Raw genomic sequence first — 88,319 nt, forward strand, 5'->3', positions numbered from 1 at the left:
TGTATGTAGGGGTTTCTTCCGATCTCATCAGGCGGGTCCACCAGCACCGCGAGGGGATCGGTTCAAAGCACGTCGCCGACTTTGGCAAGCGGCGGCTCGTCTATGTCGAGCGCCATGAGAATATCGAACAGGCGATCGCGCTTGAAAAGCTCGTCAAGAAGTGGCGGCGGGAATGGAAATTCGCGCTGATCGAAGCCGAAAATCCCGATTGGGACGACCTGTGGGAAAGCTGGTTCGCCTCAAAGGCGTTGGAAGATTAGCCGAGCCCCGTGTCAAGCACGGGGCGACGCGTGAAATAGATGGCGGCGATGGAGTCGTTAGCGGGCAGTCCGCTTCTGGCCTCACACCGCCCTTAGCCGCCTGTCCGCCCTGCCCTGCCGCTCAATTCAGGTCGAAGACATAGCCCATCGAGCGCACCGTGCGCAGCGGGTTGCCGCCGCCCGCGGCCTTGATCGCGCGGCGCAGGCGGCCGACCCAGACGTCCACGGTGCGCTCGTCGATCGGTGGTTCGCGTTTGCCCAGGCCAGTGATGAGATCCTCGCGCGAAAGCACGCGGTTCGGGTGCTCGGCAAAGAAGCGTAGCAGTCGGAATTCGTTGGGGCGCAGCTGGATCGGTTCGCCGTCCCAGCGCGCCTGCAGCGCGGCCATGTCGATCGCCAGCGGCCCGACTTCGTAGCGGCGGGTCGCATGGCGTTCGCCGTTGCGGTTCTGCAGCGCGAGCACCCGGTCGAGCACTGCGGTGCGGGTCAGCGGGCCGACCATGTAATCGTCCGCCCCGGCCTTCAGAGCGCGGCGGCGATCCTCGCTGTCGTCCTCTTCGAGCACCATGGTCACATGCGCCTCGCTCGTGCGCGGGTCGGCGCGCAGGCGGCGACACATTTCGAGCCCGGCAAGATCGTCCATCACCCAGTCGACGAAGGCCCACATCGGCCCCTCGACCAGCCTTTCGGGCCCGGCCGGGCCGAGCCGGTCGAAAGTGAAACGGCACTGGTCGTGGACGAAATCCTCGAGACTGTCCGCGAGGTCGCTGGTGAGGAAGATGTTGATGACGTCCATGCCCAAATCGCGCCACGCCCCGCCCGGTTGCACACGGAGGCTTGGCCGAGCGGTGTGACGCAATCGTGACGCCCGGGTGATGGGCGCGAAAGCCCTGTCATATTGGCAGAACAGCGCTGTTTCGCGCGGCTTTGCGGCGCGAGCCGGGAGATCCGGTTCAATCGCGCACGCTGACCGTCGGATTGCGCGGCAGCGGCATTGCCATCGCGGTCGGCCACTTGGGGCGATAGGGCGCCTCGAGCGCGGCAATTTCCTCGTCCGACAGGCTGATTTCGAGCGCGCGGGCGGCATCCGAAATGTGACGCGGCTTCGTCGCACCTATGATCGGCGAGGCAACGGGGGCGTGCGTGAAATGCCAGGCCAGCGCGAGGCTCGCCATCGGCTCGCCGCGCTTCTCTGCAATCCGGGCGAGCGCGTCGATCACGGCATTGTCGGCCTCGTCCTCGGGATAGATCGTATTGCCGAAACCGTCGGTCCTCGAACGCACCGTCTCTTCGCCCCGCGGCCGGGCCAGTCGCCCGCGCGCGAGCGGCGACCACGGAATGACGCCCACGCCCTCGTCCTCGCACAGGGGAAGCATTTCGCGCTCTTCTTCGCGGTAGAGCAGATTGAGCTGGTTCTGCATCGCAATGAACGGCGTCCAGCCATTGGCGCGGGCGGTCTCCTGCGCCTTGGCGAATTGCCACGCATACATGGACGAGGCGCCGATATAGCGCACCTTGCCCGCTTGTCTGATATCGTGGAGCGCCTCCATCGTCTCCTCGATCGGGGTGTGTTCGTCCCAGCGGTGGATCTGGTAAAGGTCGATGTAATCCATGCCGAGCCGCCTCAGGCTGTCATCGACCGCCTGCATCAGCGATTTGCGCGAAAGCCCGCCAGTATTGGGCGCGCCCCGCCACGGAATGAAAGCCTTGGTCGCGACCACGATTTCATCGCGCTGGGCCATTTCGCGCAGGAGTTTGCCGGTGATTTCCTCCGACGTGCCGCCCGAATAGCCATTGGCGGTGTCGAAGAAATTGATCCCCGCTTCGAGAGCGGCGCGGAAGAAGGGGCGCGCGTCCTCCTCGCCCAGCAGCCAGTCGCCGTGCCAGCCCTTGGTGGTGTCGCCATAGCTCATGCAGCCGAGGCAAAGGCGCGAAACGGCGAGACCGGTGGGGCCGAGGCGGGTGAATTGCATGGGGCTTTCTCCTTTCAGGCGGGTTCGGGCGGTCTCTGCGGCGCAGGCCCGAGCGGGAAAAGGTGACAAAGTTTACACCCTGTCACTTTACTTATTCGCTTTCAAAACCTTGATATATAACGGGAAAATGCATAGAATCCGAAGCGGACGGACAGGGGGACAGGGGGCTTTTTCCGGTTTCGATTTCGCATGATCGAAGACTGGCAGCTGTCCCGGCGGTAGGAAAGCGCGCGCCGCCGGTTCCGCTCACGACAGCGTCAGCCCGCCGTCCACCACCAGCGTCTGCCCGGTCATGTAGGCCGCTAGCGGCGAGGCGAGGAACAGCGCGACCCCGGCCATGTCCTCGGGCGTCCCCATGCGGTTCAGGGGAATCGCGCGCAGGCTCGCCTCGCGCCGTTCGGGATGGTCTGTTGTGACGCTCGTGAGCTTGGTCGGGACAAGGCCCGGGGCGATGCCGTTGACCCTGATCCTGTCGCGCGCCCATGCCTCGCCCAATGTCTTGACGAGGCTCGCCGCGCCCGCCTTGGACGCGGCATAGGCGGGCGTGCCGATGGTCGATTTGAACGCCGCGACAGAGGACACGACGATCATCGTGCCGTCCTTCTCGGCAAGGCCCGAGTGAAAGGCGCGGGCTGCATCCATCACCGAGTTCAGGTTGACATCGACCACCGCGTCCCAGCCCTCGCGAGTGAACTCGGCCCGCTTGTAGCGCACCACGCCCTGCGACTGGACGAGCACATCGATCGGGCCGATCCTCTCCGCCAGCGCGTCGGCGGCGGAGCGGTCCGTCACGTCGAGGCGTTCGTATTCAAGGCCGGTAAAATCGCTGTCCTCGGCTTCGAGATAGTCGCCTGAATCGGGCCGCGTCCCGGTGACGATGACTTCCGCGTCTCGCCCACGAAAGCCCTGCGCGATGCCGTTGCCGATGCCGGAAGAGCCGCCGATGACGAGGACGCGTTTTCCATTGAAATCGAGGGGGTCGGTCATGGCTATTGCCTTTCGTCGCGGCGCGAGAAGCCTCGTCTTTCCCATGCCCGCTTTCGCGGGGATGGACATCGGGGGTTGGGGGTGGTTCCGGCGGCCCGCGCAGAACTAACGCCGCACCCCCACCCCTCGATCCACTTCCCCGCGGGGAGGGGAGGATGAGGTCAGATCGACCGGGAGATCACTTCCTTCATGATCTCGTTCGTGCCGCCGAAAATCCGGGTCACGCGCGCGTCGCGCCACAGGCGGGCGATGGCGTATTCGTTCATGTAGCCCGCCCCGCCGTGCAGCTGCAGCGCGGTGTCGACCGCTTCCCATTGCAGGTCGGTGTGCCACAGCTTGGCGGCGCTCGCCTCGTCGGTGGTGAGCTCGCCTGCGAGGTGTTTCCTGATCGCCCAGTCGAGATGCGCCCAGCCGACCTGGATCTTCGCCTTGAGGTCGGCAAGCGTGAACTTGGTGTTCTGGAATTCGAACACGGTCTTGCCGAAAGCCTTGCGGTCCTTGGTGAACTTCACCGCTTCGTCGAAGGCGCGCTGCGCGGCGGCCTGCGCGCCGACCGCGATGCCGAGGCGTTCCTGCGGCAATTCCTCCATCAGGTGGACGAAGCCCATGTTCTCCGCGCCGAGGATATTGGTCATCGGCACGCGGCAATCGTTGAAGAACAGCTCCGATGTGTCGGCGGAATGCTGCCCGATCTTGTCGAGATTGCGCCCCCGCTCGAAACCCGGCGTGTCGGCATCGACCAGCACCAGCGACGTGCCCTTTGCGCCCTTTTCGGGATCGGTCTTGGCGACCACGATCACAACGTCGGCGTTCTGGCCGTTGGTGATGTATGTCTTCGACCCGTTGATGACGAGGTGGTTGCCGTCCTTCTTCGCGGTGGTGCGGATGCCCTGCAGGTCGCTGCCCGCGCCCGGTTCGGTCATCGCGATCGCGGTGATGACATCGCCCGAGACCATGCCGGGCAGGTATTTCTCGCGCTGTTCGGGGGTGCCGAGCCGCTCGAAATAATTGGCCGTGATGTCGTTCTGGAGGGTGAAGCCCGCCGAGGAGCCGAGATAGCTGATTTCCTCGGTCAGCACGCAGTTGAACCCGAAATCGAGGCCGAGCCCGCCATTCTCCTCCTTGACCGTGGGGCAAAGCAGGCCTGCCTCGCCCACGGCCTTCCACACGTCGCGCCCGACAATGCCTTCTTCCTCGTGCTTGTCGAGATCGGGGGTGAGGTGCTGGGCGAAGACCTTGCGAACGGTGTCGCGGAACGCTTCGTGGTCCTCGTTATAGGCGGTGCGGTACGACGTATCGAGCATTGCGGTATCCCTCTCCGGCTGTGCGTTGCAGGACGCAACCTGGCCGAAGCGGAGCGGAATTGTAAAGCGCGAAAGGTGCAAGTCCGCGCGCGGCGGAAAGCAGCAGCCTATCGGTTGCAGACCACCAAGACGTGGAGCGCCTCGCCGCGCTCGCTGAGGACCGGTGTGGCCTTGCCCGTCGGCACGTCCTGCACGACCGGGCGGAGCACGGGCGGCAGTTCGGACTGGTGCACGAACCGCTTGCGCTGTGCCTGCCAGCCTTGCGAATTGGCCAGCCTCACCGCCTCACTGCAGGAGGTGATCGCTTCGCTCAGGGCCTCGAAGTCCGCCGGCGCGACCTGCGAGGCCTTCGCCGAAAGCTGGACGAGAGTGTAGCTCGGCAGGGGCGAGGCACGTTCCTGCTGGGCCGAGGCGGTGGCGGGGAGAAGGATGGCTGCTGCAACGGTCAGCGCGGGCAAAAGGCGAAGTCGCATGGTTTTCTCCTCACCGGAAAGCTGCGCCCCGCTTCCTGAATGCCCGATGAAGCCGCGTCAGCCCACGAACGCGCGCTCGATCACGAACTGGCCGGGCTGGGCGTTGCTGCCCTCGGTGAAGCCGCGGCGTTCGAGATCGGCGGCGTGGTCCTTGATCATCGCCATCGAGCCGCACAGCATCACGCGGTCATCGTCGGGCACGAAACGCTGCGGCCCCTTCGACTGTTCGAACAGGCGCCCGTCGTCGATCAGCGCCTGGATGCGGCCCTGCGTGCGGAACGGCTCGCGCGTGACGGTGGGGACATAGATCATCCGCTCGCGGTCCTCGTCCTCGAGCAGGGGATCGCCCTCGAGCTTCGATTCTAGGAGTTCGCGATAGGCGAGATCGGCGACCTGGCGGACCGAGTGGACGACGATCACCTCGTCATACATCGCATAGACTTCCGGATCGCGCACGAGGCTCATGAAAGGGGCAAGGCCCGTGCCGGTCGAAAGCATGAACAGCCGCTTGCCCGGCAGCAGCGCATCGGTGACGAGAGTGCCGGTCGGCTTCTTGCCGAGATAGATCGGGTCGCCTTCCTTGATGTGCTGGAGGCGCGAGGTCAGCGGGCCGTCCTGCACCTTGATCGAGAGGAATTCGAGCTCCTCGGCATAGGACGGGCTCGCCATCGAATAGGCGCGCAGCAGCGGCTTGCCGTTTTCCTGCGGCAGGCCGATCATGATGAATTCGCCCGAACGGAAGCGGAAGCTCGCCGGCCGGGTCATCTTGAGGCTGAACAGGCTTTCGTTCCAGTGGTGGACATGGGTGATCGTCTCCACGGTGAGCGCGGAGCTTTCGGTGAACTGGTCGCGGTCGATAATGGGCTGGTTCACTTGGGGCTGCCTCGCGAAAATGCGTTGGTTGAGGGCGGACGGCGCAGGCGCGGCGCCGATTATGTCGGGCGGCGACATGGCCTGTTAGCCCGCGCGCCGCAAGGTAGTTTTGCGCGCACGGTCCATAGCGCGCCTTGATCGAAGACAACAGGCCGCGCGCTGCGCATGGGGTCAGTTCCACCCGGCGCGATCGAAGATTTCCACCGCCGTGCGCTGGTTTTCCCCGATCTGTGCGACATCGAGTTCGTCCGCGCGAAACTCGCCGAGCCGTTCGACCGTGGACGTGGCCTCCAGCCCGGCGACGGCGGGATATTCGTTGTTGCCGTCGGCGAAGTAGCGCTGGGCGCTGTCCGAGGTGAGATATTCGAGAAAACGGATCGCGTTCGCGCGGTTGGGTGCGCCCTTCACCACGCCCGCGCCGCTCACATTGACATGCGTTCCGGTGCTGTCCTGGTTGGGGAAGATCACGCCCACCTTGTCGAACATGGCGCGTTCGGCCTCGTCCCCCCCGGCATACCGTGCGAGGTAATAGGTGTTGACGATGGAGAGGCGGCACTCGCCCGCCGCGACCGCCTCGATCTGGCTGGTGTCGTTGCCCTGCGGCGCGCGCGCGAAATTGGCGACGACGCCCTGCGCCCATTGCTCCGCCGCCCCTTCTCCCTTGTGCGCAACGATGCTGGACAGCAGCGAGATGTTGTAGATGTTCGAAGATGAGCGCACGCAAATGTCCCCGCGGAATTTCGGGTCGGCGAGGTCGGCATAGGTCTCCAGCCCCTCGGGCCGGCCTTGCGATGCGTCGTAGATGATGACCCGCGCGCGGGTGGACAGGCCGAACCACAGCCCGTCCGGGTGGCGCAGGTTTGCAGGCAGTCGCTTGGCCAGGACTTCGGAATCGACGGGGTCGAGAATGCCCGCTTCCTCGGCCCGCCACAGTCGCCCGGCATCGACCGTGACGAGAAGGTCGGCGGGCGAAAATTCGCCCTCGCTCACGATCTTCTCGATCAGCGCATCGGCCCCGGCCTCGATCCGGTTGACCTTGATGCCCGTCTGTTCGGAAAAGTCCTCGTAGAGCCTGAGATCGGTGTCGTAATGGCGCGAAGAATAGATGTTCACTTCGCCGTTGTCGCCCGGAGACGGACCTTCACCGCTTTGCGAACAGGCGGCGAGCGAGAGCGCGAGAGCGCCGGCGAGGAGGAAGCGCAACATCGTAAATCCTTGTCCCGGCGGCGAGCCGGAGAGACGCTCGCCGCTACTTGCGAATGCGTTGCATTATGAAAGCGTCGCTTGCAAGCGAATTATGACGCTCGCCCCGGCGCTGCTAATCCGCCGCGAAAGCGCGCACCGTGCCCGCATGGGGCACGACCCGGAACCGCCCACCCGGCCGGGGTGGCTCGCCCGTCTCGATCGCAAGGTCGCGCGCGCCGTCTTCGCGCAGCAGCACCCGCATTGTCCCGTCGCCGAGCGCGTGCAGGTCGCGTATCGGCAGGCCCTGCGGATCGGGCTCGAGATCGAGCGCGCGCGCATGGACCAGCAGGTCGAGCCGCGCTGAATCGGGCAGCGCCCCGGAAACGCAGTCGACCGGCCAGTCACCGAACGCGGTCGAGAGCGCCTCTCCCCGCCGTTCGGCCGGGACGACCTGCGCGCCCGAGAACATCGCCCCGACCGAGGCGGCTTGCGGGGTCTCGTGCAGCTCCACCGGAGTGCCGAACTGGACGATCCGTCCGGCCTCCATCACCGCTATCCGGTCCCCGATATCGAGCGCTTCGGCTGGGTCATGGGTGACGAGGATCGTGGTCGCGCCGCGCTCCTTGAGCAGCATCCGGCAATCGCGGCGCAAGCGGCGGCGCAGCACGATATCGACGCTGGCGAAGGGCTCGTCCATCAGCAGCACGGCCGGACCCGGTGCCATCGCCCGTGCGAGCGCGGCGCGCTGCTGCTGCCCGCCCGACAGTTCGTGCGGAAAACGCGCGCCGAGCCCGGCCAGCCCGACCTGTTCCAGCCAGCCCTCGATCTCGCCGTGCCGCCCCTTTGGCAATCCGAAGGCGATATTGCGGCGAAGGTCCATGTGCGGGAAAAGCGCGCCTTCCTGGAAGACCAGCCCCACCGGGCGCTTTTCGGGCGGGGGCGCGCCGCTTTCGTCGGCGAGCACTTTTCCATCCAGCACGATCGAACCGGACTGGACCGGGAGCAGCCCGGCGGCAAGGCCGAGCAAGGTTGACTTCCCGCATCCCGAAGAGCCAAGCAGGCAGGTGATTTCTCCGGCGGGCGCGACAAGGTCGATATCGCGCAGCGCCTGCACCTCACCATAGGCATGGGCGATATGTCGAAATTCGAGGCTCAATCCGCTGTCCCGATGGCCGCTGTCCCGTTGGACCGTGAATGGCTGTGCAAGTGAGCCGCATTAGGCGGACAGACGGTCAGCAGGCAAGCGCGGCGCAAGGCTCGGCAAAAGCGAAAAGGACGCTGCAGCGCACCGCGATGCGACCGCGCGGCTGGGACTGGGCCGCCCTCGCGCTCGCCGCGCTTGCCGCGCTGCCGATTCTCGCGATCCTCGCCGCCGCGCCTGCGGGGGGGATGGAGGCGATCGTCCACATGGCGGGATCGGTCCTGCCGCGCTACCTCATCAATACGAGCGCTCTGATGATTCTGACCGGGGCGCTGGCGGGCCTCATCGGCGTGGGCTGTGCCTGGCTCGTCACCGCGGCGGAGTTTCCCGGGCGGCGCGCGCTCGGCTGGGCGCTTGTCATGCCGCTCGCGGTTCCGGCCTATATCGCGGCCTATATCTATGCCGACCTGCTCGATTATGCGGGGCCGGTCCAGGGGGCGCTGCGCGGCATGGCCGGCGAAGGGGCCGGCGGGTTGGTTCCCCCTGTCCGATCGCTGCCGGGCGCTGCGTTCGTGCTCGCCATCGTGCTCTATCCTTACGTCTATCTCCTCGCCCGCGCCGCCTTCGCCGCGCAGAGCCTCGCGCAATTTCGCGCCGCACGCAGCCTCGGCGCGACACCGGCGCGCGCCTTCTGGCGGATCGCCCTGCCCGCCGCCCGCCCCGCCATCGCAGGCGGGCTCGCATTGGTGCTGATGGAGACGCTGGCCGATTTCGGCGTCGCCGAATATTTCGCGATCCCCACATTCTCGACCGGGATATTCCGAAGTTGGCTGGCCATGGGGGACAAGCAGGCGGCCCTCAAGCTCGCCGCGATCATGCTGCTTTTCGTCATCGCCCTCGTCGCGCTCGAGGCTTCGACCCGTTCCGGACGCGGCGACAGCCGCGATGGACGCGCGCGCGGCGGAGCGCCGCTGATCGACCTGTCGCCGAGCGGGCGCATGCTGGCGAGCCTTGCCTGCGCGCTCCCGGTCCTGCTCGGCTTCGTGATCCCGGCGCTTCATCTTGCCGGGCTCGCGACGAGCGAGGCCGCGCTGGGGGCGACGCGCGATCTTCCCGGCTATGCCGCGGACAGCCTGTGGCTCGGCCTTGCGACCGCCTGCGCCTGCCTGCTCGCTTCGCTCCTGCTCGCCTTTGCGCGGAGCCGTTCGGCGAGCCCGCTGGTCGGCGGCGCAATCCGGCTTGCCACCTTGGGCTATGCGTTGCCGGGCGCGCTGCTCGCGGTCGGATTGCTCGCCCCGCTCGGCGCGCTCGATGTCGAGCTCACCCGCCTTGCGCGCGACACGCTCGGCTATGCGCCGGGCGGGCTGCTGCTTACGGGGACGAGCATCGTCCTCATCTACGCGCTTTCGGTGCGGTTCCTGACGGTCGCCTATAACAGCGTGGAAAGCGGCATGGCGACGATCCCGCCCAATCTCGATGCCGCCGCGCGTTCGCTCGGCGCAGGGCCGGCGCGGGTGCTGGCGCGGATCCATGCGCCCTTGCTCGCCCCGAGCCTCGGGGCCGCGGCCGCCTTGGTTTTCATCGACACCCTGCGCGAACTTCCCGCAACGCTCATCCTGCGGCCGTTCAATCTCGAGACGCTCGCCACGCGCACCTATCGCCTCGCCAGCGACGAGCGGCTCGCCGAGGCGTCGATCCCGGCGCTGATCCTGCTGGCGGCGGGGATCCTTCCGGTGATCCTGCTCCACCGCACGGCGCGCCGCTGAGCACTGGGATCGGCGTCGTTTTGTAAGGGGATATTGTCGCCATCCGGCGTCCATCGCCCCTTGCGGGGATGCGCCCTTGGGCTAAAAGTGGCGGCCTATGTCACGCTTCCCTTTTTCCGCCATCGTCGGTCAGGACGAGATGAAACAGGCCCTGCTGATCGCAGCGGTCGATCCAAGTGTCGGCGGGGTCATGGTCTTCGGCGACCGTGGCACCGGCAAATCGACGGCGGCCCGCGCGCTGGCCGCCCTGCTCCCGCCGATTTCCGCGATCGAGAACTGCCCCTATGGCTGCTCGAAGGAAGAGGCCGGGCGCTATCCCGATGTCTGCGGCAGCGGACCCGTCAGGAAACGCGCCGTGCCCTTCGTCGACCTCCCGCTCGGCGCGACAGAGGACCGGGTGATCGGTAGCCTCGATCTCGAAAAGGCGCTCCGGTCGGGCGAAAAGGGGTTCGAGCCGGGCCTTTTGGCGAAAGCGCATCGCGGGTTTCTCTACATCGACGAGATCAACCTGCTCGAAGATCACCTCGTCGACCTCCTGCTCGACGTCGCCGCTTCGGGCGAGAACGTGGTCGAGCGCGAGGGGCTTTCGGTTCGTCACCCGGCCAAATTCGTGCTGATCGGCAGCGGCAATCCCGAGGAAGGCGAATTGCGCCCGCAGCTGCTCGACCGGTTCGGACTGTCGGTCGAGGTGCGCACCCCGTCCGAGATCGAAACCCGCATCGAGATCATGCGTCTCGTGGCCGAGCGCGAAAGCGATCCGCAGGCTTTTTCCGAAAAATGGGCGGACGAGGACGAGAAGATCCTCAAGCAGATCGCGCGCGGCAAGAACAAGCTCGCGAAGCTTGTGCCGGGCGAGGACCTGCTGCGCGATGCGGCCGAACTGTGCCTTGCTGTCGGGGCGGACGGTCTGCGCGGCGAGCTTACCCTCATGCGCGCCGCCCGCGCGCTCGCAGCGTTGAAAGGCGCGCGCGAGGTGCGGCGCGAACACCTGGTCGAAGTCGCACCCTCGGCCCTGCGGCACCGCCTGCGCCGCGACGTGCTGGATGAAACCGGCTCGGGCGTGCGCATCACGCGCGCGATCGAAGAATTGTTCGGATGATCCCGGGCGAGCCGCAAGATCCTGCGCGCGATGCTCCCGATCCGATGGAGGAGGCGCTGCTCGCGGCGCGCCTGTTCCTCGCCGCGCCCGCGCGTTTCGGCGGGATGGTGCTGCGCGGGAGCGGGCCGGCGCGGGACGCGCTGCTTGCGGCGCTGGGCGAACGGTTCGCGGCGCAGGGCCGCGCCTGGCGGCGCATGCCGGGCCATGTCGACGACGAGCGCCTGCTCGGCGGGATCGACATCGCTGCGAGCCTCGCTGCGGGCCGCCCGGTGGCGCAAGCGGGCCTGATCGAGGAGGCGGCGGGCGGCGCGCTTGTCGCGCCCATGGCCGAACGGATCGAGGACTCGGTCGCCGGTCGGCTCGCCCAGGCGCTCGATGATCGCGACAGCGCACCCGCCCTCGTCCTGCTCGACGACAGCACCGATCCCGACGAGAGCCCGCCGACGAGCCTGATCGAACGCCTCGCCTTTTCCTGCGATCTTTCGACCTCGCGCATGTGGCAGGACATCGCCCTCACCGAAGTGGACACGCTCGACCTCGCGACTGTCGCCCCGCTCGGGGACGATGCGCTGGGCGCCCTTGCCGCGACGGCGGAAGCACTGGGCGTTGTCTCGCTCCGGCCGCTGCTTTTCGCGAGCGAAGCGGCGCGCGCCCATGCCGCGCTGGCCGGGCGGACCGAGGCGATCGAGACCGATCTCTCTGCCGCCGCGCGCCTTGTCCTCGCCCCGCGTGCGACCCGCCTGCCCCCGCCGCCGCAGGAAGAGCCGGAGCAGGAGCAACAGGAGCAGGAACCCGACCAGCCCCCGCCCGAACCGCCGCAGGACGACAGCAGCGATCAGCCCGACAGCGGCGAGAACGAGACCAGCGAGGACGAACGGCAGAAGCAGCAGGACGAACTCGAGGAAATGCTGGTCGAGGCGGCCGAGGCGGCGATCCCGCAGGACCTGCTCGAACAGCTGGCCAAGGGCAATGCCCCGCGCCGCACCGGGGGCGCGAGCGGAACCGGGCAGAAGAAGAAAGCGGGGATGCGCGGCAAGCCGCTCGGCGCGCGCCCCGGAATGCCGCGCGGGGGCAACCGGCTCGCCCTGATCGACACCTTGCGCGCCGCCGTTCCCTGGCAACAGGTCCGCCGCCGCGAACGCGAAGCCGAAGGCCGCTCCGGCGACGCCCCGATCCTCATGCGCAAGGAGGACCTGCGCATCCGCCGCTACGAGGAAAAGGCGCCGCGCGTCACCATCTTCGCGGTCGATGCCTCCGGCTCGGCGGCCGCCGCGCGCCTCGCCGAGGCCAAGGGCGCGGTCGAGCTGATGCTGGCGCAGGCCTATGTTACTCGCTCGGAGGTCGCGCTCGTCGCCTTTCGCGGGGACAGTGCCGAATTGCTGCTCCCGCCGACCCGTTCGCTCACCCGCGCGAAGCGGGCGCTTTCCGGCCTGCCCGGCGGTGGCGGTACACCCCTCGCACTGGGGCTTACGGCCGCGCGCGAATGTGCCGAAAGCGTGATTGCGAAGGGGCGCACGGCGAGCCTCGTGATCCTCACCGACGGGCGCGGCAATATCGATGCCACCGGCCAGCCGGGGCGCAAACAGGCGGGCGAGGATGCCGAAGCTGCGGCAAAGGCCATCGCCGCGCGCGGAATCGAAGCGCTGGTGGTCGACATCTCGCCCCGCCCAGCGCGTGAGGGGGCGGCACTGGCCGAGGCGATGCGCGGGCGCTTCCTCGCCCTCCCCCGCGCCGACGCCAAGACGCTGCAGAGCGCCATCACCGCCGCCCAGCCGGGCGCAAGCAGGGCAGCGGCATGAGCCGTCCGCTCGACTGGAGCCGCGAAGGGCGGATCTGGCCGCATCGCGCCGCGAGCATGTTCGTGCAGTCCGGCGGGGCGCAATGGCACGTGCAACGCATGGGTCCTTCGGGCGCCCCCCAGCTCCTGCTGCTCCACGGGACCGGGGCCTCGGTCCATTCCTGGCGCGACGTCATGCCCCTTCTGGCCGAGGACCATGATTGCATCGCGATCGACCTGCCGCGCCACGCCTTTACCGGGGGGCACGATTTGGGCGACACCTCGCTTCCGCGCATGGCCGCGCGGATCGCGGGCCTGCTGCGCGACATCGACGCAGCCCCCGCTGCCATTGCCGGCCATTCGGCAGGCGCGGCGCTGGCTGTCCAGCTTGCGCTCGACCACGGCTTTGCCGGCCCGGTTATCGGTCTCAATTCGGCGCTACGCCCCTTTCCCGGACCGGCGGCGCAGGTATTTCCCGCGCTCGCCAAGGCGCTGTTCGTCAACCCGCTGGTGCCGCGCATCTTTTCGGCCACGACCCTGCTGCCGGGCGAGGCAGGCCGGTTCCTGAGCCGTTCGACCGGCTCGCGTATCGATGAAACCGGCCTTGCATGCTATTCGGCGCTGTTGCGCAATCCGCGCCATGCCAAGGGAGCGCTTGCAATGATGGCGAACTGGGACCTTCCGCGCCTGCGCACGCGGCTGGGCGAGGTGGCGAACCCGGTCCTGCTGGTCCATTCGGACAAGGACGCCGCCATCCCCCTCGACTGGACGCGCGAGGCACGAGGATGGCTCCCCAATGCCTCGCTGGAAGTGATGGAGGGGCTCGGCCATCTCGCGCACGAGGAGGAGCCTGTGCGTGCCGCCGCGCTGATCCGGCATTTCGCGCGCAGCCACGAGGAGCGAACCCGATGAATATGGGCTGGATCGAACTTGTCTTCTTCTACGGCCTCGCGATCGGCTTCGGCGTGTGGCAAGTGCTCAAGACCGACCGCGAGCTGAAGCGCACTCGCGCCGATCGCAAAGCGCGCGAGGCGGCGGAGCGCGAAAAGGACGCATCCTGAAGCCTACTTCTTACGCCGGGGCATCCTGTAGGGCAGCATGAACTGCACGATCGGAGAGGCGAAGCGCCGCATGTCGAGGCTTTCCTGAACCGCCACGACTTCCTCCCCGTCGAGATGCGAGGAGAGTTCGGAGCGGGCATAGAAGGGCGTATCCTCCCATGTCCGCCGCACCCGCGCGACCGAGATCTCGGAGCGCGCGCTGCGTTCGACGCGCCACTTGCTGCGCGGCAGGCGGGCGATCGGGGGAAGATCGGCATCCTCGGCCACGCCTTCCCGGTCGAACCGGATGGCGCTGGCGAAGAGCGAGCCGTCGCGCCGCTCGCCTTCGTAACAGACCAGCGCGCCGCGTTTCGTATGGGCGCGCGACCAGTGCCAGATGCGAAAGCCGTCCTCGAGCGATTCGGAGCCACGATTGTGATCGAAATAGCCCTTGCCCTTCCATGAAAGGCCGGGTTTCTCCATCTCGACCTCAATCCGCGCGCGCGGGGCAAGGCAGTGCCAGATGTGCTTCTCGTCATGGTCGAGCGCGAAACTGGTCGGATTGAGCGCCTCGGGATGGACCTTGACCACGCCGCGCACCGGGCGGTGGACGGGATTGAACAGGCGCGTGTCGCGTTCCTCGATATGGATGTGGAGCGCATCGCCCGTCCATTCGACCCGGCTAGGCCCGATCGCGAGCATATTAGCCTCGCGCGTCACGCTGCCGCGCGGTCGCTCGGTCATCACCCAGCGGGCCTCCGGTCCGTAAAGCGCGACATTGAGCGCACAGTGATCAATCGGGTCGTCCCTTCCGCTGCGCTTGTAATAGGGCGAGAAGACGCTGCCGACGAAGGCGATGATCGTCAGGGCGTGCTGCCCGTTGTCGCTGATCGCATCGACGTACCACCAGGTGTAGCCACCTGGTGGAACCTCCGCGTCGAAGCGAGGTCCGATGCGATCGTCCTTGCCGCCAGCAGTCCGGACAAGGCTGCCATGGGCACGCCGGCCGCCGGGTGAGTCGCCCCGCCCGCGCAATAGAGCCCCTTCAGCCGCGTTTTCGGCCCCTGCCTCAGGAAGGAGGCCGCCCAGCCGTGCGACGCCCTGCCATAAAGGGCTCCACCGGTTTGCGGGAACAGTCGCTCCCAGCTCGCGGGTGTCGCGAGTTCGTGGGGCATAGGGTCCTCGAGTTCGAGGCCGCAGCGCGCTAGCGTCGCCCTCATCTGCCGTGTGCATTGCTCGGTCTCCTCGGGTCGATAGGAATGGGTGTCCCCGTTGGCGGGGGCGTTGACGATGATCTGGATGCGCTCGCGCGCGCCGTCGTGATCCTCGCCCGTGTCGTTCGCGCCGCGATCCTGCGCGCACAGATAGACGGTCGGCTCGCTCGGCGGGCGCCCGGCACGAATCTCTTCGAATTCGCGGGAATAGTCGCGCGAGAAGAAGACATTGTGATGGGTAAGGTCGAAGCCGCTTGTTGTCGCATGGGCGAACCACACGAGCGCCGAAAGCGAGCGCTTGGCAGCGGGCATGGACGGCACGGCGCGGGAGGGCTCGGGACCGAAGCGCCCTTCGGCGAGCGCGGCCGGATCCCCGTTGCAGATCACGATGTCGGCGGGGAGCATTTCCCCGCTCGCAAGCCGCACTCCGCGCGCGCGTCCGTCCTGCGCGAGGACGTGCGACACCGCCTCGCCGGTGCGGATCCGCGCACCCTTGCACTCGGCCAGCCTGCCTATCCCCTGGGCGAGCGCCGCGATGCCGCCGTCGATCAGCCAGACACCGCGCGCTTCGGTATGGGCGATCAGCATAAGCGTCGCGGGCGAGCGGAACGGGTCGGAGCCGCAATAGGTTGCATAGCGGCCATAGAGCTGCTGCAGGCGCGGGTCCTCGAAATGCTCGCCCAGCGCCTTCCACAGATTCTCGAACGGGCGCATTGCGAGCATGTCCCCCATATTGAAAAGGCCGATGCGCCACATCATCGGCAGCGGGGTCGAGCTCTTGTCGCCGCGCAGGAAGGGCTCGTCGAGCACCTCGTAGATACGCCGCGCCTCCTTGCGGAAGGAGCGGTAACCCGCAGCCGCCTTCGCCCCGGCGAAATCGCCGATCGCCTCCTCGCTGCGCAACGGATCGGCGAACAGGTCGAGCGAGCCGGTGTCGTCCCAGGCATGGCGCGCTATGATGCCGGCCTGCCTTGCATCTATAAAATCGTCGAGCCGCGCGCCGCAATCGTTGAACAGACCTTCGAAGACGTCGCGCATGGTGAAAACGGTGGGACCGGCAGCGACGGGCTGCCCGTCGACCTCGACATGGCGCGCCTTGCCGCCAATCCAACGCTCCTTCTCGACCACGGTCACGGCATGGCCGCGCGCAGCGAGCATGGCGGCGCTTGTCAGCCCGCCAATCCCTGCCCCGACAATGACGATGCGCGCGCTCATTCACTCTCCCCGGCTCGTACGCCCACGGACAATATTATTGACCTTGTCACGGCATCTGTCCAATTGTTTGGACATATGACACCTCAAATCGCGAATTCCTGATGGCGGGCACGCCGTTCAAGGTCCGCTGGACCGCACGGCGCAACGCCGTCTTCGCGAATCCGAAATTCCAGCACTGGGCGGCGAAGCTGCCGCTGATCCGGCGAATCGCCCGCCACCGCGCCGGGACGATGTTCGATCTGGTGGTGGGCTTTTCCTATTCGCAAATCTTGCGCGCCGTGGTCGATAGCGAATTGCTCGACGTGCTCAAGACTGGCCCGATCGGCGCGAGCGAGGTCGCCGAACGGATCGGCCTCTCACACGATGCGGCCCTGTGCCTCCTGCGCGCGGCGCGCGCGCTCGACATCGCCGAAGAGGTGATCGAGGATGGCTGGATGCTCGGCCAGCAGGGCGCGGTACTGCATGCGGACGAGGGCACGCAGGCAATGATCCGCCACCACCGCCTGCTCTATCGCGACCTTGAATCGCCGCTCGACCTGCTGCGCGCGGATCGAGGCGAGCCGACCGAGCTGTCGCGCTTCTGGTCCTATGCCGGCGCGCTCCACGGCGCGGCTGAAACCGGGCGCGAGACGAACGAGTATTCGCGACTCATGGCGACCTCGCAGCAATTCGTCGCCGACCAGGTCCTCGCCGCCTTCCGCTTTCCCGAACGCGGGCGGCTGCTCGATGTCGGCGGCGGGCACGGCGCGTTTCTCGGCCATGTCGGCCGCGCCCGTCCGGGCCTGGAACTCGGCCTGTTCGACCTTCCGGAAGTTGTGGAAAAGGCGCGTGAAGACCTCTCCCGGACGCTGGGACCGGACCGGCTGTCCTTCCACCCGGGCGACTTCTTTCGCGATCCGATTCCGCCCGGCTACGACCTCGTCTCGCTGGTTCGCATCCTCCACGATCACGATGACGGACCCGCGCTCGATCTCCTGCGCAATATCCGCCGCGCGCTCGATCCGGGCAAGCGGTTGATGATCGCCGAGCCCATGGCCCGCGTGCCCGGCGCAGAGGCGATGGGGGAGGCCTTCTTCGGACTTTACCTGTGGGCGATGGGTTCGGGCCGGGCCCGCTCGGCCAAGGAGATCCGCGCAATGCTGGCGGAGGCCGGATTTTCGAGCGCGAAAAGTGTCCCCACCCCGCAGCCCGTGATCGCAAGCATCGTCGTCGCGACTGCTTGATTGAGCGTTGTCCAAAAAATTTGACAGTCCTACACGTAAGGCTTAACAGACAGATCGGAACACATGGTTTCGACCAGCTCGAGTCGGCGCATCAGCCGTCTCGAAATCAGGGCAAGCAGGAGCGAGCCGGATGGACACATTGGCAGTCATTCTCGAAGGGCCGGAGCGTCTTGCGCTCCGCTCGCTCGAACTGACGCCCGTGCAACCTGGCGATGTGGTGGTCGAAATCGCGTGGAGCGGTGTCAGCACCGGCACGGAGAAACTGCTCTGGACCGGGGCGATGCCGCCCTTCCCCGGAATGGGATACCCTCTGGTGCCCGGTTACGAATCGGTCGGCCGCATCATCGATGCGGGCGATGAGGCGAAAGGGCGGATTGGCGACTGGGTCTTCGTGCCCGGCGCGAACTGCTATTCCGGCGCGCGCGGCCTGTTCGGCGGCACGGCGAGCCAGGTCGTCGTTCCTTCCGCTCGGGTCCTGCCCGTGCCGGAAGAGCTCGGCGAGGCCGGCGTCCTCTGCGCGCTAACCGCCACCGCGCTGCACGCCATCAATGGCGGCGAACTTCCCGATCTCATCATCGGTCACGGCGTGCTCGGTCGCCTGCTCGCGCGGCTCACTCTGGCGCTGGGCGGCGAAGCGCCGACCGTGTGGGAAACCAATCCCGACCGCTGCCACGGCGCGACCGGCTACGAGGCGATCCACCCCGAAGCGGACGACCGCAAGGATTACCGCGCGATCTACGACGCCAGCGGCGATTCCAACCTCGTCGACACCCTGGTCGGCCGGATGGCGAAAGGCGGCGAGATCGTCCTTGCGGGCTTCTATTCCGAACGCGTGAGCTTTTCCTTCCCAGCCGCCTTCATGAAGGAGGCGCGCCTGCGCATCGCCGCCGAATGGCAGGCGGACGACATCGCACAGACGCACGACCTGATCGAAACGGGTCGGCTCGACCTTGCCGGACTGGTGACCAATCGCCGTCCGGCGCGGGATGCGACGGAGGCCTATCCGCAGGCCTTCAGCGATCCCGCTTGCCTGAAAATGGTTCTGGACTGGAGGGATTGCAGATGACCATGCTCGAATCACACGATGCCGCGCTTCGCGACGAGGCCGCGCAGGAACCCGATCCGGTTCACACCGGCGAGGTGACCAAGGAAACGCAGATCATCGCGATCTACGGCAAGGGGGGGTCGGGCAAGAGCTTCGCGCTTGCCAACCTCTCCTACATGATGGCGCAGCAGGGCAAACGCGTCCTGCTGATCGGCTGCGATCCCAAGTCGGATACGACGAGCCTGCTGTTCGGCGGCAAGTCGACCCCTTCGATCATCGAAACCTCTTCCAAGAAGAAGCTCGCCGGCGAGGAAATCAGCATCGAGGATGTCTGCTTCCAGCGCGACGGTGTGTTCGCGATGGAGCTCGGCGGGCCCGAAGTCGGCCGCGGTTGCGGCGGACGCGGGATCATCCACGGCTTCGAAACCCTGGAAAAGCTGGGCTTCCATGACTGGGGCTTCGATTATGTCCTGCTCGACTTTCTCGGCGATGTGGTGTGCGGCGGGTTCGGCCTGCCGATCGCGCGCGACATGTGCCAGAAGGTAATCGTGGTCGGCTCGAACGACCTGCAGTCGCTCTATGTGGCGAACAATGTCTGCCATGCGGTCGAATATTTCCGCAAGATGGGCGGCAATGTCGGTGTTGCCGGCATGATCGTGAACAAGGACGATGGCACGGGCGAGGCCCAGGCCTTTGCCGATGCGGTCGGCATCCCCGTGCTCACAGCGATCCCCGCGCATGAGGACATTCGCCGCAAGTCGGCCAACTACCAGATCATCGGCCATCCGGAAGGCGAATGGGGCAGCCTGTTCGAGGAGCTTTCGGCCAATGTCACCACCGCCCCGCCGCTCCAGCCCGCGCCGCTTGACCAGGATGGCCTGCTCGGCCTGTTCAAGCCCGAGGACACCGGCGGCGATGTGACGCTCGTGCCTGCCACCCAGGCCGACATGCGCGGCGGCGTCTTCGAAGAAAAGCCCAGCCTTGAAGTGATCTACGACGAGGAGGTCTGAGCCATGAACGACTTTTTCCCTTCTCCCGAAGAGCGCGGTAGCGAGGAAATCACCACCGACCGCGCGCCCGACCGGATCGATCTCGATGCCGCTCCCAAGGACGCGCCTGCCCCGGTCGAGGGCAGCGGCTGCCACGGCGGCAAGGACCGGATGCTCGAAGCCGCCAAGGCCGCGGGCAAGAGCGATATCCTCGAGCAATATGCCAAGGATTACCCGGTTGACCCCGAAAAGGGTCCGCATGACCAACCGCAGAGCATGTGCCCGGCTTTCGGGTCCCTGCGCGTGGGCCTGCGGATGCGCCGCACGGCAACGGTCCTGTCGGGCTCGGCCTGCTGCGTCTACGGCCTCACCTTCACTTCGCATTTCTACGGGGCCCGCCGCACCGTCGGCTACGTTCCGTTCAGCTCGGAAACGCTCGTTACCGGAAAGCTGTTCGAGGACATCAAGGAAGCGGTCGAGGATCTCGCCGACCCTGAACAGTACGACGCTATCGTGGTGACGAACCTGTGCGTTCCCACCGCCTCGGGCGTGCCGCTGCGTCTTTTGAAAAAGCAGATCAACGGCGTGCGCATCATCGGCATCGACGTGCCCGGCTTCGGCGTGCCCACCCATGCCGAAGCAAAGGACATCCTCGCCGGCGCGATGCTCAAATATGCCCGCGAGGAAGTCGAACAGGGCCCCGTCGCCGCCCCGCGTGAGCGCACGGACAAGCCCACCGTCACCCTGCTGGGCGAAATGTTCCCGGCCGATCCGGTGGTGATCGGGCAGATGCTGGAACCGCTGGGCCTTGCCGCCGGGCCGGTCGTCCCGACCCGCGAATGGCGCGAGCTCTATTCCGCGCTCGACGGTTCGGTCATCGCCGCGATCCACCCCTTCTACACCGCTTCGGTGCGCGAATTCGAAGCTGCGGGCCGGCCGATCATCGGCTCTGCCCCGGTTGGCGCCGATGGAACCGCCGCATGGCTCGACGCGATCGGCGAGACGATGGGTCTCGCCAAGGACAAAGTCGACGGTGTCAAGAACACCATGATCGGCGCAATCAAGGGCGCTCTGGCCGGATCGCAGATAAAGGGCCGGATCACCGTTTCGGGCTATGAGGGTTCCGAACTTCTCGTCGCCCGCCTGCTGATCGAAAGCGGCGCGGAAGTACCCTATGTCGGCAGCGCCTGTCCGAAGACCAAGTGGTCGGATCCCGACCGCGAATGGCTCGAAGCGCGTGGTTGCCGCGTGAACTATCGCGCCAGCCTCGAAGAGGACATCGCCGCGATCGAGGAATTCCGCCCCGATCTCGCGGTCGGCACCACTCCGGTTGTCCAGCACGCCAAGACGAAGGCGATCCCTTCGCTCTATTTCACCAATCTCATCTCGGCGCGGCCGCTGATGGGGCCGGCGGGCGCGGGAAGCCTCGCCACCGTGATCAACAGTGCGATGGGCAACAAAGACCGCTTCGACACGATGCGCGACTTCTTTGAGGGTGTCGGCAGCGAACACGCCGCGGGCGTGTGGGAGGACACTCCGGTCGACCGGCCCAAGTTCCGCAAGAAATACGCCGCTCTCAACGAAGCGGCACGCAAGGCATCGGAGGCGGTTGGCACATGACACTCGTACTCGATCACGATCGCGCCGGCGGATATTGGGGTGCAACCTACGTCTTCACCGCAGTGAAGGGCCTGCAGGTCATCATCGACGGCCCCGTTGGCTGCGAGAACCTGCCGGTGACCTCGGTGCTACACTACACCGATGCCCTGCCCCCGCATGAATTGCCCATCGTTGTCACCGGGCTCGCCGAGGAAGAGCTCGGCAAGACCGGAACGGAAGGCGCAATGAAGCGGGCCTGGGAAACGCTCGATCCGGAACTGCCCGCAGTCGTCGTCACCGGCTCCATTGCCGAAATGATCGGCGGCGGCGTGACCCCCGAAGGCACCAACATCAAGCGCTTCCTGCCGCGCACCATCGACGAGGACCAGTGGCAGTCGGCCGACCGTGCGATGACGTGGCTATGGACCGAATTCGGTCCCAAGAAGATGCCCAAGCGCAAGGAGCGCAAGGAAGGCGAAAAGCCGGTCGTCAACATTCTCGGCCCGGCCTACGGCATGTTCAACATGCCATCCGACCTCGCCGAGATACGGCGCCTGGTCGAAGGGATCGGGGCCGAAGTCGGGATGGTTTTCCCGCTTGGCAGCCACCTCGCCGACATCCGCAAGCTCGGCACCGCCGATGCCAATGTGTGCATGTACCGCGAGTTCGGCCGGAACCTGTGCGAGACGCTCGACGTGCCCTATTTCCAGGCGCCGATCGGGCTGTCCTCGACGACGAAATTCCTGCGTTCGCTCGGCGCGGAGCTCGGGCTCGATCCCGAACCGTTCATCGAGCGCGAGAAGCACACGACGATCAAGCCGCTGTGGGACCTGTGGCGCTCGGTCACGCAGGATTTCTTCGCCACGGCGAGCTTCGGCATCGTCGCGAACGAGACCTATGCCCGTGGCATCCGCCATTTCCTCGAAGAGGACATGGGCCTGCCCTGCACAATTGCGGTTTCGCGCTGCGCCGGGGTCAAGCCCAAGAACGAGGACGTCCGCGAACAGATCAGGGCCAACGCGCCGCTGGTGATGTTCGGCAGCTATAACGAGCGCATGTACATGGCCGAATGCGGGGCTCGCGGGGAATTCATCCCCGCGAGCTTCCCGGGCGCTGCGATCCGCCGCCACACCGGCACGCCTTTCATGGGCTATTCCGGAGCGACCTATCTCGTCCAGGAAGTGTGCAACGCGCTGTTCGACGCGCTCTTCCATATCCTGCCGCTCGGCACGGACATGGACCAGGTCGATGCGACTCCGGCGAAAGACGAGCCCGAATTGACGTGGGACAAAGACGCCAAGGCGCGGCTCGATAAACTGGTCGACGAACAGCCGGTCCTTATCCGCATATCCGCCGCCAAGCGCCTGCGCGACGCGGCCGAGCGCACCGCCCGAAGCCGCGGCGAAGAAGTGGTGACCGAAGATTGCCTCGCCGAGGCGCTGCTGCAGGGCCAAGGCGCGTGACGCGCTTGCGCGCCCCTGCCCCGAGCGCCGCAGCCTCGGCGCAACGAAATGCCCGGTCAACGGGCGATCCAATCCACGTGGGGGATCACGCGGGGATGCCGACGGGAGCCTTCGGGCTCCCACTCAAACCCAACTGTACGGAGACATACCTATGACTGATCCGAACCCCGGCGGTGAGCGGGTGGGAACCTATCTCACGCCCGAAGAAGCCCAGGAAATCCACAAGGGCTTCATGTCGACCTTCACCCTCTATGTCGTGATTGCGCTCGTCGCGCATGCGCTGATGTGGGCCTACAAGCCCTGGTTCGGCGGCGGCTTCGGCCTCTGATTGCAGGCCTGACCGGCTCCGTGCCGGACAGACACGTAATCACAAGGTCTTACTGAAAGGAATTATCCCATGTGGAGAATCTGGTTCTACTTCGACATCCGTCGAGCACTGGTGGGCCTGCACGTCGTTCTCGCCGTGCTCGCTTTCACCATTCACTTCATCCTGCTCAGCACGGATCGCTACAACTGGCTTGAAAACGCCCCCGGCACCACGGCGCCGGCCCAGGCTGCCATCGAGCTGTCGGAAGCCCCGACTGCGAGCTGACGCAAGCCGAAATGTGAGGGGGCAGGTTCGCCTGCCTGCCTCCTGACACTTCTGACGCAACCTTCAATACCCGCCGTCAGGCGGGAAGGATGGACCTATGGCGCTCCTTAGTTTCGAGCGGAAATACCGCACGCGTGGCGGCACCTTGATCGGCGGCGACCTCTTCGACTTCTGGGTCGGGCCGTTTTATGTCGGCTTCTTTGGGGTGACGACGGCCATCAGCGCTCTGCTTGGCACCGCGCTCATCTTCGCCGCTGCCATCGAGGGGCCGACCCTCAATCCCTGGCTGATCGACATCCAACCGCCGCCGATCGAAGCCGGGCTTGCCCTCGCCCCTCTGAGCGAGGGCGGATACTGGCAGATCATAACGGCCTGCGCAGTCGTCGCCTTCTATTCATGGGTGTTCCGCCAGGCGGAGATCTCGCGCAAGCTGGGGATGGGGTACCACGTGCCCGTCGCCTTCAGCATCGCCGTCTTCGCCTATGTGACCCTTAACGTGATCCGGCCGGTCTGGATGGGTGCCTGGGGGCACGCATTCCCCTACGGCATCTGGAGTCACCTCGATTGGGTTTCCAACACCGGGTACATGTATGTGAACTTCCACTATAACCCGGTTCACATGCTGGCGATCACCTTCTTCTTCACGAACTGCCTGGCGCTCGCGCTGCATGGTGGCCTGGTGCTCTCGGCGGTCAATCCGTCGAACGGGACCAACGTGAAGACGCCCGAATACGAAGACACCTATTTCCGTGATTTCATCGGTTATTCGGTCGGCACGCTGGGCATCCACCGTGTGGGGCTCTTCCTCGCTCTCAATGCGGGCTTCTGGAGCGCCATCTGCATCGTCATTTCAGGAACCCTTTACGTCGGCAGCTGGCCGGAATTCTGGGATTTCTGGAAGAAGATCCCAATCTGGTCGTGAGGAGCACCTGAACCATGGCGACTTATCAAAACATCTTTACCCAGGTACAGGTAACCGGGCCCCCGGAAATGGGGATCCCCCTCGCCCCCGAGGAGGATGTCCGGATCCCGTCGACGGGCAACAATTACTGGCTCGGCAAGATCGGCCAGGCCCAGTTCGGTCCGATCTATCTTGGCTGGCTCGGCACTGCCTCGCTTGCCTTCGGTACGCTCGCGATCCTGATCATCGGGTTCAATTTCTGGGCCCAGGTCGACTGGAGCCCGCAGGCCTTCGTGCGCGAGTTCTTCTGGCTCTCGCTCGATCCTCCGGGTCCCGAATACGGTTTCAGCCTGTTCGTGCCTCTCAATGAGGGGGGATGGTTCATCCTCGCCGGCGGCTTCCTGACTGCATCGGTACTCCTGTGGTTGGCCCGGACCTATTCGCGGGCCAAGGCGCTCGGCATGGGGATGCACATTCCCTGGGCCTTCGCCAGCGCGATCTGGCTGTTCCTGGTGCTGGGCTTCATTCGCCCGCTCTTGCTCGGCCAGTGGTCGGAAGCTGTGCCCTACGGCATCTTCAGCCACCTCGACTGGACCAACAACTTCTCGCTTATCCATGGGAACCTGTTCTACAACCCGTTCCACGCGCTCTCGATCGTGTTCCTCTACGGCTCCGCGCTCCTCTTCGCGATGCACGGGGCGACGATCCTCGCCGTGGGCCGGTATGGCGGCGAACGCGAGATCGAACAGATCACCGATCGCGGGACGGCTTCGGAACGCGCAGCGCTGTTCTGGAGGTGGACCATGGGCTTCAACGCCTCGATGGAATCGATCCATCGCTGGGCCTGGTGGTTCGCGGTCCTGACCACGCTGACCGGCGGGATCGGCATTCTGCTCAGCGGAACCGTGGTCGATAACTGGTATGTCTGGGCGCAGGAGCACTATTACGCTCCCAAGTGACGCTGCCCGGAGACGGGGCTTCGCGCACTAGCGGTCAGAGCCCCGTCCGTCGGCCTCATCGAAAAGCCCGGCTGCACCCATCGTGCGGCCGGGCTGTTTCTTTTTGCGGAACGGACCATTGGCAGGCAGGCCAGGATCACGCCTTACAAGCCGGACCACCACGACATGCCGATCAATCGCGGACCACCCGGTCGGCTTCGACGTTCACTCGCGGCCCTTCTCCCGCTGCCGCAGATCGAGCAGATGCAGCGGCAACGACAGGGCGAGCGGCACGGCGATGAGCGGCCAGGCGGAGCCGGTCAACGCTCCTCGCAGGCCAAGGACGATAAGTGCCGCCGGCCCAAGCAATCCGACTAGCTCGCGCCAGCCCCACCCCCTTGCTCGCAGCCAGAGCGCCTCCGCAAGGAGCACGGCGAGGATCAGGTCGGCAGCGTGGCCGGTCTCGAACAGCCAGGACATGGGAAAAGGGCTCCGGGTAGGCGAAAGCAAGGACATTGGCCTGCCACAGGGAGGGGGACCAGCGCCAGTACCAGTACCAGTAACGGTGCCGGTACCGGTGCCGGTACCGGTGCGGGCAACTTGCCATGGCCGTACATCCGATCACGCTCGAGCGTCAGTGGGGAAAGAAGCGAGGAATCAACCGGCTTATTTCGAGCGCCGACTTCGTCGCCGGGCCAGGGAGCCCTAAAACGGCAAGCGCCCAGACCTCCGCCTTGCCCGGCAGAGGTGATGGGGGACTTTCAGCCGAAGGGCGGGTTCAGCTCGAGCACAGCCCAGTTGAGCGCGCCCGCCATGCTGACCCAGCCGAGATAGGGGACCAGCAGCAGGCTGGCGCCGCGAGAATAGCGGCCGCAATAGATGATCAGGGCAATGATCGAGAGCCACAGCGCGATCAGTTCATAAAATGCCCAATCGGGCCGCTGGAGCCGGAAGAAAAGCAGGCTCCAGGTGATGTTAAGAAAGCCGTTCAGCGCGAACAAGCTGACGATCCGTTCGGAAACCGCACTGTCGGGCGCGGCACGCCACGCCGTCACCGCTGACACGACGACGAGCGCGTACATCAGCGTCCACGCCATCGGGAACATCGGATCGGGCGGCGTCCAGTCGGGCTTTTCGAGCCCTTGGTACCAAGGCCCCAGATCCGTGATCGTCGCTCCCAGCGCCGCCACGCACAGCGCGGCGAGCGTGGCAACGACGACCGGAAGGATCCAGGTGGCTCTCATGGGAAGGGTTTTAACGTGTCGCCTCCCGCAAGCCCAGCAGATGCGCGGTGTCCTTGAGGAAAATCTTGACGTGCGCCATTGGCTTGGCCCGGACGAGCTTCTTGTTCATGTAAGCCTGCCAGGTGAGCTGCTGCACATCCTTGTCGTCGCACATCGTGACGAAGCGTTCGCGGCGCTTGTCGCTCGAATACCAGAAATACTGCATGATCCCCAGCACCCAGAAGACCTTGCCGTGCTCTTTCATGAAACGGCTGCGCGCTTTCCGGAGGGCCTTCGCCTCGCCGGTTTTGAGGAATTGCGAGGCTGCCTCGGCGACCACGCGGCCGCCGGTCATGGCATAGTAGATGCCCTCGCCCGAGGCCGGGGCGACGACACCCGCCGCATCGCCCGCAACGATCACGTCGGCGCCGTTGTCCCAGCGCTTAAGGGGCTTGAGCGGAATGGGCGCGCCCTCGCGTCGGACGGTTTCACACCGAGTAAGGCCAAGATCGGAACGCATCGTCGAAATCGCGCCGCGCAGGCTGAAACCCTTGTTGGCGCTGCCCACACCCACGCTCGCGGTTTCGCCATGCGGGAAGACCCAGGCGTAGAAATCGGGCGAGAGCTTGCCCTGGTAGAACACGTCGCAGCGCGAGTGGTCATAGGCGTCCGAATCCTCTTGAGGGGACTTGATGATTTCGTGATAGGCGAAAACACAGGGAACCCGCTCGGCCCCGGGCAGGCATTGCTTGGCAACGGCGGAACGCGCGCCGTCCGCTCCGATCACGCAGCGCGCACGGACCCGTTCGATTTCGCCGCCCCGCTGACGGCGAAAGGTGACGATTGGATGGGCTTCATCGTCACGCTCGATCTTCTCGAACGTGCCCTCCAGCCTTTCGGCACCCGAATAGCGCGCCCTTTCGCGCAGCCATTCGTCGAATTCCTCGCGGTCGACCATGCCGACATAGCCGATTTCGCCGACCGGCATGTCGACCGCCCGGCCCGAAGGCGCAATCATGCGCGCCGAGCGCGCGCGCGCCACGAGCAGGCTCTGCGGAATGTCGAAGTCTTCCATCAAGCGGGGCGGTACCGCGCCGCCGCAGGGCTTGATCCGCCCTCCGCGCTCGAGCAGCAGCACCGAATGCCCGGCCAGGGCAAGGTCGGTCGCGGCAGTGGCACCGGACGGGCCGCCACCTACAACGACGGCATCATAAATCTTCTCTGTCATGCGAACACCTCCGAATCGCGCGCGGATCCCGTTTGCGGAACCGCGCTGGTGCCTGTCGTGCGCAGGGCAAGGCCTGCCGCGATCACGAACAGGATCGCCTCGATGGCAAAAATGAACCGGAAGGCGCTGCCATCGTGCGCCATGATCTGCCGGGCGATATCGACGCCCAGCGCTCCGAGAAGACCGCCGAGACCGAAGGCGATCGCCTGGCTCGCGCCCCAAACTCCCATCCGCACCCCTTCACGGGTGGTCCGTCCGGCCCCGGCGAGACCCATCATCGCGCCGATCGCCGATACGGCAAAGACGCCGTTCGAGAAGCCGAGAACGAAAACGTTGATCCCGATCGGCCAGCCCGGCCCGTGCATGGCCGCAGCGCCGAGCGCCGCGAGAGCCAGCGCGGAGCCGAGACAGCCGGCCACGACCCACAGCCGCAATTCTCCGGGAAGCCGCCCGGCAAAGGCACTGCCGCCGATTCCGGCTACGATCATGCCGATCAGGATGCCGCCCTGGTGCTGGCCGCCCAACTGGGTCGATTCGCCCGGTTCCATGCCGAAGACGAGGCCTGCAAAGGGCTCGAGGATGAGGTCCTGCATACTGAAAGCGATCATCGAAACGAATATGAAAACCGAAAAGCGCCGCGCCGCCTGCTCTTGCCATATCTCGGCAATGGCGGCCTTGAAGCCGGGAGCCTCCCCGCCCTCTGCGGCGTGCCCATAGCGCCCCGCCTGCCGCTCGAGCCGGAAAGTCGCAAACACCGTTAGCGCGAGCATGGCAAGCGCAAGCCCGCCGGAGACCAAGACGAGCCGCTCGTAGGAAAACGGCTTGAGCAGCGCACCGACCGAAAAAGCGGCAGCGACAATGCCGGCCACCATCATGATCCAGGTCACGGCCGCCGCAGCCGCGCGGCGGCGGGGGGAAACACCCGAAGCGAGCATGGCGAGCGCTGAGGTCCCCCCGGCACCCACTCCCGCACCGATCAGGGAATAGGACAGGACGGCCAAAACAAAACCGGGCACGAAGGAAGAACCCATGAGGATGGTTGCCTGCGTCGCCAGGAGCGCGCCCGCGCCCAGAACCGCAACCCCGCCGATGATCCAGACGGTCCGACCGCCGCCCCGGTCGGAACCGTGCCCCCACAGCGGGCGGGCAAGCTGGACGGCGTAGTGCCACGCAACGAGGCCGGCGGGAATCGCCGCCACCAGACCGATCTCGACCACCATGACGCGGTTGAGAACCGTCGTGACCAGCATCACCAACGCCCCGATCGCCGCCTGGACCAGCCCGATCCGCGCAATTCCAAACCAGCCGAACCCCCGCTCTTCTGCGGCGACGGTCGCTCTCTCACGCGGAGACACGGGCGCATGCATCAGACGTATCCACCGAGGCCGAGGGCCGCTGCAAGCATGCCGAGCACGTAGAGAGTGACACCCACGCCATTATACCATGGCGCGTATTTCGCCGGGTCGCTGACGAGCCTGGGCATGGCGAGAAATTGCGCGATGAGCGAGAGGCCGACAACGCTCGCCGAAATCGTATAGCCCCAGCCCATCAGCAGCGCGATCACCACGACCTGCGCAGCAGCCATCACGGCGCAGGCGACGATCGCCGCGCCCTCGACTCCCATCACGACAGGCAGCGAATTCAGCCCAGTCGCCCGGTCGCCTTCAACCGCCTTGAAATCGTTCAGTGTCATGATCCCGTGCGCGCCGAGGCTGTAGAGCACGAGTACGATGAGCACCTCGCTGGACGGCATCGCGCCCAGCATTACGGTCGCACCGGTGAACCAGCTCAGGCCCTCATAGGTCAGCCCGACCACGAGCGGCCCGGTCCACCCGCTCGTCTTGAAGCGGAAAGGCGGCATCGAATAGCCCCAGGCGAGCGCGAGGCCGACCAGCGCAGCCACGAAAACCAGTTCGCCAAGTGCAAGCGCAACCAATGCGGAAAGCAGCGACCCGATAAGGGCGATGTAGAGCCCCCAGCGCCCCGCGATCCGCCCCGAAGGAATCGGCCTGTCGGGCTCGTTGATCGCATCCACGTGGCGATCGAACCAGTCATTGACCGCCTGGCTTGTCCCGCAGACGAGCGGCCCTGCCAGCAGGACCCCGCCGGCCACGAACCACCAGCGGCCCTCCAGCCCCGCCCCCGAGGAGACAGCGCCGCACATGAAGGCCCACATCGGCGGGAACCACGTGATCGGCTTGAGCAATTGCAGGACGTCGCGCGGCGCGGGCACAGGCGCAGGGCGAGTCGAGGTTGCGGTCGTTTCCATGGGGGCAGGCTATGCCTGACAGTGGTAGGCGTCAAATATTTTTGACACCCTATTTGGACAAAGAAGCAGATTCCCGCACTTTCCCGAGAATTCCTGTCAGCACAGTCAGGCGCGAAGTGTCAAAACCGCTTACGACTCGGGTTCGCTTGGCAGGTTACCGAGGCCGTAGCGATGCAGTTTGGAATAGAGACTCTGGCGAGACAGGCCGAGGATCTCGGCCGCAGAGGCGCGATTGTCGGAAGTGTAAGACAGCGCCGCCTCGATGCACAGGCGTTCGATCAGGTCGGTGCTCTCGCGCACGATGTCCTTCAATGACATGCGCCCGACCAGATCGGTCAGCTGTTCGACCGAACGCGGGAGGTCCTGCGCGCCCGGCGGCAGGTCGCGCAGCCGCCGCCCGATCGGTCGAATGACGAAGGCGTAAAGCGGATTGTCGCCTCCCGAGCGGACTGCGGACAATTCGACCGGTTCGCCCTCCACTTCGCCCCCGGTGCGCAGGACGGTGCCGACATTTCGGGCCGCGCCGTGCTGATCGATCTGGCCTTCGATAAGGTCGAGATCGATGCCCGGGCGCCCGACCCATTCCGAAAGGTGGCGCCCGCGCAGCTGGTCGAGGCTCGCGGCCTCAACCATCTCGACGAAGGCGTTGTTCGCACTCACCACTTCCAGGCCCGCATCGGCGACGACAAAGGCATCGGGCATCTCGTCGACCAGATCGAGCACTGGAGATTGGTCGACCCCCGCCTGCTCTTCCACCGGAACGAGGCGGACCAGCAGGAACTGGCCGCGATCTTGCGTGAAGCCCGCCATCGAGGCGTTCACTTCGCGCGAATTGCGGGTGAGCTTGATAGGAGCAGGGCTTGCCGCATCGGAGGCGAGCGCCGCCCCGACCAAAGTCTGCAGCGTGTCGCGGGCGGACTTGTCGACAACGCCGGGTAGCTTCTTGCCGGGCAGGCTGCCGGCGCGCGCGCCGAGCAGGGAATGGGCGGCAGGGTTGGCTTCCCTGATCCGCAGGCTCGACGCCTCCACGATCAGCACCGCCTCCTGCGAGCGCTCGAACAGCATGCGATAGCGGGTCTCGAGCTGGCGCATGCGCAGATAATCGCGCTCCAGCGATTGCTGGACCTGGAGCAGCCGCGCCTGCAGCTTGCCCGCTTCGCGCAGGTCGCGCCCGAAAGCGATGCGGTGCTCGCCCTGATTGACGCTGAGCACGGCATAGCGAATCGGCACCTCGCCATCGCGGGTCGGGTGATTGACCTGGCGCCAGTGCTGGACTTCGCCGCGGCGGGCGGCGGCGAGCATCTCCATGATCTTGGGGCGGGATTCGTCCGTGACCGTCTCGATCCAGTTGGTCCCGACCCAGCCTTCGAGATTCGGGAAATCCTTGGGATCGAAAGCCGCGTCGAGGATGGTGCCGGTATCGTCGAGAACGAGAGTGACATCGCCCGCAACCATGGCGAGCTTCATCGCTGCATCGGCATCGAGGGTGTCGAACAGTTCGGCAGCGTGGCCGAAGGGGTTTTTACCCTCGATGGAATGCTTGCGGGTGAGCATGAACTACCAAGCCTAGGAGATCTCTTGCGCGTCGGCGTGTGCCGAATGAACAAGCCTCTCCGCAGTTGCAAGGGCCGCTCGGGCATCGATCCCGGTACCGTCGGCACCGACTTCGCCGACCATGGCGGGGTTTTCGTTGATGACCCGGCCGCCGACCAAAACCGCGATCTCCGGATTGGCCGACACACCGCGCATCGCCTTGATCAGATTGGCGAGCGCCGAACTGGGACAGTCGCGGGCGATCGTGAGCCCGACAAGGTCGTAATGGCGCCGCGACAGGCGATCGAGCAATTCGCGCCGCTCGGGCTTGACCAGCGCCTCGCTCTCCCAACCGGCGCGGCCGAAGACTTCCTCGATCATGAGCGTCCCGAAGGAATGTACGTCGCCCGGCATGGCCGAGAACAGCGCGACCTTGCGTTCGAGCGCGACGACGGGGGGCTCGGCGGGCGTGCGCATCGCGACTTCCCGCATCACCTCCTGCAGGCGCCACAGCCCCATCGTCACATCGATGAAGTCGCATTCGTCGCGGTCCCACATCTCGCCGAGAGCGCGGGCGGAGGGGGCGAGCAGGTCGAGATAGATCGCGTCGACGCTAATGCCCTTCTCGAGAAAACGCTCGATCTCTTCGAGCAGGCCATCAGCTTCCAGTTCAAGCGGGAGGACGGCAAATCGGGCGGCATCGGCGGGCTCGATCTCACGCGGGCGCTCGTCTTGCGCGACCGCGTCGCGGCCCGAAGAATGCGCCATCATGAGGCGCGGTATGATCTCGCCCTCGATGATCGTGTTGATGGCGTCGCCCGATCGCGAGTCGCCCCCAGGTCCTTCACCCTTGCCCTTGCGCCGATCGCGGTAAAGGGGATTGGTGATCACCTTTCTCAAGGCCGCCGAGCTGGCACCAAAAACGCCGGCGCTTTTCATTGTTGCCATCTTCTGACCCTCCCAAACTCCCGGTGAGGATCCGATTTGCGGATCCTTCCCCTGCCGGGAACGGCGCGGATCGCGTCGCCGCCGATATGTTGCGGTGATCCTCTCCCGACCCCCTGCATCGGCGACTCCGAGACCTACGCCGTTTTCGGCATTTCCGCAAACAGGCTCTGACAGGACCTGTCCAATGTCAACAAAAATGAACGTCCAATTTGGTTGACACCCCTTGGGCAATGGGCATAGTCTCCAATCTCGAAAGCAAAGGCTGTTGGATAGGATGACTCGGAAGCAACAACCCTCCCCTGCCAGACCCACGCCCCTCGCGGCGCAGGCTCAAGAGCGTGAGGGAAACAAGCGCGGGCTCTACACCCCGGAAGAGCGCCAGCGCCGTGACGAGTCGCCCTGGACGATCGTCCAGGGCGTGCTGGCCCCACTGCAATTCCTCGTATTCCTGGTGAGCCTCGGCCTTGTGATCCGCACTCTCATGACGGGCGAAGGCGCTTTCGCGGCGGATGTCTCCATCGTGATCAAGACATTCGTCCTCTACACCATCATGGTGACCGGTGCGATCTGGGAGAAGGTCGTGTTCGGGAAGTATCTCTTCGCCGACGCCTTCTTCTGGGAAGATGTCTTTTCGATGCTCGTCATCGCCTTGCACACGGCCTATCTCGTGATGCTTCTCGGCGACTACGGCACGCTCGACCAGCGCATGCTCGTGGCGCTTGCCGCCTATGCGACCTATGTCGTGAACGCGGTTCAGTTCCTGCTCAAGCTGCGCGCCGCCCGGCTCCAGGCGGAAGCGGAAGAGGCGGCCGAAGCAGCCGTCGCAAAGGCGGTGGCCGCATGAGCGAGACCACCATCCTTTCCGGCTGCGACTCGGCCCCTGCAACCAGCGAGGACTCGGTCCGCCCGGTCCTGCGCGAACGCGGCCAGCGCGAGGTGTTCTGCGGGCTGACCGGAATCGTCTGGCTCCACCGCAAGATGCAGGATGCCTTCTTCCTCGTCGTCGGTTCGCGTACCTGCGCCCACCTGCTGCAGTCCGCCGCGGGCGTGATGATCTTCGCCGAGCCGCGGTTCGCCACGGCGATCATGGAAGAACGCGACCTCGCCGGCATGGTCGATGCGCAGGACGAGCTCGACCGGGTGGTCGATCGCCTGCTTGCGCGCCGCCCCGATATCAAGACGCTGTTCCTTGTCGGATCCTGCCCGTCGGAGGTCATCAAGCTCGACCTCGCCAAGGCAGCCGAGCGCCTGGGCAAGCAGTACATGCCGCGCGTGCGGATCCTCAACTACTCGGGCAGCGGGATCGAGACGACCTTCACGCAAGGCGAGGATGCCTGCCTGGCCGCGCTCGTCCCTGAAATGCCGCGCGCGAAGCCGGATGCGGAGAAGCAGCTGCTCCTCGTCGGCTCGCTTCCCGACATCGTCGAGGACCAGTTCCTGCGCCTGTTCGACCAGATGGGCATCGACAATGTCCGCGCCCTGCCTGCGCGCGACTCGCGCGATCTGCCTCCAGTCGGTCCGAACACGCGCTACCTGCTTGCCCAGCCTTTCCTGTCGGACACGGCGATGGCGCTCGAGGATCGCGGCGCGGTGCGACTCGACGCGATGTTCCCCTTCGGTGCGGAAGGCACGACCGACTGGCTCGCGGCCGCCGCGCGCGAATTCCTTGTGGATAACGACCTGTTCGAAAAGGTCACGACCCCGGGCCGGGAACGGGCGCGCAAGGCGATGGCGCATCTGCGCGAGCAGCTCGAGGGCAGGCGGATCAGCTTCCTGCCCGATTCGCAGCTCGAAGTGCCTCTCGCCCGGTTCCTCACGACCGAGCTGGGCATGATCCCCGTCGAGGTCGGAACGCCCTATCTCCACCGCGCCCATTGCGCACGCGATCTTGCTCGCATTCCCGAGTCGGCCCGGATCAGCGAGGGCCAGCACGTCGACCGTCAGCTCGACCGCGTGCGCGAGGATCGGCCAGACCTGACGGTCTGCGGCCTCGGCCTCGCCAATCCGCTCGAAGCCGAGGGACTGTCGACCAAGTGGGCGATCGAACTCGTCTTCTCGCCGATCCACGGTTTCGACCAGGCTGGCGATCTCGCCGAGCTCTTCGCCCGGCCGCTGCGCCGCCGCGACAGGCTGGAGGTGTAGGGATGCAGCTGTCGGTCTGGACATATGAAGGCCCGCCCCATGTCGGCGCGATGCGCATTGCGACTGCGATGAAGGGGCTGCATTACGTCCTGCACGCACCGCAGGGCGACACCTATGCCGACCTGCTGTTCACCATGATCGAGCGGCGCAACCACCGCCCGCCGGTGACCTACACCACCTTCGAGGCGCGCGACCTCGGCAAGGATACCGCCGAACTGTTCCAGGAGGCCGCGCGCGATGCCGCCGCCCGGTTCAAGCCGCAGGCGATGATCGTCGGCGCGTCCTGCACCGCCGAACTGATCCAGGACGATCCGGCCGGCCTTGCCGAGGCGATGGACCTGCCCTGCCCGGCAATCGCGCTCGAACTGCCGAGCTATCAGCGCAAGGAAAACTGGGGCGCGGCCGAGACGTTCTACCAGATCGTGCGGGGCCTTGCCCGGCGCGACCTTGAACGCAGCCCGCGCGAAGGGCGGCCCGCCAAGGCCAACATCCTTGGGCCCTGCGCGCTCGGTTTCCGTCACCGCGACGATCTCGTCGAAATCCACAAGATTCTCGATCAGCTCGGCGTCGAGGTGAACCTCGTCGCCCCGCTGGGCGCCACCCCCGCCGACATAACCCGCATCGGCGAGGCGGATTTCAACATCGTCCTCTATCCCGAGATCGCTGACGAAGCGGCCCGCTGGCTCGAACGCACTTTCGGCCAGCCCGCAGTTCGCAGCGTCCCTATCGGCGTAGGCGCCACGCGCGCCTTCATCGCCGAAGTCGCCGAGTTGGCAGGTGCAGATCCCACGCCTGCCCTCGGCGACACCCAATCCCGCATGCCGTGGTGGAGCAAATCGGTCGATTCGACCTATCTCACCGGCAAGCGCGTCTTCATCTTCGGAGACGCAACCCACGCCGTTGCCGCCGCGCGGATCGCGCGCGACGAGCTTGGCTTCGAAGTCTGCGGCCTTGGCTGCTACAATCGCGAATTCGCCCGCGACATTCGCGCCGCCGCGCGCGACCACGGCATTGAACCGCTGATCACCGACGATCATCTCGAAGTCGAGGACGCGATCGCCGAGGCGGCGCCCGAACTTGTGCTCGGCACGCAGATGGAGCGCCACATCGCGAAACGGCTGGGAATGCCGTGTGCGGTGATCTCGGCCCCGGTCCATGTCCAGGATTTCCCGGCAAGGCACAGCCCGCAAATGGGCTTCGAAGGCGCGAACGTGATTTTCGATACCTGGGTGCACCCTCTCGTCATGGGGCTGGAAGAACACCTGCTCACCATGTTCCGCGAGGATTTCGAATTCTCCGACGAAGCCGGGCCGAGCCACCACGCCGCGCACAGCCCGTCGCCTGCGCGCATCCCGGTCCATGACGAACCGGCGTCGGCCGAAGCCCGGGTTCCGACAAGAACCGACGGCGACGTCGCGCTGGCTGAGCCGCAGGTCAGCGAAGCTCGCGTGGAAGGCTGGACCGACGAGGCGGAGCGCGAGCTCAAGAAGATACCGTTTTTCGTGCGCGGGAAGGCCCGCCGAAACACCGAAGCGTTCGCAAGGGATCACGATCGCTGGCCGATTGACGTTGAAACCCTCTACGAAGCGAAGGCGCATTATGCACGGTAAGGCTCCAACACCGCGGGCGCAGGCGCCCAGTAAGCTGCGCATGAATTCCCCGGTACGCGTGACCATCGTCACGCTCGACAACCACCTGAAAGGCGCGGTTGACCGGGCGGGCCAGGCGCTGTGCGAGGACAATATCCACCTCTCGCTTCACGCCGCAGCGGACTGGGAGCGCGACGGCGAACATCTTGCCGCCTGCAAGAAGGCGATCGCCGAGGCCGATATCGTCATCGTCACGATGCTTTTCATCGATGACCAGGTCCGCGCGATACTGCCCGATCTCGAGGCGCGCCGCGAGGAATGCGACGCGATGGTCTGCCTGATGTCGGCGGGCGAGATCGTTCGCCTCACGCGCATGGGCAGCTACCGCATGGATGCGCCTGCAAAGGGGCCGATGGCGCTGCTCAAGAAACTGCGCGGATCGGGCAAGAAAGGCGCGAGTTCGGGCGAAGGCCAGATGAAAGTGCTGCGCCGCCTGCCGAAGATCCTGAAATTCATTCCCGGCACGGCGCAGGACGTGCGGGCCTATTTCCTCACGCTGCAATACTGGCTGGCGGGCTCTGACGAGAATGTGGAGCAGATGGTCCGCGCCCTGATCGACCGCTATGCCGCCGGAGATCGCATGGCGCGGCGCGGCACGACCAAGGCCGAAGCCCCGCTCGAATATCCCGAGATCGGTGTCTATCACCCGCGCACCAAGCAGCGCATTTCCGAAAGCCTGCGCCTGCTGCCTCCCGGCGGCGGGGAGAACGGCACGGTCGGGCTGATCCTCCTGCGCTCCTACCTGCTGGGCCGCGACAGCCATCATTACGATGGCGCGATCAAGGCCTTCGAGGACGCCGGGCTCAAGGTCGTTCCAGTGTTCGCCAGCGGGCTCGACGCGCGCCCCGCGATCGAGAAGTTCTTCATGGACCGCGACGGTCGGCCCACCGTCGATGCGATCGTCAACCTGACAGGCTTTTCGCTCGTCGGCGGCCCGGCCTATGCCGATGCCGAGGCCGCGCGCAAGGTTCTGGGCGACCTCGACATGCCCTATCTCGCCGCCCATGCGATCGAATTCCAGTCGATCGAGGAATGGCGCAAGGGCGAACAGGGTTTGATGCCGCTCGAAGCGACGCTGATGGTGGCGCTGCCCGAACTCGACGGCGCGATCGTGCCGAGCGTCTTCGGCGGGCGTGCAGGCGAAGGCGGCGATTGCTGCATGGGCTGCGAACGGCAATGCCAGCGTCCGGCTTCGGAAAAGCTGCGCCCGATGCAGGGTTGCCCCGAGCGCGCCGAAGCCCTCGCCGAACGCACGATCAAGCTGATCCGCAACCGCCGCTCGCAGCGTGCCGAGCGCAAGGTCGCGGTCGTGCTGTTCAACTTCCCGCCGAACGCGGGTGCGACCGGCACGGCGGCCTTCCTGTCGGTCTACGAATCGCTCCACGCGACCCTCACCCGGATGAAGGCCGAAGGCTACACTGTCGACGTGCCGGAAACGGTCGACGACCTGCGCACCGCGATCCTCGAAGGCAATGCCGACCTCTATGGCGCCGATGCCAATGTCGCCGCGCGCATTCCTGCCGACGACCACGTCGCCCGCGAGAAATACCTCGCAGAGATCGAGGCCGCCTGGGGCCCCGCCCCCGGCAAGCAGCAGAGCGATGGCACTCACATCCAGGTGCTCGGCGCCATGTTCGGCAATGTCTTCGTCGGCATCCAGCCCGCCTTCGGATACGAGGGCGATCCGATGCGGCTGCTGTTCGAGGGAGGCTTTGCTCCGACCCACGCTTTCAGCGCCTTCTACCGCTGGATCCGCGAGGATTTCGGGGCGCACAGTGTGCTTCATTTCGGCACCCACGGCGCTCTCGAATTCATGCCCGGCAAGCAGACCGGTATGTCGAGCTCCTGCTGGCCGGAACGCCTGATCGGCGACCTGCCGAATTTTTATCTCTACGCCGCCAACAATCCGTCGGAAGGCATGCTGGCGAAGCGCCGTTCGGCTGCAACCCTGGTGAGCTACATGACCCCGCCGCTGGCGCAGGCCGGGCTCTACACGGGGCTTTCCGAGCTGAAAGCGAGCGTCGAACGCTGGCGCGCCACCGGCAGCAGCGCCGACGACGAACAGGAACGCGAGGAGCTCGCTGCAATCATCGCCGAGCAGTGCGACGCGCTCGACATCGAATGCGGCGCAATCGAAACGCTCAGCGAGCGGCTCTACGAGCTCGAAGAAGCGCTTATCCCGCACGGGCTCCATGTCCTCGGACGCAATCCGCACGGGTCTGAGCGAGAGGAAATGCTCGATGCCATGGTCGAGGCCGCACTCATGGCCGATGCTGGCATCGACCGAGGCGCTCTCGGCGAGCAGCTCGATTCTTCCGACGAACTCACTGCGCTGATCAATGCGCTCGACGGCGGCTATGTCCCGCCTGCACCGGGCGGCGACATCGTCGCCAATCCCGAGGTCCTGCCGACGGGCCGCAACATTCACGGCTTCGACCCCTTCCTCATGCCGACGCGCTATGCCTGCATGCAGGGATCCGAACAGGCCGAGCGGCTGATCAAACGTCATGTCGATGGTGGTCAGCCCTTCCCGGAAAGCATCGCCATGGTGCTCTGGGGGACGGACAACCTGAAGAGCGAGGGCACCCAGATCGCACAGGCGCTGACCCTGATGGGCGCGCGGCCGCGGCGCGACAGCTATGGAAGGCTCGCCGGGGCGGAACTGATCCCGATCGAGGAACTCGGCCGCCCGCGGATCGACGTTGTGGCGACGCTTTCGGGCATTTTCCGCGACCTGCTCCCGATGCAGACCCGGATGCTCGCCGAAGCCGCGCTGCTCGCCAGCCAGGCTGACGAGCCGATCGAGCAGAATTTCGTTCGCAAGCACACGCTCGCCCAGATGGAAAAGATGGGCTGCGACCTCGAGACGGCCGCGCTGCGCGTGTTCTCGAATGCGGAAGGCGCCTATGGGGCGAATGTCAACCAGATGATCGACGGCGGCGCCTGGACCGATCCGGACGAACTCGCCAATGCCTTCGAGGTCAACAAGGGCTTTGCCTACGGTGTCAAAGGCGCCCCGGTCCAGCAGCGCGATCTGCTCCAGAGCGTGCTGGCCGATGTCGATTTCACCTACCAGAACCTCGAAAGCGTCGAAGTCGGGATCAACGACGTCGATCAGTATGTCGACGGGCTCGGCGGGGTCACGCGCTCGGTCGCCAAGGCCAAGGGGTCCGAGGCCCCGGTCTATATCCTCGATGCGACGCGCGGGAACACCAAGGTGCGCACGCTCGCCGAACAGATCGACTTCGAGGCGCGGACCCGTACGCTCAACCCGAAATGGTTCGAGGGCCTGCTCGATCACGGTTACGAGGGCGTACGCGCGATCGAGGGCCATGTGAACGCCACCTTCGGCTGGTCCGCCACCACCGGGCAGGTCGCGCCCTGGGTCTACCAGAAGATCAGCGAGACCTTTGTCCTCGACGAGGACATGCGTCGCCGCCTTTCCGAACTGAACCCGAAAAGTTCCGCGCGGGTCGCGGGTCGCCTGCTCGAAGCCTGCGACCGCAACCTGTGGGAGCCCGACGAGGAAACGCTCGCCGCCCTGCGTGAGGCGAGTGACGAGCTCGAAGACCGCCTTGAAGGCGTCTTTGTGGCCGAATGAGAGACAAAGGGATATTGTCGATATGAACCTTCACAACCCCAAATCCAGCTTCGCCCCGCCCGACGGGGAAGGCTCGGTCCAGGTCCAGATGGACCCGCGCGACGAGATCAAGGGCGCGAAGGTGTTCGCGGTCTACGGCAAGGGCGGGATCGGCAAGTCGACCACCTCGTCGAACCTGTCGGCGGCGTTCTCAAAGCTGGGACACCGCGTGCTGCAGATCGGCTGCGATCCCAAGCACGACAGCACCTTCACCCTGACCAAGAAGCTCATGCCGACGGTCATCGACGTGCTTGAGACGGTCGAGTTCCATTCCGAGGAGCTGCGTCCGGACGATTACATGTTCGAAGGCTATAACGGTGTCATGTGCGTCGAGGCGGGCGGTCCGCCGGCGGGCACGGGCTGCGGCGGCTATGTGGTCGGCCAGACGGTGAAGCTTCTGAAACAGCACCACCTGCTCGAAGATACCGATGTCGTGATTTTCGACGTGCTCGGCGACGTGGTGTGCGGCGGCTTCGCAGCACCCCTCCAGCACGCCGAACGCGCCCTGGTGGTGGCCGCGAACGATTTCGACAGCATCTTCGCGATGAACCGGATCGTCGCCGCAATCGGGGCCAAGTCCAAGAATTACGAGGTGCGGCTTGCCGGAGTGGTCGCCAATCGCAGCCGCGAGACCGATGAGATCGACCGTTTCTGCGACAAGATCGGCATGGAGCGACTCGCCCATTTCCGCGATGTCGACGCGATCCGTCGCTCGCGTCTCAAGAAATGCACCCTCTTCGAAATGGAGGACAGCCCCGAGGTCGAGCAGGCGCGCAGCGAATATCTGCGCCTTGCGCAAGATCTCTGGGACGGCCGCGAACCGCAGGTGGCCACTCCGATGAAGGACCGTGAAATCTTCGACTTTCTGGGATTTGAATGATGGCTACACGTTCCCCCCTTCCCTTCGAGGCGAGCCCCTATGCCGAACGGCGCGAGGCGCTTGCCAACTATTTCGACAGCACGGCGCGTCAGGCCTGGATCGACCTTACCTCCGACACGAAGGTGAGCGGCATCCGTGCGACGGTGCGGGCGGGCCGCGACGAGATGAGGAACACCCTGCTTTCATGGCTGCCCGATGACCTCAGGCGCACCCGCATTCTCGATGCGGGCTGCGGGACCGGGGCGCTCTCGATCGAGGCGGCCTGCCGCGGGGCGGAAGTGACCGGCATCGATGTCGCAGCCGGACTGGTCGATGTTGCGCGAGAGCGCACGCCGTCCTTCATCGGGCATGGCCGGATCCGCTGGATGGCAGGGGACATGCTCGATCCCGAGCTGGGCAGTTTCGCCCATGTGGTCGCGATGGATTCGCTGATCCATTACTCGCCCGAGGACCTGGCAGACGCGCTGGCCCAGCTCGCCGAGCGCTGCACGAAATCGATCCTGTTCACCTTCGCCCCGCGCACCAGGCTGCTCGGCGCGATGCACGAGATCGGCAAGGTCTTTCCGAAGAGCGATCGCTCGCCCGCGATCGTCCCCGTGCGCGAGGCCGAGGTGCGCGAGCGCCTTTCCCGCCTGCACGGCTGGTCGATCGGCCGCACGAAGCGGGTGCAGAGCGGATTCTACACCTCGCAGGCGCTCGAACTGGTGAGGCACGGATGAACCAGCGCCCTCGCCTTGCCGACACCTGGACGCAGGTCGCGGTCCGTTATCTGCCCTTTGCGGATGCGGCCAGCCCTGACCTGCCGCTCGGGCGGCTTCTGCGGCTGTCGCTGTTCCAGGTGAGTGTGGGGATGGCGATGGTGCTGCTCAACGGCACGCTCAACCGGGTGATGATCGTCGAGATCGGCACGCCCACATGGCTCGTCGCGCTGCTGATCGCGGTGCCGCTGCTGGTCGCGCCGTTCCGCGCGCTGATCGGACACAAGTCGGACACGCACCGCTCTTTTCTCGGCTGGCGCCGCGTGCCCTATATCTGGGCAGGAACGCTCGCCCAGTTTGGCGGGCTGGCGATCATGCCTTTCGCCCTCCTGCTGCTGGGCAAGCCGGAAGCCTTCAATCTCGGCATGATCGCTGCGGCCGTCGCCTTCCTGATGACCGGGGCTGGTTTCCATATCACCCAAACGGCCGGGCTGGCGCTGGCAACCGACCTTGCGAGCGAGGAAAAGCGCCCGCGCGCGGTTGCGCTGCTCTATGTCATGCTGCTGGTCGGCATGATGTTCGCCGCCTTCGTGATCGGCGGCGTGCTGATGGATTTCACCGCAACGAAGCTGGTCCAGGTCATCCAGGGCTGCGCGGTGCTGACGATATTGCTCAATCTCGTTGCGCTCTGGAAACAGGAAGCGCGCGATCCCAATGCGACCGCCCATGACCGCGAGACGCCGGATTTCCGTGAGCTTTGGAATTCTTTCGTTCGCGACGGTCGCAATGCCCGGCTCCTGACCGCCATCGGCATCGGCGCTGCCGGCTTCGCCATGCAGGACGCCCTGCTCGAACCTTATGGGGGTGAGATCCTCGGCCTTTCGGTCGGCTCGACCACCTCGCTGACCGGCGCATGGGCATTCGGCAGCCTGATAGGTTTCATGCTTTCGGGCCGTTCGCTCGGGCTTGGCGGGGATCCGCTGCGGCTTGCGGGTGTCGGGCTTGTCACGGGGGTAGTGGCCTTCCTTTTCGTGGTCTTCGCCGCCCCCTTCGGTTCGCCTTCCATGCTGTTCCTTGGTGCCTTCGCGATCGGTGTCGGGCTCGGCCTGTTCTCGGTCGGCACGCTGATGGAGGCGATGAACCTTGCCCAAAGCTCCACCGCGGGCCTCGCACTCGGTGCCTGGGGCGCGGTTCAGGCAACGGCCGCGGGCGCGGGTATCGCGCTTGGCGGCGCACTACGCGACGGCGTTTCGGCGCTCGTCATGACCGGCGATGCAGGAGAGGCCATCGCCACGAGGGCGACCGGGTACACCTCGGTCTACCTCCTTGAAATCCTGCTGCTTCTGGCAGGCCTCGCCGCGATCGGGCCGCTTGTCGGCCGGGGTCGCACTCGAACCCTCGATACCGGGGAGCGCCCGGGCCGTCCGTTCGGCCTGCGCGAATTTCCGACATGATCAACCAGGAAACTGAGGGGCCCCAATCCGGTCGCACTCTGCATGAGAGGAACGTGAAATGAACAACACCTACATAGTCGGAACGCTCGACGTCGCTGAGCTTTCCTTTCTGCTCTTCTTCGTCTTTTTCATCGCTCTCGTGGTCTATCTGAACCGCGAAAGCCGCCGCGAAGGTTATCCGGTGGAGGACGAACAGACCGGGAGGATAGACACCTGGCCGCTCACCCAGGGTGAAAAGAAGGTCTTCAACCTGCCGCACGGGCGCGGGGTCTATGTTCCCGAGGACGTGCCGCGCGACGACATCAACATTCCCGCCGTCCAGTCGTTCAATGCCGCCGGAGCCCCGTGGGTTCCGACCGGCAACGCCATGAAAGACGGGCTCGGACCGGCCGCCTATGCCAAGCGCGCCGATTATCCCGATCTCACCCATGATGGACGCCCGCGTATCGTGCCGATCGAGAACAGCCATGAACTGTCGGTCTCGCCCAACGACCCGGCGCTGATCGGTTGGCCCGTCATCGCAGCCGACAAGAAGGTCGCGGGCAAGGTCAGCGACATCTGGGTCGACCAGTCCGAGCACATCATTCGCTATCTCGAAGTCGAGACTAATGCGGGCGACAAGGTGCTTGCACCGATGTTCGTCTGCGCGGTCCAGAAGAAGGGCTTCTTCGACGACCTGCCCGAACAGGTCGAAATTTCGGCAATCACTTCCGAGCAATTCGCGGATGTTCCGCGGCTCGACACACCCGGCCAGGTCACTCGCTACGAAGAGGACAAGATCATGGCCTATTATGGCGGCGGCTACATGTACGCGACGCCGGAAAGGGCTGAACCGTGGATTTGAACACCAAGACCGTATCCGAGGCTGATCCGCAGCTGCACGCAAAGCCGCGCTTCGATCCGCCCGAGCTGGAAAACGCCGGACCCACCGCCCACGGCGACCCCATGGGGACCCCGGCGGCGGACGAACGGATCCTGTGGAAAGGCCGGCCCGACATGCGCGTGCTTGCACGGACCGCTTTCCACACCCGCAGTGTCGCCATCTATTTCGTGGCTCTCGTGGGGGTTTCGCTCGCCATGGGCAATTTCCAGAGCGCCGCGATCATCGCCGCGCTCGGCGTTGCGGGGCTCGGCGTGCTTAACCTGCTCGCCTGGCTGAGTGTGCGCAGCACGCTCTACATCCTTACCGATACGCGTCTCATCATGCGCATCGGCATGGCGATCGAGACGCGCATCAACGTGCCGCTCAAGCAGATCAGCGCGGCGCATCTCAAGCCGCGCGGCAAGGACCACGGCGATATTGCGGTGGAACTTAAGGGCGACAGGCTGCTCGGCTATCTGCTGATGTGGCCGCATGTCCGCCCCTTCCGCCTCGCTCGGCCCGAGCCGATGCTGCGCGGTATCGCCGAACCGGAAAAGGTCGCGCGAATGCTCGCCGATGCGCGTGCCGAACACGGCGCGATCGAGAGAAATTTGACCGAGATCAAGGAAGCGGGCAGCACGACGGCTAGGCCGGTAAACGGCGCGGCCGTGCATGCGACCTCCGGTGCTTCGCCCGCAGAGACGAAGACGATGTCGGACAATGGCCTGGAAGGAGCTCCTGCATGATCGTTCGCACCTATGAAGAGGACGAAATCACCGTCCACCGCGTTCCCCTGATGCTGATGGGCGGCCTCGTCGCCATCAGTCTCGCGATGACCGCTTCGGTGACGCTCGGCTTCTTCGAGCGGACCTCGGATCCGGTCGTGAACCGCGCCGAAGAAGGAACCCAGGCGACTGCAACACGCCAGCTCCATTTCTTCGACGAGGCGGACGGATCGGTCCGGGTCGAGGACGCGGCAAGCGGCGCCGAAGTCGCGCGCTTCGGCGTAGGCCATGGCGGCTTCGTACGCTCGACCGTGCGCAGCCTCGTTCATCAGCGCCGCATCCGCGGCATCGGTGCGGAAGTGCCCTTCGAGCTGGTCGAATGGGACAATGGCAATCTCACCCTGCGCGACGAGACGACGGGCAGCACGCTCGAACTCGATTATTTCGGCAAGGACAATCGCAGGGTCTTCGCCGAAATGCTCGAGGGGGTGAAGTGATGGCCAGCCACCCGATAGACGATCACGCAGCGATCCGCACAGTGCCGACCGCGAAACGGTTCGACATTCCCTGCACGATCACGGTCGAGCAGAGCTCACGGCATTTCCACGCGCATGTCGAGCTTGCCGGCGACGTTGAGCTTGAGCCGGGTGACAAGGTCCGGGTCCACGGGTCTCCGATCGCCATCCCCTTTGGCCAGAGCGCCGTGTTCGAACGCACCGCGACCGTCACCCGTGCGGGCCCCCTCGCCCGGGCGCTGACCCGGATCGCGGCCTATTTCGACCTCAGGGAACTCTACGAGGTCAGCTTCAACCCCGGGAGGATCAAATGAACGCCTACAAGCCGATGACCAGCGAAGAGGCGATGGATCTCGCCACGCAGGAAACGATGCTGACCCCGCGTTTCTACACCACGGATTACGATGCGCTCGATGCGATCGACGTATCGCCCGTGCGCGAGGAGTGGGACGCGCTGATCGAGGAAATGATTGGCGACCCCAACAAGAAGCATTTCAAACATAACGACAGCTTCGCCGGCGTGATCGAGGGCCTGAACCCCGAACTGCGCAAGGAATTCACCGATTTCATGGTCAGCTCGATGACTTCGGAGTTCTCGGGCTGCGTGCTCTATGCCGAAATCGCCAAGCGCACGAAGAATCCCGACGTGAAGCAGCTCTTCAAGCTGCTTGCGCGGGACGAAAGCCGCCATGCCGGTTTCATCAATGAATGCCTCAAGGACGCGGGTATCGGTGTCGATCTCGGCTATCTGACAAAGACCAAGAAATACACGTTCTTCAAGCCGAAATTCATCTTCTACGCGGTCTATCTGTCGGAGAAGATCGGCTATGCCCGCTACATCACGATCTACCGCCACCTCGCGCGGAACCCGCAGAACAAGTTTCACCCGATCTTCGACTGGTTCCTCGAATGGTGCAATGACGAGTTCCGGCACGGCGAGGCCTTCGCCATGCTGCTGCGCTCTGACCCCAAGCTGCTCCAGGGCGCGAACAAGCTGTGGGTGCGTTTCTTCCTGCTGGCAGTCTATGCGACCATGTATGTGCGCGACCATGCCCGGCCCGCCTTCCACGAGGCGCTGGGCGTCGACCCGACCGAATATGACTACGAGGTGTTCTCGATCTGCAACCAGATCAGCCGTCAGGTCTTCCCGGTCGAGCTCGACACCGACGACCCTGTCTTCCGCCGGAGACTGGAAGCCCTGCGCCTCGCATCCTGCCGGATCGAGGACGGCAAGGAACAGGGCGGTATCGGCGGCCTCGCGAAGCGCGTGAGCGGCATGGCCGGCGCAGGCTGGAACTTCGCACGGCTCTATTTCCACCGCACCAAGCCGAACGCCCTGCCGCAATCGGTCAGGCTGCAGCCCGCATGGTAAGCTGGAGCGGCCATGTTGTCCCGTTCATCGTGACGGTGGCGGTCTGGTTCGTCGCGACGGGTCTCGTCGCGTGGGCCGACAATCGCGAGCGCGCGACCTTTTCGCGCAGCCTCGCTATTGCTGGTGCGGGCGGGATTCTCGGCCTGATCGTGATCCTGATCGCGTCGCAATCGGTTTCGGTGCTGGCCGTTTATGCCGCTTTCATCGGCGCGCTACTCGTCTGGGGCTGGCATGAAATCGGCTTTCTCACCGGAGCCTCGGCCGGCCCGCGGCGGGTACCGATCGCCCCGGGCGTGCGCGGGCTCGAACGGTTCCGCCAGGCGAGCGCGACGGTGATGCATCATGAAGTCGCGCTCGCGCTTACCGCGCTGCTGCTGATATCGCTGTCGTGGAATGCGCCCAACCAGATCGGGGCCACCGTGTTCGTCCTGATGTTAGGCCTGCGCTTGTCGTCCAAGATCAACCTGTTCGTCGGCGTGCCCAATACGACGACGGAGATGCTCCCGCCGCATCTCGATTATCTCAAGACCTATTTCGGCGCGAACCGCATGACGGGACTGCTAGGGGTTTCGATCATGGCGATCACCGCCCTTTCGGCATGGTTCGCGCAGCTGGCGATATCGGCACCGGTGGGCAGCGCACAAATGGTGGGCGCAAGCCTGCTTTTCACGCTGTGCGTGCTGGGCGTTCTGGAGCATGTCTTTCTCGCGCTGCCGTTTCGCGACGGCATGCTGTGGGGCTGGGCCTTGCCCGCGCGCCGCCGCGAAACGGTGATACCCGCGCCAACACCAGCGCCATCCATCCGGAACGACAGAATATAAGAATGCATCAAGAGGGACGACCCATGGACTACGAGGACTATTTCGCCAGTGAACTGGCCGGCGTGCGCGAGGAAGGGCGCTACCGCGTCTTCACCGACATCAAGCGCCACCGTGGACGTTTCCCGCATGCGACGCGTTTCGTGGGCGCCGAGGAAACGCAGGCGGTGACCGTGTGGTGCTCGAACGACTATCTCGGCATGGGCCAGCATCCCAAGGTGCTCGAGGCGATGCATGCGACGCTCGACGAATGCGGCGCAGGAGCCGGTGGCACGCGCAACATCTCGGGCACGAACCATTACCACGTCGAACTCGAGGCCGAACTCGCCGACCTTCACGGCAAGGAAGCGGCGCTTCTGTTCACGAGCGGATATGTCTCTAACTGGGCGGGCATCGGCACGCTTGCCGCGCGAATCCCGAACTGCGTGGTGTTCTCCGACGCGCTCAACCATGCCTCGATGATCGAGGGCATCCGTTATTCGCGCGCACCTTACAAGATTTTCCGCCACAACGATGTCGAGCATCTCGACGAGCTTCTGTCCGATTACGGCCCCGAGGTTCCCAAGCTGGTCGCCTTCGAGAGCGTCTATTCGATGGACGGCGATATCGGGCCGATCTCGGAAATCCTCGATGTCTGCGAGAAGCACGGCGCGATGAGCTACATCGACGAGGTCCACGCCGTCGGCCTTTACGGCCCGCGCGGAGGCGGCATCGCCGAGCGCGAGGGGCTGATGGACCGGATCACCGTGATCGAAGGCACGCTCGGCAAAGCCTTCGGCGTGATGGGCGGCTACATCGCCGCTTCGACCAACCTCGTCGATTTCGTGCGCAGCTTCGCCAGCGGGTTCATCTTCTCGACCGCCCTGCCCCCTGCGGTAGCAGCGGGCGCTGCGGCCAGCATCCGCCACCTCAAGGAAAGCAACGAAGAGCGCGAAAAGCACCAGGAACGGGTCGCGCAGGTGCGGCGCAAGCTCGACATCATGGGCATCCCGCACCTCGCCAATCCGAGCCACATCATCCCGGTCATGGTGGGTGATGCGCACAAGTGCAAAAGGATCAGCGACTGGCTCATGGACAATCACGGCATCTATGTTCAGCCGATCAATTATCCCACAGTGCCGGTCGGGACCGAGCGTTTGCGCCTGACGCCCTCGCCGGTGCACGACGACGGCGACATCGACCGGCTGATCGACGCGCTGTCCGAGATCTGGTCCCAGTGCGAGCTGGCCCGCATGGCGACCGCAGCCTGACGGGATCACCCGTTACCGCCCCGGGGACGGGAGGGGCGACGAAGGAGCGGCAGGTTACGGCCTGCCGCTCCTTTTTCATGTCGAGGGTCCCGTCTTCGGGCCGAGCGACCTCGGACTGCGCCTCGCCCACTGCGACCCGCCGCATCGGTCGGAAAAGCGAGGGGCCGACGTGGCATCCCACGCCGGCCCCTGCCGTTTCGAGCCTTCGATGAAGGTCAAAGCCTTACGAGGAGAGCATGCCCTCGCTCTCGGCCGTTTCGAAGATCTCGTTGAATTCGCGGCCGGCGAGACCCGGATGGCTGACGGCCTTCGCGTCTTCGAGATTGTCGGTCATGCCTTCGCCCTCGACCACGATCATGCCGATCATGCCCGCAGCGTAGTGCGGAATGCACTTGTACCCGTAGACGCCCGGAGTCGGCAGGACGTAGCTGACTTCCTTGTTGATCTCGCCTTCCCAGCCTTCGACGCCGGCGGGGATCATTTCCGCGATCGACGAGGACTGGTGGGTCGGATCGGTCGGGACGAACTTGACCGTGTCGCCCACTGCGGCGGTGATCAGGCGCGGCTTGAAGACCTGCAGGCCGCTGCCATCGGGATCGCGCGTCAGCATCTGGACTTCGTGCACGGTGCCGTTGGCTTCGACCTCGGGAACAGGGGCGACTTCTTCTTCTTCAGCCGCCGCGGTCGTTTCCTCGGCTACCGGTGCGGCTTCGGTTTCCTCGGCCGCCGGAGCTTCGGCGGTTTCCTGGTTGCCGCCGCCGCAGGCCGACAGCGTCACGAGGCTGGCGAGCGCGACAGCGCTCAGGAAATTGGTACGCTTCATGATAGATTTCCCTCTTTGAAACTAAATCCTCCCGCGAGGATGCGGGCATTAAACCAAGTTAAAGGCCATTGAAAGCGGGGGAATGATGCAATTTCACCCTCGCGCCCCCGCGAACCTCAGACCCGACAACGCATGAATCCGAATGCGTTTCCACAGGATTGCCCGCACGCGCTAATGATTGCAAGTCGCAGCGCGGCATTGCCCCGCCGCCGCAAGGCGTTAAACAACGCCCATGGACACGAAATCCCCGCTCCACGCCCGAATCGCGCTCGGCCTTGCGCTGTTCATTCCGCTCTTTCTTGCCGCCAGCGCGCTGGGCACGAAATACGGGGCGTGGGACTGGCAGACCGGGCTCCTCGCCCTGACATTTGGCGGGGGACTGCTGCTCATCGGCCTCGCTCTGCTGCTTGCGATCGTCTCGCTCGTCCTGATCCTTCGCAAGCCCCCGCGCACCGGCTGGCCGCTCGCGCTCGTGGCGCTGCTCATCCCGCTCGCCTTCGTGGGGCTCGGCTTGAGCGCTGCAAGCAAGGGCGCGGCCAACCCGATCCACGATGTCGCCACCGACACCGCCGATCCACCCCAATTCTCTTCCGCAACGCTCGAAGCGCGCGTGCGCGCCGGGGCCAATCCGCTCAACGACTATTCCGTGCCGCTGGGCGAGCTCGACATGTGGCGCGAGGCCGGCATCGAGGACCCGCTCGCCGCGCAGAGCCATGCCGAGGTCATCGCGGCGAACTATCCCGACCTTGAACCGCTTTCCTTTGATGCGCCCCGCGGCGAGGCCCTGGAGGCCGTACGGGAGGCGATGGCGGCCGCCGGGCTCGCCGACATCCGCAAGGATGAAGAGGCCGGCCGGGTCGAAGGCGTCGCCGAAACCTTCTGGTTCGGGTTCAAGGACGATGTCGTCGCGCGCATCGAGGACGGTGAGATCGACCTGCGCTCGGTCAGCCGGGTGGGGCAGAGCGATCTCGGAGCCAATGCCGAGCGCCTGCGCGAACTGCGCGCGGCCATCGCCGAGCGGCTCTGACGCGCGCATCACCGGAAGCGCGCCCACGCCATCGCGCTGCGCTGGAGCACGGTGAGCACGCACAGGGCGGCATAGGCATAGGCGAGCCCTGCGAACCAGCCGGGAAAGACGCACATGGCGATGAACACCGCGATGGTCTCCGCGCCTTCGGCAAGTCCGGTCGAATAGAAGAAGCTCTTCGTCCCGTGCGCCTCGGTTTTCTCACCCTGTTCGGCGGCGATAACGGCGAAGGCAAGGAAGCTTACCCCCGTCAGCACGAAGCTCGCGACCAGCACCAGCGCGGGCAGCGTGTTCGCCTCGGCCAGCACGCCGAAACCGAGCGGGACCGAAACGTAAAAAGCGAAATCGGCAACGATATCGAGATAGCCGCCCAGGGCGCTCGGCCCCCTCGCGCGCGCCACCGCCCCGTCGAGCCCGTCGAGCAGCCGGTTGGCGATGATGAGCGCCAGCCCCGCCCCGATCTCGCCGAAAGCGATCGCCCCCGCCCCCGCAAGGCCGAGCGCAAGGCCCGTCAGCGTCAGGCCGTTCGCTGTCACTCCGACCTGCGCCAGCGCGCGCCCGGCGCGGTTCAGAGGCGGGTCGATCAGCGGGCGGAGCCTGGCGTCGAACACGCGCTCAGCCCCTCGCGAATGCAGGAAAAGGTGACAAAAGTGACACCCTGTAACTTTCCCAACACGGCGGCAAAGTCCTGACTTTAATCATGGCTTTGGCGAAAACCACAGGCGGACGGACAGGGGAAACGGGGCCTTTTCGCAATGCTTCACTCCATCACCGGACAACTGGCGCAAGCGATACCCCCGGCGGACGGCGTAGGAAACCGGGCCGCCGGCCGCTGGCCTTACCACGTCACCAGCCCGATCCACGCCCCCGTCATCGCGCTGGCAAGGTTGCCCGCGATCCAGCTCCTGATGCCCAGTCCCGCCGCTTCGGCGCGGCGTTCGGGGCACAGCGTGCCGATGGTCGACACCATCAGGCCGACGCTCGCAAGATTGGCGACACCGCACAGGGCATAGGTGACGATCAGCAGGCCGCGCTGTGACAGCGTGCCGTCCGGCAGGTCGGCGAGTTCGAGATAGGCGACATATTCGTTGAGGATCGCCTTGGTTCCCATCAAGGCGCCCGCCGGCTGCGCCTCGGCCCAGGGAACGCCGATCAGCCACATGAAAGGCGCGAAGAGCCAACCCAGCAGGCGCTTCAAGGTCAACGGCTCGTCGGCGACCGCAGGCAGCAGCGCGAGCGCCTGGTCGGCCAGCGAAACGAGCGCGAACACAACGATTATGATCGCGATGACGGCAAGGAAAAGCTGCATCCCGTCCATCGTGCCTTTCACGATGGCATCGATGGACGATTCGTATTTCAGCCCCGGTTCGTCCCCATCGGCATCGGTTCCGGCGTCGTCGGGGCTGCCGGGGACCATGAGTTTGGCGATGAGCAAAGCGGCGGGCAGCGAGACGAGCGAGGCGGAGATCATGTGGCCCACGGCATCGGGCACGGTCGCCGAAAGGGTCGTCGCGTAAAGGATCAGGATCGCGCCCGATATCGTCGCCATCGCCAGCACCATGACCTGGAACAGTTCGGCGCGGTTCATGCGGGCGAAATAGGCGCGCACCACAAGCGGGCTTTCGACGACGCCGAGGAACAGGTTGGCCCCGCCCGACAGCCCGACCACGCCGCTCACGCCCAATGTCCGGCGCAATAGGAAGGACAGGCCGTTCACCATCCAGCGCAGCACGCCCCAGTGCCACAGCAGCGCGGCGAGCGCGGAAAAGACGATGACGAGCGGCAGGATCTGGAAGGCGATGATGACGGGCGGCGCCACGCCCTCCTTGAGCTCGAATGGCAGGGGCGCGCCGCCGAGATAGCCGAACATGTAGGACGAGCCATCGAGCGTTGCGCGCTCGATCGCTCCGACGGCGTCATTGGCATAGCCCATCGCCGTCCAGACGATCGGCACGCGCACGATCAACAGCGCCAGCGCCCCCTGCAGCGCCAGCGCACCGAGGATCCAGCGCCAGGACGGCGAACGGGCGCGATCCTCGCTCAGACCCCATGCCACCGCGATCAGCACGGCGATCCCGAGGAGTCCGCGCAACTGGTCGAACAGATCCGCGATCATCCGCGCCGCCAGGCGTGATAGCGCTCGACAAGGCCGAGCAGCCCCTCGGGCTTGTGGGCGCGTTTCCAGTCGCCGGCGGCGTATTTGTTGGCCTCGGCCATGGTCGGATAGGAATGGATCGTGCCGAGGATTGCGTTGAGCCCGATGCCCTGCTTCATCGCCAGCACATATTCGGCGAGCAGTTCGCCCGCATGGGAGGCGACGATGGTCACGCCGAGTATCGTGTCCTTGTTCGGCGGGGTGAGGACCTTGACGAAGCCTTTCGTCTCGCTCTCGGCAATGGCGCGGTCGAGATCGTCGATATCGTAGCGCGTGACCTCGTATTCGGTGCCCTGCTCGCGTGCCTCGCGCTCGTTCAGCCCGACGCGGGCGAATTCGGGGTCGAGGAACGTGACGGCGGGCATGACGCGGTAATCGGCCTTGAAGCGCCAGAACTGGCCGAACAGCGCGTTGACGCTGGCATACCAGGCCTGGTGGCTGGCGGCATGGGTGTACTGGAACGGCCCGGCGACATCTCCTGCGGCGTAGATATTGGGGAATTTCGTGGCGAGGAATTCGTCGGTATCGACAGTCGCCTCGGTGTCGATGCCGAGCTCTTCCAGCCCGAAACCGTCAAGCCGCGCCTTGCGCCCGACCGCCACGATCAGCGCATCGTATTCGATCCGCGCCATGCCTTCTTCGCTTTGCGCGATCAGCGCGCCACCCTCGAAGCGCACGGCCGTATGGCCGGTGAGGACTGCGACCCCGGCTTCCTCGAGCACGGCACGGGCGAGGTCGGACACATCGGTGTCCTCGCGCGCCAGCACCCTGTTGCCGCGCTCGACCTGCGTCACCTGCGCCCCCAGCCGGGCCAGCGCCTGCGCCAATTCGCAGCCGATCGGCCCGCCACCGAGGATCGCGATGCGGCGCGGTATCTCGTCAAGCCCGGCAAAGGCATCCCACAGCGTCTCGCTTGTCAGATAGCCCGACGTTTCGATCCCCGGAATGGGGGGCACGAAGGGTGCGGCTCCCGTTGCGACAACGATGCCGCGGGTCGTGAGGCGCTCCGCCGCGCCGTCCGCGCGGGCGATCTCGAGAGTCCACGGATCGACGATGCGCGCCCGGCCCTCGACCACGTCGACGCCCAGCCCCTCATAGCGCTCGACGCTGTCATGCGGCTCGATCGTCTCGATCACGCGCCGCACCCGTGCCATCATCTCGCGAAAGGGGACTTGCGGCTCGACCGGGGTGAGCCCGTAACGGTCCGCATGGCGCATCGTCGCCGCCGCCCTGGCCGACTTGATCAGCGCCTTGGACGGAACGCAGCCGGTATTGAGGCAGTCGCCGCCCATCTTCTCCGCCTCCATCAGCGTCACCTTCGCCCGCACCTGCGCCGCGATATAGGCGGCGACCAGCCCGGCCGAGCCCGCGCCGATGACGACGAGATTGCGGTCGAACTTCCTCGGACGGCTAAATCCGCGATAGACCCGTCGCCGCCGGATGAAACCGACCACGCCCTTGCCGATCCACGGAACGAAGCCGAGCACGACGAAGGACGCGATCAGCCCGGGCGAAAGCAGGCCGCTCGCGCTTTCGATCCGGGCAAGCTGCGTCCCGGCATTCACATAGGCGATGGTCCCCAGCAACATGCCCACCTGGCTCACCCAGGCGAAGGTCCAGGTCCTGATCCTGGTCAGCCCCATGACGAGATTGACCACGAAGAAGGGAAAAAGCGGGATCATCCGGATCGTGAAAAGGTAGAACGCCCCGTCGCGCTCCAGCCCCTCGTTCACGCCTTTCAATCGCCGCCCGAACCGCGCCTCGACCCAATCGCGCAGGACATAGCGCGAGGCCAGAAAGGCGAGCGTCGCGCCGAGAGTGGACGCGAAGGAGGCGACGAGACTGCCGAGCACCAGCCCGAACAGCGCGCCCGCCGCCAGCGTCATCACGGCGGCCCCCGGCAGCGATGCGGCGGTCACCGCGACATAGACGAGGAAGAAGCCGCCGATCACCAGCGCCGGATTGTCGGCATAGAACGCATCCACCCGCCCGGCGACGCGCTTTATCCCCTCGAGCGTGAGGTAGTCACCGAGATCGAATGCGAAATAGGCGATCACGAGCGCGGCGATCAGGGCGATGACGATCGCTTTCTTCATATGCGCTCCCATGACGGTGAATACGGATGGAATCGGGTCCCGGTTACATCGCGCCTGCCAGCCCTGCGTAAGTGTTGATCCAGCGCAAGTCTATCCAGCGCTTGAGCCGGGCCACCCAGCGCCCCTTCGCGGCGAAGGGCCCGTAACTCGCTATGGCACGGCCATTGCCGGTCGAAAGCAGGTAAAGGCTGTTCCATCGCGGGCGATAGCGCTCCACCGGCTCTCGCCCGGCAAGCGCGGCGCGCAGATTGGCGGCCAGCACCGGTCCGGCAAAGACCGCATGGACGCCGGAATGGGGCACGTCGCGATCCGCCCGCGCGGCGACGTCTCCGGCGGCGAAGACATGGGGATGCGAGAGAGAACGCTGGGACGCATCGACCGCAACGAACCCGTCCGCATCGACCATAAGCCCGCCTTCGCCCGGCCAGCGAGGCGCGGCGCTGCCGAGAGCGGCGAGCACGATGTCGAGCGGCTCGAGCGATATCTGCGACGTTTCCCCGGCAAGAAGCGCCCCGCTCGCAAGACGCGCATTCCCATCCACCACCGCGATCCCCTGCCGCTCCAGTTCGCCCGCGACCATCCGGCGAACGCGGCGCGACATGGACGGCACGAGCCCTGCGCTGCCGGCCACCAGCACGACCTCGGGCCGCACCGCCATCCCGGCAAGATTGCGCAGGGCGAAAGCGAGTTCGACCCCACCCGCCCCGCCGCCGACCACCGCTGCCCTGACGGCGCGCACGCGGTTCGCCTCTCGCCAGCCCGCGATCCGCTCGACGAAACGCTCGATGGGGCGAATTTCGACAATGCGATCGTCCTCGCCCAACGTGCTGGCCGCATGGCCCACGCCGCCCGTATCGAGTGAAGCGAGGTCGAAAGCGATCCGCTGGCCCGCGGCGGTCGTGACAGTGCGGGCAACGGGATCGAAGGCGACAGCGCGAGCGAGTTCTAAGTCCATGCCCGCCGCCGCCGCGAGCCCGGCGAGATCGACGATCCCGCGCAGCCTTTCGTGCTCGCCGACCATCCAGCCGGGAACCATGCCCGAATAGCGCAGCGCCGGATGGGGGGTGAGCAGAGTCGCCCGCGCGCCCTTGGGCCGACCATGGCGGATCCAGTCGGCCAGGACCGCGACATGGGCATGGCCGCCGCCCACCAAGAGCAGGTGCTTGCCGGGCGCGCTCATGCGAAAACGCCCACTCAGCCCCGCGCCGTGCGGGCGATGTCACGCGCCTCGTCGGCGAGCCGGGTGACGGCCGCCCAGTCTCCCGCCGCGATCCGCTCGGCAGGGGTGAGCCAGCTTCCCCCGCAGGCGATCACGCGGGGAAGGGCGAGGTATTCGTGGAGGTTTGCCGCCGAAATGCCGCCGGTCGGCATGAAGCGCATTGCGCCGAAGACCGAGGACAGGGCGCTGAGCATCGGCACGCCGCCCGCGAGCGCGGCGGGAAAGAATTTGACCGTGCGAAGACCCATTGCATAGGCGCGCTGGACTTCGCCCGCGGTGGCGGTGCCGGGGAAGACCGGCAGGCCTTCATCCATGCACCATGCCGCGATTTCCTCGACGAGGCCGGGCGAGACGATGAACTCGGCCCCTGCATCGCGCGCGGCGCGCGCCTGGTCGAGGGTGAGGACGGTTCCCGCCCCGAGGATGAGGCGCAGGCCCGTCTCCTGCTCGATCTCCGCGCGCCGCTCGGCCATGGCCCGCACCGCCTCGAGCGCGCCGGGGCGTCGCAGCACCACTTCGAGCACTGCGAGCCCGCCATCGAGCAGCGCCCGCCCCGTAGCGACCGCCTCTTCCGCGTCGCCGCTGTCCACCAGAGGGACGACCGGCGCCGCTGCGAGCGCCTCGCTGATCCTGTCGGCCTGGCTCATCTGCCCTCCTCGCTTGCATCGCCCCCGCACTGACGGGCCGTGATCGCGCCCGGTTCAGCAAGGGTCAATCCGGGCCCTAGCATCGATCTGTCCCGCCTTCACCGCCCGCCTTGGGGGAAATCGGTTGAATCGCGGCGAGGTTTTTTCAATCCGGGCTTGATATACGGTATGAATCGCGACACTTCGCATTTGCACAACAGCCCTGTGGCAACGGGCCGGGATTGGTGGTCGGCGCCGGGATCGCGGGGCGGGCGCAGGTCCCATCGGCGGGCACGGATGGAATTGAACAATATCTCGTATCGCGCGGGTCGGCCTGCAGGTGAGGGTGTCGCTCGCGCACGGTTTCAGGCATTATCCCGCGCGAAGCCGATGACAAGGCCCCGTAAAGGACGGAAAACAGCGTAGATGGCAGCTCCCAATCCGACCTATGGCGATCGCATATCGCTGGTGAAATTCTTTCGGCGCTTCTTCGAGATCCTGAAGCCCGAAGGGAATTTCTACTGGCTGGCGATTGTCTATGGCATCGGCATCAGCCTGCTTTCGCTCGCGACGCCGATCTCGGTCCAGATGCTGATCAATACGGTTGCCAACACTGCGCTTACCGCCCCGCTGGTGATGCTGTCGCTGACGCTGTTCGGCCTGCTCATGCTTTCCGGCCTGATCTATGCCCTGCGCGTGCACCTGATGGAATTGTTCGCGCGGCGCTTTTACGCCCGGATGGTGGCGGAAATCGCGCTGATCTCGGTCCATGCGCAGAACCCGTTCTTTAACGACACCAATCGCGGCTCGCTGTTCAATCGCTATTTCGACGTCATCAACGTCCAGATCGCGACGCCGGTTTTGTTCATCAACGGCTTCACCGTGGTGCTGCAGATCGTGGTCGGCTTCATCCTCGTCTCGCTCTACCACCCCCTGTTCCTGCTTTTCACGCTGGTCATGGCGGTGCTGATCTGGGTGATCTGGGCGGTCTGGGGCAACAAGGCGATCCGCACCGGGATCGACCTGTCCCATGCCAAGCACGCAACCGCCGCCTGGGTCGAAACGATCGGCGGGTCGAACGGCTTTTTCAAGTCGCAGCGGCGGATCGACTATGCGTTCGACCGGACCAACGATTTCACCGATAACTACCTGACCGAGCGCAAGCGGCATTTCCGCCAGCATTTCTCGCAGACGATCTCTTTCCTCGTCCTCTATGCCCTGGCGAGCGCGGTTCTGCTGGGGCTCGGCGGGTGGCTGGTGATCCAGGGCCAGCTTACGCTGGGCCAGCTGGTCGCGGCCGAGCTGGTGCTGTCGGTGGCATTCTTCGGCGTGGCGCAGCTGGGCACCTATCTGACCTATTTCTACGATCTGTGCGCCGCGATCGAGGAATTGTCGCTGTTCTACGACGTGCAGCAGGAAGAGCCGTCCGGGGCAGATCCGATGCATGGCGACGACCACACGCTCACCTTCGAAGGCGTGCGCGGGCGGGCGAGGCACGAGGACGCGGAATTCAATCTCGAAATCCCGAGCGGCGCGATCGTGATGGCGGCGGCGAGCCATCACGGCGTGCAGCGCCTGTTCACCAACCTGCTCAAGATGCACGAACTGCCCGAAAGCGGTTTCGCGACGATGGGCGGGATCGACCTTATGAACATCGAGGCGCACAATTTGCGCAAGAACATCCATGTGCTCGACCGGCCGACTTTCGTCGGCATGACGATCCGCGAATATCTCAGCCTGTCCTGCCCGGAAAGCGCGACCAGGCGGATGATCGGCGCGCTCGAGACGGTCGGCCTGGTCGATACGATCTCGACCTTCGAGAAGGGGCTGGACACGCCGATCGCCTCGACCGGCTATCCGCTTTCCTCGGTCGAGCTGCAGCAATTGAAGCTCGCCAATGCGCTGCTCGAAAAGCCGCGCGTGCTGGTGCTCTCCCGCCTGTTCGACCTCATCGACGAGGAAAACCTCGCCCGCGCGGTAACCGAGCTGCGCGAACAGGCCTACACGACCGTGATCTGTTTCTCGAACCGGCGAATCGACCTCGGATTCGACCGTTTCCTCTTTATCGAGGCGAAACAGCAACGCTATTTCAAGAATTTCGAGGATTTCTGCCTCGCCGTGAACCAGAAGCCGCCGCGCCGGTCGGGCGGGCCGCGCCTGCTCAAGGCCGAGGGCACAAGCGGCACTGCGAACGTGGTCGGAGAATAGGAACATGGCCGTGCTCGCCCAGGACATCCCCCAGTTCACCGCGCTCGAAAGCGTCAAGACGCCGCGCGTGATGCGCACGGTGTTCCTGCTCATCCTGTTCGGTTTCATCGCCGCGGTGGGTTTCCTCATCTACGTGCCGTGGGTCCAGACCACGAGCGGCCAGGGCGTCGTCACCACGCTGAACCCGAACGAGCGCCAACAGGAAATCAACGCGCTTGTTTCCGGCCGGATCGAGGAGTTCTACGTGCGCGACGGCAGCTCGGTGAAGAAGGGCGACCCGATCGCGCGCATCGCCGATATCGACCCGCAACTGGTCGAACGGCTCGAATCAGAACGCCAGCAGGTCGAGATCCAGCTCCAGGCCGCGCGCAACGCGCTCGCCACGGCCGAAATCGACGAACGACGCATGGCCGAGCTGTTCCGCGAGGGCCTCGCGGCGCGGCGGGATTACGAACAGGCCATGATCCGGGTTGAACAGATGCGCGGCGCCGTGGCCGAAGCGCAGGCCAGTCTCAACCGCACGCAGGTCAGCCTCTCGCGCCAGTCTTCGCAGCTGGTCACCGCACCGCGCGACGGCTTCATCCAGAGCGTGAATGCCGGCGACGTCGCCACGATCGTCAATGCGGGCGATCCGCTGGTGACTTTCGTCCCGCAATCGGCCGCACGGGTCGTCGAGATCTTCGTCGACGGGCGCGATGTCGGCCTGGTCAAGGTCGGCGACAAGGCGCGCATCCAGTTCGAGGGCTGGCCCGTGGTCCAGTTCAGCGGCTGGCCTTCGCAAGCGGTCGGCACTTTCGGAGGGATCGTCACCGCCGTCGACCAGTCGGCCCAGCCCGACGGCCGGTTTCGCGTCCTGATCTCGGAAGACAAGTCGGACCCGCATCCCTGGCCCAAGGAACGCTATGCCCGGTTCGGCGCCTCGGTGCGCGCCTGGATCCTGCTCGAGACGGTCCCGGTCGGCTACGAGATCTGGCGCCAGCTCAACAATTTCCCGCCCGAGCTTCCCGCCGGGGCCGAACCGGCCGGATCGACTGCCTGACAATGGGCGGGGGTTGCGTCAGGACAGCCGGGCGTCGCCCGGGAGCCTCGCGGCGCAATATGCGCGCGGCGCTCGCATTCGCACTCTCGCTCGCCTTCGCGCCCGCACTCGCAGCGCAGGACATCGAGCCGGTCGGCGACGCGATCGAGCAGGCGCTCGAAACCGGCCCGCTCCTGCCGGACGAGGTGCTGCGCTCCTCCGCGCTCACATTCCCGTCTATCCTCGAGAGCTTCGAGCGCGAAGCTGCGGCGCGCGGGGACCAGCTCGCCGCGGACGGGGCCTTCGACCTCATGCTCGATGCCGAGGCCTATGACCGTGTGAGCGGGTTCTATTCGGGCGGCTATGCCGAATTCAAGGCGACCCAGCCACTGCGCCCCTTGGGCGCGAAGGTGTTCGGCAGCTACAAGCTGTCGGATGGCCGCTTCCCGATCTACGAGAATGTCTTCAACACCAACGAACTGGGCGAATTCAAGGTCGGCGCGCTGCTTTCGCTGCTGCGCGATTCCACGATCGACAGTCGCCGCTTCGAACTCGAGGACACGCGGCTCGCGGCGAGCCAGGCGCGGCTCGACATCCTGCTGGTCCAGCTCAACGTCCAGTACGAGGCGCTGCAGGCCTACTGGACCTGGGTTGCGGCAGGCAACGAGATCCGGGTCTACGAGGAATTGCTCGAAATCGCCGAGGCGCGGGCCATCGGCCTGACCCGGCAGGTGCGCGAGGGCGCGCTTCCCGCGATCGCCCTGACCGAGAACGAACAGAACCTCATCCGCCGCCGGAGCCTGCTGGCCGAGGCCCGGCGCGATTTCCAGACCGCTGCGAACAGCCTGTCCTTCTACCTGCGCGACGGGGACGGAAATCTTTTCGTGCCGACACGCGAGCAATTGCCGAGCGCCGAATTGCTCAGCAACCTGCCCGACATGAACGCCCTGATGGCCGATCGCCGCCGGTTCGTGCTGGAAGAAAGGCCCGAACTCGAAACCCTGCGGCTCGCGATCGAACGCGCGGAGAATCGCGTCGAACTCAGGCGCAACGACCTCAAACCCCGGCTCGATTTCGAAGTCGAACTCTCGCGCGATTTCGGACCCGTGGGCGACGGCGGGCCGAGCTTCGATTCGACCGATACCGTCGTCGGGCTGACCTTCACCGTCCCGCTTCAGCGCCGCGAGGCGCGCGGACGGCTACGCCGGGCCGAGGCGGAACTGCGCGCGCGCCAGCTCGAACAGCAGAGGATCGCCGACGAGATCTCGGTCGAACTCGACAATATCCTGACCAATCTCGATGCCGCACTGCGCCTTGCCGACCTTGCCGATGACGAGGTCGAACAGGCCACCACCATGGTCGAGGCCGAACGCAAGCGTTTCCGCCTTGGCGCGGGCGATTTCTTTCTCGTCAACCTGCGCGAGGAGCGCGCCGCCGATGCGCAGATCCGCGCGATCCGCGCCGATCTCATCGGGCGCCTCGCCACGGCGAGCTACAATGCCGCGACGATGAATCTCGACGAGCTCGGGCTCGAATGAGCCCCTGCTCCTGCTCGGAATGCCGGCGACCTGGCGCGCTTGCCGCGCCATGCGGGCCTGGAGGCAGCGCGCGAGGGATACGGCCATGACCATGGAAATCGGCGAGATCGCCCGCTTCCTGCGCGCCACCGCGCCTTTCGGGGGGCTGGGCGAGGAGCGTATCGCCCAGGTCTCGCGCGCGGTGCAAGTCAGCTATCGTCGGAGCGGGGAGACCGTGCTGGAGGCGGGGTCGATCAATGACCGTCTCTACCTGATCCGTTCGGGCGCGATGGAACTGATGCTGGCGGGAAAGGAACTGACCGCGCGGCTCGGCCAGGGATCGTGCTTCGCCTATCCCTCGCTCTTGCGCGGGGGGGAAGTGCGCAACACCGCACGCGCGATCGAGGACACGCTGCTCTACACGCTGCCCGCCGATCTGTTCCATCGCCTGCGCGAGGAGAACGCCTCGTTCCGCGCCTTTTTCATCGCCGACGAGGCGCAACGCCTCCGCCACGCGCTGGAGGATCGACGCGAGGCGCGCGGCTTCGAATTGCAGACCCGTCCCGTCAGCGAACTTGTCGGGCGCAGCGCGCCGGTGACCTGCCCGCCGGAGACCCCGATCATCGAGGCGGTGCGGCTGATGCACGAAAAGGACGTGGGCACGCTCGCGATCTGCGAGGGCGGCGCGCTTCTCGGCATCTTCACCGACAAGGACCTGCGCGCGCGAGTGGTCGCAAAGGGGACCGATCTCGCCGGACCTGTCTCCGGGGTGATGACGGGCGATCCGCAGACGCTGGCCGCCCGCAGCGCGCTTGCCGAGGCGATGGCGCTGATGGCGCGCGGCGGTTTTCGCCACATCCCTCTGGTGGACGAGGAAGGCGCGATCGCCGGCATTCTCAGCGCGACGGACATCCTTGCCGCGATCGGCAGCAGCGCGATCGACGCGGGCATGGCCATCGCCCGCGCGCGCGGCGCGGGCGAACTGGTGGAAGCCGCGCGCCGCATCCCTTCCAGCTTCGCCGCCATGGTCGCATCGGGCGTCCATGCAAGCCATGCGATGCGCTTCACCTCGGCGCTGGGAGACGCGGTCCACCGCCGCGCCGCCGAGATCGCCGAGCAGGAGATCGCGGTTCGGTTCGGCCCGCGCCCATGCAGCTATGCCCTGGTCGCTTTCGGTTCGCTCGCCCGCGAGGAACAGCTGGTCGGATCGGACCAGGACAACGGCCTCATACTTTCGGACGAATGCGACGCCGACGGCGAGGACTGGTTCGAAGCCTTTGCCCACCGCCTGTGCGAATTGCTCGCGCTTTCGGGCTATGCCTATTGCACGGGCGGGATCATGGCACGCGAATGGAGCCAGCGGCTGCGGCTGTCGGACTGGCGGCGGCGCTATGAGCACTGGATAGAACAACCCGACGAGGATCGGGTGCTAAAAGCCACGATCTTCTTCGACATGCGCTGCGTCCATGGCGAGGCCGCGCTCGCCGCCACGCTGCGCCGCGAAGTGGTGAAGGCGTGCCGCGCCAGCCCGCTCTTCGTGAGCTTTCTCGCCCGCGATGCCCTCCGCGCGCGCGTGCCGCTCGGCATTTTCCGCAATCTCGTGCTCGAGCGCGCGGCCGACGGGGAAAGGGTCTTCGATGCCAAGGCCCGGGCGATCATGCCGGTGATCGACATCGCCCGCACCCTCGCGCTGGCCGAAGGGATCGAGGAAGTCGGAACACTCGCCCGGCTCGATGCGCTGGTCGCGGCGGGGCGGCTCGAGAGGGGGGACGCGCGCAGTCTGGAGGACGCGATGCTGTTCGTGAACGACCTGCGCATTGCACGCCAGGCGGCCGCGATCGAGCGCGGCGAAGCGCCGTCCAACGCGATCGCCCCGGACGATCTTTCCCCGCTCGAACGCGACTATCTCAAGGATGCCTTCGCGGTGATCCGGCGCGGGCTCGACGGTATGCGACGCAATCTGGCCGGGGCATAGCGTGAGCCTGTTCGCCCGTCGGCGGTTCAACCGGGAGCTTGCAAGGCTCGCCACGGCGCATGCGGCGACGCCTGCCCTCGCCGCCTATGCCGCCGCCGCCTGGCCGGGAGAGGACTGCCCCGCGCGCGAGGCACCGCTGCTCGCGCTCGATTTCGAGCTCGACGGGCTGCGGCGGGGGGCGCACCTGCTCCAGGCCGGCTGGACCGCTTTCACAGCCACCACGATAACGCTCGCCGAGGCGGTATCCTGCGACATCCGCAGCGATGCGACGCTTGACCGGCAGGCGGTGACGATCCACGGCATCGGCGAACAGCGCGCGAGCCGGGGCGAACCGCTGGGCCCGGTGATCGAACGGCTCGTGCGCGTTCTCGCGGGTCGCATCGTGGTCGCCCACGCCGCCGCGATCGAGCGAACCGCGCTCGCCGATGCGGTGCGCGGCGTATTCGGGGCGGCACTGCCGATCCGTACGATCTGCACATTGAGGCTCGAACAGCACATCCATCCGGGCCTTGCCGAGAGCGAGGCCTACCGGCTCGGCCCCGCGCGGAGCCGCTACGGCCTGCCCGATTACGCCGCGCACGACGCGCTGACCGATGCAATCGCGGCCGGCGAGCTGTTCCAGGCGCAGCTCACCCGCCTGCCCGCCGGTGTCACGCTGGGCGCGCTCGAGGCGATCTGACTGCCCTGTCCGCCGACCTATGAAATCGCTCGTGCCCGATCACCTGCCCTTGCAAGCCACGGCGCGTGCGACGCGCAGAAGGCCGCAACGAACACAAGGGGGATCATGACAGATCACACACCGCGATCCGCCCCCGGGCGCTCGAAACCGATACCGGCACCCCACGCGCGCAAGCGCCCGCCAAGATGCCTGGCGAGACGAACGCGGCTGACGGGGCCTATTGGCGCGCTCGGCGGGTTTTCGCCGACCGGGTACCGACCAGCCCCTGAATGCCTAACGGTTCCTGCGCCCGTCGATGAGGCGCTCGACCAGCGAGGGATCGGCGAGCGTCGACGTGTCGCCCAGCGATCCGTAATCGTTTTCCGCCACCTTCCTCAGAATGCGGCGCATGATCTTGCCCGAGCGAGTCTTGGGCAGGCCGTCGGTGAACTGGATATGGTCGGGCGTCGCGATCGGGCCGATTTCCTGCCTGACCCAATTGCGAAGCTCGGTGTAGAGCTCGTCCGAACCTTCCTCGCCGGCATTCAGGGTGACGTAGCAGTAGATCCCCTGCCCCTTGATGTCGTGCGGATAGCCCACCACTGCTGCCTCGGCGACTTTCGCGTGCAGAACGAGTGCGCTTTCGACCTCGGCGGTTCCCATGCGGTGCCCGGAGACGTTGATGACATCGTCGACACGGCCTGTGATCCAGTAATAGCCGTCACCGTCGCGCTTGCACCCGTCGCCAGTGAAATACTTGGGCTTGTAGGTCGAGAAATAGGTCTGCACGAAGCGGTCGTGATCGCCATAGACCGTGCGCGCCTGGCCGGGCCAACTGGCGGTGATGCAAAGATTGCCCTCGGCCTCGCCTTCCAGCACGGCACCCTCGTTGTCGACGAGTTGGGGCTGGATGCCGAAGAAGGGCAACCCGGCGCTCCCGGGCTTCATGTCGTGCGCCTGCGGAAGCGTGGTGATCATGACCCCGCCCGTCTCGGTCTGCCACCAGGTGTCGACGATGGGACAACGCCCCTCGCCCACGACATCGAAATACCAGCGCCAGGCTTCGGGGTTGATCGGCTCGCCCACGCTGCCGAGCAGGCGGAGGGAGGAACGGTGCCGGCGGGTGACGTGATGGTCGCCCTCGCGCATCAGCGCCCGGATCGCGGTCGGGGCGGTATAGAGGATGTTGACCTTGTGCCTGTCCACCACGTCCCAGAAACGGCCATGGTCGGGATAGTTCGGCACGCCTTCGAAGACGAGGCTGGTCGCCCCGTTGATCAGCGGGCCGTAGACGATGTAGCTATGGCCGGTGACCCAGCCGATATCGGCGGTGCACCAGTAGACTTCGCCCGGCTGGTAATCGAAAACGTAGTGGAAGGTCGTCGCCGTCCACACGCCATAGCCGCCCGTCGTGTGCAGCACGCCCTTGGGCTTGCCGGTCGAGCCCGATGTGTAGAGGATGAAAAGCGGGTCTTCCGCCCCCATCGGCTCGCACGGGCAATCCGCATCGCTCGCGACTTCGTGGAACCAGTGATCGCGGCCTTCGGCCATGGCGATGTCGGCCCCGGTGTGGCGGACTACCAGCATCCCGTCGAGCGGCGTATCGTGATCGGGCTCGGCCAGCGCGGCGTCGACATTGGCCTTGAGCGGCACACGCTTCGAGCCGCGCAGGCCTTCATCGGCGGTGACGACGAAACGGCTCTTGCAATCCTCGACCCGGCCGGCGAGCGCCTCGGGCGAGAAGCCCCCGAAAACCACCGAATGCACCGCACCGATGCGCGCACAGGCGAGCATGGCGGTCAGCCCTTCGACGATCATCGGCATGTAGATCGTGACCCGGTCGCCCTTTTTCACGCCCATCGCTTTCAGCGCGTTGGCCATGCGCACCACCTCTGTGTGGAGCTGGCGATAGGTGAGCGTGCGGCTTTCACCGGAAGGATCGTCGGGCTCGAATATGATCGCCGTGTCGTCGCCACGGCTTGCAAGATGCCGGTCCACCGCATTGTGACATAGATTGAGCGAGCCGTCGGCGAACCAGTTTATCTCGACCGGGTCCCACGACCACTCGCCGCCTCGGGTCGGCGCGCTGAACCAGTCGAGCCGCCGGGCCTGTTCGAGCCAGAAGCCGTCCGGGTCTTCCAGCGAGCGGCGATACAGCTCGTCATATTGCTCGGCCACGCAATGGGTCGGCGTGTCGGACTGCGGCCTTGCAACGGCGTGCAGCATTTCGAGTCTCCCTCTTCTCCTGGGGACGAACCCTACACACCGCACGTTCGCTGACAATGCCCTCGCAAAGTGGGGATTCGCGCAGCGGGATTCAGCGTGCGCCGAACACGGAACGGCCCCGTCGGCGCGCTGCCGACGGGGCCGACCATGTGCGGGATCGAGGCGGGATGCGACTCAGAAACGGTAAGCGACGCCCGCCGAAAGGACCCAGGGGTCGAGATTGTGCTCGGTCTCGATCGCCAGCGTTTCGCCCGCGAACCAGCGCGCGGTCGTGCCGATGAAATAGCGCTTGGCATCGAGCGTCAGGCCGAAACCGCTATCGCCGATCGCGACATCGACGCCCGCCTGCAGCGCAACGCCGAATTCGTCGGACAGGTCGGTGTCTGTCACGCCCAGCGGAACCGTCGCCGCGCCCGGCTTGTCGGAAACCCAAAGGAAATAGGCCGGACCCGCCCCGACATAGGGTTTCACGCTGTCGCCGAGATCGAAATGGAGCTTGGCCGTCAGCGTGGCGGGGATCAGCTGTGCATCGGACACCAGTTCCGCTCCCGGCAGGCCGGAGACGGCATCAACGTCGTGCTGCGTCATCCCGGCGATCGTCTCGATCGAGAAATTGTCGGACACGAAGTACTCGACAGCGATGGTCGGCACGAAGTTGTCGCTCGCGCTCGTCTGTGTATCGGCGGGCAGGCCGACAATGTCGACATTGACCTGCTCGATCTCGCCGTCGGGCAGGACCGCAGTGCCCAGCACCTTGAACTGGATGTCGCCCGCACGATCCTCTTGGGCGGCGGCGGGGGTGGCTGCGAGCGCGAGAGCGGCGCCCGTGATCATCAGGAGTGTTTTCATTTTCCCTTTCCTGTGTGGGCAGCAGTGGTCGCCCTCCGCGACCCAGGATGCTTGCTGCCGGCAGCGGGCCGATTGCCGCAGGATCGGCGGGCCATCATTGATTCCGATCAAAACCCTGCAAGCCTTGCTCTTGATCGGGATCAAAGACGCGAGACGGGCACGAAGGCACACAGGGCGGCGTTATGGCGACACTCGTCCAACCCGCCGATAAGCTCAGCATGGCCGCATTCCGCGATGCCATGCCCGATGGGCACGGGGCCACGCACACTGCGGATCGGCTCTGCCGGGTCGCGGAATATCGCTTCATCCCCAAGGGCGAGACGCTCGCCGCCGATCCGGCAGGAGACCGGCTCGTCTTCGTTGCCTCGGGCGCGGCGAAGCTCGTCGGCCAATCGGCCGCCGCACGCGGGGCGCACGCCCCCGTGGCCGCAGGCGGCGAATCGCTTCGTTCGCACGATCATGTCCTCGCCTTTCATTTCGCAGGCGACATGGTCTCCGTGCTGCGGCAGTCGGACGGCGATTTCCGGCTTGTTGCACTCAATGACCTTGAACTTGTGATCTTTGCATCGGACGAATTCCTGGATGTCGCGCAGGACGATCCGGTAATCCTGCGCTCGGTTTTGGCGCGCTCACTGCAGGCGCTGCACCGCAGCCGGACCAAGTTGATGCAGCTTGGCCATCGCAGCGCACGCCAGCGGATCGCCGATTTCCTCGTCTCGATGGCCGAGCGGCTTTGCGGCTGTAACTGCGGGAAATGCGAGGTGTCGCTGCCGATGAGCAGGCGCGACATCGGGGAAAGCCTCGGCCTGACGATCGAGACGGTCAGCCGCCAGTTCACCGAGCTGCGCGATGCGGGGCTGGTCGAGACCGAGGGCCGTTCGATCGTGCGATTCACCGATCTGGAAAAGCTGGCCGAAGAAGCCGGGACGGGTCAGGCGAGGAATGAAGCGTTCAAAAATTGATCGAGATCAATTAGGAAAGACACGGAAGGGCGTAAGGGCGCGCTGACGGAAGGGATCGTAAGAAATGGAAGCAGTACTCAGTCGGCTCGGCATCTGGGCCCTCGTCCTCTTGGCGGCCATCGCGGCCATTGCGGGCGCGCAGGATGCGGGCTTCGCCATCCATATGGGGATCGTCGCGGCTGTCGCGCTGATCCTGATCGTGGTCACGCTTAACAGCTATGACCCCATGGCCAAGGCGCAGAGCATCTTCAAGATGCCGCCCGGACCTTCGCGCTACGATGACGACATCGTGCGCTGGGGCGTGATCGCGACGATGTTCTGGGGGCTGGCCGGCCTGCTGGCGGGCGTCGTGATCGCGGTCCAGCTCGCCTATCCGTGGATCAATTTCGAACCCTGGTTCAATTTCGGTCGGCTGCGCCCGCTGCACACCAGCGCGGTGATTTTCGCCTTTGGCGGCAATGCGCTGATCGCCACCAGCTTTTACGTGGTCCAGCGCACCTGCCGCACCACGCTCGCCTTCCCAGGCCTCGCGCGGTTCGTGTTCTGGGGCTACCAGCTGTTCATCGTGCTCGCCGCAACCGGTTACCTGCTCGGCATCACCCAGAGCCGCGAATATGCCGAGCCCGAATGGTATGTCGACCTGTGGCTGACCGTGGTCTGGCTCGCCTATCTCGCGGTCTTCATCGGCACGCTGCTGCGCCGCCACGAGCCGCACATCTACGTCGCCAACTGGTTCTATCTCGCCTTCATCGTGACGATCGCGATGCTGCACGTGGTCAACAACCTCGCCATGCCGGTGAGCCTGCTGGGTGCGCGCAGCTATTCCGCCTTTGCGGGCGTTCAGGACGCCCTGACGCAGTGGTGGTACGGCCACAACGCGGTAGGCTTCTTCCTGACCGCGGGCTTCCTTGCGATGATGTATTACTTCGTGCCGAAGCAGGCTAACCGGCCGGTCTATTCGTACCGCTTGTCGATCATCCACTTCTGGTCGCTGATCTTCCTCTACATCTGGGCGGGTCCGCACCACCTCCACTACACCGCGCTGCCCGACTGGGCACAGACGCTGGGCATGGTGTTCTCGATCATGCTGTGGATGCCCAGCTGGGGCGGGATGATCAACGGGCTGATGACGCTCAACGGCGCCTGGGACAAGGTCCGCACCGACCCGATCATCCGCATGATGGTCCTCGCGCTCGCCTTCTACGGGATGAGCACGTTCGAAGGGCCGATGCTGTCGATCAAGGCGGTGAATTCGCTGTCGCATTACACCGACTGGACCATCGGCCACGTCCATTCCGGCGCGCTGGGGTGGAACGGGATGATCACTTTCGCCTGCGTCTACTTCCTCGTGCCGCGGCTGTGGCAGAAGGAACGGCTCTACAGCTTGCGGATGATCAACTGGCACTTCTGGCTCGCGACTTTGGGGATCGTGTTCTACGCCTCCTCGATGTGGGTCGCCGGGATCACGCAGGGCCTGATGTGGCGCGAATACGGCTCGGACGGGTTCCTTGTGAACAGCTTCGTCGACACGGTCGCGGCTCTCAATCCGATGTACTGGATGCGCGCTTTCGGCGGCCTCCTCTACCTCTCCGGTGCGATCATCATGGCCTACAATATCTGGATGACCATCGCCGGCTACCAGCGCGAGGAAGCCCCGATGGGCGACACCCCGCACGACGCGGCAGCCGACCGCCCGGTCGCCCCCGGGGCGGGAACGCAGCCTCGGCCCGGACCGCAGGGCACTGCGCCCGAGCCCGCCGAATAACGCTCTGTTGGGACCGATAGAATGAGCAACGACAAACCGAAAAAAGAACCCTTCGAGGGCCACAAGAAGCTCGAGAAGAACATCACCCTGCTCGCCGCCGCGACTTTCGTGACGGTGGCGATCGGTGGGATCGTCGAGATCGCCCCGCTGTTCTGGATCGACAACACGATCGAGGAAGTGGAGGGCATGCGCCCCTACACCCCGCTCGAACAGGCGGGCCGCGACATCTATGTGCGCGAGGGCTGCTACCTTTGCCACAGCCAGATGATCCGGCCCTTCCGCGACGAGGTCGAACGTTACGGCCATTACAGCCTCGCTGCCGAATCGATGTACGACCACCCCTTCCAGTGGGGGTCCAAGCGCACGGGTCCGGACCTCGCGCGTGTCGGCGGACGCTATTCGGATGCCTGGCATGTCCAGCACCTGATCGATCCGCGCAGCGTCGTGCCCGAAAGCATCATGCCGCCTTATTCCTTCCTGGCGGAAACCCCGATCGAGGTGCCGGATGCTTCGGCGACGCTCACCGCGCTGCGCCGGGTGGGCGTGCCCTATTCGGATGTCGACATCGAAATGGCCGAGACCGACCTGTTCGCGCAGGCCGATCCCGATCTCGATGCGGGCGACCTCGAGGAACGCTATCCCAAGACGCAGGTGCGTGATTTCGACGGAAATCCCGATGTGGTGACCGAGATGGACGCGCTCGTCGCCTATCTCCAGATGCTCGGCACCTTGGTCGACGTCGACAGCGTCGCCGCGCAGGAAGACCTGGCCGAGGAGAAGGGCCGATGAGCTTCTACGAAACCCTGCGCCACTTCGCCGACAGCTATGGACTGGTGGTTATCTTCTCGCTCTACCTCATCTTGTGCCTGTGGCATTTCCGCCCCGGCGCGCGCCGCCATGTGGAGGCGGCGAAGCATTCGATTTTCAAGGACGACAACGATGTCTGAGAACAAGCGCATCGACCAACCGACCGGCACCGAAACCGTCGGCCACGAATGGGACGGGATCGAGGAGCTTAACACCCCGCTGCCGCGCTGGTGGCTGTGGACCTTCTATGCGACCTGCGCCTGGGCGGCGGTCTATGTCGTGCTCTACCCGGCATGGCCGATGGTGAGCCAGGCGACCGAAGGCGTGCTCGGATGGTCGAGCCGCGGCCAGCTGGCCCAGGAAATGAGCGCCGTCGAACTCGCCCGGCGCGATACGTTCGAGCGGATCGCCGCGACCGATCTCGACAAGCTCGCCGCCACGCCAGAACTGATGAACCAGGCGGTCGCGGGCGGCGCGGCCGCATTCAAGGTCAATTGCGTCCAGTGCCATGGCGCAGGCGCGGCGGGCTACGAGGAATACGGCTATCCCAATCTCAACGATGATGCGTGGATCTGGGGCGGCACGCTCGAAGATATCGAGACCACCCTGATCCACGGCATTCGCTGGGAGGGTTCAAACCAGACGCGGCTTGCCTATATGCCGGCCTTCGAGGGCATTCTCGACAACGCGCAGATCGATGCCGTGGCAAACCATGTGCTCTCGCTTTCCGGCAAAGCCGAAGGCGACCCGCAGGGCGCGCAGATCTACGAACAGAACTGCTCGGTCTGCCACCAGGCGAACGGCCAGGGCGATCCGCAGCAGGGCGCTCCGGCGCTGAACGATGCGATCTGGCTCTACGGCGGGGAAAAGGACGATATCCGCCGCCAGATCCTGGCCCCGCGCCACGGCGTGATGCCGGGCTGGAGCGAAAAGCTCGATCCGGTGACGATCAAGATGCTGGCGGCCTATGTCCATTCGCGCGGCGGCGGCCAGACCACGGAATCGAAAGAGGACGTGATCGAGGAAACCATGGAGACCTCCGAGGAGGTCGCCGATGCCGCCGATGGCGGCAGCAAGGCAGGAAACGATGCCCGACTCTGACGAGCTCGACCAACCGAAGGCCAAGCCTGAAGGCCGGGACTGGGGCGGTGCCCTCGGTCCCTCCCAGGCCGAGCCTTCGGCGCCGACCCAGCGCCACGCCCCGAGCCAGCCTGCCGCCAGCACCGGCAGCCTCTACGAAAAGCGCAAGGCGGTCCACAACAAGCGGATCGACGGACCATTCCGCCGCTTCAAGTGGCTTGTTATGCTCGTCACGCTGGCGATCTATTGGGGTACACCTTGGATCCGCTGGGATCGCGGGCCCTATGCGCCCGACCAGGCGGTGCTGATCGATCTCGCCAATCGCCGCTTCTACATGTTCGACATCGAGATCTGGCCGCACGAATTCTATTTCGTCGCGGGCATGCTCATCATGGCGGGAATCGGCTTGTTCCTCGTCACTAGCGCGGTGGGCCGGGCATGGTGTGGTTATACCTGCCCGCAGACCGTGTGGACCGACCTGTTCCAGCACGTCGACCGCCTGTTCGACGGCGATCGCAATGCGCGCATGCGGCTCGACAAGGCGCCGTGGACCGCGTCCAAGATCGCGCGGCGCCTGTCCAAGTGGTCGGTTTACCTGCTCATCAGCCTGGCGACCGGCGGGGCATGGATTCTCTATTTTGCCGATGCGCCGACTTTGTTCGTGGATTTCTTCACCGGCGATGCGGCCTTTGTCGCCTATGCCACGGTCGGCATTCTGGCCGGCACGACCTTCTGGCTCGGCGGGTTCATGCGCGAACAGGTGTGCATCTACATGTGCCCCTGGCCGCGCATCCAGACCGCGATGCTCGACGAGAAATCGCTCATCGTCACCTACAAGGACTGGCGCGGCGAAAAGCGCGGCAGCGTCAAGAAGGCGGCCAAGAACCCGGAGGAATACGGCGACTGCATCGACTGCAACATGTGCGTCGCGGTGTGCCCGACCGGAATCGATATCCGCGAAGGACAGCAGATCGGCTGCATCACCTGCGCGCTGTGCATCGACGCCTGCGACCAAGTCATGGCCGAGGTCGGCCGCCCGCGCGGACTGATCGACTATGCCACGCTTGAGCAGTGCGAAAAGGAAGCAGCAGGCGAGCCCGCCCAGCCGGCGTGGAAAGCGCTGATCCGTCCGCGCATCTTCATCTATTTCGGCGTCTGGGCGGCGATCGGTCTTGCCATGCTGTTCGCGCTCGGCACGCGCAGTCACACCGACATCACCGTCTCGCCCGACCGCAATCCGCCCTTCATGCTGATGAAGGACGGATCGGTGCGCAATTCGTACACCCTGCGCCTGCGCAACATGGAGGCCCGTCCGCGCGAGATGGAAGTGGCGCTTTCCGGCCTTCCCGCAGGCGCGGTGATGTGGACGGATTCGATCACTGCCGATGACGCCGCGCCGTCCCAGGTGGTCGATGTCCCCGCGAACGAGACCCGGATAGTGCGCGCCTATGTCACGGTGCCCGCCGGCACGCGCCCCGATGAATTCGAGTTCGTCGTCACCTCGCTCGACGAGCAGGGCGAGAGTGATACGCAGGCGACGACCTTCACCGGGCCTGGAGGCGAATGATGGCCGGCAAAGCCCGCCGCAAGGGCGAATTCACCGGACGGCACATGGCGCTTGTCCTCGTGATCGGCTTCGGCATCGTCGCCGCAGTCAATTTCTTCATGGCGAGCCTTGCCGTGGGCGGGTTTCACGGCGTCGTGGTCGAGAATTCCTATATCGCGAGCCAGAAGTTCAACACCTGGCTGGCCGAGGCTGAAAAAGCGCGTGCGCTGGGCTGGGAAGTCCGCCCGGGCCGCGGCGATGACGGCCATTTGCTGGTCGAGACGGCCGATGTCCCCGCCGGGGCCGAAATCGGCGCCGAACTGCGCCGCCCGCTGGGCGAACGGGAATTCGCCTCGCTCGTCTTCGATCCGCTGCCCGACGGGCGCTATCGCTCGCGCGAGCCGATCGCCGAAGGCCGCTGGATCGTGCGCCTCACCATCACCGCCGGAGACGACGTCTGGACCGGCGAAAGCGAGCTTTAGGTGAACGCGCCCGCCGCCCTTGACCAGGACGACGCCGCCAAGCTCGTCGGCACGCGCTTCACCGTGCCCGGAATGCGCTGTGCTGGCTGCATCGCCAAGATCGAGCGGGAATTGCCCAAAGTCGAGGGTATCGAGGCAGCGCGAGTGAACTTCTCGTCCAAGCGGGTCGCGGTGCATCACCTGCCGGGTATCGAGGAAGAACGCATTTCCGAAGCGCTGCGCGAACTCGGCTTCGAGGCGCAGCCGCTCGCGGAAAACCCGCTCGGCCAGGAAGCGGAAGAGAAGAAGCAACTGACCCGGGCGCTCGGGGTCGCAGGCTTCGGCATGATGAATGTCATGCTGCTTTCGGTGAGCGTATGGGCCGGGGCGGACGGGGCGACGCGCGAACTGTTCCACTGGCTTTCCGCGCTGATCGCCCTGCCCGTCATTGCCTATTCGGGCCGCCCCTTCTTCTCCAGCGCGCTGATGGCGCTGCGCTATCGCCGCACCAACATGGATGTGCCGATCGCGATCGGGGTGATCCTTGCCACCGCTCTCAGCCTCTACGAGACGATCACCGGGGGCGAGCATGCGTTTTTCGAGAGCGCGGTGATGCTGCTCTTCTTCCTGCTCGCGGGCCGCGTGCTCGATGCCGAAATGCGCACCCGCACCCGCGCAGGCATCGGCGCGCTGCTCGGCCGGATGGGCAAGAGCGCCAGCGTGATCGGAGCGGACGGGGCGACCCGGCGGGTGGATGCGCAGGATCTCGAACCGGGAATGCTGGTGCTGGTCGCCGCCGGAGAAGCGCTGGCCGCCGATGGCGAGGTGGAGGAGGGCTCCTCCAGCATCGACAACGCCATGCTCACCGGCGAAAGCACGCCCGAGCCCGTCGGCAAGGGCAGCGCAGTCCATGCCGGCGCGATCAATCTCGGCGCGCCGATCCGCGTGCGCCTGACCCGCGTGGCGGAGGACACCGCCATCGCCGAAATCGCCCGGCTGATGGACGAAGCGGGCCAGTCGCGCAGCCATTACGTGCGCATCGCCGACCGCGCCAGCCGCGCCTATGCACCGGTCGTTCACACCCTCGCCCTGCTTGCCTTTGCAGGGTGGATGATCGCGGGCGCGGGCTGGTACCAGTCCGCCGTCATCGCCATCGCGGTGCTTATCATCACCTGTCCCTGTGCCATGGGTCTCGCAGTCCCGGCGGCGCAGGTTGTCGCTTCCGGCGCGCTGCTCAAGCGCGGCCTGCTGGTCAAGGACGGCAGCGCTCTCGAACGCCTTGCCGAATGCGACGTCGCGTTGTTCGACAAGACGGGCACACTCACCCTTGGCGAACCGCGCCCCGACATCTCGCGGCTTTCGGACGAAGACCGCGCCGTCGCGCTCGGCCTCGCGCAGAACAGCCGCCACCCGCTTTCGCGCGGCCTCGCAGACGCCTTGCGGGCCGAAGGGGTGGATGCGGCGGCGATCGACGACGTGACCGAGCTCGCCGGGAGCGGCCTTGCCGGGACCTGGAAAGGCGTACGGGCGGCGCTCGAACGGCCCGACGAAACCGGCGCAGTGCTCGCGACCCGGCTCAGCGTCGGCGAGCGGGCTGTCACGCTCACCTTCGCCGATCCGCTGCGTCCCGACACCACGGCCACACTCGAAGCGCTCGGCGAAGCGGGCCTTTCTTCGAGCATCCTGTCGGGCGACCGCGAACAGGCCGTGGCCGAGGTCGCAGCCCGGCTCGGCCTCGAAGCCCGGGCGGCCGCCAGCCCACAGGACAAGCTCGCCGCGCTCGAAAGGCTGCGCGAGCAAGGACGCCGCCCCCTCATGGTGGGCGACGGGCTCAATGACGGCCCGGCGCTTGCCGCGGCCCATGCCTCGATCGCGCCGGGCACGGCGTCCGATGCGAGCCAGCAGGCGGCCGATGCGGTGTTCATCGGCGAAAGGCTGATGCCGGTCGCGCTGGCGATCCGTGTCGCGCGTGCGACCATGCGGATCGTGCGGCAGAATTTCGTCTTTGCCATCGGCTACAACCTGCTCGCGATCCCGCTTGCGCTGTTCGGCTATGTCACCCCGCTCATCGCGGCCATCGCCATGTCGCTGTCTTCGCTGGTCGTGGTCGCCAATTCGCTGCGGCTCGCAGGGTCCGCGAAAGAGGCGTCGTGACCGGCCTTACCTTCCTCATCCCGATCGCGCTCGGCATGGGCGCGCTGGGCCTTGCCGCTTTTTTCTGGAGCATGAAGAGCGGGCAATATGACGATCTCGACGGGGCGGCCAACCGCATCCTGATCGACGAGGAACTGGAGGAGGACGAGTGAACGGCGCCGCCCTCGCCTTCGCCGCGCTGGTCCCGCTTGCAGCAGGGCCGCTTCCGCAAGGGGAGGAGAAAACGCTCACCCTCGCCTTGTGCGGCGGCGGGGAAATCACTCTCCCGCTCGGCGACGGCGACGCGCCGGAGCCAGATTGCGACCCGACGGCCTGCCACGCGGCCACCTGCCGCGAAAAGGGGAAGGAAAAGCCGACCGGTGCGAAAACGCGCGCGCGGATTTGATCTCCCGCAAAGACGCGCGAGGCGCGGGGCGCTTTAAGGGCCTGCATGTGGACCTATCACCCCGACCTGCTCGCCAAGCCCGTCCCGCGCTATACGAGCTATCCGACCGCGGCCGATTTCGGCCCCCTTCCCACCGGAGCGATCGAGCGCGCGATCGAAGGGGCGAGCGGCGACATCTCGCTCTACCTCCACATCCCGTTCTGCGAGACGATCTGCTATTATTGCGGCTGCAATACCGGTGCCTCCGGACGGCGCAGCCGGGTCGAAAGCTATCTTGCCGCCCTGCACGAGGAAATCGCGGTGGTCGCACGCCTGCTGCCCGCGGACGCGCGGGTGCGCCGGGTTGCGTTCGGCGGAGGAAGCCCCAATGCGATTCTGCCGCGCGAATTCCTCGAACTGGTGGACGCGCTTCACCATCACTTCCCGCTCGCAAATCCCGACTGGTCGATCGAGCTCGACCCGCGCAGCATGACGGCCGAATGGGGTCGCACGCTTGGCGGGGTCGGTATCACCCGCGCCAGCATGGGGGTGCAGACCTTCGCACCTCATCTGCAAAAAGCCATCGGGCGCGAGCAGGACGATAGCCTGATTGCGCGCAGCATCGACTGGCTGCGTAGCGCCGGCGTGACCTCGATGAATTTCGACCTCATGTACGGCCTGCCCGGCCAGACGCGCGGCGATCTCGGCGACAGCCTCGAAAAGACGCGGGCCATGGGCGCGGACCGGGTCGCGGTGTTCGGCTATGCCCATGTCCCCCACATGGTCCCGCGCCAGAAGATGATCGATGCGAGCGATCTTCCCGGCGGCGAAGAACGCTTCGCCATGGCCGAGCAAGGCTTTGCCTTCCTGACCGGGCACGGATACGAGCCGGTCGGCTTCGACCACTTCGCCCTGCCCTCCGACCCGATGGCCCTGGCGACCCGCGAGGGCACGCTCCGGCGCAATTTCCAGGGCTTCACCTGCGATCCGAGCGACGTGCTGATCGGCATGGGTTCAAGCGCAATCAGCGGCTTTCCCGGCCTGATCGCGCAGAACGAGAAGAACAACGGGCGCTACCGCATGTTCTCCTCTCAGGGAAAGCTCTCCGCCGCTGTCGGCATCGCCCGCAGCCCCGAGGACCGGATGCGAGCCCGGTTGATCGAGGAATTGCTGTGCCGGGGCAAGGTCGAACTGTCGCCCTGCCTTTTCGCGCAGGCCCAATCCCGGCTTCACCCCTTTACCGAGCGGGGCCTTGCCCGCCTCGACGGGCTCGAGCTGGCGATCACGCAGGAAGGTCTTCCCTATGCCCGCGTGATCGCTGCCCTGTTCGATGCCTATCGCGAAACGACCCAACACAAGTTCAGTTCGGCGATCTGACGCGCGCGCCTTGCGCCCGCCGCCCCGCAGGCTAGGCTGCGCGGCCATGGAGACGATCACGATCGACGACTTCCTCGCCGTGGATATCCGCGCAGGCACGGTGGTGGAGGCGCAGACTTTTCCCGAAGCGCGAAAGCCCGCGATCAAGCTGGTGGTGGATTTCGGCCCGGATATCGGCCGCAGGAAAAGCAGTGCCCAGATCACCGACCATTACACGCCCGAGGGGCTGGTGGGGCGAAAGGTCATGGCCGTCGTGAACTTTCCCCCGCGCCAGATCGGGCCCTTCATGTCCGAAGTGCTGGTGCTCGGCTTTCCGGACGAGGACGGGGCGATCGTGCTTGCCGCGCCGCAGGGCGACGTGCCCGACGGGGCGCGCCTGGCCTGAGGCTCATTCGGGCGCGAGGTCGCCCAGCGCGTCCTTGAGTTCGCCCAGCCAGGGTTCGAACGGTTTCCACGCGCCCTGCCCCTGGCGGTTGATCGGCTGGCGCACCTGTTCGCTCGACGCGGTGCGCACGGCGCGCTTGGTCCGGTGGAAGTCGAGGCAGGCTTCCTCGAAAGGCAGGCCGAGATAATCGAGCATGCGCCGGGTCTGCCCCTCGAGGTCGTCGAGCACATCCTCGTGGTGCACCCGCAGGACCTTGCCGGGCAGGACCTCGTCCCAGTGCTCCATCAGCTTCACGTAATCGGCATAATAACGCCCGACCTCGGTAAGACCGTAGGTGAATTCCTGCCCTTCGGCGAAAAGCTGCTTGAAGCCAGAAAAGCAGCAATCCATCGGATCGCGCCGGGCATCGATGAGCTTTGCGTTGGGCAGGATGAGGTGGATGAGGCCGATATGCCGGAAATTGTTCGGCATCTTGTCGATGAAGAAGGGCGCGCCCGCGCGGTGGATGCGGGTGTTTGCGATGAAGTCGCGGCCCAGCTTCTCCAACTGTTCGGGGGTTAGTTCAGCAAGTACACTCGGGTAGCGGTTTTCGCCGAGGCGCCTTCCGCGAAGCCTGTGGGCAAGCGCGAGGATGTTGGGAAGTTCCAACGTCCCATCGACCTGGCTGTGGCTGGCGAGGATCTGTTCGAGCAAGGTGGACCCGGCACGCGGCAAGCCGAGGATGAAGATCGGGTCGGGCGCGTCATGCCCTGCTCCCGCCTTGCTTTCCAGCAGGTCGCGCGTCACCACCTCGTGCTGGCGGGAGAGCTCCTCGCTCATGGCATCGGCGCTGTAGCGGGTCTGGGCGCGCTTGAGCGCATTGCCTTCCTCGTAAGCTGCGAAACTGGCGGCATATTCCCCGCGATCCTCGTGCGCCTTGCCGAGCGCGAAGGCGATGTGGACCCGGTCCATGAAGGAAAGGTCCGCGCGCCCGGCCTGCTCCTTCATCGCGGCGAGTTCGTCCTCGCTGAAACTGTAGGTCTTGAGGTTCGCCAGCGCATACCACGCATCGCCGTGATCGCCCTTCGCCGCAATCGCAGCGCGATAGCTCGCGATCGCCTCGTCCCGGGCGCCGGTGGTCTTGAGCGCGTGCCCCTTGCTGGTGAGGTTGGCGGGGTCGTGCGGCAGCTTTTCGAGCACGGCATCGAACAGGTCCAGCCCGCGCGCGTAATCGCCTACTGCCATGCTCTCGATCGCAAGGCGCGACTGGAAGACGGGGCTTGTCGGATCGCGTTCGTAGAGCTTTTCCGCCTCCTCGCGCGCGCGGGCGAAATTCTGCCGCCGCCGCAGGGCATCGATGTAATCGAGCCGCAACTGCACGTCGTCGGGGGCGAAGGTGAGAGCGCTTTCAAGGAGGAATTCCGCCTCTTCCAACACGCCGAATTCGATCCCGATCTTCGCCAGCAGGCGCATGCCCTCGATGTGGTTGGCATCGCGCTGCGGATGCGTGCGCAGGTAATGGCGGCAGATTTCCTCGGCACGCAGCAGCCGGCCTTCGGCAAGGTGGTTCGTCACCGCGAGAAGTTCGCGCGGCAGGCGGGCGACCCGCTGCTGCTGGCGGGCGGCGACCTCGGCCTCGCCCTTGCGCCCGCGCGCGGCGAGCAACCGTGCCTGTTCGCGCCAGCTTGCTTCCAGTGCGGGGTTGAATCGCGTGGCGCGGGCATAGGCGGCAAGCGCCTCTGCCTCCCTCCCGCGTGCGAGCGCGAGATGCCCGGCTTCCTGCCAGGCGCGGCCATATTCCGGGCTTGCGGCATGAAGCCTTTCGAGAAAGCCCTGGGCAGCCTCGAAATCCTTCAGATAGCGCGCCGCGACTGCGGCGAGATAGAGCGCCTCGCCATCGCCCGGATCCGCGTCCAGCAATGCGCGTGCAGCCGCCAGCCCTTCGTCGAAGCGGCCCTGCTTCATCGCGTCCTGCGCGGCTTTCAGCTGCGCCTCGCGGGTGGTCGTCTCGCTATCCATGATACCTCACGCGCCTTACACGCAAAACGGCGGGGGTGAACAGGTGTCCACCCCCGCCGCATTGTCTGGCGTGTGCCTTCGATCAGTAGTCGAAGTTCACCCGCATGCCGATCGTCAGCGGACGGTTCGTCACGATCCGCGCGCGGTCGTTGACGAAGTTGCCCGAGATCTGCGCCCGTTCATCGAACAGGTTTTCGCCGAAGATCTCGAAGGTCCACTGGTCCTTCTTCACGCCCGCCGACAGGTCGAAGACCGTGTAGCTGTCGAGCTCGAGCTTGTTGATCTCGATGATGTCGGTGAACTTGGACGCCGAATGGGTGACCTGCGGCATCACGTAGGCATCGAGCGTGTCGGTCGCCGCGAATTCATAACGCACGCGCAGGTTGCCCTGGAAGGACGGCGCGAAGGCGAGATCCGAACCCTCGACCACGTCATTGGTCGGGATGAGCACCTCGGTCACCTCGGTGTCGAGGATCGAGAAGGCGCCCGCGACCGTCAGACCCGGCACCGCATAGGGCGCGTAGGTGAAGTCCGCCTCGACCCCGTAGATCTCCGCATCGGCGGCATTGGCCGAGAAGAACAGGTTGGTGATCGACGGGTCGAAGATGGTCGTCTGCAGGTTCGAGATGTCGACATAGAAGGCGCTGCCGTTGAAACGCAGCTGGCCGTCGATCAGGTCGAGCTTCCAGCCGATTTCGTAATTGTCGACCTCGTCGGTCTCCAGCTCGAACGGGACGGTGAAGTTGTTCGGACCCGGAGCGCCGCCCGGACGGTTGAGCAGGCCGGGACGGAAACCTTCCGAATAGGTCGCGTAGAACAGCGTGTCGGGCGTCGGGGTCAGCGTCACCGTCCCCTTGAGGATGGTCCCGCTGGTCGCCGCCACGTCGGGCGCGCGGACCGAGTTGAACACGCGCTGCGCCTGCGCCGCCGAAAGACCCGCCGCCTGGATGTCGGCGAGCGTATCGTCGAGCGTGAAGTTCTGCCTCAGCGCTTCCGAGCACGACAGGTTGAAGAAGAAATTCCCGTCGCCGTCATAGAGGTCGGAAATATTCGTCCCGAAGGCGTCTTCGTCAACGCCGCTCGAATTACAGAAGGTCGCGTTGGCGCCGCCTTCGAGGTCCACCTCGATATCGTAATAGCGCGCGCCCAGCGTGACTTCGAGCAGGTCCGGCACGATGTCGAACGAAGCTTCGCCGAAAATGCCGAACTGTTCGTCGGTGCGGCGAATATCGTTGCGGAACACGGTGTCGCGCGGGAATGGGCCCGCATCGGTGTTGAACGCACCGGGGAACGGGAAGTTCGGCGCGAAGCCACCGAACGGTGCGGCATCGACATTGCCCGGATAGTTGAAGTCATTGCGCTCGAGCAGTTCGAGATCGGAATAGAAGCCGCCGGCAGTGACCCGGACCGGCCAGTCCTCCGGGGTCGAGAAACGCAGTTCCTGCGTGAAGACCTGCAGCTCGCTGTCCGAAGTGACGTAGAGGTTCGGCTCCTGACACGTGCCGCTGGGATCGGCCGCACCGGGATAGCTCACCGACCCGTCGCAGATGTAATAGGGCAGGTACTGGCCGACGAACAGGTAATCGGTGTAGTCGACGCGCTGGTCGGTGCTGCGTTCGGTGTAGGCGCCGGTATAGACGACATCGAGCATGGCGAGACGGCCTTCGACCGTCCAGCTGGTGTTCGAGAAGTCGTCTTCGAGCCGGTCGTCCTCGTAACGCTGGATTTCGAGGTCATCGAGCCCGCCCAGCTCCGGATCGGCGAAGAACACGCCGTCGGTCTCGAGGCTCTGGCGGGTATGGGCGACCGTGACGGTCCAGTCGGGGGTGACTTCCCACAAGGCGGTGACGCGGAAGCCCGAATATTGCGTGTCGTTGAAATCGTCCTCGACGAGGCCGGAATTGTTCGTCTCGAGGAAGGTAACGTCCGACAGGTCGGCGGTCGACTGGAAGCCGGCGCGGTTGGCATTGACCGGAACGCCGTTCGCGCGGACCGTGCCTTCGGGCCGGAAACGCGCGCTTTCGGTGAGGTCGCGCGTGCCCTGCACGTTGTCGATATAGCCGCCCTGGTCGTCGAGATAGACCACGCCGCGCAGGCCGAACGTATCGGTGACAGGCACGTTCAGCATCACTTCGGCGGAATAGCTTTCCTCGCCGCCCTTGGTGAAGGCGACGCTGGAGGAGAAGCCTGCATCGAAGCCGGAAAGGTCCGGCTTGTTGGTGATGAGACGCACGACGCCCGCCTGCGAGCTGGCGCCGAACAGCGTGCCCTGTGGGCCCGAAAGCACCTCGATCCGCGCGATGTCCGCAGCGTAGACGTCGAGGTTGCGGCCCGGCTGGGCGAGCGGCTGTTCGTCGAGATAGAAAGCGACGTTGGGCGCGAGGCCCGCAACGCCCGCCGTCGTCAGGTTCGGCGTGGTCGAGGCGAGGCCGCGAATGTAGATCTGGTTCTGGCCCGGCCCGGTGCCGCCTGCCGTGACGGTCGGCAGCTGTTCGAGATAATCGTCGAACGTGCTGATATTGAGTTCGTCGAGCTGTTCCTCGCCGATGGCGGAGACGGAAATCGGCACGTCCTGCAGATCCTGCGTCCGCTTCTGCGCGGTGACGATGATCGCCTGGACCCCGCCTTCGCGCTGGCCGCTCTGTTCGGCCGGAGCCGCCGCGTCCTGCGCCACGGCCGGTGCCGCGGCGGCAATTGCAAGCGCGCTGGCGGACGCGCCGCCGATGAATTTCATCATGTGTAACCCCTTTGCGTAATGAGAGCAGGGCATGGATGCGGATATGCAACATGGCCCAGTAATCGGCGCGTGCAATCAAGCACTGCGCCTGCGGAAACGGTCGCTAACAAGGTCGCGGAAGGGATGCCACAGGCATTCCCACAATTGTAAAAAACACCCTCGCGCATGTTGCAAAATCACAACAGTGGCGAGTTTTCGGAGTTTTCTATGTGTTGGAGCGAAGTTTCTTTTTCACGCCTGCAAGTCAGGAAGTGATTTCTCAAAGAATTTACAGCGCACCTCGGGTCGCTCATCATAAGACAAGAACATTTTTCTTGTTTTCACGATAAGGACGATGCCGGGCCAAGTCATTCGGCGGGAGATGCTCTCTCCGCCCATTCCTCGCAGCCCTGCGCCGTCGTCGGCACGCCGTGCCGTTTACGGATGACATCGTATGTCACCGCCTTGAGAATCGCCACGCACATCACCGCGACCACGAAGGAGAACGGCAGCGCGCCGATGATCATGGTTATGCGGATGGCGTCGATCCCGCCCAGGATCAGCATGGAACCGACCACGAAACCGATCGCCGCGCCCCAGAACAGGATGTGATACCGGCGTGATCCCTCGTCGTCGCCCGCGCCGTTGATCGTGTTGACGATCAGGATCGCGCTGTCCGCCGAAGTCACGAGATAGGTCATCAACAGCAACACGACGAGGCCGGAAACGAACAGGGCAAAGCCCGGGTCGAACAGGACGGCCAGCGTGGCATAGAGCTGGTCCGACATCGCCGCGTCGACGATGCGCCCCTCGGCTATCCCGGACAGTTCGAGCTCGATCGCGGTCCCGCCGACCAACGCCATCCAGATGAAGCACATCACCGACGGCACGATCGTCACCCCGAGGATGTATTCGCGGATCGTGCGCCCGCGCGAGATGCGCGCGATGAACATGCCCACGAAAGGCGCGAAGGCGATCCACCACGCCCAGTAGAACACCGTCCAGTCGAGCTGCCATTGCCGCAGCGCCGCGCCCGTCTCGCTACCGTCGCCACCCAGCATGGTGAGCGATTGCTGCGGCAGGGTGCGGATATAGTCCCACAGCCCGACACCCAGCAATTCGAGCCCGTAAAGCCCGGCCCCGAAAGCGACGAACAGCCCCAGCAGACCAAAGGATAGCCCCATGTTGAGATTGGAAAGCCACTTGATCCCGCGCCCGACACCCGAGAGCGCGCTGATCGTGGAGGCCCCGACCAGGGCGACAAGAGAGACGATGATCGCAAGCGCCGAGGCCGAACCGTCGCCCGCCAGCAGCCAGTCGCCCAGCCCCAGCCGCGCGAGCCCGGCGATGAATTGTTCGACCCCCAGCCCCATCGTCACCGCGACGCCGAGGATCGTCGCAACGACCGCGACGATGTCGACCACGTGACCGAAAGGCCCTTCCATGACTCGCCCGAACAGGGGGACGAGCGCCGAGCGGATCGTCAGGGGGAGACCGCGCCGATGCGCGACATAGCCGATCGCGAGCCCGACCAGCGCATAGGTACACCATGCACCGAGCCCCCAGTGAAGGAAGGTGTACATATAGGCCGGCCGCACCGCCGCAGCGCTTTGCGCGGCGACGGTACCGCGGATGATGTCCGGATTCGTGACGAAATGAGCCAGCGGCTCGCCGGTCGAATAGGTCAGCATCCCGATCCCGATTCCCGCCCCGAACAGCATCGAGAACCACGAGAAACGGCTGAATTCGGGCGCTTCGTCGGCCGGACCGATGCGCAGGCTGCCGATTCCGGGAGCGACGGCAAGCGCAAGGCTGGTGACGACGAGGAAAGCGACGAGATACACATACCACCCGCCGAACGTCGCGATGATCGTCGAATTGGCGGCGGTGAGCGTCTGGTTCGCGCTGACCGGGAAAAAGATCGCCCACATGATGAGCAACGAGACGATCACCTTGCCCGGGATCGTCACCTCGCGGCTGAACCCCTCGTAGAAACCGCGGTCATGGGTATCGATCTCGAGATCGACGAGCGGCGGGTCGATCGGCCAGTCGGCGTCCTCGATAGCCTGGTCTTTCGCCTCGTTGCTGATCTGCGGCGATGCTTCGCCGGCCCTGCTGCTCATCGCGTTCCCGTCCCGGAACGGCCCCGGCGCAGGCGACGCTTGTCTTACGTTGCCGACATGGCTGCCAGAGCCCGTTCCGCTGCTCGTGTGAGGCAGGGCTGCGGCCGAAATCGGGGCCGCGTTGCAAGGGGAGCGCATCGAAAAAGCGCGCTCCCGCTACCCTGCGCATGCGGAAGTGTGAGCCACCTTCCTAAAGCGACCACTAACATTTGCAACCCCGCCGGACCGCCCCGGTTCCGGGCGGGCCACCCTTTCACGGCGCAAGATCGCCGAGGCGGGCTTGTATCGACGCGCCATTTTGCAGGACTCGGCTTGCATAGGGCACGACTTGGGAGGATAACGAAAGGGGGAGCATGTGCGCGCCGGGCGAAGGCGCGCAAACAGGAGAGGGGGCAGGCGCATGGCCGTATCCGATCACGTCGATCTCGACCAGTTCATGGCCGGGGTGAAGAAGCGCAATCCGGGGCAGACCGAATTCATCCAGGCGGTGCAGGAGGTCGCGCAGGACATCTACGAATTCATCGATGACAAGGTCCGCTATCACGAGGCGCAGATCCTGCGCCGCATTGCCGAACCCGACCGCGTCGTCTCCTTCCGCGTATGCTGGGAGGACGACAATCACAATATCCGCGTCCAGCGCGGCTGGCGGGTGCAGAACAACAACGCGATCGGGCCCTACAAGGGCGGCATCCGCTTTCACCCGAGCGTGAACGAGAGCGTCCTCAAGTTTCTCGCGTTCGAGCAGACCTTCAAGAATTCGCTCACCGGGCTTCCGATGGGCGGCGGCAAGGGCGGTGCGAACTTCAATCCCAAGGGCAAGTCAGACAGCGAGGTGATGCGCTTCTGCCAGAGCTTCATGACCGAACTCTACCGTCATATCGGCCCGGAAATCGACGTGCCGGCAGGCGATATCGGCGTGGGCGGGCGCGAAATCGGCTACATGTTCGGCCAGTACAAGCGCATCACCAATCGCTGGGAAGGCGTGCTGACGGGCAAGGCGCTCGAATATGGCGGCTCGCAGATGCGGCCCGAGGCGACCGGCTATGGCGCGGTCTATTTCCTGCGCAACATGCTCAAGCATGCCGGCCAGGATGTCGATGGCAAAACGGCGGTCATTTCCGGCTCGGGCAATGTCGCGACGCATGCGGCGGAAAAGATCGTGCAACTCGGCGGCAAGGTGCTGACCCTGTCGGATTCGGGCGGCTTCATCTACGATCCCGACGGCATCGACCAGGAAAAGATCGATTGGGTCAAGCACCACAAGACCCACACGCGCGGGCGCATTTCCGAATATGCCGACCACTATCCCAATGCGAGCTTTCACGAAGGCGCGCGGCCGTGGCAGGTGGCGGCCGACCTTGCCCTTCCCTGCGCGACCCAGAACGAACTCAACGAGGAAGAGGCCAAGGCGCTGGTCGAGAACGGCTGCATCGCCGTGTCCGAAGGCGCGAACATGCCGACCACGCTCGACGGGGTTAAGGTCTTTCACGATGCGAAGATCATGTACGGCCCCGGCAAGGCGGCCAATGCCGGCGGGGTCGCGGTTTCCGGCCTCGAAATGAGCCAGAACGCCGAGCGCATCAGCTGGAACCAGGAGCGGCTGGGCGACATGCTGACCGAATTGATGGACGGCATCCACGAAAAATGCGTCGAGTATGGCAGCCAGGGCTCGCAGGGCGGAGCGGCCTATGTCGACTACGTGAAAGGCGCGAATATCGCGGGCTTCAAGAAGGTCGCCGACGCGATGCTGGCTTTCGGAGTGGTTTGAGGCCGTATTTCCGCTGTCTTCGGGCAGGACCGCCCCGTCTTGCGACGAACGCCGGGCGAGCGGTTCGCGCGCGCGACGATCGAACGGGCAATCAATTGGCGGGATTCGACAAGCAATCCCGATCACGATGGGCTAAGCTAACCATGCCGCAACGGCGGTTCGAGCGGGGAGCATGGCAAGACATTCGATTTGAGTTTCGCCGCGTGCGAAAACCGGGTCGCGGGTCGCGGGTCGCGAGCCGTTCTCCCCTTCATTCTTTTGGAAGGGGAATTGAAATGAAAAAGTCACTGCTGATTTCAACTGCGCTCACGCTTGGCATCGGCGCTTCGATGCTCATGCCCGTGGAGCAGGCGCGCGCCGATGACTGCCTGCTCGATACCAACAATGACGGCGATGCAGATAGCGGTATCGACACTGATCTGGGGGCAAATTCCAACGGCGTGAACGCGCGCGTTGCCTGCGGCAGGAATGCGCAGGCAACCGGATCATTCTCCACCGCGATCGGTGCAGACAGCGAGGCGACACAAGACGAAGCGACTGCGCTGGGTAATGACGCCACGGCCACGGGTATCGATTCCACTGCAATCGGAGCGGATTCGGTCGCTAGCGGCGACCGGTCGTTGGCAATCGGCGAGGGTGCCATCGCCGACTTTGTCGATGCCGTCGCGATCGGCCAGAGCGCGGATGTCGGAGGAGAAGGCGCCGTGTCGTTGGGAGCCGATGCCAATGCCGTCGCGCGTGGCAACGTCGCGGTCGGCGCGCAGAGCGATGCTACCGGAACCGGGAGCGTTGCCATCGGCGGCGACGATGAGGATGCCGATAGCCTTGGCGCTCAGGCCACCGGGGATGAAACCGTGGCGATAGGCGGCGATGCCGTGGCGTCGGCCTTCAAATCGAGCGCGCTGGGCAAAGGTGCGACCGCGAGCGAAGCCGGTGCGATCGCCGTCGGTGGAGATACCGTCGCGTCTGGTTTCATTTCGACGGTCATCGGGGTCAACTCGCAAGCGACCGGAGCCGAGGCCATTGCCGTCGGTGCGAACACCCTGGCCGATTTCGACTACGCCATTACCGTAGGCTCGGGCGCCGATGTCGGTGGGACGGGCGCCATTGCGCTGGGCCGCGGAGCCAACGCCGATGCCGATGATGCAATTTCGCTCGGTCGGAACTCGGGTGCGACCGGTGCCGGTGCCATCGCAATTGGCGGTGACGGCGATGATGGCGATACCCTCGGCGCGCAGGCGACCGGGCTCGAAAGCACGGCTGTGGGTGCGGATGCGAACGCTACCGGCTCAGAGAGCACAGCGCTCGGTTACGGTGCCGAGGCGAGCCTGACCGAGTCCACCGCGCTCGGCACCAACACCACGGCTTCGGGCATCGGCTCGCTCGCTGTCGGCACCGACGCGCAGGCAACCGAAACGCGCGCGCATGCCATCGGGCGCGACAGCGTTGCTTCGGCTCTGACTGCAACGGCGGTCGGCGCCCTGTCACAGGCGACAGCCATCTATGCCACGGCCCTTGGCGGAGGAGCCGCGTCGAGCTTTTCCGCGCGCGCCTCGGGCAACTACTCGATCGCCATCGGCGGCGGCGCGAGCGGGTCCGACGGGGCCGAGGCAAACGGCAGCTATTCGATCGCGATCGGCAATTTCTCGACCGCCGACGGGATCGGTTCGACCGCGATCGGGCGCAATGCGACGACCACCGGTGACGACGCGCTGGCGATCGGCAATGAATCCAGCGCCGCAGCCGGAGGGACGGCGGTAGGCCGGGCCTCGAATGCGGCCGACCAGGCGATCGCAATGGGCGAAGCCGCGAATGCATCGGTCAACCGCGCGGTCGCGATCGGGATCGGCAGCGCGGCATCGGCAGCCCAGTCGATCGCCTTCGGCAGCGCCACCGACGCCTCCGCGACCGGCGCCATCGCGATCGGCGGCGACGGAGCGGACGGCGGGACCGACGGCGCGCAGGCGACGGGTGTCAATTCCATCGCTTTCGGCGTCGACACGCAGGCGAGCGAAGAGGGCGCCTCGGCGGTGGGGCAGGATGCGGCGGCTCTCGCGCGCAACGGCTCGGCTTTCGGCAACGGGGCGCAGGTCACCGAGACCGGGGTCAGCGGCACGGCGGCGGGCTTCCTCGCGCGGGCCGAGGGGACGGCG

General features: G+C 65.6%; 76 protein-coding genes and 1 pseudogene. 49 read left to right on the forward strand and 28 right to left on the reverse strand.

The window, feature by feature from the left end:
• On the forward strand, positions 1–260 hold a 260-nt coding region (locus tag RIB52_RS11715; RefSeq protein ID WP_350175725.1), incomplete at its 5' end, for a GIY-YIG nuclease family protein.
• Between the two features lie 121 nt (positions 261–381).
• On the opposite strand, the gene RIB52_RS11720 is transcribed toward RIB52_RS11715, so the two are convergent.
• The 8 genes from RIB52_RS11720 to RIB52_RS11755 form a co-directional block, all read right to left on the reverse strand.
• Complete coding sequence (locus RIB52_RS11720; protein WP_350175727.1) at positions 382–1,056, reverse strand: response regulator transcription factor; 675 nt, start codon at positions 1,054–1,056, stop codon at positions 382–384.
• Positions 1,057–1,213: 157 nt separating this feature from the next.
• A complete protein-coding gene (locus RIB52_RS11725; RefSeq protein ID WP_350175729.1) occupies positions 1,214–2,233 on the reverse strand; it encodes an aldo/keto reductase in 1,020 nt (339 codons plus the stop codon).
• Positions 2,234–2,479: 246 nt separating this feature from the next.
• Positions 2,480–3,220 carry an SDR family NAD(P)-dependent oxidoreductase gene (locus tag RIB52_RS11730; protein WP_350175731.1) on the reverse strand — a complete coding sequence of 247 codons (741 nt, stop codon included), beginning with the start codon at positions 3,218–3,220 and terminating at the stop codon, positions 2,480–2,482.
• Positions 3,221–3,381: 161 nt separating this feature from the next.
• On the reverse strand, positions 3,382–4,524 hold the full coding sequence (locus RIB52_RS11735) for an acyl-CoA dehydrogenase family protein (RefSeq protein ID WP_350175733.1): 1,143 nt from the start codon (positions 4,522–4,524) through the stop codon (positions 3,382–3,384).
• 107 nt (positions 4,525–4,631) lie between these two features.
• On the reverse strand, positions 4,632–4,997 hold the full coding sequence (locus RIB52_RS11740; protein ID WP_350175735.1) for a hypothetical protein: 366 nt from the start codon (positions 4,995–4,997) through the stop codon (positions 4,632–4,634).
• A gap of 57 nt (positions 4,998–5,054) precedes the next feature.
• Positions 5,055–5,870: a ferredoxin--NADP reductase gene (locus RIB52_RS11745; RefSeq protein WP_350175737.1), complete on the reverse strand. Its 816-nt coding sequence runs from the start codon at positions 5,868–5,870 to the stop codon at positions 5,055–5,057.
• A gap of 171 nt (positions 5,871–6,041) precedes the next feature.
• Positions 6,042–7,076: a Fe(3+) ABC transporter substrate-binding protein gene (locus tag RIB52_RS11750; RefSeq protein WP_350175739.1), complete on the reverse strand. Its 1,035-nt coding sequence runs from the start codon at positions 7,074–7,076 to the stop codon at positions 6,042–6,044.
• 112 nt (positions 7,077–7,188) lie between these two features.
• Positions 7,189–8,211 carry an ABC transporter ATP-binding protein gene (locus tag RIB52_RS11755; RefSeq protein ID WP_350175741.1) on the reverse strand — a complete coding sequence of 341 codons (1,023 nt, stop codon included), beginning with the start codon at positions 8,209–8,211 and terminating at the stop codon, positions 7,189–7,191.
• A gap of 137 nt (positions 8,212–8,348) precedes the next feature.
• Here RIB52_RS11755 and RIB52_RS11760 point away from each other — a divergent pair, with 137 nt between their 5' ends.
• The 5 genes from RIB52_RS11760 (at position 8,349) to RIB52_RS11780 (ending at position 13,899) form a co-directional block, all read left to right on the forward strand.
• Entirely contained in the window at positions 8,349–9,962 is a 1,614-nt protein-coding gene (locus RIB52_RS11760; protein ID WP_350175743.1) for an ABC transporter permease, read from the forward strand.
• A gap of 97 nt (positions 9,963–10,059) precedes the next feature.
• A complete protein-coding gene (gene bchI, locus RIB52_RS11765; protein ID WP_350175745.1) occupies positions 10,060–11,061 on the forward strand; it encodes a magnesium chelatase ATPase subunit I in 1,002 nt (333 codons plus the stop codon).
• On the forward strand, positions 11,058–12,860 hold the full coding sequence (locus tag RIB52_RS11770) for a magnesium chelatase subunit D (protein ID WP_350175747.1): 1,803 nt from the start codon (positions 11,058–11,060) through the stop codon (positions 12,858–12,860). Before bchI ends, RIB52_RS11770 begins: the two co-directional genes overlap by 4 nt.
• On the forward strand, positions 12,857–13,750 hold the full coding sequence (bchO, locus tag RIB52_RS11775; protein WP_350175749.1) for an alpha/beta fold hydrolase BchO: 894 nt from the start codon (positions 12,857–12,859) through the stop codon (positions 13,748–13,750). The genes RIB52_RS11770 and bchO overlap by 4 nt, the downstream gene beginning before the upstream one ends.
• Complete coding sequence (locus RIB52_RS11780) at positions 13,747–13,899, forward strand: hypothetical protein (RefSeq protein WP_350175751.1); 153 nt, start codon at positions 13,747–13,749, stop codon at positions 13,897–13,899. The genes bchO and RIB52_RS11780 overlap by 4 nt, the downstream gene beginning before the upstream one ends.
• 3 nt (positions 13,900–13,902) lie before the next feature.
• Here the strand turns inward: RIB52_RS11780 and RIB52_RS11785 are convergent, their stop codons facing one another.
• Together RIB52_RS11785 and crtD are read right to left on the reverse strand one after the other, a co-directional pair.
• A complete protein-coding gene (locus tag RIB52_RS11785; protein WP_350175865.1) occupies positions 13,903–14,832 on the reverse strand; it encodes a carotenoid 1,2-hydratase family protein in 930 nt (309 codons plus the stop codon).
• Positions 14,742–16,307, reverse strand: coding sequence for a 1-hydroxycarotenoid 3,4-desaturase CrtD (crtD, locus tag RIB52_RS11790; protein WP_350175753.1), 1,566 nt, complete (start codon positions 16,305–16,307; stop codon positions 14,742–14,744). The genes RIB52_RS11785 and crtD overlap by 91 nt, the downstream gene beginning before the upstream one ends.
• Positions 16,308–16,408: 101 nt before the next feature.
• Here crtD and RIB52_RS11795 point away from each other — a divergent pair, with 101 nt between their 5' ends.
• The 9 genes from RIB52_RS11795 to pufM all read left to right on the forward strand — a co-directional run bounded on the left by RIB52_RS11795 (position 16,409) and on the right by pufM (position 25,078).
• Positions 16,409–17,530, forward strand: a complete 1,122-nt coding sequence (locus RIB52_RS11795) for a methyltransferase (RefSeq protein ID WP_350175755.1) — start codon at positions 16,409–16,411, stop codon at positions 17,528–17,530.
• A 130-nt stretch (positions 17,531–17,660) separates the two neighbouring features.
• Positions 17,661–18,596: a chlorophyll synthesis pathway protein BchC gene (gene bchC / locus RIB52_RS11800; RefSeq protein WP_350175757.1), complete on the forward strand. Its 936-nt coding sequence runs from the start codon at positions 17,661–17,663 to the stop codon at positions 18,594–18,596.
• Entirely contained in the window at positions 18,593–19,585 is a 993-nt protein-coding gene (locus tag RIB52_RS11805) for a chlorophyllide a reductase iron protein subunit X (protein ID WP_350175759.1), read from the forward strand. Before bchC ends, RIB52_RS11805 begins: the two co-directional genes overlap by 4 nt.
• 3 nt (positions 19,586–19,588) lie before the next feature.
• Positions 19,589–21,184, forward strand: coding sequence for a chlorophyllide a reductase subunit Y (gene bchY, locus RIB52_RS11810; RefSeq protein ID WP_350175761.1), 1,596 nt, complete (start codon positions 19,589–19,591; stop codon positions 21,182–21,184).
• Positions 21,181–22,626 carry a chlorophyllide a reductase subunit Z gene (gene bchZ / locus RIB52_RS11815; protein WP_350175763.1) on the forward strand — a complete coding sequence of 482 codons (1,446 nt, stop codon included), beginning with the start codon at positions 21,181–21,183 and terminating at the stop codon, positions 22,624–22,626. Before bchY ends, bchZ begins: the two co-directional genes overlap by 4 nt.
• Before the next feature lie 151 nt (positions 22,627–22,777).
• Positions 22,778–22,954, forward strand: coding sequence for a light-harvesting antenna LH1, beta subunit (gene pufB / locus RIB52_RS11820; RefSeq protein ID WP_291135175.1), 177 nt, complete (start codon positions 22,778–22,780; stop codon positions 22,952–22,954).
• Positions 22,955–23,023: 69 nt separating this feature from the next.
• Positions 23,024–23,218 (forward strand): light-harvesting antenna LH1, alpha subunit, encoded by a 195-nt coding sequence (pufA, locus tag RIB52_RS11825; protein WP_034904388.1) that lies wholly within the window; start codon positions 23,024–23,026, stop codon positions 23,216–23,218.
• Positions 23,219–23,315: 97 nt separating this feature from the next.
• On the forward strand, positions 23,316–24,140 hold the full coding sequence (gene pufL, locus RIB52_RS11830) for a photosynthetic reaction center subunit L (RefSeq protein ID WP_350175766.1): 825 nt from the start codon (positions 23,316–23,318) through the stop codon (positions 24,138–24,140).
• Between the two features lie 14 nt (positions 24,141–24,154).
• Complete coding sequence (gene pufM, locus RIB52_RS11835; RefSeq protein ID WP_350175768.1) at positions 24,155–25,078, forward strand: photosynthetic reaction center subunit M; 924 nt, start codon at positions 24,155–24,157, stop codon at positions 25,076–25,078.
• 204 nt (positions 25,079–25,282) lie between these two features.
• Here pufM and RIB52_RS11840 read toward each other — a convergent pair whose 3' ends face one another.
• The 7 genes from RIB52_RS11840 to RIB52_RS11870 all read right to left on the reverse strand — a co-directional run bounded on the left by RIB52_RS11840 (position 25,283) and on the right by RIB52_RS11870 (position 32,258).
• Entirely contained in the window at positions 25,283–25,537 is a 255-nt protein-coding gene (locus tag RIB52_RS11840; protein WP_350175770.1) for a hypothetical protein, read from the reverse strand.
• Positions 25,538–25,818: 281 nt separating this feature from the next.
• Entirely contained in the window at positions 25,819–26,301 is a 483-nt protein-coding gene (locus RIB52_RS11845; RefSeq protein ID WP_350175772.1) for a TspO/MBR family protein, read from the reverse strand.
• A gap of 10 nt (positions 26,302–26,311) precedes the next feature.
• Complete coding sequence (locus RIB52_RS11850; RefSeq protein ID WP_350175774.1) at positions 26,312–27,508, reverse strand: geranylgeranyl diphosphate reductase; 1,197 nt, start codon at positions 27,506–27,508, stop codon at positions 26,312–26,314.
• Entirely contained in the window at positions 27,505–28,875 is a 1,371-nt protein-coding gene (locus RIB52_RS11855) for a BCD family MFS transporter (RefSeq protein ID WP_350175776.1), read from the reverse strand. The genes RIB52_RS11850 and RIB52_RS11855 overlap by 4 nt, the downstream gene beginning before the upstream one ends.
• The gene (chlG, locus tag RIB52_RS11860) at positions 28,875–29,777 is read right to left on the reverse strand and encodes a chlorophyll synthase ChlG (protein WP_350175778.1); all 903 of its coding nucleotides are present in this window, start codon (positions 29,775–29,777) and stop codon (positions 28,875–28,877) included. Before chlG ends, RIB52_RS11855 begins: the two co-directional genes overlap by 1 nt.
• A 129-nt stretch (positions 29,778–29,906) precedes the next feature.
• Positions 29,907–31,331 carry a transcriptional regulator PpsR gene (gene ppsR / locus RIB52_RS11865; protein WP_350175780.1) on the reverse strand — a complete coding sequence of 475 codons (1,425 nt, stop codon included), beginning with the start codon at positions 31,329–31,331 and terminating at the stop codon, positions 29,907–29,909.
• Positions 31,332–31,343: 12 nt separating this feature from the next.
• Positions 31,344–32,258: a cobalamin B12-binding domain-containing protein gene (locus RIB52_RS11870; RefSeq protein ID WP_350175782.1), complete on the reverse strand. Its 915-nt coding sequence runs from the start codon at positions 32,256–32,258 to the stop codon at positions 31,344–31,346.
• A gap of 274 nt (positions 32,259–32,532) precedes the next feature.
• On the opposite strand from RIB52_RS11870, the gene bchF reads away from it, so the two are divergent.
• The 14 genes from bchF to hemA are packed head-to-tail and all read left to right on the forward strand — an operon-like array spanning position 32,533 to position 48,263.
• The gene (gene bchF / locus RIB52_RS11875; RefSeq protein WP_350175784.1) at positions 32,533–33,102 is read left to right on the forward strand and encodes a 2-vinyl bacteriochlorophyllide hydratase; all 570 of its coding nucleotides are present in this window, start codon (positions 32,533–32,535) and stop codon (positions 33,100–33,102) included.
• Positions 33,099–34,400 carry a ferredoxin:protochlorophyllide reductase (ATP-dependent) subunit N gene (locus tag RIB52_RS11880; protein ID WP_350175786.1) on the forward strand — a complete coding sequence of 434 codons (1,302 nt, stop codon included), beginning with the start codon at positions 33,099–33,101 and terminating at the stop codon, positions 34,398–34,400. Before bchF ends, RIB52_RS11880 begins: the two co-directional genes overlap by 4 nt.
• A 2-nt stretch (positions 34,401–34,402) precedes the next feature.
• A complete protein-coding gene (gene bchB / locus RIB52_RS11885) occupies positions 34,403–36,010 on the forward strand; it encodes a ferredoxin:protochlorophyllide reductase (ATP-dependent) subunit B (protein WP_350175788.1) in 1,608 nt (535 codons plus the stop codon).
• Positions 36,011–36,050: 40 nt separating this feature from the next.
• On the forward strand, positions 36,051–39,650 hold the full coding sequence (locus RIB52_RS11890; protein ID WP_350175790.1) for a magnesium chelatase subunit H: 3,600 nt from the start codon (positions 36,051–36,053) through the stop codon (positions 39,648–39,650).
• Positions 39,651–39,672: 22 nt separating this feature from the next.
• Entirely contained in the window at positions 39,673–40,569 is an 897-nt protein-coding gene (gene bchL / locus RIB52_RS11895; RefSeq protein ID WP_350175792.1) for a ferredoxin:protochlorophyllide reductase (ATP-dependent) iron-sulfur ATP-binding protein, read from the forward strand.
• Positions 40,569–41,288: a magnesium protoporphyrin IX methyltransferase gene (bchM, locus tag RIB52_RS11900; RefSeq protein WP_350175794.1), complete on the forward strand. Its 720-nt coding sequence runs from the start codon at positions 40,569–40,571 to the stop codon at positions 41,286–41,288. Before bchL ends, bchM begins: the two co-directional genes overlap by 1 nt.
• Entirely contained in the window at positions 41,285–42,721 is a 1,437-nt protein-coding gene (locus RIB52_RS11905) for a BCD family MFS transporter (protein WP_350175796.1), read from the forward strand. Before bchM ends, RIB52_RS11905 begins: the two co-directional genes overlap by 4 nt.
• 58 nt (positions 42,722–42,779) lie before the next feature.
• Positions 42,780–43,565: a photosynthetic reaction center subunit H gene (gene puhA, locus RIB52_RS11910; RefSeq protein WP_350175798.1), complete on the forward strand. Its 786-nt coding sequence runs from the start codon at positions 42,780–42,782 to the stop codon at positions 43,563–43,565.
• A complete protein-coding gene (puhB, locus tag RIB52_RS11915) occupies positions 43,556–44,329 on the forward strand; it encodes a photosynthetic complex putative assembly protein PuhB (RefSeq protein WP_350175800.1) in 774 nt (257 codons plus the stop codon). Before puhA ends, puhB begins: the two co-directional genes overlap by 10 nt.
• Complete coding sequence (gene puhC, locus RIB52_RS11920) at positions 44,326–44,805, forward strand: photosynthetic complex assembly protein PuhC (RefSeq protein WP_350175801.1); 480 nt, start codon at positions 44,326–44,328, stop codon at positions 44,803–44,805. Before puhB ends, puhC begins: the two co-directional genes overlap by 4 nt.
• Positions 44,805–45,137: an O2-dependent cyclase accessory protein gene (locus RIB52_RS11925; protein ID WP_350175803.1), complete on the forward strand. Its 333-nt coding sequence runs from the start codon at positions 44,805–44,807 to the stop codon at positions 45,135–45,137. The genes puhC and RIB52_RS11925 overlap by 1 nt, the downstream gene beginning before the upstream one ends.
• On the forward strand, positions 45,134–46,195 hold the full coding sequence (gene acsF / locus RIB52_RS11930; RefSeq protein WP_350175805.1) for a magnesium-protoporphyrin IX monomethyl ester (oxidative) cyclase: 1,062 nt from the start codon (positions 45,134–45,136) through the stop codon (positions 46,193–46,195). Before RIB52_RS11925 ends, acsF begins: the two co-directional genes overlap by 4 nt.
• Positions 46,189–47,016 (forward strand): putative photosynthetic complex assembly protein PuhE, encoded by an 828-nt coding sequence (puhE, locus tag RIB52_RS11935; RefSeq protein WP_350175807.1) that lies wholly within the window; start codon positions 46,189–46,191, stop codon positions 47,014–47,016. Before acsF ends, puhE begins: the two co-directional genes overlap by 7 nt.
• Before the next feature lie 23 nt (positions 47,017–47,039).
• Positions 47,040–48,263, forward strand: coding sequence for a 5-aminolevulinate synthase (gene hemA / locus RIB52_RS11940; protein ID WP_350175809.1), 1,224 nt, complete (start codon positions 47,040–47,042; stop codon positions 48,261–48,263).
• 223 nt (positions 48,264–48,486) lie between these two features.
• Here the strand turns inward: hemA and RIB52_RS11945 are convergent, their stop codons facing one another.
• The gene (locus RIB52_RS11945) at positions 48,487–49,086 is read right to left on the reverse strand and encodes a pseudoazurin (RefSeq protein WP_350175811.1); all 600 of its coding nucleotides are present in this window, start codon (positions 49,084–49,086) and stop codon (positions 48,487–48,489) included.
• 232 nt (positions 49,087–49,318) lie between these two features.
• Between RIB52_RS11945 and RIB52_RS11950 the strand changes: the two genes are divergently transcribed.
• A complete protein-coding gene (locus RIB52_RS11950) occupies positions 49,319–50,113 on the forward strand; it encodes a DUF1499 domain-containing protein (RefSeq protein ID WP_350175813.1) in 795 nt (264 codons plus the stop codon).
• Positions 50,114–50,121: 8 nt separating this feature from the next.
• On the opposite strand, the gene RIB52_RS11955 is transcribed toward RIB52_RS11950, so the two are convergent.
• From RIB52_RS11955 to eda, 5 genes are all read right to left on the reverse strand, one after another.
• Positions 50,122–50,724 (reverse strand): CDP-alcohol phosphatidyltransferase family protein, encoded by a 603-nt coding sequence (locus RIB52_RS11955; protein WP_350175815.1) that lies wholly within the window; start codon positions 50,722–50,724, stop codon positions 50,122–50,124.
• Positions 50,725–50,951: 227 nt separating this feature from the next.
• On the reverse strand, positions 50,952–52,229 hold the full coding sequence (locus tag RIB52_RS11960; protein WP_350175817.1) for a NupC/NupG family nucleoside CNT transporter: 1,278 nt from the start codon (positions 52,227–52,229) through the stop codon (positions 50,952–50,954).
• Positions 52,226–54,364, reverse strand: a complete 2,139-nt coding sequence (locus tag RIB52_RS11965; RefSeq protein WP_350175819.1) for a dihydrolipoyl dehydrogenase family protein — start codon at positions 54,362–54,364, stop codon at positions 52,226–52,228. The genes RIB52_RS11960 and RIB52_RS11965 overlap by 4 nt, the downstream gene beginning before the upstream one ends.
• Positions 54,365–54,407: 43 nt before the next feature.
• Positions 54,408–55,544: an FAD-dependent oxidoreductase gene (locus RIB52_RS11970; protein WP_350175821.1), complete on the reverse strand. Its 1,137-nt coding sequence runs from the start codon at positions 55,542–55,544 to the stop codon at positions 54,408–54,410.
• Between the two features lie 14 nt (positions 55,545–55,558).
• On the reverse strand, positions 55,559–56,230 hold the full coding sequence (gene eda / locus RIB52_RS11975; protein ID WP_350175823.1) for a bifunctional 4-hydroxy-2-oxoglutarate aldolase/2-dehydro-3-deoxy-phosphogluconate aldolase: 672 nt from the start codon (positions 56,228–56,230) through the stop codon (positions 55,559–55,561).
• A 405-nt stretch (positions 56,231–56,635) separates the two neighbouring features.
• On the opposite strand from eda, the gene RIB52_RS11980 reads away from it, so the two are divergent.
• The 5 genes from RIB52_RS11980 (at position 56,636) to RIB52_RS12000 (ending at position 63,606) form a co-directional block, all read left to right on the forward strand.
• On the forward strand, positions 56,636–58,417 hold the full coding sequence (locus RIB52_RS11980) for an ABC transporter transmembrane domain-containing protein (protein WP_350175825.1): 1,782 nt from the start codon (positions 56,636–56,638) through the stop codon (positions 58,415–58,417).
• A gap of 4 nt (positions 58,418–58,421) precedes the next feature.
• A complete protein-coding gene (locus RIB52_RS11985; protein ID WP_350175827.1) occupies positions 58,422–59,456 on the forward strand; it encodes an HlyD family secretion protein in 1,035 nt (344 codons plus the stop codon).
• 59 nt (positions 59,457–59,515) lie between these two features.
• The gene (locus RIB52_RS11990) at positions 59,516–60,973 is read left to right on the forward strand and encodes a TolC family protein (RefSeq protein ID WP_350175829.1); all 1,458 of its coding nucleotides are present in this window, start codon (positions 59,516–59,518) and stop codon (positions 60,971–60,973) included.
• 85 nt (positions 60,974–61,058) lie between these two features.
• Complete coding sequence (locus RIB52_RS11995) at positions 61,059–62,927, forward strand: putative nucleotidyltransferase substrate binding domain-containing protein (RefSeq protein WP_350175831.1); 1,869 nt, start codon at positions 61,059–61,061, stop codon at positions 62,925–62,927.
• 1 nt (position 62,928) lies between these two features.
• A complete protein-coding gene (locus RIB52_RS12000) occupies positions 62,929–63,606 on the forward strand; it encodes an exonuclease domain-containing protein (protein ID WP_350175833.1) in 678 nt (225 codons plus the stop codon).
• Between the two features lie 273 nt (positions 63,607–63,879).
• Here the strand turns inward: RIB52_RS12000 and acs are convergent, their stop codons facing one another.
• Together acs and RIB52_RS12010 are read right to left on the reverse strand one after the other, a co-directional pair.
• Entirely contained in the window at positions 63,880–65,811 is a 1,932-nt protein-coding gene (acs, locus tag RIB52_RS12005; protein WP_350175835.1) for an acetate--CoA ligase, read from the reverse strand.
• A gap of 174 nt (positions 65,812–65,985) precedes the next feature.
• The gene (locus RIB52_RS12010) at positions 65,986–66,660 is read right to left on the reverse strand and encodes an OmpW/AlkL family protein (protein WP_350175837.1); all 675 of its coding nucleotides are present in this window, start codon (positions 66,658–66,660) and stop codon (positions 65,986–65,988) included.
• 218 nt (positions 66,661–66,878) lie between these two features.
• Between RIB52_RS12010 and RIB52_RS12015 the strand changes: the two genes are divergently transcribed.
• From RIB52_RS12015 to RIB52_RS12070, 12 genes are all read left to right on the forward strand, one after another.
• Complete coding sequence (locus RIB52_RS12015) at positions 66,879–67,622, forward strand: Crp/Fnr family transcriptional regulator (protein ID WP_350175839.1); 744 nt, start codon at positions 66,879–66,881, stop codon at positions 67,620–67,622.
• 64 nt (positions 67,623–67,686) lie between these two features.
• Positions 67,687–69,387, forward strand: coding sequence for a cytochrome-c oxidase, cbb3-type subunit I (gene ccoN, locus RIB52_RS12020; RefSeq protein ID WP_350175841.1), 1,701 nt, complete (start codon positions 67,687–67,689; stop codon positions 69,385–69,387).
• A gap of 21 nt (positions 69,388–69,408) precedes the next feature.
• On the forward strand, positions 69,409–70,176 hold the full coding sequence (gene ccoO, locus RIB52_RS12025) for a cytochrome-c oxidase, cbb3-type subunit II (protein ID WP_350175843.1): 768 nt from the start codon (positions 69,409–69,411) through the stop codon (positions 70,174–70,176).
• Positions 70,173–70,334 (forward strand): cbb3-type cytochrome c oxidase subunit 3, encoded by a 162-nt coding sequence (locus tag RIB52_RS12030; protein WP_350117484.1) that lies wholly within the window; start codon positions 70,173–70,175, stop codon positions 70,332–70,334. Before ccoO ends, RIB52_RS12030 begins: the two co-directional genes overlap by 4 nt.
• Entirely contained in the window at positions 70,327–71,295 is a 969-nt protein-coding gene (gene ccoP / locus RIB52_RS12035) for a cytochrome-c oxidase, cbb3-type subunit III (protein ID WP_350117485.1), read from the forward strand. The genes RIB52_RS12030 and ccoP overlap by 8 nt, the downstream gene beginning before the upstream one ends.
• Positions 71,282–72,841: a cytochrome c oxidase accessory protein CcoG gene (ccoG, locus tag RIB52_RS12040; protein WP_350175846.1), complete on the forward strand. Its 1,560-nt coding sequence runs from the start codon at positions 71,282–71,284 to the stop codon at positions 72,839–72,841. Before ccoP ends, ccoG begins: the two co-directional genes overlap by 14 nt.
• Positions 72,841–73,302, forward strand: a complete 462-nt coding sequence (locus RIB52_RS12045; protein WP_350117487.1) for a FixH family protein — start codon at positions 72,841–72,843, stop codon at positions 73,300–73,302. Before ccoG ends, RIB52_RS12045 begins: the two co-directional genes overlap by 1 nt.
• Positions 73,303–75,435 (forward strand): heavy metal translocating P-type ATPase, encoded by a 2,133-nt coding sequence (locus tag RIB52_RS12050; protein WP_350117488.1) that lies wholly within the window; start codon positions 73,303–73,305, stop codon positions 75,433–75,435. It abuts the gene before it with no gap.
• Positions 75,432–75,587 (forward strand): cbb3-type cytochrome oxidase assembly protein CcoS, encoded by a 156-nt coding sequence (gene ccoS / locus RIB52_RS12055; RefSeq protein WP_350175849.1) that lies wholly within the window; start codon positions 75,432–75,434, stop codon positions 75,585–75,587. Before RIB52_RS12050 ends, ccoS begins: the two co-directional genes overlap by 4 nt.
• Positions 75,584–75,820: a hypothetical protein gene (locus RIB52_RS12060; protein ID WP_350175851.1), complete on the forward strand. Its 237-nt coding sequence runs from the start codon at positions 75,584–75,586 to the stop codon at positions 75,818–75,820. The genes ccoS and RIB52_RS12060 overlap by 4 nt, the downstream gene beginning before the upstream one ends.
• Before the next feature lie 45 nt (positions 75,821–75,865).
• Positions 75,866–77,176, forward strand: coding sequence for an oxygen-independent coproporphyrinogen III oxidase (hemN, locus tag RIB52_RS12065; protein WP_350175853.1), 1,311 nt, complete (start codon positions 75,866–75,868; stop codon positions 77,174–77,176).
• Between the two features lie 46 nt (positions 77,177–77,222).
• Positions 77,223–77,561, forward strand: coding sequence for a tRNA-binding protein (locus RIB52_RS12070; protein WP_350175855.1), 339 nt, complete (start codon positions 77,223–77,225; stop codon positions 77,559–77,561).
• A 3-nt stretch (positions 77,562–77,564) separates the two neighbouring features.
• Here the strand turns inward: RIB52_RS12070 and RIB52_RS12075 are convergent, their stop codons facing one another.
• From RIB52_RS12075 to RIB52_RS12085, 3 genes are all read right to left on the reverse strand, one after another.
• Positions 77,565–79,559, reverse strand: a complete 1,995-nt coding sequence (locus tag RIB52_RS12075) for a tetratricopeptide repeat-containing sulfotransferase family protein (protein WP_350175857.1) — start codon at positions 79,557–79,559, stop codon at positions 77,565–77,567.
• An 82-nt stretch (positions 79,560–79,641) separates the two neighbouring features.
• Entirely contained in the window at positions 79,642–82,296 is a 2,655-nt protein-coding gene (locus tag RIB52_RS12080; RefSeq protein WP_350175859.1) for a TonB-dependent receptor, read from the reverse strand.
• 347 nt (positions 82,297–82,643) lie between these two features.
• A complete protein-coding gene (locus tag RIB52_RS12085; RefSeq protein ID WP_350175861.1) occupies positions 82,644–84,398 on the reverse strand; it encodes a BCCT family transporter in 1,755 nt (584 codons plus the stop codon).
• Between the two features lie 400 nt (positions 84,399–84,798).
• On the opposite strand from RIB52_RS12085, the gene gdhA reads away from it, so the two are divergent.
• Together gdhA and RIB52_RS12095 are read left to right on the forward strand one after the other, a co-directional pair.
• The gene (gene gdhA, locus RIB52_RS12090) at positions 84,799–86,166 is read left to right on the forward strand and encodes an NADP-specific glutamate dehydrogenase (protein ID WP_350175863.1); all 1,368 of its coding nucleotides are present in this window, start codon (positions 84,799–84,801) and stop codon (positions 86,164–86,166) included.
• Between the two features lie 275 nt (positions 86,167–86,441).
• Positions 86,442–88,319 (forward strand): annotated as a pseudogene (locus RIB52_RS12095) (hypothetical protein); the annotation flags it as partial.

Source organism: Erythrobacter sp. (genome assembly GCF_040217515.1).
Lineage (GTDB): Bacteria > Pseudomonadota > Alphaproteobacteria > Sphingomonadales > Sphingomonadaceae > Erythrobacter.

Coding starts and splice junctions, on each gene's coding strand:
- RIB52_RS11720 (WP_350175727.1), bottom strand. CDS start 1,056: ATGGACGTCATCAACATCTTCCTCACCAGCGACCTCGCGGACAGTCTC.
- RIB52_RS11725 (WP_350175729.1), bottom strand. CDS start 2,233: ATGCAATTCACCCGCCTCGGCCCCACCGGTCTCGCCGTTTCGCGCCTT.
- RIB52_RS11730 (WP_350175731.1), bottom strand. CDS start 3,220: ATGACCGACCCCCTCGATTTCAATGGAAAACGCGTCCTCGTCATCGGC.
- RIB52_RS11735 (WP_350175733.1), bottom strand. CDS start 4,524: ATGCTCGATACGTCGTACCGCACCGCCTATAACGAGGACCACGAAGCG.
- RIB52_RS11740 (WP_350175735.1), bottom strand. CDS start 4,997: ATGCGACTTCGCCTTTTGCCCGCGCTGACCGTTGCAGCAGCCATCCTT.
- RIB52_RS11750 (WP_350175739.1), bottom strand. CDS start 7,076: ATGTTGCGCTTCCTCCTCGCCGGCGCTCTCGCGCTCTCGCTCGCCGCC.
- RIB52_RS11760 (WP_350175743.1), top strand. CDS start 8,349: ATGCGACCGCGCGGCTGGGACTGGGCCGCCCTCGCGCTCGCCGCGCTT.
- bchI (WP_350175745.1), top strand. CDS start 10,060: ATGTCACGCTTCCCTTTTTCCGCCATCGTCGGTCAGGACGAGATGAAA.
- RIB52_RS11770 (WP_350175747.1), top strand. CDS start 11,058: ATGATCCCGGGCGAGCCGCAAGATCCTGCGCGCGATGCTCCCGATCCG.
- bchO (WP_350175749.1), top strand. CDS start 12,857: ATGAGCCGTCCGCTCGACTGGAGCCGCGAAGGGCGGATCTGGCCGCAT.
- RIB52_RS11780 (WP_350175751.1), top strand. CDS start 13,747: ATGAATATGGGCTGGATCGAACTTGTCTTCTTCTACGGCCTCGCGATC.
- crtD (WP_350175753.1), bottom strand. CDS start 16,307: ATGAGCGCGCGCATCGTCATTGTCGGGGCAGGGATTGGCGGGCTGACA.
- RIB52_RS11795 (WP_350175755.1), top strand. CDS start 16,409: ATGGCGGGCACGCCGTTCAAGGTCCGCTGGACCGCACGGCGCAACGCC.
- bchC (WP_350175757.1), top strand. CDS start 17,661: ATGGACACATTGGCAGTCATTCTCGAAGGGCCGGAGCGTCTTGCGCTC.
- RIB52_RS11805 (WP_350175759.1), top strand. CDS start 18,593: ATGACCATGCTCGAATCACACGATGCCGCGCTTCGCGACGAGGCCGCG.
- bchY (WP_350175761.1), top strand. CDS start 19,589: ATGAACGACTTTTTCCCTTCTCCCGAAGAGCGCGGTAGCGAGGAAATC.
- bchZ (WP_350175763.1), top strand. CDS start 21,181: ATGACACTCGTACTCGATCACGATCGCGCCGGCGGATATTGGGGTGCA.
- pufB (WP_291135175.1), top strand. CDS start 22,778: ATGACTGATCCGAACCCCGGCGGTGAGCGGGTGGGAACCTATCTCACG.
- pufA (WP_034904388.1), top strand. CDS start 23,024: ATGTGGAGAATCTGGTTCTACTTCGACATCCGTCGAGCACTGGTGGGC.
- pufL (WP_350175766.1), top strand. CDS start 23,316: ATGGCGCTCCTTAGTTTCGAGCGGAAATACCGCACGCGTGGCGGCACC.
- pufM (WP_350175768.1), top strand. CDS start 24,155: ATGGCGACTTATCAAAACATCTTTACCCAGGTACAGGTAACCGGGCCC.
- RIB52_RS11840 (WP_350175770.1), bottom strand. CDS start 25,537: ATGTCCTGGCTGTTCGAGACCGGCCACGCTGCCGACCTGATCCTCGCC.
- RIB52_RS11845 (WP_350175772.1), bottom strand. CDS start 26,301: ATGAGAGCCACCTGGATCCTTCCGGTCGTCGTTGCCACGCTCGCCGCG.
- RIB52_RS11850 (WP_350175774.1), bottom strand. CDS start 27,508: ATGACAGAGAAGATTTATGATGCCGTCGTTGTAGGTGGCGGCCCGTCC.
- RIB52_RS11855 (WP_350175776.1), bottom strand. CDS start 28,875: ATGCATGCGCCCGTGTCTCCGCGTGAGAGAGCGACCGTCGCCGCAGAA.
- chlG (WP_350175778.1), bottom strand. CDS start 29,777: ATGGAAACGACCGCAACCTCGACTCGCCCTGCGCCTGTGCCCGCGCCG.
- ppsR (WP_350175780.1), bottom strand. CDS start 31,331: ATGCTCACCCGCAAGCATTCCATCGAGGGTAAAAACCCCTTCGGCCAC.
- RIB52_RS11870 (WP_350175782.1), bottom strand. CDS start 32,258: ATGGCAACAATGAAAAGCGCCGGCGTTTTTGGTGCCAGCTCGGCGGCC.
- bchF (WP_350175784.1), top strand. CDS start 32,533: ATGACTCGGAAGCAACAACCCTCCCCTGCCAGACCCACGCCCCTCGCG.
- RIB52_RS11880 (WP_350175786.1), top strand. CDS start 33,099: ATGAGCGAGACCACCATCCTTTCCGGCTGCGACTCGGCCCCTGCAACC.
- bchB (WP_350175788.1), top strand. CDS start 34,403: ATGCAGCTGTCGGTCTGGACATATGAAGGCCCGCCCCATGTCGGCGCG.
- RIB52_RS11890 (WP_350175790.1), top strand. CDS start 36,051: ATGAATTCCCCGGTACGCGTGACCATCGTCACGCTCGACAACCACCTG.
- bchL (WP_350175792.1), top strand. CDS start 39,673: ATGAACCTTCACAACCCCAAATCCAGCTTCGCCCCGCCCGACGGGGAA.
- bchM (WP_350175794.1), top strand. CDS start 40,569: ATGGCTACACGTTCCCCCCTTCCCTTCGAGGCGAGCCCCTATGCCGAA.
- RIB52_RS11905 (WP_350175796.1), top strand. CDS start 41,285: ATGAACCAGCGCCCTCGCCTTGCCGACACCTGGACGCAGGTCGCGGTC.
- puhA (WP_350175798.1), top strand. CDS start 42,780: ATGAACAACACCTACATAGTCGGAACGCTCGACGTCGCTGAGCTTTCC.
- puhC (WP_350175801.1), top strand. CDS start 44,326: ATGATCGTTCGCACCTATGAAGAGGACGAAATCACCGTCCACCGCGTT.
- RIB52_RS11925 (WP_350175803.1), top strand. CDS start 44,805: ATGGCCAGCCACCCGATAGACGATCACGCAGCGATCCGCACAGTGCCG.
- acsF (WP_350175805.1), top strand. CDS start 45,134: ATGAACGCCTACAAGCCGATGACCAGCGAAGAGGCGATGGATCTCGCC.
- puhE (WP_350175807.1), top strand. CDS start 46,189: ATGGTAAGCTGGAGCGGCCATGTTGTCCCGTTCATCGTGACGGTGGCG.
- hemA (WP_350175809.1), top strand. CDS start 47,040: ATGGACTACGAGGACTATTTCGCCAGTGAACTGGCCGGCGTGCGCGAG.
- RIB52_RS11945 (WP_350175811.1), bottom strand. CDS start 49,086: ATGAAGCGTACCAATTTCCTGAGCGCTGTCGCGCTCGCCAGCCTCGTG.
- RIB52_RS11950 (WP_350175813.1), top strand. CDS start 49,319: ATGGACACGAAATCCCCGCTCCACGCCCGAATCGCGCTCGGCCTTGCG.
- RIB52_RS11960 (WP_350175817.1), bottom strand. CDS start 52,229: ATGATCGCGGATCTGTTCGACCAGTTGCGCGGACTCCTCGGGATCGCC.
- RIB52_RS11965 (WP_350175819.1), bottom strand. CDS start 54,364: ATGAAGAAAGCGATCGTCATCGCCCTGATCGCCGCGCTCGTGATCGCC.
- RIB52_RS11970 (WP_350175821.1), bottom strand. CDS start 55,544: ATGAGCGCGCCCGGCAAGCACCTGCTCTTGGTGGGCGGCGGCCATGCC.
- eda (WP_350175823.1), bottom strand. CDS start 56,230: ATGAGCCAGGCCGACAGGATCAGCGAGGCGCTCGCAGCGGCGCCGGTC.
- RIB52_RS11980 (WP_350175825.1), top strand. CDS start 56,636: ATGGCAGCTCCCAATCCGACCTATGGCGATCGCATATCGCTGGTGAAA.
- RIB52_RS11985 (WP_350175827.1), top strand. CDS start 58,422: ATGGCCGTGCTCGCCCAGGACATCCCCCAGTTCACCGCGCTCGAAAGC.
- RIB52_RS11990 (WP_350175829.1), top strand. CDS start 59,516: ATGCGCGCGGCGCTCGCATTCGCACTCTCGCTCGCCTTCGCGCCCGCA.
- RIB52_RS11995 (WP_350175831.1), top strand. CDS start 61,059: ATGACCATGGAAATCGGCGAGATCGCCCGCTTCCTGCGCGCCACCGCG.
- acs (WP_350175835.1), bottom strand. CDS start 65,811: ATGCTGCACGCCGTTGCAAGGCCGCAGTCCGACACGCCGACCCATTGC.
- RIB52_RS12010 (WP_350175837.1), bottom strand. CDS start 66,660: ATGAAAACACTCCTGATGATCACGGGCGCCGCTCTCGCGCTCGCAGCC.
- RIB52_RS12015 (WP_350175839.1), top strand. CDS start 66,879: ATGGCCGCATTCCGCGATGCCATGCCCGATGGGCACGGGGCCACGCAC.
- ccoN (WP_350175841.1), top strand. CDS start 67,687: ATGGAAGCAGTACTCAGTCGGCTCGGCATCTGGGCCCTCGTCCTCTTG.
- ccoO (WP_350175843.1), top strand. CDS start 69,409: ATGAGCAACGACAAACCGAAAAAAGAACCCTTCGAGGGCCACAAGAAG.
- RIB52_RS12030 (WP_350117484.1), top strand. CDS start 70,173: ATGAGCTTCTACGAAACCCTGCGCCACTTCGCCGACAGCTATGGACTG.
- ccoP (WP_350117485.1), top strand. CDS start 70,327: ATGTCTGAGAACAAGCGCATCGACCAACCGACCGGCACCGAAACCGTC.
- ccoG (WP_350175846.1), top strand. CDS start 71,282: ATGCCCGACTCTGACGAGCTCGACCAACCGAAGGCCAAGCCTGAAGGC.
- RIB52_RS12045 (WP_350117487.1), top strand. CDS start 72,841: ATGGCCGGCAAAGCCCGCCGCAAGGGCGAATTCACCGGACGGCACATG.
- hemN (WP_350175853.1), top strand. CDS start 75,866: ATGTGGACCTATCACCCCGACCTGCTCGCCAAGCCCGTCCCGCGCTAT.
- RIB52_RS12070 (WP_350175855.1), top strand. CDS start 77,223: ATGGAGACGATCACGATCGACGACTTCCTCGCCGTGGATATCCGCGCA.
- RIB52_RS12075 (WP_350175857.1), bottom strand. CDS start 79,559: ATGGATAGCGAGACGACCACCCGCGAGGCGCAGCTGAAAGCCGCGCAG.
- RIB52_RS12080 (WP_350175859.1), bottom strand. CDS start 82,296: ATGATGAAATTCATCGGCGGCGCGTCCGCCAGCGCGCTTGCAATTGCC.
- RIB52_RS12085 (WP_350175861.1), bottom strand. CDS start 84,398: ATGAGCAGCAGGGCCGGCGAAGCATCGCCGCAGATCAGCAACGAGGCG.
- gdhA (WP_350175863.1), top strand. CDS start 84,799: ATGGCCGTATCCGATCACGTCGATCTCGACCAGTTCATGGCCGGGGTG.